Source organism: Streptomyces sp. EDA2-14 (assembly GCF_054963755.1).
In genome coordinates this window covers 1-113,943 of record NZ_JBUEGE010000004.1, presented here as the reverse complement: position 1 = coordinate 113,943, position 113,943 = coordinate 1, and the positions used below count along the sequence as shown (strand labels likewise).

Genomic DNA, 113,943 nt, shown 5'->3' with positions numbered 1-113,943 from the left:
TCCGCGCGGCCTCCCCCGCCTGCGTACAGCCCTCGCCGAACTGCTGACCCGGCGGCGCGGTGTGGTGGCGGACCCGGAGCGGATCATCGTGTGTTCCGGGGTGACGCAGGCGGTGACACTGCTCGGCATCGTGCTCCGCGCGCGCGGGCAGCACGGCATCGGCGTGGAGAGCCCCGGCAGCCCGCAGTACGAGGAGCTGTTCGCGACGGTGGGCGCGCGGGCGGTGCGCCTGCCGATGGACGACGAGGGGCTCGCCATGGGGCCGCTGCGGGACTCCGGGGTCCGCACGGCGATCACCACGCCGTCGCACCACTTCCCGTCGGGCATCGCCTGCTCGGCGGGCCGGCGCACCCAACTCCTGGACTGGGCGCGGCAGGTGTCGGGGCTGGTCGTGGAGGACGACTACGACGGCGACTTCCGCTACGACCGCGCCCCGGTGGGCGCGCTCCAGGGGCTCGACCCCGAGCACGTCGCGTACACGGGGTCGGTGAGCAAGTCGCTGGCGCCGGGACTGCGGCTCGGCTGGCTGGTGGTGCCGGACGAGCTGAACGACGACGTCGTCGCGCGCAAGCGCTACATGGACCTCGGCAACCCGGCCCTCGACCAGGCGGCCCTGGCCCGTTTCGTCGAGCGCGGCGAGTACGACCGGCACCTGCGGCGCTGCCAGCGCGCGTACAGGGAGCGCCGCGACACGCTCGTCGCGGCGCTGCGCGAGCACCTGCCGGGCACCGAGGTCTCCGGCATCGCGGCGGGCCTGCACGCCATCGCCACGCTCCCCGGCCGCTACGGTCCGCGCCGCGCCCTGGTGGACCGCTGCGCGGCCGCCGGGGTGTCCGTCCGCACGCTGGACCACTACGGGGGCGGCGGGGACGACGGCGTGTCCCTGGTGCTCGGCTACGCGCACCTGTCACCGGCCCGCATCACCGAAGGGGTACGACTCCTGGCACAGGCCGCTGCGCGCGCCCCGTTCCCCTGACGGCGGGGGCGGTTGTTCACTTGGGGTTCGCGTGTGCGCCGTGGCACAGCAGTAGGAGTGGCTGGGCGGCGCCACGCGCAGGCCATGGCACCGCACTGTCGTCGAGACCGTCACTGGAGGCGTCCATGTCAGACCGTCCGCACACTCCCCTGCCCGGCCGCCGCGGCGTGCTGCGCGGCGCGCTCGCCACGTCCGCGGCGCTGGCCCTTCCCACGGCCGGCGGGATCGCCGCTCCCGCGTTCGCGCTCTCCGGTCGTCCGAAGGCCGGCTGGGGCGTCCAGGCGGGTGACGTGGGCGCGCACTCGGGGCTCGTGTGGGTGCGCTCCGACCGGCCCGCCCGGATGGTCGTGGAGACCTCGGCCACCGAGTCGTTCAAGAAGGCCACCAGATGGCGGGGGCCGCTGATCGGCGCCGACACCGACTTCACCGGGACGACCCGGCTGCGCGGGCTGCCGCCCGGCGAGCAGGTCCACTACCGCGTGCTGCTCGCCGACCCGGACGACCCGCGGCGCACCGGCGAGCCCGTCGAGGGGACCTTCCGTACCGCGTCCGTGTCGCGCAAGGACGGGGTGCGGTTCCTGTGGTCGGGTGACATCGCCGGGCAGGGCTGGGGCATCAACCCGGACCGCGGCGGCTACCGCGTGTACGAGGACATGCGCGCCCTCGACCCGGACTTCTTCCTGTGCAGCGGCGACAACATCTACGCCGACGGCCCGATCCTGCCGAGCGTGACGCTGCCCGACGGGCGCGTGTGGCGCAATGTGACCACCGAGGAGAAGTCCAAGGTCGCCGAGACGCTCGCCGAGTTCCGCGGCGCGTTCCGCTACAACCTGCTCGACGAGAACCTGCGCCGCTTCAACGCGCAGGTCCCCACGATCACGCAGTGGGACGACCACGAGGTGCACAACAACTGGTACCCCGGCCAGATCCTCAGCGACGACCGCTACACGGAGAAGAACGTCGACGTGCTGTCGGCCCGGTCGCTGCGCGCGTTCAGCGAGTACTTCCCCGTCTCGACGCTGCCGCCGGGCGACGCGGACGGCCGGGTGTACCGCGTGCTGCACCAGGGGCCGCTGATCGACGTGTTCGTGCTCGACATGCGTACGTACCGGAACGCGAACTCGCCCGGCCGGCAGGCCGACGACGCGACCGGCATCCTCGGCGCCGAACAGCTGGCCTGGCTGAAGCGGGAGTTGTCCCGCTCGCGCGCCGTGTGGAAGGTGATCGCCTCCGACATGCCGCTGGGCCTCGTCGTCCCGGACGGCACCGCGAACTTCGAGGCGGTGGCGCAGGGCGACCCGGGCGCGCCGCTCGGGCGTGAGCTGCAGATCGCCGAGCTGCTGCGGCACATCAAGCACCAGCGGATCACCGGCACCCTGTGGCTGACGACCGATGTGCACTACACGTCTGCGCAGCACTACGAGCCGTCGAACGCGGCGTATCAGGACTTCGAGCCGTTCTGGGAGTTCGTGTCGGGGCCGCTCGCGGCGGGCGGGTTCAAGGCGCTGAAGCTGGACGGGACGTTCGGCCCGCGGCAGGCCTTCGTCAAGGCGCCGGACCGGAACAACACCTCGCCGGCCGAGACCCCGCCGTACTTCGGCGAGGTGGAGATCGACGGCGGCAGCGGTGAACTCACCGTACGGCTGCGGCAGGAGGGCGGCGACGTGCTGTTCTCGCAGACCTTGCAGCCGGGGCGGGTCGGACAGTGAGGCCTCGCCGAAATCCGACATAAGCACGCTTAACCCGTCGGTCACAAAGCGTTTGTGATCACGCAACACCGGTCCTGCACAGTGGACGCATGAGTAATGAGACGCAAGTTGTCACTGTTGTCCTCTGCTGCGCCGCGGCCCTGTTCGCCACGGCCGCCGCCGGTCTCCGTTTGCTGTGGTCACGACAGAAGGAGCACGCTCCACCGACGGCGGATACCGGCACCCGGCCGCCCGCCTCCCCGGAGGCCGCGGCCGGGCCGCTCGACCCGGCGAGCAGCGCGCTGTGGCGGATGCGCACGACCGTGCGGGACGCGCCGGGCTCGCTGGCCGCGCTCTGCACGGTCCTGGCCCGGCTGCGCGTCGACATCCTGAGTCTTCAGACGCACCCGCTGGCCGAGGGCACCGTGGACGAGTTCCTGCTGCGCGCACCCGAGGAGCTGACCTCGGGCGAGCTGACGGAGGCCGTCGCGGGCGCGGGCGGCGCCGACACCTGGGTCGAGCGGGCGGACGCCCACGACCTGGTGGACGCCCCCACCCGCATCCTCGGCCTCGCCACCCGCACGGCGCTCGACGCCGCGGAGCTCCCGCTCGCACTGCGCCAGTTGCTGGGCCGCTGCACGATCCGGTCACTGCCCGCGAAGGCCGTGACCGGCTCCGGCGACGGCACACCGGTCGAGGGCGGCTTCGACGACACCGTGCTGCGCCTGCGCACCCCGGAGGGCGGCGCCATCGAGGTCGAGCGGCCGTATCTGCCGTTCACGCCCACCGAGTTCGCGCGCGCCCGCGCCCTCGTCGAGCTGGACACCCGGCTCGGCCCGCGGGTGCCGCACGGCGAGGACGTCCTGACGCTGCCCGAGGGCAACGACATCACGGTGCGCCGCGCCGACGTCGGTGATCTCGCCCTCGCCGGGGCGATGCACGAGCGCTGCTCGCGGGCCACGTTGAGCAGCCGCTACCACGGGCCCGTCGCCGACGCCGACCGCTACCTCAACCACCTGCTCAGCCCGCGCTTCGGCCGCACCCTCGCCGCGCAGACCGCGTCGGGGCGGATCGTCGCCCTCGGCCACCTGCTGTGGGACGGCGACGAGACCGAGATCGCGCTGCTCGTGGAGGACGACTGGCAGCGCCGCGGCATCGGCGCCGAACTCCTCGGCCGACTGGTCGCGATGGCGGTCGAGGCGGGCTGCGCCAGCGTGTACGCGGTGACGCAGTCGGCCAACACGGGCATGGTCGCGGCGATGCGCGGCCTCGGCCTCCCGCTCGACTACCAGATCGAGGAAGGGACGCTGGTGATCACCGCGCGGCTCGATGCGACACCGGTGGCGTCCCTGCTTCCGTACGAGCACGAGGACGCGTACCAGCAGGCCGAGCGGCACTGAGTCCGGCCTCGGCCGCGCCCAACGCCCGGTCCAGGTCGGCCCACAGGTCCTCGACGTCCTCCAGGCCGACCGAGAGCCGCAGCAGCCGGTCGCTCACCCCGGCCGCCCTGCGGTCGTCGGCGGCGACCACGCGGTGGCTGATCGAGGCCGGGTGCTGGATCAGCGAGTCGACGCTGCCGAGGCTGACCGCCGGGGTGATCAGCCGGACCCCGGCGGTCACCGCGTGCGGATCGCCCGCGACCTCGAAGGCGACCATGGCGCCGCCGATCCGCGGATAGTGGACGCGGGTGACGCGCGGGTCCGCGGCGAGCCGCCCGGCGAGTTCGGCGGCCGTCGCGGACGCCGCCCGTACCCGTACGGGCAGCGTGGACAGGCCCCGCAGCAGCAGATAGCCGGCGAGCGGATGCAGCACACCGCCGGTCGCGAACCGCACCTTGCGCAGCTCGCGCGCGAACGCCTCGTCGCAGGCCACGACGCCACCGAGGACGTCCCCGTGCCCGCCGATGTACTTCGTGGCGCTGTGCAGGACGAGCCGGGCGCCGTGCTCCGCGGGCCGTTGCAGCACGGGCGTCGCGAAGGTGTTGTCGACGAGCAGCGGCACCGATCCGCAGGCGTGCGCGACGGCCGCCAGATCGACCTCCGCGAGCGTCGGGTTGGCGGGCGACTCCACCAGGACGAGGCCGGTGTCGGCCCGTACCGCGTCGGCGATCCCCGCCGGGTCCACCCATGTCACCTCGGAGCCGAGCGCGCCCGCCGTCAGCAGGTGGTCGCTGCACCCGTACAGCGGCCGGACCGCGACGACATGGCGCAGTCCCGCCCCGAGCCGGACGAGGAGCACGGCCGTCAGTGCCGCCATGCCGCTCGCGAACGCGACCGCGCTCTGCGTGCCTTCGAGACGGGCGAGCGCGGTCTCGAAGCGGGCGACGGTCGGGTTGCCGAGGCGGCCGTAGACGGGGGGCCCGTCGTCGAGGGCGCCGTCGGCGGCGAACGCGTCGATGCGGGCGGCCTCGCCGCGGGTGTCGGCGGACGGATAGGTGGTGGACAGGTCGAGGGGCGGGGCGTGCAGGCCGAGAGCGGCGAGGTCGTCGCGGCCCGCGTGCACGGCTTCGGTGGCGAAGGCCCGGGTGCGGGCCGCGCTCTTGTCCCAGTGCGTATCCATGACCGGAATGCTGAACAACGGGCGGGGCGAACGGTTCAACTCCCGTGCTACGTTCGGTGAATGGCCGACTCCGTCGTACTCGATCCGGTCGATCTGGACATACTGCGGCTCCTTCAGAACGATGCCCGCACCACGTACCGGGACCTCGCGGCGCAGATCGGCGTCGCGCCCTCGACGTGTCTCGACCGGGTGAACAGGCTGCGGCGCGGCGGCGTGATCCTCGGGCACGTGCTGCGGCTCGACCCGGCCAAGCTGGGCCGCGGTCTGGAGGCGCTGCTCTCGGTGCAGGTGCGCCCGCACCGCAGAGAGCTCGTCGGGCCGTTCGTCGAGCGGGTCCGCGCACTGCCCGAGGCCCGCACCGTGTTCCATCTGACCGGGCCCGACGACTACCTGGTGCACGTGGCGGTGCGCGACATGGCGGACCTCCAGCGGCTCGTGCTCGACTCGTTCACGGCACGCCCCGAAGTGGCCCGCGTCGAGACCCGGCTGATCTTCCAGCAGTGGGAGTGCGGCCCCCTGCTTCCGCCTGCGGCGAATCATGGTGACGCGGCCCCCTGACTCGTACGAGGATGTGTCACATGCCACACACCGCGAGCTCTCAGCCCCCCACCGCCCGACTGCCCCGGCAGGTCGCCGACGCGTTCGTCGACGCCACGGTCGCCCTCGATCCCGTCGAGGGCACGTATCTGGGTGTGCGCGAGTCCCACAGCAAGCTGCCCGACCTGTCCCCTGCCGGTCTCGCCGCCGTCGCGGACCTCGCGCGCGAGACCCTCGCCCGGCTCGACGAGGCGGAGCGGACGCCCGGCGCCGACAGCGACGTCGAGCGGCGCTGCGCCCGGCTGCTGCGCGAGCGCCTGACCGCCACGCTCGCGGTGCACGAGGCCGACGAGCACCTGCGCGAGGTCTGCAATCTGGGCTCGCCGGTCCACAACGTCCGCGAGGTGTTCACGGTCACCCCGACCGAGACGGACGAGGACTGGGCGGCGATCGCCGAGCGGCTGCGCGCGGTGCCCGCGGCGTTCGCCGGATACCGGGAGACGCTCGCGCTCGGCCTGGACCGGAAGCTGCACGGTGCGCCGCGCCCGACCAGGACGTTCATCGGCCAACTGGAGGAGTGGCAGGGCTGGTTCGAGGAGTTCACGGGCGCCGGGCCCGAGTCGCTGCGCGAGGAGCTGACGGCCGCGGCCCGCACGGCGGACGCCGCGACCGTCGCACTGCGCGACTGGATGCGGGACGTGTACGCGCCCGCCGTCGAGGGCGCGCCGAACGTGGTGGGCCGTGAGCGGTACGCGCGCTGGTCGCGCTACTACAACGGCACGGACCTCGACCTGGACGAGGCGTACGCGTACGGCTGGAGCGAGTTCCACCGGCTGCTCGCGGAGATGCGCACGGAGGCCGAGAAGATCCTGCCGGGAGCGGAGACCCCGTGGGTGGCGCTCGCGCATCTCGACGAGCACGGCCGACACATCGAGGGCGTCGACGAGGTCCGGCAGTGGCTGCAGAGGCTGATGGACGAAGCCATCGACGGGCTCGACGGTACGCACTTCGAACTCGCCGACCGGGTGCGGAAGGTGGAGTCGTGCATCGCACCGGCCGGCAGCGCCGCCGCCCCGTACTACACGCCGCCGTCGGAGGACTTCTCGCGCCCCGGCCGCACCTGGCTGCCGACGATGGGCCTGACCCGTTTCCCCGTCTACGACCTGGTGTCGACGTGGTACCACGAGGGCGTCCCCGGCCATCACCTGCAGCTCGCGCAGTGGGCGCACGTCGCCGGTGACCTCTCCCGCTACCAGGCGACGCTCGGCATCGTCTCGGCGAACGCGGAGGGCTGGGCGCTGTACGCGGAGCGGCTGATGGACGAACTGGGCTTCCTCACCGACGCGGAGACCCGCATCGGCTACCTGGACGCCCAGATGATGCGGGCCTGCCGCGTCATCGTCGACATCGGCATGCACCTGGAGCTGGAGATCCCCGCGGACTCGCCGTTCCACCCCGGCGAGCGCTGGACGCCCGAGCTGGCGCAGGAGTTCTTCGGCGCGCACAGCAGCCGTCCCGCGGACTTCGTGGAGAGCGAGCTGACCCGGTACCTGTCTATCCCAGGCCAGGCGATCGGCTACAAGCTGGGCGAGCGGGCGTGGCTGCTCGGGCGCGCCAACGCGCAGGCCGCGCACGGCGATTCCTTCGACGCGAAGGCGTGGCACATGGCGGCGCTGTCGCAGGGCTCGCTGGGGCTCGACGATCTGGTGGACGAGCTGTCGAAGCTCTGAGGGGGCCGTGTTTCCTCGCCTCTAGGCGCGGCGGAATCCGCCCTCCGAGTCGATGACCTGCCCGGTGATCCACGCGGCCTCGTCCGTGGCCAGCCACGCGATGAGCCGCGCCGGATCGTCGGGCATCCCCCACCGCTTGGCGGGGAACAGCTCGGCGATCGCGTCGTACGTCTCGCCGTCCAGGTAGTCCGTGTCCACGGGGCCGGGGTTGACGGTGTTCACGGTCACGAACTGCGGGGCGAGGGCCGTCGCGAGGGAGCGGGTGATCGAGGCGAGCGCGCCCTTCTGGAGGGCGTACGCGATCTCGTCGGGCATCCCGTCGGCGATGTCCTGGCCGGAGGTCATCATGACGACGCGACCTCCTGATTCCGCGGCCGTCGCGGCCCGGTGCCGGGCGAAGGCCTGCACCAGCAGCACCACCGAGCGGGCGTCGACGGCCCAATGGGCGTCCAGCATGGCGGCGTCGATGGTGTCGAGCGTGCCGTCGGAGCCGCTGAGGGCGTGGTTGGCGACGACGATGTCGATCCGGCCGCCGAGCGCTTTGGCGGCCTCCTGGACCAGCTGGGCGGGGGCCTCGGGTTCGGTCAGATCCGCCGGGCCGTGCGCGACCACGGCGTCCGGATCACCGCACGCGGCCCGCACGGCGTCGGCGACCTCGGCGGGCCGGTCGCCGCCCCACGGCATCGCCTCGTCGTGCGCCACGTGATGGTGCAGATACACGCTCGCTCCGTACGCGACGAGCCGCCGCGCCACGGCGAACCCGATCCCGCCACGGCGACTCGCCCCGGTGATCAGAGCGGTGCGACCGCGCAACGGGAGCGGGTCGCGGCGGAGTTCGGTCGGGGTGGGGTGAGGAAGTTTCGGCATGGTGCGCATGATGCCTGGCGCCCACCGGGAGCACACCCGATTTCCGCGGCCGGGGCCCGGGCCCGGGCCCGGTCAGCAACCGCAGTCCGCGCCGAGCGGAGCCGTGAGCGGATCGGCGGCCCGGCGCGCGGGCCCCTCCCACGTCTCGTACGCGAACCCCTCCCGAACCCAGTACTCGAACCCGCCGAGCATCTCCTTGACCTGGAACCCGAGCTCCGCAAGCGCAAGCGCCGCCCGCGCGCCCCCATTGCATCCGGGCCCCCAGCAATACGTCACCACAGGCACGGACTTGTCGAGGATCCGCTCGGCCTGCTCGGTGATGAGCGCGGTCGGCAGATGAACCGCACCGGGAACATGCCCCTGGTTCCAGGACTCGGTGGAACGGGAATCGAGGACGACGAATCCCGGATCACCGCCGGAGGCCAGCGCGGCGGCGACGTCGGACACATCGGCGTGGAAGGCAAGGCTCGCGCCGAAGTACGCGGCAGCGGCGGAGGGCGAGGCGGGAGCGACGCGGAGGACCGGATTGGCGACCGGCGTGGTGGATGTCATGACCGGAAATCTACGGCCGACGGCCCACCGGCTGAAGGCACGATCCCCGGCAATCCCCTTGTCCGGCCGGGGATTCCCCTGCTATTTCTCAACCATGACCGCTGATTCCACGCCCTACGTTCCCGACGCCACCGACTGGCGCATCCTCCAGGCACTCCAGAGCGAGGGCCGCGCCGGCTACGCGGAACTGGCGCGGACGGTGTCCATGTCGGCCAGCGCCGTGACCGAGCGGGTGCGCAGGCTGGAGGAGGCCGGGGTGATCGCGGGCTACACGGCGGTGGTCGTGCCGGAGCGGCTCGGCCTGCCGATCCTGGCCTTCGTACGGCTGCGCTACCCGAACGGGAACTACAAGCCGTTCCACGACCTCGTCGAGGCGACGCCGGAGATCCTGGAGGCACACCACGTCACCGGCGACGACTGCTTCGTCATCAAGGTCGCGGCGCGCTCGATGAAACATCTGGAGGAGGTTTCCGGCAGGATCGGCACCCTGGGATCGGTGACGACGAGCGTCGTGTACTCCTCGCCCCTGCCGAGGCGGGCCATCGGCAACTAGGGGACGCTGGGCGGATTGTCCAGCACTCTGGCAGGAATGTCACCCGTTATGGGAAAGTACAGAAAGTAGTCATATGCCGTCGGTATTGTGACGGTCACCTGCCTTCGAGTGGACGGATGGTGGGGGTCCGTACCAGCGGGTCCCAGATCGATGACCTCCTTGCCAGAGCAGCGAAGCTCGTGCGGTGTGGGGCCCGCCGCGCAGCCCCGCACCCCGTATCCAGCAGTGACAGTCGGCGCGGACGGCGTCGTGCTGTCCCACAGTGAGCAGGCCGGGGCGCTGCTGGCGCAGGTCGGTGTCGGTGTCGCGTTCAGCGAGGTCGCGCCCGCCTGGCTGGTCGAGGCACACATACGGCGCGCCGGAGGCACGGAAGAGGCGCTGCCGACCTGGGCGGGCGGGCGGATCGACGGCCACCACGTGAAGGCGCTCGCCGGGCCGGACGTGGACGGTGCGGTGACCTGGTGGCTGGTCAGTGACCGTGCTCTGGGCGGTGTGGAGCAGGAGTTGGTGCGCGAGCGGGCGAAAGCCCGTCTGTTGCAGGAGCTCTCTTCCGACCTGCTCGCCTCGTTGAACGTCGAGCGCTGTACGGCGGTGATCGTGGAGCGGGCGGCGCGGCATCTGGCGAACGCGGCCGTCGTCGTCGGGGCGGACGACGGATACGGCTTCCCCGTGACGCGGTGCACCGCCGGCGGGGCGGTGGCGCGGGAGCGGATCGCCCTGGACCCGGGGCAACTGCCGGGCCTGGCAGAGGCGTTGATGGGGCTTCCCGCGGTGTCCTCCCAGTGGATCGATCCCCACCAGGTGCCGTCCTGGGCCGTTCCCGAAGGTTTCGTGGACGACGCCGCCGACATCGGTTCCGTCGCCGTGGTGCCGCTGCCGGGGCACGGTGCGTCGACCGGCGGCCTCATCCTGCTCCGCCGTCGCCAGGAGGCGGTGTTCACTCCCTCCGAGGAGTCCTTTGCCCAGCTCTTCGCCGCACGCGCCGGCGCCGCGCTGTCCACGGCCCGCTGGTACGCCGGACAGGCCCACACCTCCGAAGTCCTGATGCGCGACCTGCTGCCGCCCGCACTCGACCGCGTGCACGGCATCTGCTTCTCGGGCCGCTACCGCGCTTCCGTGGCGGGCGAACGCGTCGGCGGCGACTTCTACGACCTGTTCCCCGCCGATTCGCCCGAGGCCGAGACCGTCGCGGTGCTGGGAGACGTGTGCGGCAAGGGGCTGGAGGCCGCGGTCACGGCGGGCCGGGTGCGTCACTCGCTACAGGCGCTGGTGCCGTTCGCAGCCGACCACACCCGCGTGCTCACCCTGCTCAACAAGGCACTCATGTCCGTGAACCGGACCCCGTTCGTGACACTGGTCCTGGCCAGCGCCGTCCGCCGGGGCGCGTCGGTACGGCTGCGCGTCTCGAGCGCGGGCCATCCCGCCCCGCTCGTCGTGCGCACCACCGGCAGTGTCGAGGAGACCGGGACCCACGGGACGTTGATCGGCGCGTTCGCCGATGTCGAGTTCACGACCGCCGAGGTCGCCCTGCGTCCGGGCGAGACCTGCCTGCTGTACTCCGACGGGATCACCGAGGCGCGCGGCGGGCCGACGGGCGACGCGATGTTCAGCGAGGACAGACTGCGCACCGTATTGAGCCGATGCGCCGGAATGCCGCCCGAGGTGGTCACCGAACGCGTGCAACTGGTCGTCTCCCAGTGGGTGGGAGAGCGCCGGCACGACGACATGGCCGTCCTGGCGATCGGCGCGCCCCGCGACAACCGTACGAAAACCGTGAACAAATCCCCCCGGGGAAGGTGAATCGCATGAACGACACCATGGGCACGAACTCCCTCGCCGAGCCACGTGAGCAACTGTGGCAGGCAGTCGGTGACGGTGACGAGACGAGCGCCCTCACACTGGTGCGTCGCGTGCTCGGCACGGCAGAGTCCGGGCGGACGTCCACCACGTCCACCACGTCCGCTTCGGCCGCCGCACAACTGCGTGCCACGGGTGAGCGGGTCCTGCTCGAACTGATCGCGCCGACCCAGGAGCGGATAGGCCGGGCCTGGGCGGCCAATGACATCACGGTGGCCCAGGAACACGCCGCGACGGCCATCGGCGAGCGATGCGTCTCGGTCGTCGCCGACGCCACCGCTCCCGCCCTCGCGGACGCGCCCAAGGGAAGGGTCCTGGTGGCGTGCGTCGACGGCGAGTGGCACGCCCTGCCCGCACGACTCGTCAGCGAGGTGCTGCGGCTGCGGGGCTGGCGCGTCGACTACCTCGGGGCGCACGTCCCCACCGAGCATCTGGTCGCGCACGTCCACCACACGCGCGCTCAGGCGGTGCTGCTGTCCTCGTCCATTCCGACGCTGCTGCCCGGCGCCCACAACGCGATCAAATCCTGCCTGGCCGTCGGCGTTCCGGTACTCACCGGCGGGCGGGCCTTCGGACCGCAGGGCCGCTACGCCCGGCTGATGCGGGCCGAGTGGGCCGAGGACGCGCCCGGCGCGGCCTCTCTGCTCGACCGGAACCCGGCACGGCCCGATGCGCACGCGGCCCGTCTGCCGTCGGCGGACCTGCCGCATCTGGGCGACCAGGAATACAGCATGGTCCACCGCACGAAACAGCAGTTGGTCAAGCAGGCCCTTTCCGATGTCGAGACGGGCTTTCCCGAGATGCGCCGGTACAGCGAGTACCAGCGGGATCGCACTGTCGAGGACATCGACTTCATCGTCAGCTACCTCGCCACCGCCCTCTACGTCGACGACGCCGACCTCTTCACCCGGTTCATCACGTGGACCGCGGACGTTCTGACCGCCCGTGACGTCCCGGCACGGTGCCTGCTCCCCGCTCTGGACTCGCTCCTCGGCCAGCTCAAGGACTTCCCGCGCACCAGCGCCATCCTCACCGCCGCCCGCAGCTAGGGCCCCGTCCTCCTCACCCTTCCGTGGCCCCGCGCTGCCGCACCACCGAGCCCTCCCGTCCCTTCACGACCTCCAACTGCGCGTGGACGCGGCGGCGCAGGTCGCCGACGTGGCTCACGATGCCGACGCTGCGGTCCCGCTCGCGCAGGGAGTCGAGGACGTCGAGGACCTCGTCGAGGGTCTGGTCGTCGAGGCTGCCGAAGCCCTCGTCGATGAAGAGGGTGTCGAGGCGGACGCCGCCCGCCTCGTCGGTGACGACGTCCGCGAGGCCGAGCGCCAGGGCCAGCGAGGCGAAGAACGTCTCGCCGCCGGAGAGCGTCGCCGTGTCGCGCTCGCGGCCCGTCCACGCGTCGACGACGTGCAGGCCGAGACCCGAACGGCCGCGCCCCGCGAGGGAGTCGGAGTGCACCAGCGTGTAGCGGCCCGACGACATGCGGCGCAGCCGTGCGGTCGCCGCCGCGGCCACCTGCTCCAGGCGGGCGGCCAGTACGTACGACTCCAGGCGCATCTTGCGCTCGTTGTCGGCGGCGGTGCCGGCCGCGAGGGAGGCGAGCCGGGCCACCCTGTCGTAGGTCTCGCGCAGCGGGCCGAGGCGGCGGGCCTCGGTGGCGGCGCGGCGCGACAGCCGGTCGAGTTCGGCGCACCGGCGCTGTGCCTCGTCGCGCGCGGAGCCGACGGTCCGCACGCGCGCGTCGGCGGCCTGCGCGGCGGCGCGGGCCGCGGCCACGTCGGCGGCCGGTCTGCGGGCGGCCTCGGCGGTGTCCTCCTCGGCGAGCACCGCGCGTACGGCCGCCTCCTCCGACTGCCGGGCGTCCAGGCGGTGCTGGAGCTCGCGGTACCGGGTGTCGTCGAGCAGCGCGGCCGCCGCGGCCTGCGGCGTGTCGAACCCGGCCCGGAACGCCGCGTCGGCGAGTCGCGCGTCCGCGTCCTTGAGGCGCCGTGCGGTGTCCTCGACGGCGCGGGCCGCGTCGGCCGCTTCGGTGAGCAGCGCCCCGTGCCGCTCCAGCTGCGTCGCGCGCACCTCGACGCTCTCGGCGCCGCCGCGCGCCTGTGCCAACTCGCCCTCAAGTCCCGTCTGTTCACGGTCGAGCGCCTCCCGCAGGGAGGTGCGGGCCGCTGTGCGCTGGGCGGCCTGCTGGCGGGCGGCGACCCGGCGGTCGTGCTCGCCCTCGGCGTGGGCGAGGGCCTCGCGGGCGGGGTGCGCGGTCGCGGCGAGGGCGTGCGCCTCGGCGTGTCGCTCCGCCAATTCGCTGACTGCATCGGCGAGTTGCGCGGCGGGCTGGTCACCGGCCGCCGCCTTCGCCGCCGCCCGCTCCTCCCGTACGTCGCCGAGGGCGCGCTCGGCCTCCGTGCGGCGCTCGTCGGCGGCGCGGTAGGCGGCGAGGGCGGCCTCTTCGGCGGCCCGGTCGACGTGTCCCTCGGACTTCCGCATGGGCGCGGGGTGTTCGGTGGCGCCGCACACGGTGCAGGGCGCGCCGTCGACGAGGGCCTCGGCGAGTTCGGCGGCGACGTCGCGCAGCCGCCGCTCCTTCAGGCCCAGCCAGTGCTCGTGCGCGGCCGCCGACTGCTCGCGGGCCCGCAGGGCGTCGGCCTCCGCGGCGTCCGCGCGCTCGGCGAGCCGGTCGCGGTCGACGGCGGCGCGGGCCTGCTTGCGGGCCGGTTCCAGTTGTCCCGCGAGGTGTTCGGCGCGGGTCGCGGCCTCCTGGGCCTCGTCGACCCTGGCCTGGAGGTCGGCGCGCCGGGCGTCCCAGCCGTCGAGCCAGCCCTCGGTGTCGGCGAGCAGGTCGGCGTCGGCACACTCCTCACGGTCGAGGTCGGCGCGCTCCCGCGTGAGGTCGGCGAGGCGCCGCTCGGCCCGGCGTGCCGCGTCGAGCCCACCGAGCTCCTGGGCGACACGCCGGGCGGCCTCGGCGAGCGCCTCCGGCGAGGCCGGGATGCCGGGATCGGGGTCGGGGTTGCCGTCGAGGTCGGGGGTGCCGTCGGGGGCGGCCCCGTAGGACCGGCCGACGTCCGAACCGTCGCGTGCCCCCGGCCACTCCCCCGCCAGCTCCTCCCTGGCCCGCCGGTCCTCCTCCAGTGCCGACCGGTGCGCCGTCTCCGACTCGTCCCGGAGGGCCAGCGCCGGCTCCACCGTCGCCGCCTTGCGGGCGCGGTCCATCCGGTCCTTGAGGGCGCGGTGGTCCTCGGCACGCTCCTCCAGTGCGGCCTCCCGCTCGCGGGCCTGCGCGAAGCGCAGTTGCAGGCGATGGGTCTCCGTCACGTCCGTGAGGTCGTGCTGCGCCGCGATCCGCGCGGACTCGGCCGCGTCCAGGGCGAGATGGGCGTGCGTGAAGTGTTCGCGCGCGGTCGAGCGGGCCGTGGCCGCCCAGGTCAGCACGGCGTCCGCGATACCGGGGTCACCGGGGGCCGCGTCGACCGGGTCCAGCTCCACGACATGGCCCGCCGCCTGCTGCATACGGTGCGCGTCGGCCAGCAACTCCGCGTCGCCCGCCGCCACTTGCTTCTGCGCCGCCTTGCGGTCCTCGGCGAGCCGCTGCTCCACGGCGGCGAACCGGTGCGTGTCGAAGAGGCGGCCGAGCAGCTTGCCGCGGGCCTCGGCGTCGGCGCGCAGGAAGCGCGCGAAGTCGCCCTGCGGAAGCAGCACGACCTGGCAGAACTGGTCCTTGCTCATGCCGAGCAGCTGCGTGATCTCCTCGCCGATCTCCTGGTGGGAGCGGCTGAGGTCCTTCCACTTCCCCGCCACGGCGTCGTACTCGCGCAGCCAGCTCTGCGCCTTCTCCGTGGTGAAGCCGGTGCCGCGCTTCTTGGGGCGCAGGTGCGGCGGCTGCCGGGTGATCTCCAGGCGGCGGCCCGCGACGGTCAGGTCGAGGGCGACCTCGGTGCGCACGCCCGCCTCGGCGTGGTCGCTGCGCAGGTTCTGCCCCTGGCCGCTGCCGCTCTGCCGGGCGCCGGGCACGGACCCGTACAGCGCGTAGCAGACCGCGTCGAGGACGGAGGTCTTGCCCGCGCCGGTCGGGCCGTGCAGGAGGAAGAGTCCGGCCGCCGACAAATCGTCGAAGTCGACCTTCTGGGTGGCACCGAAGGGGCCGAACGCCGTGATGGTGAGTGTGTGCAGCCTCAACGCGCCACCTCGCGCACCACGTCGTGCTCGCGTACGGCGTCGAACGCGGCGCGCAGTACAGCCCGCTCGCTCTCGTCGGGCCCCGCGCCCCGGACGTGTGTCACGAAGTCCTCCGCGATCTCGTGGTCGTCGCGCCCCTTGAGGCGCTCGGCGTAGCTGGCGTCCGGCTCGCCCTCGTCCGTGCGGCGCGGGTCGAAGAGGAGGCTGAGGGTGTGCGGGAAGCGGTCGGCGAGGCGGGCCATCGGGTCGTCGGGGCGGATCGCGTCCGTGAGCGTGGCCTCCACCCAGGACTCCTCGTGGCGGGCGAGGTCCGGGTCGGCGAGGAGGTCCTCCAGGTCGCCGCGGATGCGGGCCAGCGGGCGCGGCACCGGCCAGTCGATCCGCTCGGCGGTGACCGCGCCCTCGGCGTCGAGGTCGACCAGCCACATGCTCTTGCGGTGGTCGGCCTCCGAGAACGAGTACGGGAGCGGCGAGCCCGAGTAGCGGACCCGGTCGCTGATGGTCTGGCTGCCGTGCAGGTGGCCGAGGGCCACATAGTCCGCGCCGTCGAACACGCCGGACGGGACCGCCGAGACGCCGCCCACCGTGATGTCCCGCTCGCTGTCGCTGGGCGCGCCCCCGGTCACGAAGGCGTGCGCGAGGACGACGGACCGGGTGCCGGGCGCGCGCTCGGCGAGGTCCGCCCGCACCCGCTCCATGGCTGCGGCGAGCACCTGCTCGTGCCCGGCCTTCGCCACCCCGAACTCGTCCTTGACCAGGGCCGGTTCAAGGTAGGGAAGTCCGTAGAACGCGACGTCCCCGTGCGCGTCCGGCAGCACGATCGGCTCCCCGGCGCGGGCCGGTTCCGTCCGCAGATGGATGCCGGCGCGGCCGATGAGGCCCGCGCCGACGCCGAGGCGGCGGGCCGAGTCGTGGTTCCCGGAGATCATCACCGTGGGCACGCCGAGCTCGGCGAGGCGGTGCAGCGCGTCGTCGTACAGCTCCACGGCCGCGAGGGGCGGCACCGCGCGGTCGTAGACGTCGCCCGAGACGACCACCGCGTCGACGCTGCGCTCGCGGGCGGTGGCGACGAGGTGGGCGATGAAGTCGGCCTGGGCGGGGAGCATGTTCACGCGGTGGAACGAGCGGCCCAGGTGCCAGTCGGACGTGTGGAGCAGCCTCATGGTGCACGAGGCTAACGGGTGGGTCTGACATGGCGGGGGTTTACGTCTGGCGGGCCTGTTGCGGGAGGCGTTTCTCACGACTCGGGGCTCCGCCCCGGACCCCGCTGCTCAATCTCCCCCAGCTAACGCTGGGAGGTGCCCCCTGCAGGGGCTTGATTGTCGCAATCGCCGCCGAGGTCGCTCAGCCCCCAAATCGCCGCAAAAGGACGCACTCACCCGTACGCCTCCCCGCCCAGTTCGAAGTCCGCCGTGCCCGCGCTCACATCGGCCAGCCAGCCGCGGAAGCGGTCGACGTCTGCTTCGGGGAGGCCGATCTCGATGGTGACGGCCTCGGCGTAGCGCACGTCGCGAACCTCGCAGCCGGTGGACCGGAGGTCGTTCTCCATCTTGCCCGCGCGCGCGTGGTCGACCGTCACGGTGGCGAGGCGGAAGCGGCGGCGGGTCACCGTGCCGAGCGCGTCGAGGGCTTCGCCCACCGCGCCTCCGTAGGCGCGGATGAGGCCGCCGGCGCCGAGTTTCACGCCTCCGAAGTAGCGCGTCACGACGGCGACGACGTAGCGCATGTCGCGCCGGGTGAGCATCTGCAGCATGGGGACGCCCGCGGTGCCGCCCGGTTCGCCGTCGTCGCTCGCCTTCTGTACGGAGGCGTCGGCCCCGATGACGTAGGCGTAGCAGTTGTGGTTGGCCGTGGGGTGTTCCTTGCGGACGCGCGCGACGAAGGCCTGTGCCTCCTCCTCGGTCGCGGCGGGCGCGAGCGCGCACAGGAACCGGGAGCGGCTGATCTCTGTCTCGTGCACGCCCTCGCGGGCCACCGTGCGGTACTCGTCCTGCATCCGACCAGCGTATGCGGAGGCGACACAGGACTCGCCCCCGCCCGAGGCACAGGTGACGATGTGCTGGATACTCGCTCGTCGTCCCGGGCAGTCGCCCCCGAGTCGTCCGACAGGAAGCACCCTCACATGACCGGCACCCAGGCCGAGAGTCAGGCCACCCCCGCAGCCACCACGAGCCGCTGGCGCTCCTGGCTGCTGGAGGGGCTGAGCGAGCAGACGGCCCGCCATCAGGGGCCGCACGGACACGCCCCGGAGGAGCACAAGGGTCACAAGTGGTGGCGGGTGATGTGTCTGACGGGTGTGGACTACTTCTCCACGCTCGGCTACCAGCCCGGTATCGCGGCGCTCGCCGCCGGGCTGCTCTCGCCGCTCGCGACGCTCGTGCTGATCGCGCTCACCCTGCTCGGCGCCCTCCCGGTGTACCGGAGGGTCGCCAAGGAGTCGCCGCACGGCGAGGGGTCGATCGCGATGCTGGAGCGGCTTCTGCCCTGGTGGGCGGGGAAGCTGTTCGTCCTCGTGCTGCTCGGCTTCGCCGCCACCGACTTCATGATCACGATGACGTTGTCGGCGGCGGACGCGGCGGCGCACGTCGTCGAGAACCCGTTCGCGCCCAGCGGTCTGCACGGCGAGAACACGTGGATCACGCTGGCGCTGCTCGCGGCGCTCGGCGCGGTGTTCCTGAAGGGGTTCCGGGAGGCGATCCGGGTCGCGGTGGTGCTGGTGGGGGCGTATCTCGCCCTGAACGTCGTGGTGCTGCTCACGGCGGCCGTCCATGTGTTCACCGAGCCGGTCAAGATCGGCAACTGGTGGGACGCGATGACGGCGGAGCACTCCTCGCCGTTCATGATGATCGGCGTCGCGCTGCTGGTGTTCCCGAAGCTGGCGCTCGGCATGTCCGGCTTCGAGACCGGTGTGGCGGTGATGCCGCAGGTCCAGGGCGACTCCACGGACACGTACGCGCAGCCGAAGGGCCGCATCCGCGACACACGCAAGCTGCTCACGACCGCTGCGTTGATCATGAGCTGTTTCCTGCTCCTGTCGAGCCTCGCCACGACGATCCTCATCCCGCAGCACGAGTTCGAGTCGGGCGGTTCGGCGAACGGGCGCGCGCTCGCGTATCTCGCGCACGCGTACTTGGGCGAGGGCTTCGGCACGGTCTACGACGTCTCGACGATCTGCATCCTGTGGTTCGCGGGCGCCTCGGCGCTGGCGGGGCTGCTCAATCTGGTCCCGCGCTATCTGCCGCGCTACGGCATGGCCCCTGAGTGGACGCGCGCCGTGCGCCCGCTGGTCCTCGTCTTCATGGCGGCCGCCGTCTTCATCACGCTCTGGTTCAACGCGAACGTCGACGACCAGTCCGGCGCGTACGCGACCGGCGTACTGGTCCTCATGCTCTCCGCCTCCTTCGCCTCGACGGTCGCGGTGCACCGGCACGGCCACCGCAAGTCGACGATCGGCTTCGGCGCGATCACGGCGGTCTTCGCGTACACCCTCGTCACGAACGTCGTGGAGCGCCCCGACGGCATCAAGATCGCTCTGATCTTCATCGCGGCGATCCTCGTCTCGTCCTTCGCCTCCCGCGTCCACCGCGCGTTCGAGTTGCGCGCGGGCGCGGTCACGTACGACGAGACGGCGCTGCGGCTCGTCGAAGAGGCGGCGGCGCAGGGGCCGCTGCGGATCATCGCGAACGAGCCGCAGGAGCACACCACCGCGGAGTACCGCGACAAGGAGCACTGCCAGCGCGAGGACACGCCCATGCCGGAGGACGGCCGGGTGCTGTTCCTGGAGGTCTTCATCCAGGACTCCTCCGACTTCACCGAGGACCTGCTCGTCCACGGCGACGAGAAGCACGGGGTGCGGCGGCTGCGGGTGCACGGCCCCGGCGTCCCCAACACGGCCGCCGCCGTCCTCATGGACCTGCGCGACCGCACCGGCAGCGTCCCGCACGCCTACTTCAACTGGACCGAGGGCCACCCCGTCGGCCATCTGCTGCGCTTCCTGGTGTTCGGCGACGGCGAGGTCGCCCCGGTCACCCGCGAGGTGCTGCGCCGCGCGGAACCGGACCCGCAGCGCCGCCCGCGCGTGCACGTGGGCTGAGCCCGCCGGAATCCCCGCGCCGCCCGGGAAGTTGTCCCGTACGAGGAAGAGAAGCACGCTCCAAGGAGGTCCCATGTACGGCGATCACGACACGGTCCGCAAGATCCTCACCGAGTCCGGGGACACCTGGGCGGTGGTCGGCCTCTCCTCCAACAAGGCCCGCGCCGCCTACGGGGTCGCCGACGTCCTGCAGCGGTTCGGCAAGCGGATCGTGCCGGTGCACCCGAAGGCGGAGACCGTGCACGGCGAGCAGGGCTACGCCTCGCTCGCCGACATCCCGTTCCCCGTGGACGTGGTCGACGTCTTCGTGAACAGCGACCTCGCGGGCCCGGTCGCCGACGAGGCCGCCGCGATCGGCGCCAAGGCCGTCTGGTTCCAGCTCGGCGTCGTCGACGAGGCCGCCTACGAGCGCACCCGCGCCGCGGGACTCGACATGGTCATGGACAAATGCCCCGCCATCGAGATCCCGCGGCTCGGCTGACCCACCCCGCAAGACCCCTTACGCCGCCGCGATCGCGCCGTCGGTCGAGGCGCCGGAGGCGATGCCGTACTCGGGCTCCGGCACGGACTCCGGGGACAGCAGCGTCGAACGGTGGCCGTCCGTGCCGACCGGGACGTCGCCGTCGACGGTGACGCGGCGCAGGGTGCGCGTGTGGGCGTCGGAGTCGTCGACGCCGTAGTGCTGGGTGGCCCGGTTGTCCCAGATGGCGACGTCGCCGACGCTCCACTGCCAGCGGACCGTGTTCTCCGGCCGCTCGACGTGCGACTGCAGGACGCCGATGAGGGCGCGCGAGTCGCGGGCGTTGAAACCGGTGAGCTTCTGCAGGAAGTTGCCGAGGATCAGCGTGCGCTCGCCGGTCTCCGGGTGCACGCGCACCACGGGGTGCTCGGTCTGGAACGTGGTGGACGTGAACACCTTGCGGTGCTGTTCGAGCGCCTTGGAGGGGGCCTCGGGGCGGGCGGCCGCGTAGTCGTAGTCGTTGGTGTGCACACCGCGCAGGCTGTCGGCCAGCACCCGCAGGGGTTCCGGGAGTTCGGCGTAGGCGGCGGCCGTGTTGGACCACAGGGTGTTGCCGCCGTACGGCGGGACGACCTCGGCGCGCAGGATGGAGAAGGCGGGGTACGCCGGCACGAACGTGACGTCGGTGTGCCACTGGTTGGCGCGACCGCCGTGCTGGTTGTCGATGCCGAGGGCGTAGCGGCCGTCGACGGACGGGACGGTCGGGTGGGCGACCGGGGTGCCGAGGAGTCGGGCGAAGGCCTCGTGGCTCTCCGCGTCGAGGTGCTGCTGGCCGCGGAAGAAGACGACCTTGTGCTCCAGGATGGCGGCGCGGACCGCGGCCACGGTGGCCTCGTCCAGGTCTCCGCCGAGGCGGACCCCGGAGATCACGGCGCCGAGCCTGCCGCCGACCTTCTCGACGGTGACGGCGGTCGCGGCGGGTGCGGCAGGTGCGGTGGACGTCATGGAGGGACCCCTTCGACTGGGTGATGGGCGGTTTCCCCCTCCGCCGGAGCGGCGTGCCGTGGCGCGGGGCACGCGTACCGGGGGCGGGGAAAAAGGGAGATGCGGGTCGCGATCGTCAGCGGCACGGACACGCGGACGGGGCCGGGAGCGGGAGCTCCAGGTCGACGTGGAGCCGCGTCGCTTGCTGCGTCGTCGTCGCGGTCATGAACAGGAGCTTGGCCAGCGGCCCGGGCGCCGGTCAAGGCTCCGTCGGCGCGCTTCACGACCCTGCAATGCGTGCGACATCTGTTCCCGCATGCCGGACCGGCCGCCCCTCTCGTCACGGCCGCTCCCCCGGCACCGAATCCGCTGTTCAGGGGCGTGCCCCAAGGTTGCTCAGTCGTCCAGCTCCTTCAGGCGGTCCTTCAGGGCCTCGGCGATCCGGTCCGCGTGCTCCTCCCTGAGCAGTTCGGGGTGGGTGCACGGGAGATCGTGGTTGGTGATGTCTCCCGTGATGTGCGGGCGCCAGGCCTCGCGGGTCAGCCAGTCCTCGGGGCGCGGGGCCGCCGCGGTGAAGAAGAGGACGTCGCCCTCGTAGCGGCGGTGTTCGTGGGCGCGCATCATGCGGGCGTGGTTGGGGACGATGTCGACGATCCGCGAGAGCGTGCTGTCCTTCAGGCCGGCGAGCGGACTGCCCGCCTTGCGGAGGGTGGCCAGGACGTCCTCGCGGGTGGCTTCGTCGGTGCGCTCGAAGCCGGCCATGCGCAGGACGGCGGTGAGCGCGTCGCCCTCTTCCGGGGCGGGCCGCTCGCGCCACTGTTCGGCGGGGAACGCGTCGAGCAGCGCCAGGAGTTCGACCTCTTCCCCGGCCTCCTGGAGCAGTACGGCGACGGTGTGCGCGAGGATGCCGCCGACGGACCAGCCGATGAGCCGGTAGGGGCCGTGCGGGCGGATCCGGCGGATCTCGTCGACGTAGTCCGCCGCCTGCTCCCACAGGGTGCCGGGCAGCGGGTCCTGCGTGGTGAGGCCGCGTGCCTGGAGGCCGTGGACCGGCTGGTCGGGGCCGAGGCGGGCGGTGAGTCCCGCGTAGCACCAGGAGATGCCCCCCGCGGGGTGGATCGCGAAGAGCGGCGGGCGCGTGCCCCGGCCGCGCAGCGGCAGCACGACGCCGAGGGCGTCGGCGGAGACCGGTGACGCGTCGTCGATGCGGGCAGCGAGGGCGGCCGGGGTCGGGGACGCGAACAGGGAGCCGATGGTCAGCTCCGCGCCGAGTTCCTCGCGGACCCGGTTGACCAGGCGCACCGCGAGCAGCGAGGTGCCGCCCAGGTCGAAGAACGCGTCGTCCGGGCCGGTGCCTTCGGCGTCGAGCACTTCGGCGAAGAGGCGGGTGAGCGTCTCCTCGCGCGGGGTGGCCGGGCGGCGGCCCGCCGTGCCGCCCGCGAACACGGGCGCGGGCAGTGCGCGGCGGTCCAGCTTGCCGTTCGGGCTGAGCGGGAACGCGTCGAGCGGCACGATCGCGGAGGGCACCATGTGCTCGGGCAGGGTGCGGGCGAGCGCGGTGCGGACGGCGGCCGGGTCGACGTCGGTCCCTGTCACGTAGCCGACGAGGCGGTCGTCGAGGACGAGCGCGCAGGCCCCGTCGATGCCCTCCAGGGCCGCCAGTTCGGCCTCGATCTCGCCGAGTTCGATGCGCTGGCCGCGCAGTTTGACCTGGTGGTCGGTGCGGCCGAGGTATTCGACCTCGCCGCGGTCGGTCCAGCGTGCGAGGTCGCCGGTGCGGTACATGCGGCCGCCCTCGTAGGCGGTGAACGGGTCGGGGACGAAGCGTTCAGCGGTCAACTCGGGGCGGTTGAGGTAGCCGTCGGCCAACTGGCGTCCCGCGAGGTGGAGTTCGCCGGTCACGCCGGGCGGGCAGGGCTGTCCGGCCGGGTCGAGGACGTACAGGCGGGTGTTCCACACCGGGCGGCCGATGGGCACGGGGCCCGAGCCGTTCGGTTCGCAGGCGTGGTACGTGACGTCGACGGCGGCCTCCGTCGGGCCGTACAGGTTGTGCAGCGCGACGCCGGGGAGGGTGCGCGCGAACGTGTTCGCCGTCTCGCGCGGCAGGGCCTCGCCGCTGCAGAAGACGCGGCGCAGCGCGCCCGCGCACCTGGCGGCGCCGCTCTCCGCGAGGAACACCTGGAGCATCGACGGCACGAAGTGGCAGGTGGTGACGGCCTGTTCGCGGATCAGCCGGGCCAGATACGCCGGGTCCTTGTGGCCGCCGGGCTCGGCGACGACGAGCGTCGCGCCCTCGCGCAGCGGCCAGAAGAACTCCCACACCGACACGTCGAACGACGACGGGGTCTTCTGGAGGACGACGTCCGCCGCCCCGATGCCGTACTCGCTCTGCATCCAGCGCAGCCGGTTGTCGATCGCCGAGTGCGGAACGACGACGCCCTTGGGCCGGCCGGTCGATCCGGACGTGTAGATGACGTACGCGGGGTGTGCGGGGGTGAGCGCGCGGCCCGGGTCGACCGTCGCGTACAGGGAGAGGTCGAGGCCGTCGAGGACGACCAGCGGGGTGCCCGCGCCGGCCGGGAGGCGGTCGGCGACGTCGGTGACGGCACACACGGGGTCGGCGTCCTGGAGCATGTACGTGAGGCGCTGCTCGGGGTAGTCCGGGTCGAGCGGCAGATACGCCGCGCCGGACTTGAGGACGGCGAGCAGCGTCACGATCAGCTCGGCCGAGCGCGGCACGGAGACCGCGACGAGGCGGCCGGGGGCGGCGCCCAGCGCTTGCAGGTGGCGCGCCAACCGGTTCGCGCGTGCGTTCAGTTGCGCGTACGTGAGCACCGTGCCGTCGTACACGAGCGCGGTCGCGTCGGGGGTGCGGGCGGCCTGCGCCTCGATGGGGCCGACGAGGGTGGTGGGCGGCAGGGCCCGTTCGGTGCGGTTGAACTCGTCGAGCACGAGGGCGAGTTCGGCGGGGGTGGCGATCGTGTGGGTGGCGAGCGGGGCCTGCGGGTCGATGTCGGCGAGACGACCGAGGAGGTCGAGGAAGCGGGCCTGGTGCGCGGCGAGGTCCGTGTCCTCGTAGAGCGCAGGGTTGCCGTCGTGGTCGATGCGCAGGCCGCGGCCGTCGGCCCGGTCGTAGATGTTGACCGTGAGGTCGTCCACGGGGCCCGCCGACAGGTTGTGGGCGCGGGCCGGGGCGCCCGCGAACTCGGTGCCGTAGTCGAACGGCATGACGTTCACGAGCGGTCCGACCAGGCCGCGGCTCTCGCCGAGCAGTCCGAGGTCGCGGCGGATGTCCTCGTAGCGGTAGCGCTGGTGGCGGCGGACCGCCCGCACGCCGAGGACCACCTGGCGGACGAGTTGGGCGAAGGTGGCGTCCGGGGTGACGGTGAGCCGCAGGGGCAGCACGTTCATCACCATGCCGGGTACGCGCAGCGCGACCGAGCCCATGCGGCCCATCATCGGCAGGCCGAGGACGACGTCCTCGCGGCCGGTGGCGCGGGCGGTGTAGAGGGCCTGCGCGGCGATGAGGACGTCGGGCCAGGTGGCGCGGGTGCGGGCGGCGAGTTCCTTGAGGCGCTCGGTGGTGCCGGACTCGATGCGTGTCGTGCGGCGGCGGAAGGAGCGGGACGGCAGGGCGCCGCGCCCGGCGAGCCGCGGCGCCTCGGGGCGGTCGGCGAACGCCTCGCCCCAGTGCGCCCGGTCGGCGGCGAAGGCCTCGGAGGACCGGTACTCGGCGTCGACGGCCAGCAGGTCGGCGAGCGACGCGAAGGGCCGGGGCGACGGTTCCTCGCCGTGCACGAGGGCCGTGTAGATCTCGGCGGTCCTGCGGACGAGCAGCGAGTACCCGAAGCCGTCGATGACGAGGTGGTGGATGCGCTGGTACCAGAGCCAGCGCCGCTCCCCCACGCGGAACAGGGCGTGCCCGAAGAGCGGTCCGGCGGACAGGTCGCAGGGCTCGGCGATGTCGGCGCGCATCCAGTCGACGGCCTCGTCCTCGGTGAGGTCCTCGCGCACGGTGAGCGGCAGCTCGACGCTGCCGCGGACCCGTTGCCGCGGCCCGTCGGGGGTGTCCTCGACGCGGACGCGCAGCGCGTCGGCCTCGGTGACGACGCGGCGCAGCGCGTCGGCGAAGAGCGCGGGGTCGAGCTCGCCGTCGATCTCCAGGTACTCGGCGGTGTTCTGGGCGGGGCTGAGCGGGTCGAGGGCCTGCGCGAACCACATGCCGGACTGGGCGGAGGTGAGCGGCAGGACGAGGTCGCCGACGGCGGTGGTCTCGCTGACGGTCGCGGTCATGAGGCGGCCACCCCCAGGATCTTCGCCCAGGCCTCGACGGCCGGCTGCTCGGCGAGGTCGACGAACGAGGCCTCGACGCCGTGGTCCCTGCGCCAGCGCTCAAGGAGGGTCATGACGCGTACGGAGTCGAGACCGTAGTCGACGAGGTTCTCGTCGAGCGGGATCTCGGCGGGATCGTCCTCGCCGAGGCAGTCGGCGACGTCCTCGCGGATTCTCTGGACGGTGAGCGTGGTCATGCGGCCCGTACCTCCTCGATGAGCTGGTCGGTGGTGGTGACGACGGCGCAGCGGCCCGCGGACCAGCGCAGCGCCATGTCGTGGTCCTCGCGGGTGAAGTCGGCGACGGCGTCGGCGACGACGAAGGCCTGGATGTCCCGCATCCACGCGTCGGCGGCGCTGATCATGACGCCGATGTGCGCGTACACGCCGACGATCACCAGCTGGTCGCGGCCCGACTCCCGCATCAGGGATTCGAGTTCGGTGCGGACGAACGCGCTGTACTTCCACTTGGTGAGGACGGTGTCGCCGTCCTCGGGCGCCACCGCGTCGGGCATGGCGAGGACGGCGGGGTCGTCGGCGGCGCCGGGGCCCCAGAAGTCGAGCTGGAGGCCGCGCTCCTCGGGGGTCTGGCCGCCGCGCTGCGCGGAGTAGAAGACGGGGATGCCGAGTCCGCGGCTCTCCTTGAGCAGCCGCGCGGTGTTGTCGAGCATTCCGGTCAACGGCTGTTCGGCTTGCGGGTACTTGGCGAGGAAGTGGTGCTGGAGGTCGTGCACGAGCAGCACGGCGCGGGCCGGGTCGACGGTCCAGGGGACGCGGTTGGCGGGGAGTTCCGCGGGGGTGGGGAGCGGATAGGCGGCGATGGCGGGCAGGGCCATGGTGGGGGGTACCTCTCAGTGCTGCTCGGCGGCGGACCGCTGGTGCTTCTTGCTGATCTTGCCGATGCCGGTCTGCGGGAAGGCGTCGACGAATTCGACGAGGTCGGGCACCTTGTACGCGGCCACGCCCCGCTCCCGTACGAACCGCTTCACGGCGACGGAGCGCAGGGCTCCGGCGTCCGCGCGCAGGATGACGTAGGCCAGCGAGCGCTCGCCGAGGTACTCGTCGGGGACGCCGACGACGGAGACGTCGTGGACGGCGGGGTGGGCGAGGAGGATGTTCTCTATCTCCTCCGGGGCGATCTTCTCGCCGCCGCGGTTGATCTGGTCCTTGGCGCGGCCCTCGACGACGATGTGCCCGGTGGGGGTGCGGCGCACGATGTCGCCGGTGCGGTAGAAGCCGTCGTCGGTGAACGAGCGGGCGTTGTGCTCGGGGGCCCGCCAGTAGCCGCGGATGGTGTACGGGCCGCGGGTGATCAGATGCCCGAAGTCGCCGTCGGGGACGTCCTGGTCGGCGTCGTCGACGACGCGTACCTCGTCGTCCGGGGAGATCGGCAGGCCCTGGGTGGCGACGATCGTCTCCGGGTCGTCGTCCAGGCGCGTGTAGTTGACGAGCCCCTCCGCCATGCCGAAGACCTGCATCAGCTTGCAGCCGAGGGCGGGTTCGAGGCGGCGTGCGGCCTGTTCGCTGTACTTGGCGCCGCCGACGAGGACGAGTTCCAGGCTCGACAGGTCGTGTGCGGTGCCGGTGGCGGAGTCGGTCCAGACGAGGGCGAGCGGCGGGACGAGCCCGGTCATGGTGATCCGCTCCCGCGCGACGAGCGGGAACGCGGTCTCCGGGTCGGGCGCGGGCGCCAGCACGACGGTGCCGCCCGCGTACAGCACGCCCAGCCAACCCGGTGAGCTCATCGGGTAGTTGTGGGCGGCGGGCAGGACGACGAGGAAGCGGGTGTCGGCGTCGACGCCGCAGATCTCGTTCGAGCCCCACAGCGAGTACAGGTAGTCGTCGTGGGTGCGCGGGATGAGCTTGGGGCGGCCGGTGGTGCCGCCGGACAGCTGGAGGAACGCCAGCTCGTGCGGCTCGGGCCCGGCCACCTCGACCGGTTCGCGGGGCACGTCGGTGAGCGGGGTGTGCTCGCCCGGGTCGTCACCGACGACGAAGACGTGCTTCAGGCCCGGGGTGTCGGCGCGGACCTTGCTCGCGAGCGCCCGGTGGTCGAAGCCCGCGTGCCGCTCGGGGATCACATAGGCGACGGCCTCGGTGAAGGAGCAGAAGTACGCGATCTCGCTCTCGCGGTGGGCGGGCAGCGCGTACACGGGCAGCGCGCCGATCCGGAAGAGGGCGAAGACGACCTCGACGAACTCGCCGATGTTCGGCAGCTGGACGACGACACGGTCGCCCCGGCCGATCCCGCGCCCGGCGAACCCTGCCGCCAACCGGTCGACAAGCTCGTCGAGTTGACGGTACGTCCAGGTGCGCCGGGCCGGCGCCGGGTCGATCAGCGCGACGCGGTCGGGGTGCTGCTCGGCGCGCTCGCGCAGCACGCCGCCGAAGGTCTCGCCGCGCCAGTACCCGGCGGCGCGGTACCGCTCGGCGTACGCGGCGGGCCAGGTGGGGCTGTCCACACCGGGGGTGAGGGGGCTGCTGGTCACAGGGTCGCTCCCACGGCGTTCAGGAACGTACGGAACTTGGCGCCGGTCTCGGCGGTCTCGGCCTCGGGCGAGGACTCGGCGACGACCCCCGCGCCCGCGAACAGCCGCAGCAGCGAGCCCTCGGCCTCGGCGCAGCGGATGGTGACGACCCACTCGCCGTCGCCGTCGGCGTTCTGCCAGCCGACCATGCCGGTGTAGGCGCCGCGGTCGAACGGCTCGGACTCGGCGATGACCTGCCGGGCCAGGCCGGTCGGGGTGCCGCACACGGCGGGTGTCGGGTGCAGGGCGGAGGCGAGATCGAGCGCGGTGGTGCGCTCGGGGTCGGCGAGTTCGCCGGTCACCGTGGTGGACAGGTGCCACATGGCGGCCGTGCGGACGAGGGTGGGCCGGGCGGGCACATCGATGGTCCGGCAGTACGGGGCGAGGGCGGCGCGGACCGCGTCCACGACGACGGCGTGCTCGTGCAGGTCCTTCGCCGATTCCAGGAGCGCGGCGGCGCGCCGCACGTCCTCGGCGAGGTCGGCGCTGCGCGGCGCGGAACCGGCGAGCGGGTTCGCGGTGAGCGTGGATCCGGAGCGGGACACGAGGAGTTCGGGGCTCGCGCCGACGAGCGTGCGGCCGGGGCCGCTGGGCACGGCGAAGGTGTAGCCGGCCGGGTCGCGGCGGGCCAGGCGGCGCAGCATCGCGGGCAGGTCGGGGGCCTGCGGGGAGGTCAGTTCGAGGGTGCGTGCGAGGACGACCTTGTCGAACTCGCCGGCCTTCATGCGGTCGACGGCCGCGGCGACTGCGGCGCCGTACACCTCGGGCTCCGGCACCTCGCGCACCGTCCAGTCGGCCGCGTTCCCGGCGGGCTGCACGGGCAGCGCGATGAGCGGGTCCTCACGCAGCGGCGGCGCCCAGCGCACGGACTCGGGAACGGCGAGGGCGGGCGGCGCGTCGGGCGCGAACGGCAGGGCGCCCATGACGACGGGGTTCGGGTCCCCGGCCCGCCGCCGCGAGTCGAGGAGCGCGCGTACGCGGGGGCTCAATGGGCCGCTTCTGTGCGGCAGTTCGGCAACCGTGCCGTGCCCGAGGAGGGTGCGGTGGGGGGTGGCGAGGAAGCGGTCGGTGGTGGGCGCGTACTCGTCAAGGAGCGCGGTGGCGGATCCGGGCGAGACGATCTCGGGCACAGTGGGACTGGCGACCGTGGTCATGGGCGATCTCCAAGGTGGGGTGGGGCAGTTCAAGCCCCTGCGGCGTTTGAGCAGCGGGGTCCGGGGCGGAGCCCCGCGACGTGGGGACGGCCTCCCGGTCACCCCCGGAGGGTGGCGCCGCCGTCGACGTACAGGTCCTGCATCGTGATGTGCCGGGCCCGGTCGGAGGCGAGGAACGCGACGGCCTCCGCGATGTCCTCGGGGTCGGCGATGCGGCCGAGCGGAATTCCGGTGCGGTGCGCGGCGAGGTCGCCCTCGACGACGGAGCGGGCGCCGGCCTCGGCGTCGCCACCGGGAGCCGCTTCCCACATGCCGCGCTGCATGTCGGTGAGGGTCGAGCCGGGGCACACGGTGTTGCAGCGCACCCCTTGCGCGGCGACCTCCAGGCCGAGGCATTTGGTGAACATCGCGGTGGCCGCCTTCGACGCGGCGTACGCGGCCATGCCCTGGCGGGGGATCCCGGCCGCGTTGGACGCGACGGTGACGATGCTGCCGGTGCCGCGCCGGGTCATGCGGCGGGCGGCGGCGCGGGAGACGTGCATGACGCCGCTGGTGTTGACGGCGAAGCAGGCGGCCCAGTCCTCGTCGGTGAGGTCCACGACGGGTGAACCGCGCAGGATCCCGGCGACGTTGACAGCGATGTCGACCGGGCCGAGGGTGTCCTCGGTCTCCGCGACGAGCGCCTCGACGGCGCGGGCGTCGGTGACGTCGAGGGACCGGGCGACGACCTGCCCGTCGGCGTAGGGCGCCGCGGTCTTCGCGACGGCTTCGGAGTCGAGGTCGGCGGCGAGGACGCGGGCTCCGCGCGCGGCGAGCGCGGCGACGACCGCCTCGCCGATCCCCCGGCCCGCCCCCGTGACGAGGGCGAGCCGGCCGGCCAGGTCCTGACCAGGGGTGGGGGTGGTCACTTGGCCAGCGCCCCCTTGATGTCGTCGAGGACGGTCCGCGCGGCGAGCGGTCCGCCCGCGCTGTTCCAGGCGGAGCCGTCGATGACGACGACGCGTCCGTCCTTCTCGGCCTTCAGCTTGCCGAAGTTGGTGACCTTGCGGGCCTCGGCGTAGGCCTTCTTGCCTTCGGCCTCGCTACCGAGGTTGCCGAAGAACATCCAGTCGCCGTCGATGGTGGAGAGCTTCTCCAGGGAGACCGGCTCGCTGTGTCCGGTGCTCGCGCCCTGCTGGTCCTCGGGCCGGTCCATGCCGAGCGCCTTGAGCGTCGAGCCGACGTGGCCCGCGCCCTTGCCGACGACGGACGGGGCACCGTCCTGCCAGCGGATGACGGAGACGGACCGGCCGGCGTTGTCGCCGAGCTTCTTCTTCGTGTCGGCGACCTGCGTGTCGAAGTCGGCGAGCCACTTCTTCGCGTCGACCTTCTTGTTGAGGGCGTCCGCGGTGTCGGTGAAGGACTTCTTCCAGTCCTCGTTGAGCTTCGCGGTGACGACGGTCGGCGCGATCTCCTGGAGCTTGTCGACGGTCTTCTTCGCGCCGGTCGTCTCGTCGAGGATGATCAGGTCGGGTTGCAGCGCGGCCAGCTTCTCCATGTCGGCCTCGGCGACGGACGCGACGACCTTCGACGTGGCCGCCTTGTCGGCGAGGTACGAGGACACGCCCTTCTGGCCGCGGCCCGCGGTGGCGCCGACCGGCTCGATGCCGAGGGCGAGCGCCGCGTCGAGGGTCGGCTCGCTGAGCGCGACGACCTTCTTGGGATCGCTCGGCACCTCGACCTTGCGGCCTTGGGCGTCGGTGAGCTGCCGCGTCTTCGACGCCGATCCGGCCTTCGCGGCGCTGTCGGCGTCGTCTCCGCCGTCGCTGCCGCAGGCGCTCAGGAGCAGGGCGCCCGTGACGGCGGCGGCCGGTATGAGGGCGGCGCGGCGGAATCTCAGGGAGGACATGTGCGGAGGGCTCCTTAGGGGAAACGGGATGAGAGAGATGGTGTGTGTGGGGGGAAGTGCGAGGGGCCGCGTCAGGCAGGGCCTTCGCCGAGCACCCGGATCAGGGCGTCGACGAGCGCGACGTGCCAACAGGCGTAGTCGTGGCCGCCGTTGAACTCGTTGCGGGTGACCTGGTAGCGGGCCGAGTGCAGCGTGTCGTAGAGCGCGCGGCAGTGGTCGACCATCGTGCCCTCGTGCAGACCGGCGTCGAGGTGGACGGTGATCGGCGCCGGTGCGGCCTCCGCGTACCGGGCGACGAGCCACGGCACGCCGAAGACGTGTTTGTGGACCACGCCGGGCGGGAGTCCCGGCCGCCACCACAGTGAGGGCGACTGGGCGACGACATGGCCGAATCGGTCCGGTCGCAGCCGCCCCGCGTGCAGGGCGGCGAGGCCGCCGAGGCTCTGTCCGGCGACGACGGTGCGCGCCGGGTCCGTGGCGAGGGGCCAGCGGCCCGCCGCCCACGGCAGCAGTTCGTCGGCGAGGAACTGCACGAAGGGGTCCCGCGCGCCGAGTTCACGGTTGCGGGTGTGGCGGTCGACGGCGTCCGGGGCGAGCACGACGAGCGGGGGCAGCAGTCGGTCGGCGATCAGCGCGTCGAGGGTCTGTTGCAGGCCTACGCGGCCGAACCACATGTCGCCGTCGCAGAGGACGAGGACGGGCAGCCGCTCCGTGTCGCCACGTTCGTCGCGGCCACTGCCGCCGCCGCGAGCGCCACGGAAGTTTGGCGGGATATATACCCATACATCGCGCTCACCGTCCAGCGCCGTGGCGCCGACCCTGTGGCGTTCGACGCGTCCGGCGGGGGCGGGGCCGCGCAACTCTCCCCACGCCGGGGCGGGCGCGTCCGGCAGGGCGAAGACCGAGTTGTCGCCCGCACCCCAACGGGTCGGCAGACGCCGGGGATTGAGCGGGTCGCCCGAGGCGTGCACCGCGAGGGAGCGCAGCCGCGCCTGAAGCACCTCGGGGTCGTCGGGCGGCTCCTTGGCCGAGACGTCGGCCGCGATCCGGTACGAAGCCCGGTGGTCGGCGCGCAGCCGCAGGCCGTAGTGCCAGATGTCGGTGCCGGGAACCCGCTCCATGAGCGAGCCGGCGAGGTGGGCACGGTCGCCCAGGTGACTGACCATGAGCAGCACCTGCCGGGTGGCGCGGTGTCCGCGCCACAGGAAGGTGACCGCTCGGTGGTCGGGTTCGCCGTCGATCTCCTCGACGAGCGGTGTGCCGTGCGCGGCGGCCTCCCGCCAGAACTCCTCGGCGATCCGGGCGCGTTGAGCGTCGTCGGCCGCGGCGATGCGCTCCTCGAGGCGCGCGACGCGGGCGCCGGTGACACGGACCGGCCGGTGGTCCGGCAGGGCGGCGACGGACTGGACGCTCATGGCTCCTCTTCCTCCGGAAACGAACTGCGGTTTCTGTCGACACAATTGTTAGCAGATCGAGTTAGGTTAGCCTAAGCTAATCACATGCCCGCAGGAACACGACTCCGCCCCGGCGGAACACGACAACTCCCGGCCACCGAGCCACGCAGCCGCCCACCCCGTGCCGCGGGCCTCGTTCTCGGCCTTGTGCTCCTCGTCGCGGCGGGCGCCCTCTCGCTCTGCGTCGGCACCGAGCACATCCCGCTCGGCCAGGTCTGGAGCGGGCTCTTCACGCCGTCCGGCTCGGGACACGACAACATCGTGAGCGAGCTGCGGCTGCCGCGAACGTTCATCGGGATCGCGGTCGGTGCGGCGCTCGGTCTCGCGGGCGGCGTGATGCAGGTGCTGACCCGCAACCCGCTCGCCGACCCCGGACTGCTCGGCGTGAACGCGGGCTCGTCGGCCGCCGTCGTCACCGCGATCAGCGTGTTCGGCATCACGTCGTTCAGCGGATACCTGTGGTTCGCGCTGATCGGGGCGGCCGTCGCAGCCGTCGCCGTGAACGCCCTGGGCGGCACCCGCTCGGCGACCCCGGTCCGGCTCGCGCTCGCCGGGACGGCCGTCAACGCGGCCCTGTTCGGCTACGTCAACGGGCTGCAGCAGTGGGACCTGAACGCCCTCGACTCGATGCGCCACTGGTCCGTCGGCACCCTGGAGAAGCGCGATCCGCACCTGCTGCTGACCGCGCTGCCGCTGCTGATCGCGGGGGCGCTCCTGGCGTTCGCCCTGGCCCGGCCGCTCGGCGCCCTCTCCCTCGGCGAGGACCACGCGCGCGCCCTCGGCACCTCGGTGCGGCGCACCCGCGTCCTGTCCGTCGCCGCCATCACGCTGCTGTGCGGCAGCGCCACCGCCGTGTGCGGGCCGATCGGCTTCGTCGGCCTGATGATCCCGCACGCGGTCCGCGCGTTCACCGGACCCGATCCGCGCTGGATGCTCCCCTACTGTGCCCTGTTCGCGCCCACGCTGCTGCTCGTGGCCGATGTGATCGGCCGGATCGTGGTGCCGCCCTCGGAGATCCAGGCGGACATCGTCACGTCGTTCCTCGGCGGGCTCCTCTTCATCCATCTCGTACGGCAGCGGAAGGTGGCGCAGCTGTGACGCTCGTGCAGGACGAACCACGTCTCCTCAAGGCCGGGTTGCGGAGCGGGCGGGTGCGGGCGGGCCGGTTCTCGGTGCGCTTCGACCCGCGCACGGTGCTCGTCTGCCTGGCGCTGATCGTGCTCACGGCGTGCCTGGTGGTGCTCTCCGTCGGAACGGGCACGTACGAGCTGTCGCCGGTCGAGGTGGTGCGGACGTTCGCCGGGAACGGGCCGCCGGGCGCCGAGTTCATCGTGCTCGACCTGCGCCTGCCGCGGGCCGTCGTGGCGGTCCTGGTCGGTTTCGGGACGGGCATGGCGGGCGCCGTCTTCCAGTCGCTCACCCGTAATCCGCTGGGCAGCCCGGACATCATCGGGTTCGGCAACGGCGCCTCGGCGGGCGCACTCGTCGCGATCATCGTGTTCAACGCGGGTGCGGCGCAGACCGCGTTCGGCGCGTTGGGCGGGGGTTTCGCCACCGCTGCCGCGGTCTATCTGCTGGCCTGGCGCCGGGGCGTGCACGGCTACCGGCTCGTGCTCGTCGGCATCGGCGTCTCGGCGGTGCTGGGCGCGGCGACCAGCTTTCTCTACATCCGCGCCGACATCGGCAAGGCCGCGCAGTCGGCGAGCTGGATGATCGGCTCGCTCAACGACCGCGGCTGGACGGAGGCCCGGACGGCCGCGCTCGGCCTGGTCCTCTGCGTCCCCGTGGTCCTGGTGTTCGGACGCCGCCTTACGATGCTGGAGATGGGCGACGACACGGCGGGCGCCCTCGGTGTGCCGCCGGAGCGCAGCCGGCTGATCCTGCTGTGCGCGGGCACGGGTCTGACCGCGCTCGCGGTCGCCGCCGCGGGCCCGATCCCGTTCCTCGCCATGGCCTCCCCCCAGTTGGCCCGCCGCGTCACCCGCGCGGCCGGGCCGAACGTGCTGCCCGCCGCGTGGACGGGCGCCCTGCTCGTCACGGCGGCCGACCTGCTGACGCAGCGGGTGACCGGTTCGGCGCTGATGCCGGTCGGCGTGGTGACGGGCGTGGCCGGTGGCCTCTTCCTCGCCTGGCTGCTGCTGCGGGAGCGCCGGGCCCAGCACGTCTGACCTGGTCCGACCCGACCGAAAGACGCCGGTCCCGCCACGTCGTACGTGGCGGGACCGGCGTCTTCACGGGTTCAGGCGGGCGCACCTGCCGTGTCCCGCACCGGCTCCTGCGGGCGTCCGCTGTGCCACAGACGGGCGTACGCGCCGTCCGCCGCGAGGAGTTCGTCGTGCGGGCCGTACTCGACCGGCCGGCCGCCGTCCATCACCAGGACGCGGTCGCAGCGCGCGGCCGTCGTCAGGCGGTGGGCGACGAGCAGGGCCGTCTTGTCGCGTGCGGCCTTGAACATGCCGTCCAGCACGGTGCTCTCCGTACCGGCGTCGAGCATGGCCGTGGCCTCGTCGAGCAGCAGCACGTCCGGGTCGACGAGCACCACCCGCGCCAGGGCGATCAGTTGGCGTTCGCTGGCGGACAGGTTGCCGCCCGACTGGCGTACGGCGTGCCGGAATCCGCCGGGGAGGCGGGCGATGGTCGCGGTGGCGCCCACCGCTTCGGCCGCGGCGGCGACCTCGGCGTCGCTCGCGTCGGGGCGGCCGTAGCGGATGTTCTCCGCGATGTCGCCCTCGAACAGGTGGGCCTCCTGCGGGACGATGCCGACCCGCTGCCGGTAGCCCGCGAGTTCGTACCGGCCGATGTCGACCCCGTCGAGCCGCACGGTGCCGGACGCCGGGTCGTAGAACCGGGCGAGCAGCTTCACCAGGGTGGACTTGCCCGCCCCGGTGGCGCCGACGACGGCGACGCTCCTGCCCGCCTCCAGCGTGAGGTCGTCGAAGGTGACGGTGTCCTCGGCGGCCCCCTCGTAGCGGAAGGTCACGTCGCGCAGGGCGATGTGCCCGCTGAACCGTCCGGTCACGGCGACGGGGTCGGCGACCGGGCGCTGGGTCGGCTCGGTGGCCAGGAGCTGGGTGACCTTGCGGACGCTGGTGCGGGTCTGCAGGTACGAGTCGTAGATGTTCGACAGCTGCTGGATCGGCCCGTAGAACTGCCCGAGCAGCAGCAGGAACGCCGCGAGCACACCGGTCGTCACCGTGCCGCTCGCCACGAGGTGTCCCCCGGCGAGGACGACGAGCGCCATCGACAGCTCCGAGCAGAACGCCAGGAACGGGAAGTACAGCGAGATGTACCGCTGCCCCTTCACCTGGATGAGCCGGTTCAGGTTCGACAGGGAGCTGAAGTGCTTGGCCGTGCTGTTCTGCTTGCCGTGGGACTGGGCGACGCGCAGGCCCGCGACGTTCTCCCGCAGCGAGCTGTTGACCTTGCCGAGCTGGTCGCGCGCCTCCTTGTACGCGCTGGAACTGAGCCTCCGGAAGACCGGCGTGATCAGCGCGATCACCGGGAACGGCGCGAGCGCGGCGAGGGCGAGCCGCCAGTCGAGGACGAACATGGCGACGGCGATGCCGCCCATCGTCAGGACGCTCACCAGGCCCTGCACCATGCCCTGTTGGAGGAACTTCGACAGCGAGTCGATGTCGACGGTCATCCGGGTGAGCAGGCTGCCCGCGCTCTCCTTCTCGTAGTGGTCGAGCCCGAGCCGGTTGAGGTGCCGGTAGCTGCGCAGCCGCAGTCCGTACTGGACGGACTCGGAGACCCGCGCGCTGATCAGGGTCTGGTACGTGTAGACGAACCAGTTGGCCGCGCACAGCGCGAGGGAGATCCCGGCGATCCACCAGACCGTGCTCATCGTGCCGGGCGAGATGCCGTCGTCGATGCCGCGCTGGAGCAGGATCGGCACGAGCACGCGGGCCAGCGCGTCGAAGGCGATCAGGGCGAGGGCGACCAGAAGCAGCCCGCGCACCGGGCGCAGGATCGCGCCGAGGGTGGGCGGCGTCCGCCGTGCGACGTCCGCGAGCACCTTCGCCGGGATCTCGGCGAACCGGTCGCGGGACGCCGGGGCCTCCGGCTCGCTCTCCTGCTCCGGCTCGGGCCACAGCTCGCCGGGCGTACGGGCGGTGCGGGCGTCGATCTCGTCGGTGTCGCCCGCGATCAACTCCTGGAAGACGACGTTGCGTTCGGCCAGTTCGGCGTACGTTCCGCTGTCGGCGACGCGGCCGTCGTCGAGGACCACGATCCGGTCGGCGAGCTCCAGGGTGGAGCGGCGGCGGGCGATGAGGACGGTGATCCGCTCCCCGCCGACGTAGCTCTCCAGGGCGCGGTGGATGGCGGCCTCGGTCGTGGCGTCGACCGCGGAGGTCGCGTCGTCGACGATCAGCACCTGCGGCCGGTTGAGCAACGCGCGGGCGAGCGCGAGGCGTTGGCGCTGACCGCCGGAGAGATTCTGGCCGCGCTCGGTCAGCGCGGTGTCGTAGCCGGACGGCAGGGCGGTGATGAACGCGTGCGCGCCCGCCGCCTCGGCCGCGGCGACGATCTCCTCGTCGGTGGCGTCCTCGTGCCCGTAGGCGATGTTCTCGCGGACGGTACGGGCGAAGAGGAACGGTTCCTCGAAGACGACGCCGACGTGGGCGCGCAGGGACTCCAGGCGCAGCTCACGGATGTCGGTGTGCCCGTCCCCGGTACCGAGGGCGACGGTGCCCGAGGTGGCGTCGTAGAACCTCGGGATGAGCAGCGACAGCGTCGACTTGCCGGATCCGGAGGGGCCGACGACGGCGACGGTCTCCCCCGCGCCGACCCGGAAGGAGACGTCGTGCAGGACCGGGTCGTCGTGCGTGTAGCCGAAGCCGACGTTCTCGAACACCAGCTCCGTCGGCTTGCCGACCAGTTCTTCGGTGCCGTCGTGCACCTCGGGACGGGAGTCGACGAGTTCGAAGATGCGCTCGGCGGACGCGCGGGTGCGCTGGGCGATCACGAGGTACGACGCGAACACCCGGGTGGGACCGGTGAGCATCGTCAGATACGCGGCGAAGGCGATGAACGTGCCGATGTCGATCGAGCCGTCCATGACCAGGCTGCCGCCGTACACCAGGACCGCGATCTGGCCGAGGACGGGGAGGGCGAGCATGGTGGCGCCGGGAGCGGCGTGCACCCGCATCATCCGCATGCGCCGGCCGAACAGGCCGCGGGTGGCCCGGTCGAGCCAGCGGATCTCCCGCTCCTCCTGGCCGAAGCCCTTGACGACGCGGACGCAGTCGATGACCTCCTTGATGTGCTCGGTCACCTCGGCCGCGTCGTTCGCCGCGCGCGCGGAGGCCTCGAAGACCCGCCGCCTGGTCCACAGTGCGACGCCGCCGAGCGCGATGACCACGAGCACGGTGACCAGGGTCAGCCGGGGCGAGAGCCAGAGCATCGCGGCGATGCCGAAGAGGTAGTACGTGACGACGGTCAGCGGCACCGGCAGCATGGTCAGCATCTGCTGGATCTGCTGAAGGTCGCTGTTGGTGCGCGAGATGACCTGGCCGGTGCGCAGCTTGTCCTGGCCGGGGCCGTCGAGCCGCTGGATGCTGTTGAACACGTCCTCGCGCAGGCCGTGCTGCACGTCGAGGGCGAGTTTCCCGCCGGTGAAGCGGCGTACGTAGTTGCCGACGAAGTCGATCGCGGCGATGAGGACGAGCCCGCCGGCCACCCAGCCGATGCCGCTGCTGTCACCGGCGACGGCCTGATTGACGCCGTCCTTGGTGAGCAGCGGGCCGACGGTCACCAGGACGATGCTCAGGATGGAGGAAAAAACGATCGCGGCCATGAGCCGCCTTCGGCGCAGGCAGATGCCCATCAGGCGCCGGAGCCAGCCGGGCCCTGTCGTGGGGAACGGTGAAGTCGGCATGTCTCCTCAGAAGGTGTTCTGCGCGGGTACGGTCGCGGCGGTGGGGCGGGCGCCCGACGCGACGAGGTCGGCGAGCCGCCGGGCGATCACGGTCGGCGGGTCCTGCGCGCGCATCTCGTCGCGCACGGCGTCGGCATGGATCCGCAAGCCGGGGTCGGTCAGCAGCCGGTCGATGTCCGCCTTGACGAGGCCGTGCTCGCCGGGCACGAATCCGCAGCCGCGCTCCTCGACGGTGCGCGCGTTGACGGGCCGGTCCGCGCCCTGGCCGAAGACGATCTGCGGGACGCCCGCCGACAGCGCGGTGAGCGTGTTGCCCGCTCCGCCGTGGTGGATGAATCCGGCGGCGCGGCCGAGCAGCGGTCCCATCGGGATCCAGGACACGAGGCGGACGTTGTCGGGCAGTTCGCCGATCTCCTGCTGTCCGTGCACGCCCAGCGAGAGGACGAACTCGGCCTCCGACTCGTGGGCGGACTCGACGACCCATTTGATCAGGTCGATGCCGTCGACCATCGGCTTGAGGGTGCCGAGGCTGACGACGATGCGCGGCCGTCCGGTGTCGGCGCTCCACCAGTCCTCCAGGACGGTGCCGCCGTTGAAGGGGACGTACCGCATGGACCACAGGTCGGGTTCGTCGAGGACCTTCATGCTGGGCGGGGCGACGTCCAGCCACAGCAGGTCCTGCTGAGGCGCGGCGACGCCGTGCCGGGCGTAGGCCTCGTCCATCGACTTGGTGACGCCCTCGATGTGCCAGCGCTGGTGGCCGAAGCCGACGGTCTGCATGACGACGGGCACGTCGTACTTGGCCGCCACCAGGGGCCCCGCGACGCCGAGCGGCGGGTAGACCACGAGGTCGGGACGCCACGCACCGGCGAAGTCGACGAGCGCGTCGGTCATCTCGTCGCTGAAGAAGGAGAACCTGCCCATTTTGGTGCCGAGCTTGAGGCTCTTGCGGCGGCCCTCCCCCGCCCGGTACTCGGCCTCGGAGTCCAGGTCGGGTGCGGCATCGAAGCCGACGAGTCCGGCATCCGCGACTCTTTTCACGAAGTCCCCGGCGCTGGCCACGACGACGTCGTGCCCCTCGGCCCGGAACGCCTGCGCCAGTGAGAGAACGGGATACAGCAGCCCATAGAGAGGAGGACCGACGAACAGCACGCGCATGAACAACTCCTGTGGGGGTTAGGTTAGGCTTACCTAAGTTCGTATCACAAGTTTCTCGGAAGGGGCGACCGAGCGATGGCGCACACGGCAGCGGCTGCGGAACCCGAAAGTCCGCGACTGGAACGGCTGTTGAGCGAGGTGAGAGCGGACGGACGCGAAGCCGTCGATCGGTTTTGGCGCGAAGTCGCCCATACGGGGGCACCGTTGATCGAACCCGTCCAACACTCCCCGGACGAGCGGCTGGTGACGGTGGTGTGGCGGGAGGAGCGGCCCGTCGAGGGCGTCTACCTGCTGGCCAACCGGCTCACCGACAAGCACCGCGTACGGCAGGGGATGATGCGCCGGCTCGACGGCACCGACGTCTGGTACGTCAGCCTGCGGCTGCCGTTGGGGCTGCGCTGCGGCTACCGCGTCCATCCGTTCGGCCCGGACGATCCGCACATGACGGCGGAAGGGCCGCGCAGCGGCGCCTCCCGCGGGCTGCCGGACGACCGCATGGATCCGCTGAACCGGCAGGCGGGCGGGCCGTTCGGCTCGTTGATCGAGCTCGACGGGGCGCCGTCACTCGGCGAGTGGCCCGCGGCTCCCGGCGCCCGCTCCACGGCGGGCCGCAGCGAGACCTTCGACTTCGACGCCGCCGACGGATCCACGTACCGGGTACGGCAGTTCGTGCCGGACACCGGTGACACCGGTCCCCCGCCGGGGCTGCTCGTCGTGTTCGACGGCGAGCAGTGGTTCGACCGGTACGGCATCACGGCAGCCGTCGCCGCGGCGGCGGAGGCCGGCCGGATCCCGCCCATGGCCGTCGTCGGGATCGAGGCGGGGGCCGATCCGGCGGCGCGGATGCGGCAGCTCGGCGCCCGCCCTCAGTTCATCGACATGCTCGCCGACGAGCTGCTGCCCACCGTGACGAAGAACCTGCCCGGCATTCCCGAACCCCGCAGGACGGTGCTGTGCGGGCAGAGCCTCGGCGGACTGACCGCGCTCGCGACGGCGCTGCGGCGGCCGGACGCCTTCGGCACGGTGCTCGCCCACTCGGCCTCCACCTGGTGGCGCCCCGGCATGACGGGACGTCCGGGCCGGCCCGCGGAAGGAGTGCACACCTGGTTGTACGAGCAGGCCGCCGCGGCGCCGGTGGGAGACGTCCGCGTCCGCATGGACGTCGGCTCGAACGAGGGCGCGACGGTCGCCGACCTGCACCGGCTGCACGACCTCATGACAGGCCGCGGCTTCGACGTCTCCCTGCACGTCTACAGCGGCGGCCACGACCATGCGTGCTGGGCGGCGGCGCTCATGGACGGGCTCGCCGGGGAGTGCGCGCCCCCGGCCTGACAGCCGGACGCGCCCCACGGCACGGGCCGTGGGGCGCGAGTACCGGTTGATTCAGGACGTCACGTCGGTGACCCGCCACCGCTGGTTGGAGCCGGAGTTGGGCTGCCAGGTACCGACGGAGGCGCCTTCGTTCGTGGCCTGCCCGCCGACCTCGATCAGGCGGCCCGTACCTGCGTTGACGAGCGTGTACGTGCCGTCGCCCGTCGTCGACAGGATCCACTGGGCGGCCGCGTCCCGCTCGCCCGTGTCGGGTTCGACGACCGCCGCACCCTCGCGGACGGCGAGCCGTTTGCCGTCGGCCGCACTGGTGAACACGTGCCGCCTGCGGTTCCCGGGACCGTCGCCGCCGATCCGCGCGAGCCGCCACCGCTGACCGGCCGCGCCCGCCTTGGACCGGATGACGAGCGTGCTCCCGCCGTCGGCGACGGTGAGGTCCTTGCCGCTCTGCACACCGGTCAGCTCGTACGTCCGTCCCTGGCGCAGCTCCGCGGCGTCCTTCGCGACCCCGGACACGCCTTCGATCACGAACGTGGTCACCGACTGGGCGGGCACCGTGAAGGTGGCCGTCCGGCCGGTCACCGCGACCGGCGCCCCCTCCGCCAGCTTGCCGTCCGTGCTGGTCACGACCGGGGTGACGGTCGCGCCCCGGCGTACGGTCGCGAACCGGGACAGGTCGAGCGTCACCGTGCGGGTGCTCGTGGTGCTGTTGACGTGCACGACGGTGGCGCCGTTGCCGCCACGGGTGACGGCCGCCGCGCTGTTCGTGTCGTCGACCTTGACGAGGTGGTCGCCCGGGCGGATGTAGTGGGTGAAGTTCCGGGCCGTGTCGAACTTCGTGTTCGTGTGAACCGGGCAGGTCTCCAGGGTGTCGTCGGGGCCGGCGCTGAAGGAGACCTGGACCTCGCCCCAGTTGCCGCCCTTGGCGGACTCGCCGCCCGGCTTCATGTTGTCGAGGTCCTCGACGGGCTGCCAGAAAATCCAGGCGCTGGGCTCCAGTTCCCGCAGGTCGTCGACGATGTGCTGGGCGAGCCCGAGGCCGGGCCGCATGTCGGTGAAGGACTGGCCGTCGCCCCAGTCGCCCTCCACCTCGCTCATCCACAGCGGTTTGCCCTCGGCCTTGGCGAGATCGCGGACGGAGGTGCGGCCGCCGGTGCCGTACGTGTGCACGTTCATCTGGGCGACGTGCCGCTTCACGTCGGCCGGGTAGCCGGTCCAGTTCGTGACGAAGGTCGTCGGGTTGGTCTCGTCCATCGCCGAGACGACCGCGGTGGTCCGCGCCTTGCGCAGGGCGGCGTCGAGCGCGGGCACGAGCTTCTGCTGGAGGCCCGGGCCGATGTGGCAGCCCTCCTGACGGCCGCCGGTCGGAATCCCGTCGGCGCCCAACTGGGTGCCCCAGTAACTCGTGTTGGGCTCGTTGCACGGATCGACGGTCTTCACCTTGATGCCGTGCGCCTTCTCCAGGCGCCGCGTCGCACCGGCCAGGTAGGCGGCGAAATCGTCGACGGACGCCTCCTTCAGCTGGTCCTTCGACGCGTCGAGGCCGCCGGAGACATATCCGCTGACCGTCATGAAGTACGGCGGGGAGTTGGAGAACGTCTCCCAGTGGGTGATGTCCTTCTTGATCCGGTCCACCCACCAGCGCTGCGTGGCGTCGGCGTCCTCGTTCCAGTGGTCCGCGTCGCCGGGGTTCCACCAGTCCGTATCGGTGCGGGTGGTGCCCTCGGGCGCCTGCCACCAGCCCTCGACGGCCCCGCCGGCCCTCAGGTAGTCGGGCACGTCGGGTGCGTTGCCGCCGCCGATGTTGTAGCGGGCGATGTTCAGGGCGAGGCCGTCCCGTCCGAAGACGAGGTCGGCGATCCGCTCCCGGATCTCGTCCGGGTAGTGCCCGGTGGCGTTCGCGAACCAGACGAGGCTGGTGCCCCACCCCTCGAACCGGTCGTGCCGGTACGAGGGGTCGGGGGTGACCGTGACCGTCGCCGCGGTGGCCGCGGCGACGAGCGGTGCGGCTGAGATCTGGGTTCCTGCGGCAGCGGCCGTGGCCGCGGCGATACCGATGAACCGTCTGCGGGTCAAACGCGCCAACGTGTACTCCCGGTGTGAGTGGGGTGTCGGTGGTGCCGAACGGTGGTTCATGGGGGGTGTTCAGGACATGCGGCTCAGAGGGTGGGGCTCCGTCGGCTCAGGAGGTGACGGGCTGCCTCAGGACGGCGACCTGACGGGGCTCCAGGACGAGCCCGTCCCCCTCGGTCTCCGGCCCGACGAGCACCTCACCGGTCGGCCCCGGCAGCGCCACCCGCTCGTCGCTCCGGTTGACCAGGAAGACGTAGCGGTGCCCGGCGTCGCGCCGCACGACCTGCTCGACCCGCCCCCGCGCCTGCTCCGGGAGTTCGCTGCGCACCCCGGCGGGCGCGAGCAGCTCGGGCAGCAGCAAGGTCAGGCCGTCGACGCCGAGGCGGGTCGAGACGTACGAGGCCGAACCGCGGCCGGTGCCGCGCCGGGTGACGGCCGGACGGGACGCGTACGTGCCGGTGCGGTACCCGGCGAGCACCTCGACGTCCGTGCCGGTGACGGAGATCCGGTCGGTCCACAGGCTGCCGGTGGTGCCGTTGTCCAGGTCGACGGTGGCGCCGTCGAGCAGCGGCCCGAACTCCTCGATGCGGATGCCGAGGACGTCGCGCAGCGCACCCGGATAGCCGCCGAGCCACACGTGGTCGTTCTCGTCGACGATCGCGGAGAAGTACGTGGTGACGAGGTGGCCGCCGCCCTCGGCGTACCGGGTCAGCTCCTTGGCCAGCGGCTGCGGCACCACGTGCAGGACGGACGCGATGACGACGTCGTACGCGGACAGGTCGGTGCGGTGCGCGGGCACCACGTCGGCGCGGATCCCGAGGCGCAGGAGCGCCGAGTACCAGTCGAGGGCCTCGCGGTGGTAGTCGAGGCGGGAGGTCGGGTGGGAGTCCTGCTCGCTGGTCCACCACGAGTCCCAGTCGAAGAGGATCGCCACACGGGCGGGTTCGCGCACGCTGCCGGCGATCGGGGCGAGCGCGTCGAGGGTGCCGCCCAGCTCGACCACGGAGCGGAAGAGTTCGCTGTCGGCCCCGGCGTGCGGGAGCATCGCCGAGTGGTACTTCTCGGCGCCCGCGGCCGACTGGCGCCACTGGAAGAAGCAGACGGCGTCGGCGCCGTGCGCCACGTGCAGCAGCGAATCGCGGGCCAGCTCCCCCGGCCTCTTGGGCACGTTGACGGGCTGCCAGTTCACGGCGCTGGTGGAGTGCTCCATCAGGAACCAGGGCCGGTGGCCCGCGATGCCGCTGGTGAGGTTGGCGGAGAAGGAGAGCTCGTCGCGGTCCTGCGGGCCGGGGACGACGTAGTGGTCGTTGGCGACGAAGTCCACCTCGTCCGCCCAGTCCGCGTAGTCCATGCCCTTGGTGCCGCCCATCACCATGAAGTTGGTGGTGACGGGGATGTCCGGGGTGAGCTCGCGCAGGATCGCGCGCTCGGCAAGGAGATGGTCCTTGAGCGCGTCCGACGAGAAGCGCTTGAAGTCGAGCTGCTGGGTCGGGTTGGGGTGCGAGGCGGCGAGCCGCGGCGGCAGGAGCTGCTCCCAGTCGCTGTAGCGCTGCGACCAGAAGGCCGTCCCCCAGGCGTCGTTGAGGGCGTCGAGCGTGGTGTAGCGGCGGCGCAGCCAGGCCCGGAAGGCGCGGGCCGCGTCGTCGGAGTGGTCGTAGACGTTGTGGCAGCCCAGCTCGTTGTTGACGTGCCAGGCGACCAGGGCCGGGTGGTCGGCGTAGCGGGAGGCGAGTCGGCGGACGAGGTGCAGGGCGTGCTCGCGGAAGACGGGCGAGGTGGGCCGCCAGTGCTGCCGGGCGCCGGGCCACAGCGTCTCGCCGCTCGCGGTGACGGGGAGGATCTCCGGGTGCGCAGCGGTGAGCCACGGCGGCGGTGACGCGGTGGCGGTGGCCAGGTCGACGCCGATGCCGCCCGCGTGCAGCCGGTCCATGATCTCGTCGAGCCAGCCGAAGTCCCAGGTGTCGGCGACGGGCTGGAGCCGCGCCCAGGAGAAGATGGCGAGGGAGACGACGTTGACCCCGGCCTCACGCATCAGCCGGATGTCGTCCGCCCACACCTCCCGTGACCACTGCTCGGGGTTGTAGTCGGCTCCGTAGCCGAGGCGCCGGGTGCCGTCCGAGCTTGTCGCGTACGGGAAACGGGAGGTGAGGGGGGCGACCATGAACGTCCTTCCAGGAATGCGGAGTTGAAGCCGTGCGCGCTACTTCTCGACGGTGAAGCCCTGCTCGTTGCCGTACTTGACGGACGCGTCCTGCCAGGACTTCAGCCCGGCGGTGAGCCTGGCCGAGGAGACGTACGCCTTGCCGACGGTGTCGTTGAAGATCGAGTTGGCGTACACCTGGAACGGCAGGTACTTCCAGTCGGTGGGCACGCTCTTCGCGGACTCGGCGAAGATCTTGTTGGCCTTCTGACCGCCGAAGTACGGGAACTCGGTGTTCTGGAACGACGAGGAGTTCAGGTCCTTCGTCGTGGCCGGGAACGCGCCGTTCTTGACGCGGGTCTGCACGCCGGCACCGGAGTTGGCGTATTCGACGAACGCGTAGGCGAGCTCCTTGTTCTTGCCGAGCTCGGGCAGCGCGAGGGAGCTGCCGCCGTTCTCGGAGCTGGTGTGCGCGCCCTTCTCCCACTGCGGCAGGGGGGCGACGCGCCAGTCGCCGGAGGCGCCCTTCACACCGGAGGCGAAGTTGGCGGGCATCCAGGCGCCGATGGGCAGCGTGGCGATGGTGCCGTCACCGAGGCCCTTGTACCAGTCGTCGGTCCAGCCGGTGACGGGCGAGACGAGCTTGTCGTCGATCAGCTTCTGCCAGGTGTCGGTGTACTTCTTGGCGCCCGCGTCGGTGAAGTCGATGCCGACCTTCGTGCCGTCGACCTTGTACGGGTGCGAGCCGGCCTGCCACAGCAGGCTGGTGGTCAGGCCCGCGTCCCCGACGTCGCTGGTGATGTACGCCTTCGGGTCGGCCTTGTGCAGCGTGCGGGCGGCCTCGACGTACTCGTCCCACGTCGTCGGGACCGCGATCTTGTGCTTGTCGAAGACCTTCTTGTTGTAGAAGAGCGCCATCGGGCCGGAGTCCATGGGCAGTCCGTAGACGCCGTCGCCGGACTTGACCGAGTTCCACGGCCCGGGCGAGTACGAGTCGGCCAGCTCCTCGGCGCCGTACGGCTTGAGGTCGTCCAACTGCTTGGTCAGGGCGTACTGGCCGAGGGCGTAGTACTCGATCTGCGCGACGTCCGGGACGCCCTTCTTCGCCGAGATCGCGTTCGACAGGGCCTTGTACTGGTCGTTGTTGGTGCCCGCGTTGACCAGCTTGATGTCGACCTTCGGGTACTTCTTCTCGAAGTCGGCGGCGACCTGCTTGAGGGTGGGCTCCCACGCCCACACCGTGACGGTGCCGCCCTTCTTGAGAGCCGACTGTATGTCGGCCGAACCGACCTTCTTGTCGGCGGCGTCGTCATCGGAGCCGCCGCAGGCGGTGGCCCCGAGGGCGAGGGCGCAGAGGAGACCGATGCCGCGCAGAACGCGGCGGGAGTGCTGGGGCATGGGCGTGCTTCCACTTCGTCGTGGTCGGGCAGGGGGCATGCGGGGGGTGAACTGCGCGGCTGCGCCTACTCCTTGACGCTTCCGGCGGAGAGGCCGGACTGCCAGTACTTCTGGAGCAGCAGGAAAGCGGCGATCAACGGCACGATGGTGAGCAGCGAGCCGGTGAGCACGAGATGGGGGATGGCGTCGCCACCGGCCGTCTGCGCCTGCTTGTTCCAGGAGTCGAGGCCGAGCGTGAGGGGATACCAGTCGGGGTCCTTCAGCATGATCAGCGGCAGGAAGTAGTTGTTCCAGGTCGCGACCGTGGTGAAGAGCAGGACGGTGACGGTGCCGGGTGCGAGCAGCGGCAGGGCGACCTGGAAGAAGGTGCGCAGCTCGCTCGCGCCGTCGATGCGGGCGGCCTCCATCAGTTCGGCGGGGATCGCCTCGGTGGCGAACACCCACATCAGATACAGGCCGAACGGCGAGATCAGCGAGGGGATGACGACGGCCCACGGGGTGTCGGTGAGCCCCATCTTGCTGAACATCAGGAACGTGGGCACGGCGAGCGCCGTGCCCGGCACCGCGACCGCCCCGATGACGACGGCGAACACGGCGCGCTTGCCCGGGAAGGCGAACTTGGCGAGCGCGTACCCGCCGAGGACCGCGAGGAAGGTGGCCCCGCCCGCGCCCACCACCACGTACAGGAGGGTGTTGAGGAGCCAGCGGCCGAAGACGCCGTCCTGGTACGTGAAGGTCGCGCCGATGTTGTGCCAGAGGTCGAAGTCGCCGTCGAACCAGAGGCCGAACGAACGGGCAAGGCCCTGCGGGGACTTGGTGGCGCTGATCACGAGCCACACCAGCGGCAGCAGGCTGTAGACGAGGACGACCCCGGTGAGCACGGTCAGCGGGACGCTGCGCCGGGGGCGGCCGGCGGTGCGCCGCCGTACGGTGCGCAGGCGCGGGGCGGCGGGCTTGAGCGGTGTCGTGGACCGCACGGACGTGGTGGTGGTCATCGCGCTCACGCTCCCTTGCGCATGCCGCGCAGCTGGACGACGTAGGCGACGATCATCGTGATCACGCCCATGACGATGGCGACCGTCGCGGAGTAGTTCTGCTGCTGGCCCGCGAAGGACAGCGAGTACGTGTAGAAGTTCGGCGTGTAGTCCGTGGTGATCGCGTTCGGCGCGAGCTTCTGGAGGATCGCCGGCTCGTTGAAGAGCTGGAAGCTGCCGATGATCGAGAAGATCGTGGCGATGACGAGGGCGCCGCGGATCGCCGGGAGCTTGATGGCCGTGATGACGCGCCACTGTCCGGCGCCGTCGATCTCGGCCGCCTCGTACAGCGAATGCGGTACGACGCGCAGCGCGGCGAAGAAGATCAGCATGTTGTAGCCGACGAACTCCCAGGTCACGATGTTGCCGATGGACGCGAGGACCAGGTCGGCGGAGAGCGGGTCGGGCAGTTTCGTGCCGAAGGCGTCGCCCAGGTCGCCGACCAGGCCGTAGCGGGTGCCGTACATGAAGCCCCACATGAGGGTCGCGACGACGGCGGGGACCGCGTAGGGCAGGAAGACGGTGATCCGGAAGAAGTCCTTGCCGTAGAGGCGGCCGCTGTCGATCGCGAGGGCGACGAGCAGGGCGATGCCCAGCATGACCGGCACCTGGATCAGCAGGAACAGGCCGACGCGCAGCACCCCGTCCCAGAACCGGCCGTCCTGGAAGGCCTGTTGGTAGTTGTCGAGGCCGACGAAGGTGGTGCCGCCGATGAGTTGTGTACGGAACAGGCTCAGATAGACCGAGTACGCGAGCGGCGCCAGGAAGACCAGGGCGAAGACGAGCGCGAAGGGGCCGATGAACCCCCAGCCCGTCCACGAGCGGCGCCGCCTCACGGCGACCGGCGGTTGCAGCGTGGTCATCTCGCGTCCCTCACTCGTCCATGCGTCACAGGTCGCGATGTTTGCGTAAACATCCTTGGGCGTGAAGGACCCGACAGCTGTTATGTTTACGTAAACATTCGGTGGCGGCATGTCTACACTGCCCCGAGGACGACGGTCAAGAGTCGGTGAGGGACACGGTGACAACCAAGGAGAGCGCCCCGCAGGGCGGCAGGCGCCGGACACAGAACGCGTCGATGGCTGACGTCGCCCGGGTCGCGGGCGTCTCGTCCCAGACGGTCTCCCGCGTCTCGAACGGCTTCCCCGGCGTCAACGAGGAGACGCGCGACCGGGTCCGCGCCGCGATGAAGGAGCTCGGCTACCGGCCCAACAGCGCGGCGCGCGCGCTGAAACGGGGCGACTTCCGCACCATCGGCGTCATCACGTTCACGCTGTCCACGACGGGCAACATGCGCACACTGGAGGCCATCGCCACCTCGGCCGCACAGGAGGGCTACGCGGTCACGCTGCTCCCGGTCGCGGTGCCCACGCAGGACGAGGTGCGCGGCGCGTTCTCACGGCTCGGCGAGCTGGCGGTGGACGCGGTCATCGTCATCATGGAGGTCCACCTCCTCGACTCGGCGAGCCTCACGCTGCCGCCGCACGTGAAGGTCGTCGTCGCGGACTCGGACGCCGGCGACCGATACGCGGTGGTGGACACGGACCAGGCGGGCGGCACCCGCGACGCGGTGCGCCACCTCCTCGACCTGGGCCACCGCACGGTCTGGCATCTGGCGGGCCCCTCCGACTCGTACGCGGCCCAGCGCCGAACGGACGCCTGGCGCACGGCACTTGAGGCCGCGGGCCGCGCGGTCCCACCGCCGGTGCGGGGCGACTGGTCGGCCGAGTCGGGCTACCGCGCGGGCCTGCGCCTGGCCGAACAGGCCGACTGCACCGCGGTGTTCGCGGCGAACGACCAGATGGCGCTCGGCCTGCTGCGGGCCCTGGAGGAGCGCGGCCGCAAGGTCCCCGAGGACGTCTCGGTCATCGGCTTCGACGACATCCCCGACTCCGGCTCGTTCCAGCCCCCGCTCACCACGGTCCACCAGGACTTCGCCGAGGTCGGCCGCCGCTGCGTGGACAGCGCGCTGCGCCAGGTGCGCGAGAGCGAGGCGGAGCGGGGCACGACACTGGTGCCGACGCGCCTTGTGGTGCGGGAGAGCACGGCGGCGGCGCGGCGGGGGTGACCCGCGGCGCGCACGTCAGACCGCGATGCCGAGCCCCTCGACGACCACGGCGCCCGGGAGTTCGGACAGGGCCTTGCCCGGCACGATCAGCTTGCCGCGGCGGGTGCCGCTGCCGATGAGGACGTGCGGGAGGTCGACGACGGCCGCGTCCACGAGGACCGGCCAGTCGGCGGGCAGGCCGATCGGGGTGATGCCGCCGTACTCCATGCCGGACTCGCCGGTCGCGGTGTCCATCGGGGCGAACGAGGCCTTACGGGCGCCGAGTTGACGCCGCACCACCCCGTTCACGTCGAGCTTCGTCGCGGACGGGACGACGCAGGCCGCGAGGGTCGTCTCGCCGCCCCGCTTGCCCGCGACGACGACGCAGTTCGCCGAGGCGTCGAGCAGCTCGGGCCCGTAGTGCTCGACGAACGTCGCCGTGTCGGCCCACTCGGGGTCGGTGTCGACGTGGATCAGGTCCCGCGCGGGCACCGTGCCGCGCCAGTCGCGCACGGCGTCGGCGACGGGCCGGGTGAGCAGGTCGAGGGCCTCGGGGGCGGCGAGTACGTGGTCGAAGGTGCCGATGGGTGCGCGCATGGCGGCACGCTAACAGCCACCGCGCGCCCGGCGACCGGGCGTCTCAGCGTACGAAAGGCACCGATACGGCCATGATCATTTCGAGGTCCCCGGTGCCGTCGTTGCGGTAGGAGTGCGCGGTGCTCGCCTCGAACGAGACGCTCGCCCCCGTGGGCACCGTGTGCTCGGCGCCGTCCACGACGAGGGTCAGCACACCGGCCGTGACATGGACCAGCTCGACGGTGCCCTGCGGGTGCGGGTCGGAGTCGCTGCCGTCGCCGGGCACCAGCCGCCAGTCCCACATCTCCAGCGGGCCCTCGGACTCGGTCCCGGCCAGCAGCCGGTTGTAGCTGCCCGCCTCCGAGTGCCACAGGCGCACCGCCTGGTCCTCCGTCACGATGCGGACGTTGGGCCCCTGCTCGTAGTCGAGCAGCGTGGTGATGCTGACCCCGAGCGCGTCACCGATCTTGACCACGGTGCCGATGCTGGGGTTCGTCCGGGCCTGCTCGATCTGGATGAGCATGCCGCGGCTGACGGCCGCGCGGCCGGCGAGCGCGTCGAGGGTGAATCCGCGCTCGGCCCGCCAGTGCTTGACGTTGCGCGCGAGTGCCTGGTTCAGGAGATCGAGGTCCGCCACGTTCCATCCAGGATAGGGATCAGGGTTCAATATTTTGGATGACAGCGTTCAGTTCATTGGACTACGGTGTGGTGCACCAAAGCGTCCAGCAAACTGTACTGCGAGGTCCGGCATGACAGCACTCTTCGCCCTGGCCACCGCCCTCCTGTGGGGGCTGGCCGACTTCGGCGGCGGGCTGCTGACGCGACGGACGCCCGCGCTCACCGTGGTGGTCGTCTCGCAGACGATCACCGTCGTCGTGCTCGGCGCGATCGTGCTCGCCACGGGCGCCTTCTCCGAAGCGGGACCGCAGTTGTGGTTCGCCGTCGCCGCGGGGCTGGTCGGGCCCGTCGCCATGCTCGCCTTCTACAAGGCGCTCGCCCTCGGCCCGATGGGCGTCGTCTCGCCGCTCGGCTCGCTCGGCGTCGCCGTGCCGGTCGGGGTCGGTCTGGTGCTCGGCGAGCGGCCGGGGCTGCTGCAGTTCGCCGGGATCCTGGTCGCCGTCGCGGGCGTGGTCCTCGCGGGCGGGCCGCAGTTCAGGGGGGAGCCCGTGCAGCGGCAGGCGGTGCTGCTGACGCTGCTCGCGGCGTTCGGCTTCGGCGCGGTGATGGCGCTGATCGCGGAGGCGTCGACGACGCTGACCGGGCTGTTCCTCGCGCTGTTCGTGCAGCGGGTGACGAATGTCGTGGCGGGCGGGGCCGCGCTGCGGGTGTCCGCGCGGCGTGGGGGTGCCGTGCGGCCCGCTGCCGCGGAGGGCGGGTGGGGGCTCGTGCGGGCCTCGTTGCCGGCGCTCGCGTTTGTGGGGCTTGCGGATGTGGCGGCCAACGGGACGTATGCGCTGGCCGCTCAGGAGGGGCCGGTGACGGTGGCGGCGGTGCTGGCGTCCTTGTATCCGATCGTTACGGCGCTGGCTGCGCGCGGGGTGCTGAGCGAGCGGCTTCGTGGGGTGCAGGCCGCGGGGGCGGGGCTGGCGTTGGTGGGGACGGTGCTGTTGGCCACGGGTTGATGTCACCCACCCGTGGTTGCACCCACGGGGCTCCGCCCCGGACCCCGCGCCTCAATCGCCGGCGGGGCTCGAAAGACTCGGGGCCCTGCCCCGGAGCCCGCGCCCCGATCGCCGACGGGGCTCGAAAGACTCGGGGCCCTGCCCCGGAGCCCGCGCCCCGATCGCCGACGGGGCTTCAAAGATCGGGGCCCTGCCCCGGACCCCGCTGCTCAATCTCCCCCAGCTACCGCTGGGAGGTGCCCCCTGCAGGGGCTTGATTTGCCCAAGGCGGCGCACGGTGCCGCGCAACCGAATGCGGGGCACAGGTCAGATTCGGTAGCGGCGGAGGGCGGGGACCGTGAAGGCCAGGGAGAGCATTGCCACGACGACCAGCAGGCCGCCGCCGGCCACCGCCGGCTGCGCGCCGAAGGCCGAGCCCGCCGAGCCGTGCAGGACGTCCGCCAGTCGCGGACCGCCCGCCACGACCACCGTGAACACCCCTTGCATCCGCCCACGCATCTCGTCCGTCGCCGCGGACAGCAGGATCGCCCCGCGGAACACCATCGACACCATGTCCGCGACCCCCGCCACCGCGAGGAACACGACCGCGAGCCACAGATTCCCGCTCAGCCCGAACCCGGTGATCGCGAGGCCCCACGCCACGATCGCCCCGATCACCATCCACCCGTGCCGCTTCGCCCGCGAGAACGTCCCGGAGAACAGCCCGCCGACCACCGCCCCGATCGGAATCGCCGCGAACAGCAGCCCGAGCGCGAGCCCCTCCCCGTACGGCGCGTACGTCTCCGCGGCGAGCTGCGGGAACAGCGCGCGCGGCATGCCGAACACCATCGCGATGATGTCCGCGAGGAACGACAGCAGCAGCACCTTGCGGGTGGACATGTAGCGGAAGCCGTCGACGATCGCCCGCACCCCCGCCCGCTTCGCCGCCACCGCGGCCAGCGGCGGCAGGGCCGGCAGCCGGTACACCGCCCACACGGTGACGCACAGCGCGAGCGCGTCGATCAGGTACAGCTCGGGCAGCCCGATGACGGGGATCAGGACGCCTGCCAGCAGGGGACCGACCACCTGGCCCGTCTGCATCACCGTCGAGCCCAGCGCGTTCGCCGCCGCCAATTGGCTCGCGGGGACGAGCCGCGCGATGGACGCGTTGCGGGCCGGGGCGTTCAGACCCCAGAACGCCTGCTGCATCGCGAGCAGCACCATCAGCACGCCCACCGAGTTCAGCCCGGACACCGCCTGCAGCCAGAACAGGACCGAGGTCACGGCGATGCCGCTGTTGGTGATCAGGAGCAGCTTGCGCCGGTCCATGTGGTCGGCGATCGCGCCGCCCCACAGCGCGAACACGACGAGCGGCACGAGCCCCGCCATGCTCGCGGCGCCGACCCACGCCGAGGACCCGGTGATGTCGAAGATCTGCTTCGGCACGGCGACGGCGGTGAGCTGGCTGCCGACGGCCGTGACGATGGTCGAGGACCACAGGCGGCGGTAGGCGGGGATGCGCAGCGGTCGGGTGTCCATGGCGAAACGCCGCCAGCCGCGCGGCTTCGCCTCGGCCTCCGTGCCGTCGGCGGCCCGGCTCCCCTCGGCGGCCCGGCTCTCGTCGGCGGTCCGGCTCTCGTCGCTCGTCCCGCTCGTCCCGCTCGTCCCGCTCGTCTCGCTCTTGTCCACGACTTCCCTGATTGCTCGCTACATCTATCCGGTCCGGGGTTCAGTGTCCCAGGCGTCGTCGTCGAGTTCGGACAGAGCGAGCAGTTGGTCCGGAGTGACCCCCTCGGGGATCGCCCGCGGCGCCGGTGTCCTGAGCGGCGGCTGCCAGCCGGACTCCGCGTCCCAGCTGCGGACGACGCGTGCGGGCGCGCCCGCGACCACCGCGTGGTCGGGCACCTCGCCGCGCACCACGGCCCCGGCCGCGACCACCACGTTCCGGCCGATGCGGGCGCCCGGCAGGATCACGGCGCCGGTGCCGATCCAGCAGCCGGGACCGATCTCGACCGGTTCCATCCGGGGCCACTGCCTGCCGATGGGCTCGTGCGGATCGTCGTACGAGTGATTGGTCGAGGTGATGTAGACGTACGGGCCCATGTAGACGTCGCTGCCGATCCGCACCGTCGTGTCGGCGATGACATGGCTGCCGCGCCCGATCACGACACCGTCGCCGAGGGTCAGGATGGGGTCGGGGCCGAGGTCCAGGTCCGGCATCAGGCCCGCGGTCAGGGTCACTTGCTCCCCGATGATGCAGTGCGCGCCCAGCCGGATCCACGGCTCGCCGAACACCGTGCCCTGGGGGAACGCGAGCTTCGTACCGTGCCCGATCGCGCCGAACCGGTGCCCGCCCGGCTGCCGCGCGGTGACCGCGCCCTTGCGCTGCGCCCAGCGCCAGCCGGCCTGGACGAGCCGGTGGCCGAGCCCACCCTTGTCACTCCGCTTGTTCGGCACGGCGACACGTTACCCACGCGTAGCTTCCACCCCCACCTCGATGCCCTGTGATCTTCGCCCCACAGAACGACGGGAGTTCGCGGGTACGGTTCGGTGGGCGCGACGCATGCATGACACGTACGACACGTAGGGAGCACAGACCTCATGTCCCACGAGGCACTCGTCACCGGGATCGGCGACAAGGAACCGAAGGTCGACCCGGAGGCGTTCACCGCCCCGACGTCCGTGGTGGTCGGCGACGTCACGCTGCGCGCGGGCGCGAGCGTCTGGTACGGGGCGGTGCTGCGTGCCGAGTTCGAGCCGATCACGCTCGGCGCCGACAGCAACATCCAGGACAACTGCACCGTGCACGTCGACCCCGGATTCCCGGCGACGATCGGCGAGCGCGTCTCCGTCGGCCACAACGCGGTGCTGCACGGCTGCACCGTGGAGGACGACTGCCTCGTCGGGATGGGCGCGACCGTCCTCAACGGCGCGGTGATCGGGGCGGGTTCGCTGGTCGCGGCGCAGGCGCTGGTGCCGCAGGGGATGGTCGTGCCGCCCGGTTCACTGGTCGCGGGTGTCCCGGCGAAGGTGCGGCGCGAGCTCTCCGACGAGGAGCGGGAGATGGTCACGCTCAACGGGACGCATTACGTGGAGCTGGCGAAGGTGCATCGGGAGGCGCACCAGTAGTCGCTCACCGGTGGCGGGGTTGCGGTCACGGGGCTCCGCCCCGGACCCCGCTCCTCAATCGCCGGAGGGGCTTGAATTACCTCCGGACGCCGACGGGGCTTGATGTGCCTCAGCTCGCAGGCTCGGGCTCCGCCTCCGCCGCCTCGTGTTCCGCCGCCATCTTCGCCGCCCGCCGCTTCACGATGAGCATCGAACCGAGGCCGATCAGGACGGCCACGCCGAGGCCCACGTAGGAGAACTTCTTGAGCCAGTCCTCCGCGACCACGCCCACGTAGTAGATGACCGCGGTGGTGCCGCCGGCCCAGACGATGCCGCCCAGCACGTTCGCGATGAGGAACTTCCAGTACGGCATGTGCAGGACGCCCGCGAGCGGTCCCGCGAAGATGCGCAGCAGCGCGACGAAGCGGCCGAAGAAGACGGCCCACATGCCCCACTTCTCGAAGGACCGCTCGGCGGTGGCGACATGGCCCGGCCCGAAGTGCTTGGGGAACTTGCGGCCCATTTTGGCGAGCAGTGGTCGGCCGCCCTTGCGGCCGATCGCGTACCCGATGGAGTCGCCGACGACGGCGCCCGCGCTGGCGCAGGCCCCGAGGACGAACGGGTTGACGTCGCCGTGCTGCGAGGAGAGCAGGGCCGCGGAGATGAGCACGATCTCGCCGGGCAGCGGGATGCCGAGGCTTTCGATGCCGATCACCCCGGCCACCAGGGCGTAGACGGCGACCGCCGGAATCGTGTCGAGCCATTCCTGGACGTGCATCGACGTCGCCTCCCGTACCCACCAAAGTGCCTGTGCCCGGCGCGCGCTCCCCTCCGGTACGCGCACGCCGGGCAGCCTACCTGCTCCCTATGACGCGACCGCGTCCCAGAAGGCGCAGTGCCAGGCGCGACGAACATCGATGTGGACGGTGATCCCGCTCACTCGACCACCGCCTCCGTGCTCTGCGACAGGTCCCCGGCCGAGGCACCGAGCCATACGGTGCGCGGGCCGGTGCCGAGGACCCAGTCGTGCGCTGCGCTGTCCCACGACGAGAGGGTGCGGGGCGCGACGCGCACGGTGACCCGCCGCCGCTCCCCCGCCCCGACCTCGATGCGGCGGTACCCGCCGAGGATCCGTACGGCCTGGTCGACCCGGACGTCCGGTGACGGACCGACGTACACCTGGGGCACCGCGATGCCCGCCCGCCGCCCGGTGTTGCGCACGGTGAAGCCCACGTCGAGACCGCCGCCGGTCCAGCGCGCGGTCAGTCCCTCGTACGCGAACGTGGTGTACGAGAGCCCGTGCCCGAACGGGAACAGCGGCCGCACCTTCTGCGCGTCGTACCAGCGGTATCCGAGGTGGATGCGCTCCGAGTACTCCTCGACACGGTTCACGCCCGGGTAGCGGCGCGGGTCGCCGGACATCGGGTGGGTGGCCTCCGAGGTCGGGAAGGACTGGGTGAGCCGGCCCCCGGCGTCGCAGTCCCCGTACAGGACGGCGGCGGTGGCTTCCGCGCCCTCCTGGCCCGGGTAGTACATCTGCAGCACGGCGCCCACCCGGTCGAGCCACGGCATGGTGATCGCGGAGGAGCTGTTGAGCACCACGGTCGTGCGGGGGTTGGCGCGGGCCACCGCCGCGATCAGGGCCTCCTGCTGGTCGGGCAGCGCGAGCGAGGTGCGGTCCGAGCCCTCGGTGGCGTCCTCGTACGCGAAGAGGATCACGTGGTCCGCGCCGCGCGCCGCCCGCACGGCCTCGGCGACATCGCCCGCCCGCATCGCCCCGGTGACCCGCCGCAGCCGGAACGTCTGCCCCTGGTCGCCGCCCTTCGCCGTGATCCGGAGGCGGTGCGCCCCGGCCGTCAGGTCGAGGGACGTGCGGCGCACGGCGAGCCCGTCGGGTGCGAGGGCGACGAGACCGCCGCTGAAGTGCTCGGCGCTGCCGCGCAGTTTGGGGAAGAGTTCGGTGCCGTCGAGGACGACCTTCGGCCGCTCGCCCGAGTAGTGGACGGCGAAGGTCCAGTCGTCGTCCTCGTCGACCGTGAGCGTCCCCTCGTACGTCCAGGTCCGCCCTGCTCCGACCGTCTGCTCGGCCAGCCCGGCCGCGGGGGCGAGCGCGCCGCCGGGCAGGTCCTGTCCGTAGACGTCGGCGCCGACGGCGTACGTCACCGAACCGCCCCTGCCCGCACGGGCCTTGATCGCGTCGTACGGGCTGTCGGCGTGGTCGGGGACGACGTGCGCGCTGCCGCCGCCGCTGACGAACGGGATGTGGCCGGTGATCCCGAGGACGGCGACGGAGTCGCCCTCGGGCAGCGGCAGGGTGCCGCCGCGGTTGTGCAGCAGGGTCGCGCCCGCCTTGGCGACGTCGAGGGCGACGGCCGCGCCCGCCGCCGCGTCCCGGCCGGGCCGGGGCGGCGCCTCCGCGGCGAGCAGCCCGAACCGCTCCATCACCGACAGGATCCGGCGCACCGCCCCGTCGACCTGCGCCTCGGGCACGGTGCCGTCCTGGACAGCCTTCTTCAGCGCGGCGCCGAAGGCGATCTCGCCCGGCATCTCCATGTCGAGCCCCGCGGCCATCCCGGCGACGGTGGTGTGCGCGGCGTACCAGTCGGTCATCACCCAGCCCGCGAAGTGCCACCTCTCCCGCAGGATGTCGCCGAGCAGCTCCTTGTTGTCGCAGGCGTACGTGCCGTTGACCTTGTTGTACGCGCTCATGACCGAGCCCGCGCCGGCGCCGACGGCGGCCTCGAAGCCGCGCAGCTCCAGCTCGTGCATGGTCTGCTCGTCGGCGCGCACATCGACCGACGTGCGGTTCTTCTCCTGGTTGTTGAGCGCGAAGTGCTTGACGGTGGCGATCAGGCCCTCGTCCTGGATGCCGCCGATCTCCTCGACGACCATGTCGGAGGAGAGCAGCGGGTCCTCGGAGAACGTCTCGAAGTTGCGGCCCGCGTACGGCGTGCGGATCAGGTTGACCATCGGCGAGAGCAGTACGTCCTGGCCGAGCGCGCGGCCCTCGCGGCCGATGACCTCGCCGTAGCGGCGGGCGAGCGCCGGGTCGAAGGAGGAGGCGAGGAGGACGGGGGCGGGCAGGGCGGTGGCGTGCTGCGTGACGCGGACGCCCGCGGGGCCGTCGGCGAGGCGCAGCGGCGGGATGCCGAGGCGGGGGACGCCGGGGATGTAGCCCGCCTGGCCGAGGTCGTCGGGGTCCTGGCCGCCGTGCAGGAAGGTCAGCTTCTCGTCGAGCGTGAGCCTGCCGAGCAGCGATTCGACCGTGCGTCCGGCGGATCGGTCGGGCCGCCGCGACGACGCCTCGGCAAGGCCCGGTAGGCCGGTGGTGACGGCGGCGGCCACCACGGCCGCGCCGCCCATCCGGCGCAGGGCCACCCGTCTGGAGATGCCGTCGGTACTGCTTCCGCTGTGGGGCATGGGCTGTCTCTCCTCGTTGCGTTCGAGCATTCAACGCACTGTGCGACAGAACGGACCTGACGCCTCGTTAGACACCACAAAACCGCAGCGGAAACTACGACCGGCGCTGACTCGTGTCAACAGATCGAACAAGAAGCGCGAGGGGCGCCACCCCTGCCGGACGGCACCCCTCGCGCGACACGGCCGCGGTTCAGCTGTTGGGACGCAGCGTCCAGACGACCGTCATCTCGCCGGTCACGGCCCCGTCCTCGCGCGTGATCGCGATGCTCACCGGGAACTCGGGGCGCTCGCCCGCGTCCAGCTCGGCGACCACGTCGGCGGCCGGGCGGCCGAGCGTCGCGGTGGCGGTGACCGGACCCATCGCCAGCTTCTTGTACGCGATGTCGGCGCTCACGGCGAGCGGCACGGCACGGGAGAGCTGGTCGCCGAAGGCGGCGAGCACGATGGCCCCGCTCGCGGACTCGCCGAGCGTGAACATCGCGCCGGCGTGCGGTCCGCCGACGTGGTTGTGGTAGTCGGCCTGGTCGGGCAGCGAGACGACCGCCTTCTCGGGCGTGGTCTCGTGGAACTCGAGGTTCAGGGTGCGGGCCATCGGCACCGTGGCGGCGAGCATCTCGCCGATGGACATCTGATCTGCGCTCATGCCGTGAATGTTACCCACCAGTAGCAAGCTTGACCATCCCCGCGCCCGCACGCGAAGAACCCGGAGATATCAGGCATCAGGCGATCAAACACTCGGTGTCCGGGTAATCGGTTTGTCGATTCGACCGCATGGCGGCGATAGTCCCTCCGTGACCTCTGCCGCCACCCCCGACCCGAAGCGTCCACGCCTCCGCCCCGCCTGGGCCGGACGGAACTACACGCTGCTCTCCGCCTCGGCGATCGTCACGACGCTGGGGTCGCACGGTGCGCTGATCGCCTCGTCGTTCGCCGTGCTCGACGCGGGCGGCGACGGCGGCGACGTGGGCCTGGTGGCCGCGGCCCGCACGCTGTTCCTCGTGGTGTTCCTGCTGGTCGGCGGCGCGGTGGCGGACCGGCTTCCGCGGCACCACGTGATGGTCGCGGCGAACGCCCTCAACTTCCTCTCCCAGGGCGCCTTCGCGCTGATCGTGCTGCAGGGCGATCCGAAGCTGTGGCAGATGATGGCGCTCAGCGCGCTCGGCGGCACGGGCCAGGCGTTCTTCAATCCCGCGGCCGAGGGCATGCTGATGGCCTCCGTCTCCGGGGAGCAGGCCAGCCGCGCGTTCGCCCTGTTCCGGATGGGGATGTCCGGGGCGGGCGTGGGCGGCGCCGCGCTCGGCGGGGCGATGGTCGCGGCCTTCGGGGCCGGCTGGGTGCTCGCCGTGGACGCGGTCGCATTCCTGGTCGCGGGCGGGCTGCGGATGTTCCTCGACGTGCGGCACATCCCGCCGCGGCAGCCCGGCGGGCTCCTCGCCGACATGCGGGTCGGGTGGCGGGAGGTCGTCGGCCGGCCCTGGCTGTGGACGATCATCGTCCAGTTCGCGGTCGTGGTCGCGGTGGTGGGCGCCGCCGAGGCGGTGTTCGGTCCGCTGGTGGCCCGCGACGAACTGGGCGGGGCGGGCCCGTGGGGCCTCGCGCTCGGCGCGTTCGGCGTGGGCACGATCCTCGGCGGACTGCTGATGATGCGCTGGAAGCCGCAGCGGCTGCTGTTCGCGGCGACGCTCTCGGTGTTCTCGCTCGCGCTGCCGTCGGCGGCGCTCGCGGTCCCGGTGCCGCTCGGGGCGCTGATCGCCGTGATGTTCGTCAGCGGCGTCACCATAGAGATCTTCGGCGTCTCCTGGATCACCGCCCTGCACCAGGAGATCCCCGAGGAGAAGCTCTCCCGCGTCTCCTCCTACGACTGGTTCGGCTCGGTGGCGATGGTGCCGCTGGCCACCGCGCTCGCGGGACCCGCGGAGTCCGCCTTCGGGCGCACGGCCTCGCTGTGGGGCTGCGCGGCGCTCGTGGTCGTGGCGACGACCGCCGTCCTGTTCGTACCGGACGTACGTCACCTGCGGCGGCGCGAGACGGGCGGGGCCAAGGTCACCGAGGGCGGCGGCCGGGCCGCGACGGACTCCGTCACCCCACTCTGAACGAGCCCCCGGGCGGCTCCGGCGAGGGCACCGCGTCCGCCTCCGCCACCGGCTTCGCGTCGCCGACGAAGCGGCGCAGCGCGGCCCCGTGCTCCACGCGCGCGGGGAACGCGTCGCGGGCGGTGCGCCGGGCCAGCTCGGCCACCTCCAGCTCCTCGCGCGAGGCGAGCAGCACCGCGTTGCCGAACCGCCGCCCCCGCAGCACCGCCGGCTCGGCGATTAGCGCGACCTGCGGAAACACGGCGGAGAACGTGGCCAGTTGGGACCTCAGGAACGCGAAGGGCGCGCCGTCCGCGAGGTTCGCCGCGTACGTCCCGCCGGGTCGCAGCACCCGCGCCGCCTGACGCGCATACGCGAGGGTCGTCAGATGCGCGGGCACCCTGGAGCCGCCGAACACGTCCCCCACGAGCACGTCCGCCGAGGCGTCGGGCGCCGCCTCCAGCCAGGTTCGCGCGTCGCCGCCGTGCACCGTGATGCCCGCGTCGTCCGGCAGCGGCAGATGTTCGGCGACGAGCGCGAGCAGCCCCCGGTCCGCCTCGACGACGTCCTGCCGGGAGCCTGGCCGGGTGGCGGCGACGTAGCGGGGCAGGGTCAGCGCTCCCCCGCCCAGGTGCAGCACGTCGAGCGGCGCGCCTTCCTCGCCGAGGCAGTCGAGGACGTGGCCGAGGCGGCGCGCGTACTCGAACTCCAGGTGGGCGGGGTCGTCCAGGTCGACGTACGACTGGGGCGCCCCGTCCACCGTCAGGAGCCAGGCCCGGCCCCGGTCCACGTCGGGCAGCAGCTTCGCCGTGCCGTGGTCGACGTCGCGGGTGACGGGTATCGGCTCGTCTTCGGGGTCGGATGCGTTCACGCCCCTATTGTGCCGGGCGCAATTCAGGCCCCCGCGGCAATTGAGCGGCGGTCCCGGGACAGAGCCCCGAGACCGCCACCCCTCACTCCACAGACGTCACGGTGCCCGCGCCGACGGTCCGCCCGCCCTCGCGGATCGCGAACCCGAGGCCCGCTTCGAGCGGCACGTCCCGGCCCAGCTCGACCGTCATGGTGACGGTGTCGCCGGGCCGCGCGACGGCCGCGTCGCCGAGGTCGACGTCCCCCACGACGTCCGCCGTACGCAGGTAGAACTGCGGCCGGTAGCCGGTGGCGACGGGGGTGGTCCGGCCGCCCTCCGCCGTCGACAGCACGTACACCTGCGCGGTGAAGCGGCGGGCCGGCTCGACCGTGCCGGGCTCGGCGACGACGTGCCCGCGCCGCACCGCGTCGCGCGGCACCCCGCGCAGCAGCAGCGCGACGTTGTCCCCCGCCTGCGCCTCCTCCATCGGCTTGCCGAAGGTCTCGACGCCGGTGACGACGGTCTCGACGTCGTCGGCCCCGTAGACCCTGACCCGGTCGCCGACCCGCACGCGCCCGCGCTCGACGGCACCGGTCACGACCGTGCCGCGGCCGCTGATGGTCATGACGTTCTCCACCGACAGCAGGAACGGCGCGTCCACGTACCGCTCCGGCATCGGCACGTACGTGTCCACGGCGTCGAGCAGCGCCTCGATGGACGCCGTCCACCGCGGGTCCCCCTCAAGGGCGCCGAGACCGGAGACCCGTACGACGGGGACGGAGTCGCCGCCGTACCCGTGGGCGGACAGCAGCTCGCGGATCTCCAGCTCGACGAGGTCGGTCAGCTCCTCGTCGCCCGCGTCCGCCTTGTTGAGGGCCACGACGATGTGGTCGACGCCGACTTGCCGGGCGAGCAGGACGTGCTCGGCGGTCTGCGGCATGATCCCGTCGAGCGCCGAGACGACGAGGATCGCCCCGTCGAGCTGGGCGGCGCCCGTGACCATGTTCTTGACGTAGTCGGCGTGGCCCGGCATGTCCACGTGCGCGTAGTGCCGGGTGTCGGTCTCGTACTCGACGTGGGCGATGTTGATGGTGATGCCGCGCTGCGCCTCCTCGGGCGCCTTGTCGATGCGGTCGAACGCGACGTACCGGGTGCTGCCGCCGCCCGCGCCGCGGTCGGCGAGGACCTTGGTGATGGCGGCGGTCAGCGTCGTCTTGCCGTGGTCGACGTGACCCATGGTGCCGATGTTGAGGTGCGGCTTGGTGCGCACGTATGCCGTCTTGGGCATGGCGATGAGGTCCTTCCGGAACTTCCGGGAAAGTGGTGGCCTCCCATCGGGAGGCGGGGACCCCTGAGCCGGACCGACCCTCCCCCTGCGGGGTCCGCCGGAATGTCCGGAGAGGGTCAGCTTCGCGCGCCGCCGGCTGCTGCCGCGACGGCGGTCGGGAGGACGGCAGCCCGAGCCGCGCCCGCGACTGCGGGCGGAGCTGCGAGAAGGGTCTGCCGGAACATGTGCCAGATCTTCTCCGACGCGGCACCCCGCGTCGACCGAATTTCCGTCCGCCGGGTGGGAGTTACCCGCCGACGTTCTTCAGGGCCTCGCGCACGGAGAGCGGCGAGAGGGCGTCCCGGTGGGCGGCGACGAAGGACCGTACGGCGTCGGAGTCGGTCTTGGCGTACTCGCGCAGGGCCCAGCCGATCGCCTTGCGGACGAAGAAGTCGGGGTGCCCGGAGCGGCGCAGGCAGTACGCGAAGAGCCGGTCGGTGTCGGTGGCGTCCTTGTGGCGGAGCTGGTGGAGCAGCGCGGTCCTGGCGACCCAGAGGTTCTCGTCCTCGATCCAGGCGTCCATGTCCGCGCGCAGCTTCGGATCGGCGGCGACGAGACCGCCCACGATGTGCGCCGCCAGGAGGTCCACCGTGTCCCACCACGGCACCGTGGTGATCAACTCGCGTGCCACGGGCAGGAAGCCGGACGTGAGACGGCGCACATGGCGGCGCAGGTAGTCGATCGCGAAGTAGGCGTATTCGCGCTCAGGCAGCGCCCAGCAGCGCAGGGCGACGGCGGTGAGGTCGGTCTCGTCGGGGCGCGCGGTGCCGTCGAGGACGACCTTGGTCAGCTCGCGGCGCACGGGGGACGCGAGACCGAGGAAGGGGGCCACATCCTTCATGTACGCGCGCATCCGCGCGGCCCGATCGGGGTCGGCGGCGGCGCCGTACACCTCGGGGAGCCGGACGAGAAGGGTGTCGGCGAGAAGACTGGGCGGCGGCGCGGCGACGGGCACGTGACGCTCCTCGCAACTGGGGCAAGAGCCGGGAAAGTGAGACACAACCTACGGCGATCTTATGTGGGGGTCGGTTACTCTCCCCGGATGTTCGAGACCGTCCCCGCCCGTCCCACCGGGTTCGCCGCCCGCTGCGGCCAGGCCCTGCTGTCGCCGTGGTCGCGGCTTTCGCTGCTGGTGGTGCTGCTGGCCGCGGGCGCGACGTGCGTGCTGCTCTTCGAGCCGCAGCAGCTGATCACGCACGGCTGGCCGCCCCAGGTGAACGGGGCGGCGGCGGTCGTCCTGTTCGGATGTGCGTACGCGGTGTGCACCGTCGCGTTCGTGCCGAGACCGCTGCTGAATCTGGCGGCGGGCGCGCTGTTCGGTTCCCAGCTGGGGCTGCTCGGCGCGCTCGGCGGGACGACGCTGGGCGCCGGGCTCGCCTTCGTGCTCGGCCGGGTACTGGGCCAGGACGCGCTGCGGCCGCTGCTGCGCGGGCGGTGGCTGAAGGCGGCGGACGGGCAGCTCAGCGAGCACGCCTTCCGGTCGATGCTCGCGGCGCGGTTGTTCCCCGGCATCCCGTTCTGGGCGGCGAACTACTGCGCGTCGATCTCGAAGATGAGCATCGTCCCCTTCCTGGTGGCCACGGCGCTCGGCTCGATCCCGAACACGGCGGCGTACGTGGTGGCGGGCGCCCGCGCGTCGACGCCCACGTCGCCCGTGTTCCTGATCGCCATGGGATTCATCGTGGTCACGGGGTGCGCGGGCGCGGTCGTGGCGTGGTGCAAGCGGCACCATCTGGGGAAGAAGCAGGCGGACTGACCGGCTCCCCCGTCAGCCCCCGGCCGAGCCGCAGCGTCACGGCGACGGAGGCCACGGCGAGCACCGCCATCGCGGTCGCCGGAGACGTCACCTGGGCGAGGGCTCCCGCGAGCACCGCCCCCACGCCCTGCATGGTCAGCATGCCCGCCGTGTGCAGGCCGAGCGCGTGCCCGCTCAGGCTCTCCGGGGTCAGCGCCACAAGGCGTTCCTGGAGCAGCAGGCTCGCCGAGAAGCCGACCGAGGCGAGGACGACCGCGCCCACGGCGAACGGCAGGGCGGGACGCACGGCGAACACCAGGTACGGGGCGGCGAGCAGCAGCCGCAGCGGTGCGGCGAGCCGGGCCCGCCACCGGGGCGGCAGGAAGCGGCCGGTGAGGACGTCGCCCGCGAGCATGCCCAGGGCGGCGCTCGCGAGCAGCACGCCCGCGTGCTCGGTGTCGTACGGGACGAACAGCGCCTCGCAGCCGACGATCAGCCCGTTGGGCACCCACAGGGCGAGATACACGTAGCGGCGCGGGGTCGAGGACCACAGGGCGGCGTTGCCGCGCATCGTCTCGCGCGGGGACGGGCGTCCGGCGGCGCGCGCCGGGTGCCGGGCCAGTCCGCACCGCGCGACCAGCGCGGCGAGCGCGTAGAGCCCGGCGGCGACGAGGAGCGTGCCGCGCGGCGACAGCACGGCGACGAGCAGCCCGCCCAGGGCGTACCCGAGGATCTGGCAGACGCCCGTGCTCATGTTGAGGACCGACCGGCCGAGCAGATAGCCGTCGCGGGCGAGGATGCCGGTGAGCAGCCCGTAGCGGACACCGCCGCCGAGCGCGGCGGGCACGCCCTGGACGAGGACGAGCGCGAGGGCCGCCGCCGTCGGAAGCCCCGGCGCCGCCTGCACGGCCGTGGCGAGGCCGAGGAAGAGCGCGAGCGAGGCGAGGGCGGCGCGCGGCGCCACCCGGTCCGCGGCGGACAGCAGCGTGAGCGCGCCCACGACCTGGGCGAGCGCGGGCCCGAACATGGCGAGCGCGGACAGCAGCGGTGATCCGGTCGAGGCGTACACGAGCGAGCCGAGGGCGAGCCCGCCGACCGTCTGACCGGCGGCCTGGAGCGAGACGGTGGCGAAGAGGGCGGGATATTCGGGCGTGCGGAACAGCTCCCGGTAGGTGTCCATGCGGGGACCCTGCGGGGCGGGCCGCGCCGGGCGTTAATGTTTCGCGCACTCGCGAAACCTGCGGACACGGGGGGTACGGGGTGGGGATCTGGCAGGTCGACGCGGACACGCTCGCGGGGAGCCGGTTCATCGTGTCGCGGCTCGCCGAGGCGACCGCGAGTCTGCGGAAGCTGGCGGATCCCGTCGCCGCGCATCCCGGCGAGCGGCGCTGGCTCGACGTCCATCTGTCCGCCTACCGGGCGCGGCTCGCCGCGGAGCCGGTGACGGCGCTGCTGATCGAGGCCGGCTTCGGCGCGCACTGGATCGCCGACTTCCTCACGCCCACCCCGGACGGCGCCCACGAGGACGACCTCGCCGACGGTCTCGCGCGGATCCGTGCCACGCCGCACGAGACGGTCCTCGCCGACCTCGCGGTGTCGGCGCCGGGCCCGCTGCCCGACGCGCTCGCCCGCTCCGACGACCTGGCGGAGCGCGCGGCGGCGCTGCTCGCGTGGGTGTGGCGGGAGACGGTGCTGCCGGAGTGGCCGCGCCGCCGCCGGATCATCGAGGCGGACGTCCTCGCCAGGACCAGGGAGTTGACGCGGGGCGGCTGGGCCGCGGCGTTCGGCGGGATGCGGCCCACGATGGGCTGGCTCGGCGAGGGGCGGCTGCGGATCAACGCCCACGACCACCCGCCGCGGGACATCGCGGGCACGCGGCTCCTGTTCGTCCCGGTCACCCCGAAGCAGGGCTGGGTGTCGTGGCCGGAGCAGGTACCGGTCGACCGGTACGCGGTGATCTACCCGTGCGCGGGCGCCCTCGCGGACGCGGACCGGACGGCGCCGCCGGACGGCCTCGCGGCGCTCATCGGTACGGCCCGCGCCCAGGTCCTGGTGCTGCTCGGGCAGCCGCTGACGACGACCCAGCTGGTGGCGCTCACCGGCCAGGGCCTCGGCTCGGTGGGCCGGCACCTGAAGGTGCTGCACGAGGCCCGGCTCGTGGAGCGGCGCCGGGCGGGCCGCTCGGTGCTCTACTTCCGTACGCCGGCCGGCGACGCGCTCCTGGCGGCGCAGCGGCCGGGCCCGTGAAGACGCCGCTCACGCCCCTGTGGTGATCTCGTCACTTTCGGGCGCTACTCTGCCCCACGCGGACAACCGGGCCCCGTGCGACGGACGTTCGCGCCGCCCTGCCCGGCCCGCGTCTCGCGGCCGGTTCCGCCGAGCACCTGGATCGCGTACTCACCTCATGTCCTGGTTCGAATCATTCATCCTCGGACTCGTCCAGGGGCTCACGGAGTTCCTGCCGGTCTCGTCGAGCGCCCATCTGCGTCTCACGGCCGCTTTCGCGGGCTGGAGCGACCCCGGCGCCGCGTTCACCGCGATCACCCAGCTCGGCACCGAGACGGCGGTCGTCATCTTCTTCCGCAAGGACATCGCGCGGATCATCTCGGCGTGGTTCAGGTCGCTGACCGACAAGACCATGCGCGGCGACCACGACGCGCAGATGGGCTGGCTGGTGATCGTCGGCTCGATCCCGATCGGCGTGCTCGGCGTGACGCTCAAGGACCAGATCGAGGGCCCGTTCCGCGATCTGCGGCTCACCGCGACGACACTGATCGTGATGGGCGTGGTCCTCGGCATCGCCGACCGGCTCGCGGCCCGCGACGAGGCGGGCGGCCGGCACCGGGCGGCCCGCTCCCGCAAGGAGCTCAAGGACCTCTCGGTCAAGGACGGCCTGATCTACGGCCTCTGCCAGGCACTCGCCCTGATCCCCGGCGTCTCCCGCTCGGGCGCCACGATCAGCGGCGGCCTCTTCCTCGGCTACACCCGCGAGTCCGCGGCCCGCTACTCCTTCCTCCTGGCGATCCCCGCGGTCCTGGCCTCCGGCGTCTTCGAGCTGAAGGACGCGACGGAGGGCGGCCATGTCTCCTGGGGGCCCACGGTCTTCGCCACGCTGATCGCCTTCGGCGTCGGCTACGCGGTGATCGCCTGGCTGATGAAGTTCATCTCGACGCGCAGCTTCATGCCGTTCGTCTACTACCGGATCATCCTCGGCATCGCGCTGTTCATCCTGGTGAGCGTGGGCGTGCTCAGCCCGCACGCGGCGGAGTCGGCGGGCTGACGGCGGCCTCCGGGAAGAGACCGGCCACCCCAAGTGTTGCGGCTCACATTCGAGTTGGGCCGAGGAGACGGGTGGGCGCGGGATGAGGGCAGTGCGGTTCCACGAGTACGGCGGGATCGATGTGCTGCGGGTCGAGGACGTGCCGCGGCCCGTCCCGGCGCCGGACCAGGTGCTGGTGGAGGTGCGGGCGGCCGGGCTCCAGCCCGGTGAGGTGAGCATCAGGACGGGCTTCCTGCACGAGCGGTGGCCCGCCGCGTTCCCGTCCGGGCAGGGCAGCGATCTGGCCGGGGTCGTCGTCGAGGCCGGTTCGCACGTGCGGGACTTCGAGGTCGGCGACGAGGTCGTCGGGTTCACCCACCGCAGGGCCAGCCACGCGGAGTTCGTCGCCGTCGACGACGTGCATGTCGTGCACCGGCCCGCCGGTCTCTCCTGGGACGTGGCCGGTTCCCTGTACGTCGCCGGGGCCACCGCGTACGCCTGTGTGTGGGCCGTCGACCTCGGACCCGGCGACACGGTGGTGGTGTCCGGCGCGGCGGGCGGCGTCGGATCGACCGCCGTACAGCTCGCCCGCCGCCACGGCGCCACCGTGATCGGACTCGCCAGCGAGCCGAACCACGCCTGGCTGAAGGGCAAGGGCGTGATCCCCGTCGCGTACGGGGACGGGGTGCGCGAGCGGATCCGGCAGGCCGCGGACGGCCGGGAGATCGACGCGTTCATCGACACGTACGGCACCGGATACGTCGAGCTGGCCGTGGAGCTGGGGGTGCGGCCCGAGCGGATCAACACCATCCGCGACTGGGCGGTCGCGGGCCGGGTCGGCGCCCGGACCTACGGGGAGGGCGCGGCGGCCAGCGCGGTCGTGCTCGGCGAACTGGCCCGGCTCGCCGCCCGCGGGGAGCTGGAGGTGCCGATCGCCCGCGGCTACCCGCTGGAGCAGGTGCGCGAGGCCTTCCGCGAGCTGGAGGAGCGGCACACCCACGGCAAGATCGTGCTCCGCCCGTAGAGGTGCGGGCGGGGCGTCACCAGGGCAGCGGGCCCTCCGCGGAGACGTACGTGCCCGTCGGCCCGTCCGGGCCGAGCCGCGCCATCCGGACGATGATCTCGGCGCCCTCCTCGACGGTCTGCACGCCCGTGTTGCCGTTCAGGTCGGTCCTGGTGAAGCCGGGCTCGACCGCGTTGATCCGGATCTCCGGGAACGCCTTGGCGTACTGCACGGTCAGCATGTTCACGGCCGTCTTGGAGGCCGGGTAGGCGAGGCCGGGGTAGCCGGACGCCGGGTTGCCGGGGTCGCTCGCCCCGGCCAGGGACGCGAGGCCGCTGCTGACGTTGACGACGACGGGGGCGGCGGAGCGGCGCAGCAGCGGCAGGAACGCGTGGGTGACGCGGACGGTGCCGAAGACGTTGGTCTCGAACAGCGGGCGCAGCGTGTCGACGGTCTCCTCGGCCGGGAGCACGATGCCGTTGCCGTCGGTGCGGCCCTCGACACCGGCGTTGTTGATCAGTACGTCGAGTCCGCCCTCGGCCTCGATCGTCTTCGCGGCGGCCGCGACGGAGGCGTCGTCGGTGATGTCGATGACGACGTGCCGCGCGCCGACCTCCTCCGCGGCGCGGCGGCCCCGCCCGGGGTCGCGGGCGCCCACGTAGACGGTGTGGCCGGCCTCGACGAGGTGGCGGGCGGTCTCGCGGCCGAGGCCCTTGTTGGCCCCGGTGATCAGTGTGGTGGTCATGCGTCCAGGCTGCGCCCCGGGCGGCCCCGCAACCAGCCGCCCGGTCTTCCCGGGACCGCCGGTACCAGGAAGATCCGTGCCGGACGGGGCACAGTGGTGGCATGGCACATGCGGAGCTCGGCGACTTCGGGGAGACGGTGCGGCGCTGGCGGGGCCGGGTCTCGCCGCAGGCCGCGGGGATCGCCGCCGTGGGGCCGCGCCGGGCGGCGGGCCTGCGCCGCGAGGAGCTGGCGCTGCTCGCCGGGATCTCGGCGGACTACGTCACCCGACTGGAACAGGGCCGCGCCACCCACCCCTCCGACCAGGTCGTGGAGGCGCTGGCCCGTGCGCTGCGCCTCACCGACGCCGAGCGCGAGCACCTGTTCCGGCTCGCGGGCCTCGCGCCGCCCGGTCTGGAGACGGTGCCGGGCGGGCTCACGCCGGGCGTCCGCCGGATCCTGGAGCGGATGTCGGGGACCCCGGCCGCGGTGTTCGACGCGGCGTGGACGCTGCTGCTCGCGAACCCGCTGTACACGGCGCTGCTCGGCGAGCGCCCGGAGTGGGGCGGCCACGGGCGCAACGGCGTGTGGTGGACGTTCCTCGGACCGACGAGCCGGGTCCGCCAGTCCCCCGACGCCCGGCAGGCCATGGAGACGGCCCTCGTGTCGGACCTGCGGGAGACCGCGAGCCGCTACCCGCTGGACCCGCGGCTGCACACCCTCGTCGACGAACTCCGCACGCGCAGCCCGCGGTTCGCCGAGCTGTGGGAGTCGGGCGCGGTCGGCCGGCACACGGCGGCGCGCAAGACGGTCGACCACCCGCAGGTGGGTCCGCTGACGCTGGACTGCGACATCCTCACGGTGGCGGGCGACGACCTGCGGGTCATGCTGTACACGGCCGAGCCCGGCACTCCGGACGCGGACCGTCTGGAGCTGCTCGCCGCGCAGGTGCTGCCGACGCTGGTCGGCGCGTGACCAGGCGCTTCGTCAACTCTTTTACAGCATTGGTCACTTGATGCTCAGGAACGTTCGCTCAGGGTTCCCAATCAGCCATCCCGAACGTAGCCTTGGCACATGCCGCCCGCCCCGTCCCGTCCTGTGCGGTCTGCCGCGGAAGTCAACGAGCAGATCCGCGGCTTGTGGCTGCGCACAGGAGGCCGGCTCACCGGGGAGCAGCGCGCCGAATACGCGCTCCTGGTCACGGAGTGGGCGGACGCGATGCGCGCGGAGGTCGTGAAAGCGGCCTGAACCGCCTCCACGCCCCTGACCGGCTCAGCGACCACGCCCCTGACCGGCTCAGCGCCCGCCGGCCACCCGCACCACGGTGCCCGTCGCGTACGACGCGTCGGGCGACAGCAGCCAGGCGATCGCGCCCGCGATCTCGTCGGCGGTGCCCGGCCGCCGCAGCGGGATGCCGGGCGCCGCTTCCCGTGCGATGTCGGGTGTGCCGCTGCTCGCGTGGATCTCGGTGTCGATGATGCCGGGCGCGACGCCGTTGACCCGCACGCCCGCCGGGCCGAGTTCCTTGGCGAGGCCGAGCGTGATCGTGTCGACGGCCGCCTTGGACGCGGCGTAGTGCACGTACTGGCCGGGGCTGCCGATGGTGGCGGCCCCCGAGGACACGTTCACGATGGCGCCCGCGCCCGCCGCCGTCATGTCGCGCGCGGCGCGGCGGCAGCACAGCAGGACGCCGAGGACGTTGACGTCGAGGACGCGTCGCAGGTCCTCGGTGCGCGCGTCGGCGAAGGGGCCGACCGGCGCGGTGACGCCCGCGTTGTTCACCAGTCCGGTGAGCGGCCCGAGGTGCGCGACCGCCTCGTCGAACATCCGCTCGACGTCGGCCTCTTGGGACGTGTCGGCACGCACGACGGCGCACCGGGCACCGGCCGCGCGCACGGCCTCGGCGGTGCGCTCGGCGGCGTCCTTGTCGCTGACGAAGGACAGCGCGACATCGTGCCCCTCGCGCGCCAGACGCACGGACGTGGCGGCGCCGATGCCTCGGCTGCCGCCGGTGACGAGGGTGACGGGGCGGGTCAAGGGGGCCTCCTGGTCAGAAGTACGTCTCCGTGGACCGGGATGTGGCCACGCCGACGAAGATCATGTCGCGCCGGGCGCACCGTACCAGCGCCACTTCCCGCGCCGCTCCCTGCCCTCCAGCTCGCCACGTCCCGTGGCCCACAGCAGTGTCGCCCACGGCTCGGTGCCACCGGGGACGTCGGGGAACAGGCGGTGCAGCGAGCGTGCGCACAGTTCGGCCGGTGGCCGGAATGCGATGCCGAGTCCGAGCGCCAGGTCGTGCGCGTGCACCAGCGTCTCGACGACACCCATCGCGGCGAAGCCCTCGGGGTCGGAAGCGCCGAAGACGTGGAATCCGCGGGCGGTCGAAGGTGTCGCGCGCACCACCGCGGCGAGGATCCCGCCGCCCGACTCCAGGGCCCCGAGCAGCGCCGAAGGGCCCGCGTCGACGTCGACGGTGATGGTGTTCTCCGGGCCGTCGGGGCGGCGCCTGCTGGACCCCCAGCGCACGTAGTCGTCCGCGAGGGGGCGCAGCGAGCCGATCTGCGCGGCGTAGAAGAAGAGGTCGTCGGCGAGGTGTTCGCCGGTCTCCCAGCACGTCCACTCGAGCGAGCCCGCCGGAGCGTTCCAGTCCGCGTCGAGTGCGGTCCGCAGTGCGTCGACCGTGACCTCGACGGCCCGCGCGACGTCGTCCGCGGTGACCGGGCCCGGCGCCGCGGCCGGGAGCTGCGTGTTCGGATCAGCTGACATGGCGCGACCGTAACAGCGCGCACGCCGGGCGCCCCACGTGTTTTCGCCCCGGTGGCGCACGCCTCTTGGCTCCGTGCGGCGGGGGCCCGAAACTGAGCCGATGACGCAGCGTGTGGAACTCGCGACCCTCCTCGACCGGCTCGCCGTCGACGAGTTGGTGACGGACTACGCCGCGGCCGTGGACGACGGCGACTGGGCCGCGTACCGCGCCCTGTTCGAACCGGAGGGGCGGGCCGACTACCGGGAGGCGGGAGGGGTGGAGGGCAGCGCGGAACAGATCGCGCAGTGGCTGGCGACGACGATGGAGCTGTTCCCGATGCGCCAGCACCTGATCGTGAACCGGCGGGTGCGCTTCGACACCGTCGACCGCGACATCGGCGACACGGCCCGGGTCCGGGCCGACTACTTCAACCCGATGCGCTTCGCGGGCGACGGCGACTCGTCCGCCCCCGACTTCATCTGCGGCGGCCGCTACGCCTTCGACCTCGTACGGACGACCGGCGGCTGGCGACTGCACCGGGTCACCGTCTACGAGAAGTGGCGCCGCACGCCCCAGCGGACCACCAGGGGCAGCTGACCTCATCCCCCTGCCCTGCGCCCACTGTCGTTGATCGTGGGCGGCGCGCACACTGGGGGCTCGGGGAGATGGTCGTACGAGTACGAGCGGGGAGGCGCGGCGGATGGCCCGATGGCGGCAGCGGCTCGAGACGTCACGCTGGTGGCGGGGCGCCGCGGCGGTCGGCGCCGGAGCCCTGCCCGCCCTCGCGTTCCCCGCGCCCGCCCTGTGGTGGTTGGCGTACGTCGCGCTCGTGCCGTGGATGCTGCTCGCAGGCTCGGCCGGCACGCCGCGCCGGGCGGCGCTCGACGGCTGGCTCGGCGGACTCGGGTTCATGCTGGCGGTGCACCACTGGCTGCTGCCGAGCCTGCACGTGTTCACGGTCGTCCTCGCGGCGCTGCTCGGCGCGTTGTGGGCGCCGTGGGGCTGGCTGCTGCGCCGGCTGCTGCACTGGCGGCCGACGCCGGGGCAGGCGACGGCCGCGCTCGTGGCCGTCCCCGCGGGCTGGCTGATGGTCGAACTGGTCCGTTCCTGGCAGGGCCTGGGCGGTCCGTGGGGCCTGCTCGGTTCCAGCCAGTGGCAGGTGGCGCCCGCGCTGCGGCTCGCGTCGGTGGGCGGCGTGTGGCTGGTGAGCCTGCTCGTGGTGGCCGTGAACACCGGTGTCACGCTCCTCGTCGTCGCGCGCGGCGCCCGCGCCCCCGCGGTGGCCGGGCTCGTCGCGACGGTCACGGTCACCGGCGTCGCGTGGGCGTGGGCGCCGCGCCCCGAGCCGGACGGGCAGGCGCGGATCGCGGTGGTGCAGCCGGGCGTGGTCGACGGCCTCGGCAGCATCAAGGCCCGCTTCGACCGGGAGGTGCGGCTGACCCGTCAACTGGCGGACCGGGACGTGGACCTCGTGGTGTGGGGCGAGAGCAGCGTCGGCTACGACCTGCCGCGCCGCCCGGATCTCGCGCGCCGACTCGCCGCGCTCTCCCGCGAGGTCGACGCGGACATCCTGGTGAACGTCGACGCACGGCGCCGCGCGGCCGACGGCGACGGACAGGGCATCTACAAGAGTTCCGTGCTGGTCGGGCGGACCGGCCTGACGGGCGACCGCTACGACAAGATGCGGCTCGTCCCGTTCGGCGAGTACGTGCCCGCGCGCTCGCTGCTGGGCTGGGCGACCTCGGTCGGCAAGGCGGCGGGCGAGGACCGGATGCGCGGCAAGCGGCAGGTCGTCATGGACGCCCTGCACGACGGGCGCGCGCTGCGCTTCGGGCCGCTCGTCTGCTTCGAGTCGGCGTTCCCCGACATGACGCGGCAGTTGACGAAGGACGGGGCGCAGGTGCTGCTCGCGCAGTCCTCGACGTCGACGTTCCAGCACAGTTGGGCGCCGGAGCAGCACGCGTCGCTCGGCGCGATCCGGGCCGCCGAGACGGGCCGTCCGATGGTGCACGCGACGCTGACCGGGGTGTCCGCGGTGTACGGCCCGGACGGCGCGCGCGCCGGTGCCTGGCTCGGCACGTCGGCGAGCGCGGCCCGCGTCTACGACATGCCGACCGCGCGGGGCACGACGCTGTATGTGCGCTTCGGCGACTGGCCGGTGCACGCGGCGGTCACGGTGCTGGTGCTGCTCGCGGCGGTGGAAGCCGCGCGGTGGAGCAGCCGGGTACGGGGCGGAGCCCCGAGTCCGCAACGCCGTCGCCGCCTGAACGACATGTTCGACGTCCGCTGAATCACGCCCGCCGCAGCACCTCTCGCACAACCCGCTCGCACAGCTCATGCGTGGCCAACGCGTCCGCGGCGCTCAGCGTCTTGCCCGCGCGCACCGCGTCGAGGAACGCGAGCACCGCCTGCTCGATGCCGCGCTGGCGGGCGACCGGCACCCAGTCGCCGCGCCGGCGGACCGTGGGCTGGCCCTTGTGGTCGACGACGTCGGAGAGGTTGAGCACCTGCCGCTTGGAGTCCTGCCCGGACACCTCGAGGATCTCCTCGGTGGAGCCGCTCAGCCGGTTCATGACGCCGAGCGCGGTGAAGCCGTCGCCCGCGAGCTGGAGCACGACGTGTTCCAGCAGGCCGTCCGCGGCGCGGAACCGCACCGTCACGTCGTCGACCGGGCCCGGCGCGAGGAAGCGGAGCGTGTCGACGACGTGGATGAAGTCGTCGAGGACCATGGTGCGCGGCTCCTCGGGGAGCCCGACACGGTTCTTCTGCATCAGGATCAGCTCGCGCGGGTGCTCGACGCACTGCGCGTAGCCGGGCGCGAAGCGGCGGTTGAAGCCGACCGCCAGGCTCACCCCGCGCTCCTCGGCGAGCCGCACGAGCCGCTCGGACTCGGCGAACTCGTAGGCGAGCGGCTTGTCGACGTACGTCGGGACGCCCGCTTCGAGGAGCCGCGTCACGATCTGCGGGTGCGCGGCGGTCGGCGCGTGCACGAAGGCGGCGTCGAGGCCCTGCGCGAGCAGCGAGTCGAGGTCGGCGTGGCGCTGCGGTCCGGGGACCCGCAGCTGGTCGGCGACCTCGGCCAGGGTCGCGGGCGTCCGCGTCTGCAGGTGCAGTTCGAGCGCGGGCTGCGCGCCGAGCACCGGCAGGTACGCCTTCTTGGCGATGTCGCCGAGTCCGATGACGCCGACTTTCACGTCTGTGTGCTCCTGTCCTGCGAAGACCGGTCCGCGCCTGTCCGCCGCCGGGTCTGGGCAGCATACGGCGCGCCACAGGGCGCGCGCTGGGCCGGGCGGCGACCCCCGCGTTGACGGAACCGACCCATCAAGCCCCTGCAGGGGGCACCTCCCAGCGGTAGCTGGGGGAGATTGAGCAGCGGGGTCCGGGGCAGCGCCCCGTGTCGTCAGCAGCGCCCCGGCCCCCTGCGGAGCACCCGTCACCCATGCGGGGCATCCTCGCCCCGATCACTCCCCCGGCACCCTCGACGTCCCACACAGTGACCTCGTGCCCAGAACGTCCAGCTCAGCCACGATCCTGCTGACCGCGGCCGCCGCCGCCGTCACCGCCGCGACCGCCTCCGGCTGCGTCAGCGTCCGTCCGCCGACCGCCCCGAAGGCGCCCTCCCCCACGGTCTCCGCCGCCGCGCCCCGCCCGGAGGGCCACGCCGGCCTCCCGGTCGTCCAGGCGCCTGCGCGCGAGGCCCTGGAGCGGATGAGGACGACCGGTCCGCAGCACCGCCCGGCGCGCCACCCCGAGCAGCCGCCGCCCCGGACCGCCGCACCCGCTCCCCCGCGCACCGCTCCGACGGCCGACCCGGCCCCGCACCGGAACGCCGTCCCCGAACCGCCCGCCGTCCCGATCCCCCGGCAGGCCCACAAGAAGCCCCCGAAGGACCCCGCCCGGACCGACGTCTGCGCCCTCGGCCGCCACTACGGCGGCTGGAAGCCGGACAGCCCCGAGTCGACCATCTGCCACGACGCGTACGGCGGTTGACCGACGCCGGGCCGTACCGCGACCGCTAGGAACCGCTCCGCGGCGGCCCCAGCGGTTCCCCGCCGGTCCGGCCCTCGCCCCCGCCCCGCCGCTCCCCCGGCTCCTGCGGCCCCGGCCCCATCGTGGCCAGCTGCTGCTCGAGCCGGGTGAGGGCGGCACGGATCCCGTCCCCGTACCCGTCGTCCCCCAGGGCCCCAGCCGCCGCGCGGGCCCGCGTCAGATGGCTGCGCGCCGCCGCCGGGCGGTCCAACTTCACGTAGTCCGCCGCCAGGTTGAGATGCAGCGACGGATAGAACGCCTGCAGTGCGAGGGACGACTCGTGCTCGGCGAGCCGCTCCTGCGTGAGCGAGTCGGCTGCCGACAGCGCGCGCAGGTCCCAGGCCAGCTCGTCCGACGGATCGTCCTGCGTGTCTGCCATGTAGTGGGCGAGCGTGCAGCGGTGCAGCGCGTCGCCCTCCTCGCCGATCTCCGCCCACAGACCGAGGAAGCGCCCCTGCGCCTCCTCCCGGTCACCGCCGTGGTGCAGCATGACCGCCTGTCCGATGCGGCTCATCATGGCGTCGTCCGACGCCTGCTCACGCTGCTGTGCCACTGTCTCCTCCAAGCTCGGCCGCCCGGCGCGCCCGACCACGATGTCCGATCCGACGACGCTAACCGGCGGCACTGACAATCCAGCTCAGGCGCGGTTCCCCCGCGAGCCGGGGCCGCCGCGCTCAGCCCAGGTCGGGCACGGTCCAGTCGATCGGCGTGTGGCCCTGCGCGGCGATCGCCTCGTTGATCTGCGTGAACGGCTGGGAACCGAAGAACTTCTTCGCCGACAGCGGCGAGGGGTGCGCGCCCTTCACCACCGCGTGCCGCTCGGTGTCGATGAGCGGGAGCTTCTTCTGCGCGTAGTTCCCCCACAGCACGAAGACCGCCGGGTCGAGCCGGTCGACGACGGCGCGGATCACGGCGTCGGTGAACTTCTCCCAGCCCTTGCCCTTGTGCGAATTGGCCTCGCCGGCCCGCACGGTCAGCACCGCGTTGAGCAGCAGCACGCCCTGCTCGGCCCACGGCATCAGATATCCGTTGTCCGGGATCGGGGTGCCGAGCTCGGCCTGCATCTCCTTGTAGATGTTGCGCAGGGAGGGCGGCGTCTTCACGCCGGGCCGCACGGAGAAGCACAGTCCGTGCCCCTGCCCCTCGCCGTGGTACGGGTCCTGGCCGAGGACGAGCACCTTCACCTTGTCGTAGGGCGTCGCGTCGAGCGCGGCGAAGACCTGCTCGCGCGGCGGGTAGACGGGACCCTTGGCGCGCTCCTCCTCGACGAACTCGGTGAGCTCCTTGAAGTAGGGCTTCTGCAGTTCGTCGCCGAGGACGCCGCGCCAGGACTCGGGCAGCATCGCGGTGTCGGTCACGTCAACAACCTCCGGGGTACGGGCAAGTGCACGCCCGCGCCCCCACCGTGCCGGGGACGCGGCCGCTTTCGACACTCAGAAACCTACCGGCGGCCACTGACAATCGACGCCCTCGCCCGGAGCCGCGGACGCACCACCGGCCCCGCCCCGCTCACCAACTCGTCTTGCGGTGCAGCTCCCACATCATCATGATCGTCGACGGGTCGAGGGCCCGCTCGCCGCCCGAGATCTCCTCGCTCGCCGCGATGTACTGCTTGCCCTGCCAGAGCGGCAGCAGCCGCGCGTCGCGCACCATGATGCGCTGCGCCTGCTCGAACTGCCGCACCACGGCGCCGCGGTCGCGCTCCTTGCGGGACTTCGGCAGCAGCTCGTCGGTGATCTTGGGCGAGACGTACGGCGTGCTCAGGGCGTTCTTCTCGCCCACGAAGGGGGCGATGAAGTTGTCGGCGTCGGGGAAGTCGGGGAACCAGCCACGCCCGAACACCGGGTACTCGCCCTTCTTGTAGCCCTGTTCGAACGATTTCCAGGGCCGGCTCTTGAGCGTCACCTTGAAGAGCTTCGACGCCTCCAACTGCCGCTTCAGTTCGGCGAATTCGGGCGCGGTGGCGGAGCCGTAGCGGTCCGACGTGTACCAGAGGGTGAGCGGTACCGGCGCGCTGATGCCCGCCCTGGAGAGGATCTCGGCCGCCTTCGCGGGGCTCGGGTCGTTGAACTCGTCGAAGTAGTCGGTGGTGTGCCCCGCGAGACCTCTGGGGACCATCGAGTACAGCGGTTCCACGGTGTTCGCGTACACCTTGTCCGCGATCGCCCCGCGGTCGACGACCTGGGCGACCGCGCGGCGCACCGCGGTCTTCCCCGCCCAGGGGTCCTTGGGGTTGAACACCAGGTAGCTGATCTCCGTGCCCGCGCCCTCGACGAGCTGCACGCCGCCCGTGCCCTGCCTGTCCTGGAGCTTCACGATGTCGTCGGCCGCGAGACCGCGGAAGGTTGCGTCGATCTTCTTCGCCTTCAGGGCGCCGACCATGGCGGACGACGTCTTGAAGTAGCGGATCGTCACCGCGCCGTTCTTGCGGTCCGCGAAGCCCTGGTAGTTCTCGTTGCGGACGAGTTCGGCCTTGCTGCCGTCGGCGTACGACGTGAGCGCGTACGGTCCCGAACCGGTCACCTTCCCGTCCTGGCGTGCGGAGTCGGCCGGGTACGAGGAAGGGTCGACGATCGACATGGCGGGGGTGGAGAGCACGAACGGGAAGGTGGCGTCCGGCTTGGTGAGGCGGAACGTTACTCCGCGCTCACCCTGCGTCTCCACCCGGTCCAGGCTGCCCAGCAGCCCGGCGGGCCCGCCGCCCACACCGATCTTGCGGACCCGGTCGATGGAGTACTTCACGGCCTTCGCGTCGAGCGCGTCCCCGTTGGAGAACTTCATGTCCTCCCGCAGCTCGCAGTGGTAGACGCGGTTGGCGGAGTCCTCGAAGCGGCACTCGGCCGCGTCCGCCTGCGGTTCGGCGGCGCCCGAGGGCAGGGAGACCAGGGTCTGGTAGACGTTGCGGAACAGCTCCCAGGAGCCGTCCCAGGACGCCGCGGGGTCCAGCGTGCTCGGCGCGCTGGTGGTGCCGACGACGATGGGCCGCTCGTCGGAACCCTCGCCCGAGTTCATCAGCCCGCACCCGGCGAGCAGTGTCATCGACGCGAGTGCCGCCCACGCGCGAGGGGCAGGGAACCGGTTGAACACGCGCACGCTCCTCGTTCAGCCTTGCCAAGGTCGGCCGACAATATCGCAGCGCCCCGCCGGTTCAACTGGTGGAATCGACGGGGCACTTCGCGGGCGGATCCGTTTGTCGCGCGTTGTCGGGCAACGCCCGGAATCTGACCTCAGCGCGGGACTGTCACGAGGGACCTACTCGACGCCGGCGTTGAGGAACTTGCCGCCGTCGACGACGAGGTTCTGCCCGGTGACCCAGGCGGACTGCTCGGAGGTGAGGAACGCGGCGGCGCCCCCGATGTCCTCCGGCACACCGAGCCGGCCCATCGGGTAGGTGGCCGCGACCTCGGCCTCCCGCCCCTCGTACAGGGCCTGCGCGAACTTCGTCTTCACGACCGCCGGGGAGATCGAGTTGACCCGCACCACCGGCGCGAACTCGTGCGCCAGCTGGAGCGTCAGGTTGACCATGGCGGCCTTGCTGATGCCGTACGCGCCGATGAACGGCGAGGCGGAGACGCCCGCCACGGACGCGATGTTGACGATCGCGCCGCCGTTCTCCCGCTGCCACGCCTTCCACGTCTGCTGCGCGAAGCCGAGCGCGGAGACGACGTTGGTCTCGAAGACCTTGCGGGCGACGTTCAGGTCGAGATCGGCGATCGGGCCGAACACCGGGTTCGTACCGGCGTTGTTGACGAGGAAGTCGACGCGGCCGAACGCCTCCATGGTGCGCTCGACGGCGGCGGCCTGGTGCGCCTCGTCGTGGGCCTTGCCCGCGACGTAGATCGCGCGGTCGGAGCCGAGCTGCTCGACGGCCTCCTTGAGGGCGTCCTCGCCGCGTCCCGTGATGCAGACGCGGTCGCCGCGCGCGATCAGGGCCTCGGCGACGCCGTATCCGATACCTCGGCTCGCGCCCGTGACGAGCGCGACCTTGCCGGAGAGTTCCGCAGTCATGTCGTTGTCCTCCGGCCTCAGTTGAGCGGGCCGCCGGCCACGTACATGACCTGGCCCGAGACAAAGCCGGCCTGCTCGCCGGTGAAGAAGGCGATGGCGTTGGCGATGTCCTCCGGGCGGCCCACGCGCTGCACCGGGATCTGGGTCGCGGCCGCGGCCTGGAAGTCCTCGAAGCCCATACCGACGCGCTCGGCGGTGGCCTTGGTCATCTCGGTGACGATGAAGCCGGGGGCGACGGAGTTGGCGGTGACGCCGAACTTGCCGAGCTCCTTGGCGAGGGTCTTGGTGAAGCCCTGCAGACCGGCCTTGGCGGCGGAGTAGTTGACCTGGCCGCGGTTGCCGAGCGCCGAGGACGAGGACAGGTTCACGATGCGGCCGAACTTGGCGTCCACCATGTGCTTCTGGACGGCCTTCGACATCAGGAACGCGCCGCGCAGGTGCACGTTCATGACCGTGTCCCAGTCGTTGGCGCTCATCTTGAACAGCAGGTTGTCGCGGAGCACGCCCGCGTTGTTCACGAGGATCGTGGGGGCGCCCAGCTCCGCGGCGATGCGCGCGACGGCGGCCTCGGTCTGCGCCTCGTCGGAGACGTCGCAGCCGACGGCGAGCGCCTTGCCACCGGCGGCGGTGATCGCCTCGACGGTGTCCTTGCAGGCGGCCTCGTCGAGGTCGATCACGGCGACGGCGCGGCCCTCTTCGGCCAGACGGATCGCGGTGGCGGCGCCGATGCCGCGCGCGGCTCCCGTGACGATCGCTACGCGCTGCTCAGTGGTGGACATGCTCTTCGGTCTCCTCGCCCTAGAGGTGCGGCCGCTCCGCCCGGTGCGGGTGAGCAACCGCTTAGTACCCTGTGCGTGCGACGCTAGAAGCCCTGGCACCCGGTGTCAACGTGCCCATCAGGTGCCGCTGATCACTTGACCGTCACGACCTGCGGATTCAGCGCACCAGCAGGCCCAGCAGGCGCTCCGCCTCGGCGGCCGGATCGGCGGTCAGTCCGGTGTGCACGGGTCCCGGCTGCACCACGGTCGAGCGCGGCGCGACGAGCCAGCGGTAGCGCCGGCCCGCGTCGTCCTCGGCCGCCTGACCCGCCGCGTCTCCCCCGGCGCAGTGCCGTTCGACGGCGCGCAGCACGGCGCGTACGCCGGTGACGTCGGCCTCGGGGTCGAGGGCGAGCAGCCGCTTCTCGTCGAGGTGGGTGAGGGCCGTGACGAAGGACTTGGCGCGGCAGTACACGACGACGCCCGCGTTGATCTGTTCCCCGCGCTCGATGCTCGGCACGACGCGCAGCAGCGCGTACTCGAAGACGTGACGCTCGGTCATCGGGCCGCTCCTTCGGTCACCCATCCGGGGGTTCCGGCGGGTCGGGCGCCGCCCGCGGGCAGCGTGACGCGTTCGTGGATCGTGTCGGCACGCGCGCGCAGCGTCTCGACGTACGCGCGGCGCACCGCGTCGGGGGTGTCGAATCCGGGCTCGTCCGTGAGCCACACGTCGGGCACGTCGGCGGCGGCCTCCGCGATCAGCTCCTCGGTGACGCGCGGCGCGAGCTCGGCGGCGGCCGCCTCCACGTCGGGCCCGAAGGGGGCGAGGGCGTGGTCGGTTGCGTCGTACGGCTTGTCCGCCCAGGCGTGCGCGCCGCGCCAGTTGTGGTGCCAGATCATGCTGGCGCCGTGGTCGACGAGCCACAGCTCGCCGCCCTGGACCAGCATGTTCGGGTTGCGCCAGGACCGGTCGACGTTGTTGATCAGCGCGTCGAACCAGACGATCCGGCCCGCCTGAACCGGATCGACGACGTACGCGAGCGGGTCGAAGCCGAGGGCGCGCGGCAGGAAGCGCATGCCGAGGTTGGTGCCGCCGCTGCCCTTGAGCAGCTCCTGCACCTCCTCGTCGGGCTCGCCGAGGCCGATCACCGGGTCCAGGTCGATCGTGACGAGCCCCGGCACGCGGAAGCCGAGCGCGCGGGCCAATTGGCCGCAGATCACTTCGGCGACGAGCGTCTTGCGGCCCTGCCCCGCGCCGGTGAACTTCATGACGTACGGGACGAGGTCGTCGGCCTCGACGAGACCGGGGAGCGATCCGCCTTCCCTCAATGGGGTGACATAGCGGGTCGCGGTGACTTCGGTGAGCATGCGCCCAGGTTATGAGATCAGGATGGCGTTGAACGTCCAGGGATCACCGTACGTACCTCTGGGAAACCCCCACGGGATCCGGCACGCCCCTCGAACCGACCTACCGATGAGATGAAGGGACCCCCCTCTCATGACCGCTTCGCACGAGCCCGCACCCACGAGCCACGCCCCGTCGCGCCGCACCGTCGTCACGGCGGTCGGCGCCGTAGGGGCCGCCGCGGCGCTGAGCGCGTGCGGCGGCTCGGACGGGGACACGTCGCAGCCCGCGGGCAACGCGTCCTCGGGCGGCGGCGGCAAAGGCAAGGAGATCGCCAAGACCTCGGACATCCCGGAGGGCGGCGGGAAGGTCATCGCGGACGCCGGTGTGGTCGTGACGCAGCCCAAATCGGGCGAGTTCAAGGCGTTCACCAACGTCTGCACGCACCAGGGATGCAAGGTGAACAAGGTCGCCGGCGGCACCATCGACTGCCCCTGCCACGGAAGCAAGTTCTCCATCAAGGACGGCAGCGTGGCGCACCCGCCGGCCACACAGCCGCTGGAGGAGCAGCAGATCACGGTCAGCGGCGACTCGATCAAGCTGGCGTAGGGCGCTCACGCCGACGCGGGGCGCTTCCAGGCGTCGAGCACGTCCGGCGTCGTCGTCACGGTGGCGACCAGGGCGAGCGTGTTGTCGATCATCGCGGGGGTGTAGTCGGCCGGCACCCCCGCGACGGCGTCGCGGGGCACGACCACCGTGTAGCCGAGGTTCACCGCGTCGAACACAGCGTTCGGGATGGCTACGTTGGCGGAGACACCAGTGACGACGAGCGTGCGGCAGCCGAGGTTGCGCAGCAGCGGGTCGACGTCGGTGCCCGCGATCGGGGAGAGCCCGTGCAGGCGGCGTACGACGAGGTCCTCGTCCGCGACCTCGACGGGCGGGGCGACGCGGACGGCGTCGGTGCCGGAGAGCTGCTTCACGGGAAGCCGCTCGGTCGCACGGAACAGGCGGGCGTTGCGGCTGGCCCCGCGGCCGTCCGGGCGGCGCTCCGCTACGGCGTGCAGGACCTGCACCCCGCTCTCGTGCGCGGCGGCCACCAGGCGCGCCACATTGTCGAGGGCGCCGGACGACCGCGCCTCTTCCGCGAGTTCGGGCAGTGCGCTGTCGGTGCCGACGACGCCCTGCTGGCACTCGACGGTCAGCAGCACCGTGCTCGTCGGGTCGAGCAGCTCGGCCAGTTTTCCGCGTTTCTCGTGCGACGGCACGACCGCCCCCTGACTGTCGGGTCTTCGGCTGCTTCTTTGGGCTGCTGGAGGGTAGCCACCATTGCGTGTACAGGGAAGAGGCCGCATGCTGCGTTCCTGACGCCACGTCAGCTGTACGTCGTACGCACGTCTCGTGCCGGACAAGGGAGCCCGAATGACCGCCACCCAGCGCCGCGGCCGGAAGATCATGATGTCGCCGGAGGAACGCGACGCGTTCCTCGCCGAGCAGCGCACCTGCCGCGTCGCCACGGTGTCGGCGGACGGCACGCCGCACGTCAGCCCGCTCTGGTTCGCCTGGGACGGTACGTCGCTGTGGCTGTACTCGCTGTCCCGCAGCCGCCGCTGGGCCGATCTGCGGGCCGACGGCCGGATCGCGGTGGTGGTCGACGCGGGCGAGGACTACGGGGAGCTGCGCGGCGTCGAGCTGTCCGGGCGCGTGGAGTTCGTCGGCGAGGCGCCGCGCACGGGCGAGCCGTATCCCGAACTCGAAGCGCCGGAGCGGCTGTTCGCGCAGAAGAACTTCGGCATGCCCGAGATGGTCTACGACGGCCGGCACGCGTGGGCACGGCTGACGCCGGAGAAGATCGCGTCGTGGGACTTCCGGAAGCTGGCCGCATAGAGCGCCTCCGGCGATCGAGGAACGGGGCCCGGGGCAGCGCCCCGCGACCGCGACGCGAGGAGGCCGTCACCCTTCCGCGAGCCGCCCCAGGTTCGCCCCCGCCTTCTGCAGCGCCCGCACCGCCGCCCGGATCGAGGGCCTGCGGTCCGCGTCCGCGCGCCACACGACGTACACATGACGGCGCACCTTCTGCCGCATCGGCACCGTCACCACCCCCTCGGGCATGGGGTGGCGGCCGAGGAGCGGTGCGATGCACACGCCCAGCCCGGCCGCCACCAGGCCGAGTTGGGTGTGCGTCTCGGCCGCGCGATGGCCGATCTGCGGTTCGACCCCCTTGGCGCGCAGCGTGAACATCAGCCACTCGTGACAGAACTCGCCCTGCCCCCAGGTGATCCACTCGTCACCCGCGAAGTCCTCGAGGCCGACCTCGTCGCACCCCGCCAGCGGATGGCCGACCGGCAGCGCGATGTCGACCGGATCGTCGAGGATGCTCGCCTTGACCAGGCCGTCGGGCATGGGCATCGGCTTGTTGTACCAGTCGAGCACCACGGCGAGATCGAGATCGCCGCGGATCACCGCGGCCACCGCGTGCTCGGGCTCCAGCTCCTGCGAGCGCACGCGCAGTTGCGGGTGTTCGGCGCGCAGCTCGGCGAGCACGCCGGGGAACAGTCCGCGCGCGGCCGTCGGGAACGCGGACAGTCGCAGCTCCCCCACGACCTGCCCGCGCTGCGCCTCCAGGTCGGACTGCGCCAGCTCGACCTGCGAGATGATCCGGGCCGCGTGCTCCGCGAGAAGCCGGCCCGCGTCCGTGAGCCGTACACCCCGCCCGTGCTTGGCGAGCAGTTGCTGGCCCGCCTCGCGCTCCAGCTTGGCCATCTGCTGCGAGACGGCCGACGTGGTGACGTGCAGCCCCTCGGCCGCGCCGCTCACCGATCCGTGCCGGGCCAGCGCGTCCAGGACCCGCAGGCGCTCCAGGTTCAACATGTAAGTGATGCTAATGGGTACCCGGCACATAATCTCGCTTGTGCTACGAAGACCGGTGGAGCCAATCTGGTCCCCATGAGCACGACGACCGCTCCCCGAGCCGCTGCGACAGCCTCCTCCACCGCCGCCCCGCGAGGCGCCCTCGACTGGCGCATCCGGTTCGGCGTACTCGCCCTCATCTGGGGCTTCAGCTTCCTGCTCATCAAGGTGGGCACGGATGGCTTCGCCCCGTTCCAGGTCACGCTGGGACGCCTGCTGTTCGGTGCGGCCGTGCTGGTCGTGGCCATGGTCGTGAAGCGGCAGCGACTGCCGCGCGGGGCCCGCACCTGGGGGCATCTGGCGGTCGCGGCGCTCTTCCTGAACGCGGTGCCGTTCTCGCTCTTCGCGTTCGCCGAGGAGACGATCCCGTCGACGCTCGCCGGGATCGCCAACGCGACGTCGCCACTGTGGGGCATGGCCCTGTCGCTGGTCGCGCTCTCCGAGGACCGGCCCACGCGGCGCCGGGTCGCGGGCCTCGGGCTCGGCTTCCTCGGTGTGCTGACCGTCCTCGGCGTGTGGCAGGGGTTCAACGGGGTGGACGTGACGGGCACGGCGTTGGCGCTCCTCGCCTCGCTCTCCTACCCCGTCGGCTGGATCTACGTCCGCCGTACGCTGGCGAACACGGGTGAGTCGAACGTGTCGATGATCGGGGCGCAGCTGCTGCTCGCCACCGTGCAGCTCGCCGTCGTCACGCCCCTGTTCACGTCCTGGCCGACGCACTTCGCGCTGGTCCCGCTGCTCGCGATCGCGGCGCTGGGCGCGCTCGGCACGGGCGTGGCGTTCCTCATCCAGTACGGCCTGGTGTCCGAGGTCGGTCCGACGACGGCGCAGATGGTGACGTACTTCGTGCCGGTCATCGCGACGGCGGCGGGGGTGGCGGTCCTGGGCGAGACCTTGAGCTGGTCGACGCCGGTCGGAGCGGTGATCGTGCTGGCGGGAGCGGCGCTTACGCAGTCGCGCCGCCGGAGTTGACCTTCGCCCCGCCGCGGCCGTCTGCCGAACCGGCTTTACACCCTCGGGGCTCCGCCCCGAACCCCGCTGCTCAATCGCCGCAGGGGCTCGATTTCCTCCACCCACCCTGGACGGTGAACCGCCACCCCGCCTCGCGGCAACCCACCGCCGCAAACGGCTCCCACCCATGACGGCAGGCCGCCACCCGCCTTGGCAATCGACCGCCCGCCACCTCTCCTTGGGCAATCTGCCGCCGCAAACGGCTCCCCTCCAATGACGGCAGACCGCCACCTCGCCTTGGGCAACCCACCGCCGCAAACGGCTCCCACCCATGACGGCGGGCCGCCACCCCGCCTCGCGGCAACCCACCGCCGCAAACGGCTCCCACCCATGACGGCAGGCCGCCACCCCGCCTTGGGCAATCTGCCGCCTTGGGCGGCAGGGTGGGCAAGGCGGCGCCCGGTGCAGCGCACCCATCACCACGGGCGCCGCCCCGGCACAGCCAAAACCCCGGCGCCGCGCACCATTCACCGCAGGCGCCGCCCCCGGCACGGCCAAAAACCCCGGACCAGCGCACCCATCACCACAGGCGCCGACCCCGGCACGGCCAAGAACCCCGGCCCAGCGCAACAGAACCGCCAAGGCCCACCCACCTCACGCGTAATACCTCCGCGGCCCCGGCCGCACCGCCGCCACCACCGCTTCCGCGACCACCCCCACCTCCTCGACCGACAACCGGGAAACGGTGATCCGCACCCCGGCCCCCGCCTCCATCCGAAACCGCGCCCCCGGCGCAACCGCCCACCCGGCATGCAACAACCGCGCCACCGCCCCGGTCTCGTCCGGCACCGGCACCCACACGTTCATCCCACTGCGCCCGTGCGCCACCACCCCCCGCTCGGCAAGCGCAGCGATCAGCGCATCACGCCGCTCCCCGTACGAGGCCGCGACCGCCACCGGATCCACCGCCCCGGCCGCCCACAGCCCGGCCACGGCCCGCTGGGTGATCCGACTGACCCAGCCAGGCCCGAGCCGCTGCCGCCCACGCACCCGGTCGACCGTCCCCTCGTCCCCGGTGAGTACGGCGAGCCGCAGGTCGGGACCGTAGGCCTTGGCCACGGACCGTACGAACGCCCAGTGCGGCGTCGCCCCGGCGAGCGGATGCAGCGGCAGGTCGACGATGCCGGCTCCGTGGTCGTCCTCGATGAGCAGCGTCTCCGGATGGGCGGCCAGAATCCCGCGCAGCGCCTCCGCGCGCGCGGAGGTCACCGCCGCCCCGGTCGGGTTCTGCGCCCGGTCCGTCACCACGATCGCGCGGGCCCCGGCGCGCAGCGCCCCCTCCACGTCGTCCGGCAGCGGCCCCTCGTCGTCCACCCCGACCGGCACCGTCCGCAGCCCGAGCGCGGGCACGAGGTCGAGCATGCTGCCCCAGCCGGGGTCCTCGACGGCGACCGCGTCCCCCGGCTTGAGGTGCGCGGCGAGCACCCTCTCGATGGCGTCGAGCGAACCGGAGGCCACGGTGACCGGCCCGTCCGGCACCCCGTCCGCGTCGAACCCGGCCCGCGCGCGGCGCACCAGGTCCGGCTCCAGGGCGTCGTCCCCGTACAGCACCGGCTCCTTGTCGGCGAGGGTCGCCGCCGCCGTGAACGCCTCGACGAGCGAGGGCAGCAGCGCGGTGTCGGGGTTGCCGTCCGACACGTTCCGCACGCCCTCCGGTACGTCCACGCGGATGGCCTCGCGCGCGGTGATGGCCGGTTTGGGCCGCACCCGGCTGCCGCGCCGCCCGGCCGTCTCGATGACCCCGCGCTCGCGCAGCGACCGGTACGCGGCCGCGACCGTATTCGGATTGACGCCGAGCTGCTGCGCCAACTCCCGCATCGGCGGCAGCAGTTGACCCGGTTCGAGGTCGCCCGCGACCACCGCCCGCTCGACGCTCGCACGAATCTCTGCTGCGCCACGCCCACTGATCGGATACTCTCCTAGCACAAACAGCATTTTGCACTAGTGCAATGGAGTTCGCAACATGAGCGTCACCCAGGATCAGTCCGCCGCCTCCTACGCGCCCACGGACCGCACGACCCCGACCCGCGCCAAGGAGCGCGCGGCGTACGACCACGCCCTGGTGCACTCGATACTCGACGAGACCTACCTCTGCCACCTCGGCTTCGTCCGCGACGGCACCCCCGTCGTGCTCCCCACGCTGTACGCGCGGGTCGGCGAGCGGCTCTACGTGCACGGCTCCACCGGCTCGCGCCCGCTGCGCATGGCGGGCCAGCCGGACCCCGGCCTGCCGGTGTGCCTGACCGTGACGCACGTGGACGGCCTGGTACTCGCCCGCTCCGCCTTCCACCACTCCATCAACTACCGCTCCGTGGTGGTGCACGGCACGGCGCACCAGGTCACGGACGCCGAGGAGAAGCGGCTCGCCCTGGACGCGATCGTCGACCACGTGGTGGCGGGCCGGGCCGCGGACTCGCGGGCGGCGAACGCCAAGGAGCTCGCCGCGACGGCCGTGCTCCGCATCGACCTCTGCGAGGTCTCGGCGAAGGTCCGCGCGGGCGGTCCGAACGACGAGCCCGAGGACATGGACCTGCCGCACTGGGCGGGCGTGGTCCCGGTGCAGCGCGGCTACGGGGAACTGCTGCCGTCGGACGACCTCGCCGACGGCATCGACGTCCCCGCGTACCTCAAGGGACTGTGATGCTGATCCACCCCTGGGACGCGGCGCGCGACACCACCGAGTGGCAGGAGTGGCTCGCCACCCACGACTTCGGCCAGCTCGCCGTCAACGGACTGGACGGCGAACCTCCCTTCGTGCAACCCCTGCACTTCTCGTACGACCCTCAGGGCGCGGGCGAGCACGGCGAGGTCGTCGCCCACCTCGCCCGGCCCAACCCGCTGTGGCCCGCGCTCGACGCGAACCCGGCGGTCCTGCTCAGCGTCGTCGACGACTACGCGTTCGTACCGGGCCCCTGGCAGGCGCCGTCCGACATCCCGCCGGAGCACGGCACACCGACCAGCTTCTACGCCGCCGTCCAGCTGCGCTGCACCGCGCGCGTGGTGGACGACCCGGAGGAGAAGGCGGCGCTCCTGAACCGTCAGGTGGGCCACTTCCAGCCGCCCGGCCTCTCCGTGCCGGTGGCCGCGGGCGAGGCCCCGTACGGCCGGATGCTGCCCGGTATCCGGGGTCTGCTGCTCGAAGTGACCGAGGTACGGGCCAAGTTCAAGTACGCCGAGCACAAGCCGGAGGAGGTGCAGGACCGGATCGCCGCGGGCCTCGCCGGGCGGGGCGATCCGCGCGACGCCGCAGCCCTCGCCACGCAGCGACGGCGGCGACACCAGACCGTCTAGGGCAGTCGGCCGGCCGACCGGGCCGGCCGCGACGGCCCGGGCAGCCCTCAGACCGTCGGGCAGCCCTCAGACGGTCGGGCAGCCCTTAGGCGGTCGGGCGGCCCCAAGGCGGCCAGGGACGGAAGGACGAGTGCTCGCGTGCGCGGCCGACGCCCTAGACAGCGCCGCCGGACCGCGACAACACGCTTTCCGGCGCGACCTCGGACGGCCCCGACGGCCCGGCCACCGGCTTCGACGACTGCGCGATGAGCGCCCCCACCAGGACCATCGCCCCGCCGAACAGCTGCGGAGCCGAGAGGTGCTCGCCGAGCATCACCCAGGCGAGAACGGTCGCGACGACCGCCTCCAGGCAGGCCACCACCCCGGCCACCTGCGGCGAGAGCCGCCGTACCGAGACCACACCGGTGAGGTACGCGACGACCGTGGCGAGCAGCACGATCCAGCACAGCAGCAGCCACGCGGGGACGGCCGTGCCGTCCATGGAGGCGCTGCCCGCGAGCACCGACCAGTCCATGCCCCAGGGGCGGGCGATGGCCGTGAGCAGCACGGCGCCGATGAGCAGCCCGTACGCGATCACGCCGAACGGGTCGGGCACCTCGGCTCCGGTACCGTCCGCGTCGCCGCCGTGGTCGGACAGCACGAAGTAGCCGACCTGGCAGCAGGCCGCGCCGAGCGCGAGCAGCAGGCCGAGTGCGTCGAAGCCGAGCCCCGCCCACACCTCGACGACGCAGGCGAGTCCGGCCACGGCGATCACGACGCCGAGCGCGGCGGCGCGCGTCACGGGCTTGCGCTGCACGAAGCGGACCCAGCCGAGCACGAGCGCGGGTGCCAGGTACTCGATGAGCAGGGCGACCCCGACGGGGATGCGGGAGATGGCGGCGAAGTAGCAGGCCTGGACGCCCGCGACCGCGAGCAGGCCGAAGCCGGCGAGCAGCGCGGGCCTGCGCAGCACGAGCGCGCGGTGCCGCCAGGCGACCGGCAGCATGACCAGGGCGCCGCCGGCGACGCGCAGCCACACCACGTGCAGCGGGTCGAGCCCCGCCTCGATCAGCGGTTTGGCCGCCACCCCGGAACCGCCGAACGCGAGCGCGGAGAGCAGGGCGAGCCCCAGTCCCATGCCACGCGCGCGGGTTCCCTGATTCGCAGAAGACACCGTTGACTCGTGCACCGGCACATCATGGCAGGGACAGTCAGTACCGTCACTCTCATTGACCCCTGTCTCACGGGGTGGACGCCCGACCTCCGGTCTCCGTGCGCGGGGTCAGTTGAGCCGCTGCCGCTCTCCGCGCGGAGTCAGTTGAGCCGCTGCCGCAGGAGTTCCACGTCGACCCCGGCCCGGCCGAGCACCTCGACCGCCCGGCACTCCACGTCGGCCGCGAGCGCGGCGAGCACGTCGACGCCGCGCGCCCGCTCGTCCCCGCGCGACGCGGCCCGCTCCACGCCCGCCTCCATCGCGGCGGCCGCGACGGGCGACCAGCCGGGAGCGGACCGTACGAGGGGCACGGCGCCGGAGTCCTCCACAGAGCCCTGCCAGCGCAGCCCGTATCCGATGCTGCGCTGCACGAGATAGCCGAGCAGCCGGGCCACCTGCCCGCCCTCGGGGAACGCGGCGCGCACGTCGGGGTCGGTCTCCAGGAGGGAGTGCAGCAGGTGCGCGGTGTCGATCTGCCGGTCCCCGTCCCGGACGGCGCGCCGCCTCGCACCCGCGACGACCGCCGCGAGCTCATCGCTGAGCTGGGCGTCTACGGGTTCTTCACTGGCGGGGCCGAGCGCACCGGCCTCGAACGGGGTTGAGCTATGCACACTCCCCACCCCATCAGCGGGGACGCATCGGAACATCCACGGTGAGGAGCATTCTCATGTCCGACACAAGTTGGGCACTGATCAAGAACATCTCCTCCTTGCGGATGAGACGGAGCGCCCCTTCCCCGAGGGGTCGGGGACGGTGCGTACAAGAACTGACGGTTCATCAGTATTGAATGTTCGAGGCCACGCGGCTACTTTCCGCGACGACGCGACACCGAAGCCCGTCATGGCTCTCGACTCAAAGGGGTGGCCACATGGCCGAAGTCAGCGCGGAAGCACGCATGGAAGCGCCCGCGGAGAAGGTCTGGGCGCAGCTCACCGACTTCTCCTCGTACGGGAAGTGGAACGCCACCCACACCGACTTCCCCAAGGGCGGGCCGACCTCGCTGGAGGTGGGCGGTCAGTTCGAGGAGAACATGAAGCTGATGGGCTTCCCCGCCGAGGTCACCTGGACCATCGAGGAGCTGGAGACCGCCCGGACGTTCGCCATCCGGGGCAAGGGCCCGATGGGCGTGAACCTCTTCATGCACTACTCGCTCGCGCCGGACGGCGACGCGACGACGGCCCGCATCAAGGGCGAGTTCACCGGCGCGGCAGTCTCACTGATGGCGGGCAAGCTCAAGGACTCGGCGACGGCCGCGCTCGACGAGTCGCTGCGCAAGCTGAACGGCCTGGTGACCTGAGCCTACGTACGTAGTACGTAGGCACGTGGATACGCGAAGAGGCGCCCCGCACCTGTCGTACGGGACGCCTCTTCCGTGCTCTGTGACCTGTTGCAGCCCGCACGGGGGCTCAGTCCTGGTCGGCGAGGATCAGGTACAGCTTCTTGCGCGCGTCATTGATGACGGAGATCGCCTTGTCGCGCTGATCCTTGCTGCCGGTCTTCCAGACCTGGCCGAACGCCTCCATCAGACCGAAGCTGGCCTGCCGGATCTCGTTCATGGCCTCCCAGTCGACGCCGCGACCGGCCTCCTCCCAAGGGGCGTCAGGCCCCTCTTCGGCGGCGGTGCCGCCGGCGTCGGTGAGCGAGAACAGCTTCTTGCCGCCCTCGGTGGCGCTGGAGATGAGCCCCTCGTCCTCGAGCAACTGCAGCGTCGGGTAGACCGAGCCGGGGCTCGGCTTCCACGCGCCGCCGCTGCGCTCGGCGATCTCCTGGATCATCTCGTAGCCGTGCATCGGGCGGTCCTTCAGCAGGGCGAGGATCGAGGCGCGCACATCACCGCGCCGCGCCCGCCCCCGAGGCCCACCACCGCGACCGCCGCGCCCCCAGGGGCCGGGGCCACCGGGCCCACCGAAGCCGGGCCCGAAGGGCCCGAACGCCGCGCGCCGCCCCTCAAAGTCACCGCGCTCAAATCCGCGCTCGAATCCACCCCTGCCGTGCCGACCGGGGCCGAAGTGTTCCTGTCCGTGATCGTGTCCGTGGTTACGCATGGGAATCAGTCCTTTCACAACTGATCGTGGTGTACGTTGCCGCGATCATCAACCGATCGCGATGCCTCAACGATATATCGGAATCACTCGCCCAGCAAGCCCCACCCCTCCGTCATTCCCTCGGCGGCTTAACCTGCCGCCCATGCCTTCTCCGAACGACGACACCGGCGACAAGCCCGGCGTGAGCATCCGCTGCGGGGAGAACGCGTCCGTCGGCGTGACCTTCTGCGACCGCTTCAGCTTCGACTCGGACTCCGTCCATTACGCCGTCGAGCTGTGCGCCCCCGGCCTGACCGCTCGCGTCGACGAGGTCGTCGCCCAGGTCTGGGACAGCGATCTCGCCACGTTCCTGGAAGGACTCGCCGCCGAATTTCGAGGATGGGACGGCGAGCGGAACTGGCAGACCAACGACGGCGACCTGTCGGTGTCGGCTGCCTTCCTGTCCGGCGGACACGTGGGGTTGACCTGGACTCTGCACCCGTGGCCGAAGGCATCCGGCGACTGGAGCGCGTCGGTGACCACGCGGCTGGAAGCCGGCGAGCAGATGGTTTCCCTGGCGACCGACATGCGGCACTTCCTCACCCGGGAGCGCCGGTGACATCTGGCATCGACTCCTACGCGCACGCCACGGGATCCAGGCCACACGCGCCGGATTGGCCCCAGGCGGATGTCAGTGGGGTCAATTACCGTCTCTGACATGCGTATTCGTATCGTCGACGCCTTCACCGACCGCGCCTTCGCCGGCAACCCCGCCGGGGTTCTGCTCCTGGACGCCTTCCCGGACGACGCCTGGCTGCAGAACGTCGCCCTGGAGGTCAATCACGCCGAGACCGCGTTCGCCCACCCGCTGCCCGAGGGGGGTGAGGCCGACTGGGCGCTGCGCTGGTTCACGCCCGCCACCGAGGTCGACATGTGCGGGCACGCGACCCTCGCCACCGCCCACGTACTGCACTCCACCGGGGTGACGAGCGGCCCCGTGCGGTTCGCGACCCGCAGCGGCGTGCTCGTGGCGACGCCGGGCGAGGACGGCTCGCTCACCCTCGACTTCCCGACGGCGCCGCTCACCGAGCAGCCCGCCCCCGCCGGACTCGCCGAGGCGCTCGGCGCCGAGCCGCTCTCCGTGCACGACACGGGCCCCTCGGTCGGCGACCTGGTGGTGGAGCTCGCCGACGAGAAGACCGTGCGGGCCCTCACCCCCGACCACAAGGCGCTCAAGGGCCTCTCCGAGCGCGGCATCATCGCCACGGCCCGCGCCGAGAACGCCGGCGGGGAGTACGACTTCGTCTCGCGCTGCTTCTTCCCGAACGTCGGCGTCGACGAGGACCCGGTGACCGGGAGCGCGCACACGGCGCTCACCCCGTTCTGGGCCGCGCGCCTCGGCCGCGAGGAGCTGACCGGCCTTCAGGCCTCGCCCCGCAGCGGTCTCGTCCGCGTCGCCCTGCGCGGCGAGCGCACCCTCCTCGGCGGCCGCGCGGTCACGACCATCGAGGGGGAACTCCACGCGTAGCGCGGGCTACGGGGTGGGCAGCCAGCCCACCTTCCCCGCGAGCAGCGCGTATCCGACGAACGCCCCGATGTCCAAGAGCGAGTGGGCCACCACCAGTGGCCCGACCCGCCCCCACCGCCGGTACAGGAAGACGAAGACGACGCCCATCGCGAGGTTCCCGAAGAATCCGCCGATGCCCTGGTACAGGTGGTACGAGCCGCGCAGCACGGACGACGCGACGAGCGCCGTCCCCGGCGACCACCCCAACTGCCCGAGCCTGCGCAGCAGATACCCGACGACGATGACCTCCTCCACCACGGCGTTCTGCACCGCGGAGAGGATCAGCACCGGGAACTTCCACCACACGTCGGGCAGCGCCTCCGGCACCACCGTGAGGTTGAATCCGAGGCCGCGGGCGGCCAGGTAGAAGGCGATCCCCGTACTGCCGATGACGGCGGCGACCGCGGCGCCGCGCCCCGTGTCGAACCACGGCCGCCTCCGGTCGAAGCCGATCGTGCGCAACCCCTCGCCCTCCCTCAGCAGGAGGTGCGCGACGAGCGCGACCGGCACGAGCGCGCTCGCGATGCCGAACAGCTGCCAGGCGAGATCGAGCCACGGACGGCCCGGCGCGGCCGAGGCGTTGAGGGTCGCCGCCTGGTCCTTGAGGCCACCCGGTTTCGTGACAGAGCCGACGAAGCTGATGAGCGCGGACACTCCGCTCGCACCGAGCGAAAGCCCCAGAACAAGCAGCGTCTCGTCCCGCAAAAAGCGCCGTGAGAGCCGCCCTTCGGGAGAAGAACCGGGCATCGGTTCCGCCTCCACCTGCACACCTGCCTCCAGTTGACCAATCCCGCCACTTCCGTCACACCGTCCCGCTAGGGTCTCGAATGCAGGTACGAAGATCGCGTGCGACAGGCCGAGGGGGCCGAAGCGACGCAATTCGGCGCACCGCTCCCCTCCCCGCTCCACCGCTTATATCGCAACTGCCTTTGTGGCTCAGGGAGGGGCTCCACCGCCATGGGACGTCACAGCAGCATGCCCGACGAGTACGGGACGGCCGACGCCGCACCCCGTCGGCACCCGCGCCGCCGCACCGTGGCCCTCGCGACCGCCCTCGTCGTCCTGGCCGCGGCGGGTACGGCCGTGGCGCTGCGCCCGGACCTGATCGGCCTCGGCGGTGGTTGCGAGAACGAGGTCCACCTCGACGTGGTCGCCTCCCCCGACATGGCCCCGGCACTGCGCGAGGCGGCGGAGCACGCCCGCAAGGAGCGGCTCACCTCCGACGGCAACTGCCTGGACGTCGCCGTCACCGCACGCGACGCGTACAAGGTGGCCGACACCCTGCGCGCGGGCAAGGGCGCGGCGGACTTCCAGGTCTGGGTGCCGGACTCGGACGTCTGGGTGCAGCGGGTCGCGTCGGACACCGGCGCCACCCAGGTCACACCGGCGGGCAACGTCGCCTCGTCGCCGATCGGCGTGGGCATGGTGCCCTCGGCCGCGAAGTCGTTCGGCTGGCCGCGCAAGACATACACGTGGGCCCAGCTCACGGGCGCCGCCCTGCGGGACGACAAGCTGCGCCTGGGCGCCACGGACCCGGCCCGCAGCGCCGGCGGACTGCTCGCGCTCACCAAGCTGGCGGCCACCTCCAAGGGGGACGGCACCCGGGCCGCGTCGATGGCGAAGGCCCTCTCACAGCGCACGTCGGACAGCGACGCGCAGCTCATGGACACCGTGCCGCGCGACAGCTCCGGCACCGAGCAGGGCAACCCGCGGCGCAACGAGGCGCTGATCCTGTCGGAGCAGGCCGCCTACGCGCACAACAAGGAGGTGGGTGATGCGGGTTCGCTCGACCTCTTCTACCCGAAGGACGGCTCGCCCGTCCTCGACTACCCGTTCGCGCTGGTCGGCGAGGACGGGCTGAGCACCGACGAGAGCCGGGCGGCGGTCCGCCTCATGACGCTCCTGGGCGCCCCCGAGGGCCGCTCGATCCTGAAGAAGCACGGTTTCCGCACGGACAACGACCGGTCCACCCGGACGGTCGTCTCGCGGGCCGGCGGCCGCTCCCCGCAGCCGTACGCGCGCGTGGCGGCCAAGGCGCCCACACAGGAGCAGCTCGAAGAGACCCTCGGCATGTGGACGATCACGGTGCAGAGCGCCCGCATCACCACGGTCGTGGACGCGTCGGCGTCGATGGGGAACACCGTGCCGACCCGCGGCGAGTCCCGCATGGAGGTCACGAAGGCGTCGATGCTGGCGGCGCTCTCGACGTTCACGCCGGAGGACGAGATCGGCCTGTGGGAGTTCGCCACGGTCCTCGACGGGGACCGCGACTACAAGAAGCTCGTGCCGACCGAGCGCCTCGGCGACCATGTCGGCTCCGGCACCCAGCGCGACCGCCTGTCAGCCGCGTTCACCGCACTGCAACCGGTGCCCGGCGGGGCGACGGGCCTGTACGACACCACGCTCGCGGCCTACAAGGAGGCCACGTCCTCGTACAAGAGCGGCCGGTTCAACGCCGTGGTGGTCGTCACGGACGGCGTGAACGAGGACACGGCGTCGATCTCCCGCGAGGACCTCATCAAGAAGCTCGAGAACCTCGCCGACCCGGAGCGTCCCGTGCCGCTGATCGTCATCGCGGTGGGTCCCGACACCGACAAGCGGGAGGTCGAGCAGGTCGCCGACGCGACGGGCGGCTCGGGCCACCAGGTCAGCGACCCGGCCGACATCCAGCAGGTCATCCTGAAGGCCATCATCGAGGCGGGCGCCAAGGGCAACTGAGCCGGTCGCCGTCAGCCCAGCGGAACCGCCGGCTCCGGCAGCCCGACCGGCCAGTTGTGCACCGGCTCGCCCCCATGCATCAGCTCGGAGTACCGGCGCGTCGTCGCCGCGAGCGCCGCATCCCGCGCAAGCCCGCTCTCCAGGGCCCGGTGATACGTCGCCGACTGCCACGCCGCACCGTTCATCCGCAGCCGGCACCGCTCCTCGATCACCCCGAGGTACAGGTCCCGGTCGGCCGGCGCCACGCCCCACGCGTCGAGTCCGGCCGCCGCGAGCGGCAGCAGCTCGTCCCGTACGAGGTCGACGGCCGGCAGCCGCTCCAGGCCGCCGAACCGGCCCCTGCGCGGCCACTCCAGGCGCGCGTCGATGCCGTACCGGCAGGCGGCGTCGAAGTTGCGGGCGGCGGCGTCGAAGGGGAGCCGCGACCACACCGGCCGGGACTCCTCGGCCAGGGCCCGCACGACGCCGTAGTAGAACGCGGTGTTGGCGATGACGTCGACGACGGTGGGGCCCGCGGGCAGCACCCGGTTCTCCACGCGCAGGTGCGGGGCACCGTCCGCGATGCCGTACACGGGACGGTTCCAGCGGTACACGGTGCCGTTGTGCAGGACCAGTTCCGCGAGGCTCGGGGCGTCGCCCTTGGCGATGACGTCGAGCGGCCGCTCGTCGTCGAGGATCGGAAGCAGCGGCGGGAAGTACCGCAGGTTCTCCTCGAAGAGGTCGTACGCGGAATCGATCCAGCGCTCCCCGAACCAGGTGCGCGGCCGCACGCCCTGCGCCGCGAGCTCCGGCGGCCGGGTGTCGGTGGACTGCTGGAACAGCGGAGGCCGCGACTCGCGCCACAGCTCGCGGCCGAACAGGAAGGGCGAGTTGGCGCCGAGCGCGATCTGCGCGGCGGCCACCGCCTGCGCCGCGTTCCACACATCGGCGAAGCGGCCCGGTGTCACCTGGAGGTGCAACTGCACGGACGTACAGGCGGCTTCGGGTGCTATTGAGGAGGACGTGCAGGTCAACCGCTCCACACCGGCGATGTCGAGCACGAAGTCCTCGCCTCTCGCGGCCGTGATCCGGTCGTTGAGCAGGGTGTAGCGGTCGACGTCCGACAGGTTCGCGGAGACCAGGTCCGCCGCGCTCAGCGTCGGCAGAATACCGATCATCACGATGCCGGCGTCGACCTCGTTCGCCTTCCTGTCCGCATATCCGAGACCGGTGCGCAGTTCCTCGGCGAGCTGATCGAGAACGCGGTCGCCGAGCCGGTGCGGCGCGATGTTCACTTCGAGATTGAACATCGCGAGTTCGGTCTGGAAATCACGGCTCGCGATGCGCTCGAGTACTTCCGCATTCATCATTCTCGGCAGCCCGTCGGGCCCGGCGAGATTCAGTTCTATCTCCAGCCCCATGAGATTCTGCGGACGATCGAAACGCTTCTCGTTCAGCAGTCGCCCGAGTCCCTCCAGGCACTCCTTGAGCTTCTCCCGATAGCGTCGCGGATCGGCGAGGCCGTCCGCCTCGGCCACGACCTTCTCCCCCATGGAAGCGTCCCTCCTCGCACGGGCGACCCGGCAGCGCTCCGCCCCCGGCCGCGTGTCACGGTGGATGATGCCCCGGCAATGTGATCGGTAACGCCCCGCGTGTGACCACGGAGCAGTACTCTTCAAGGGGTTACCCACGGGCACATTCCTTAGGCATGCGGCCAACCGCAGATTCGATCGCCGCGCCCCTGGTAAAAACGCCGACTAGAACAGGCCGACCGCTTGACGACAAGATGTCGAGGTCACGCACGGCCGCCCCGGCGGAAGTGGGGGGAATACCCACAAAACCCCACGGGAACCGTGCCCGAATAGCACCTTGTGAAATCCGTGCGGCGTGCTAGCCGAAACAATCTGTGAACACATGTCGTATAAACTCCGCTGACGAGACAGAGAGTTGGCGCCCGCAGCCCGGGTTCGGAGCGGACCCCCGCCCTCTCTGACCCGTGTACCCCCGTGCATCCGCAGCAGACAGCGCCGTCCGCTCGTCCCGCACCGCCCTCGCATCACGTGCCTGTCAAATGAGAGGCGACCCACCATGCCGCTGCACGTCCCACCGGCTCCCGCGCCCGCCCTGCGCAGCGTCCTCACGGCCCTCGGCTCCCCCACCGCCGTCCGCGAGGCCCGTACCCCGTCCCTGCGCGCCGCCCAGGGACCCGCCACCCCCGAACTCCCGCTGCCCCTCCACGTCCTCGACCACATCACCGAGACCACGGGGCCTTCCAGGGCCCGCCTGACCGGCTGGCGCTTCCTGATCCGCTGCGGTGAGCGCGCGGTGGCGGCGGCCGACACCCGGCTCACGCCGGACGGCTGGGCCTTCTCGCACTTCTTCGAGGGCCCTTACATCAAGTCCACCGAACGGGCCCTGCGTCAGACCGAGTCGCTGCCCCTGGCCTACCAGCCGCGACTGCTCTCGGTTCCCGAGCTGTACATGCTCACCCTGTGGCTGCACGGCGACCGCACCGCCGACCCGGCGAGCGGCCACCCGGCGGCCGACGACATCCTCGTACCGCTGGCACCCGCCCCGCCCGGCATCGCCCCGTACCGCCCGCACCGGGTGGCCGAACTGCTGCCGGTCCTGACGCACCGCCTGACCCCGGCCCCGACACCTACACCGGCCCCGACGCCGGCCCCTGCCGGCCTGCTCGCCTGACTCGGCCGGGGTCCGCCGACGGCCCCGGTCGCAACCGCCTGTGCCCCGCACCGTCCGCCGTCCGGTCGCGGGGCACAGCCCTGCACGAGCGGGCTAGTCCTTACTGACCACCCCTAACCACCCGATGGGAGAGTCGAGTTGGACTGAACCGTCCGCACGGGTGATGCGTCTCCAACCCATAAGGACCGCTGCAACGAAATCCCTGCGGATTGACGCCCGCAGGGCAACACTGGGTTCCGGAACTCACGAAAACGGGGGGCGGCCATGAACAAGCCTTCAAGCCGCGGCACCACCAGCACGGCGAGTACCAGCAGCACAGCAAGCTCAGCCCATGTCATCGAGACAACTACGCAGCGAAAGATCCCATCCATGTGCCAGCACCAGCCACCTTGCCCGACAGCGGAATCCGAGGACAGGGAAGCAGCACTCCCTGTGGCTCACCACCCGGAGCAGGGGTGGAGCCTCCTCTGCAACGGGGTCCTGCTCTTCGAGGACACCGGCGAGCTGCTGCCCAACGGCACGATCATCGCCCCGCACCGCCCACTGGGCAGGGTGGTGACGGCGGCCTAGAGGTCCGCCGAGCGGGACTGCGCGACCAGAAGCCGCGCAGTCCCCGACAGGTCCTGAGGGGACCTCAGCCCTCGTAGGCGTCCAGCGGCGGGCAGGAACACACCAGGTTCCGGTCACCGAACGCCTGGTCGATGCGCCGCACCGGCGGCCAGTACTTCTCCGAAGCGACCACTCCGGCCGGGAAGACACCTTCTTCCCGGCTGTACGCGTGGTCCCATTCGCCGCCGAGCATCCCGGCCGTGTGCGGAGCGTTCCGCAGCGGGTTGTCGTCGGCCGCCCACTCGCCGGAGGCGACCCGCTCGATCTCGCCGCGAATCGCGATCATCGCGTCGCAGAACCGGTCGAGCTCCTCGATGTCCTCGCTCTCGGTGGGCTCGATCATGAACGTCCCGGCGACCGGGAACGACATGGTCGGAGCGTGGAACCCGTAGTCGATGAGCCGCTTGGCGACATCGTCGATGCTCACGCCCGTCGCCTTGCTGAGCGGCCGCAGGTCGACGATGCACTCGTGCGCGACGAGACCGGCCGGGCCGGTGTAGAGCACCGGGAAGTGCGGCTCGAGCCGCTTGGCGATGTAGTTCGCGGAGAGCACGGCCACCTGCGTGGCCCGCTTCAGCCCCTCGCCGCCCATGAGACGGACGTACGCCCACGAGATCGGCAGGATCCCGGCGGAGCCCCACGGCGCGGCGGAGATCGGGCCGACACCCGTCTCCGGGCCCGCGGCCGGCTGCAGCGGGTGGTTCGGCAGGTACGGCGCCAGGTGCTCGCGCACGCCGACCGGGCCGACGCCCGGACCGCCGCCGCCGTGCGGGATGCAGAACGTCTTGTGCAGGTTCAGGTGCGAGACGTCGCCGCCGAAGCGGCCCGGCTTGGCGAGACCCACCAGCGCGTTGAGGTTGGCGCCGTCGACGTAGACCTGGCCGCCGGCGTCGTGCACGGCGGCGCAGATGTCGGCGACGTGCTCCTCGAAGACGCCGTGCGTCGACGGGTACGTGATCATCAGGACGGCGAGCTGCTCGGCGTACTGCTCGATCTTGGCGCGGAGGTCCTCGACGTCGACCTCGCCGTCGTCGGCCGTCTTCACGACGACGACCTTCATGCCGGCCATCACAGCGCTCGCGGCGTTCGTGCCGTGCGCGGAGGACGGGATGAGGCAGACGGTGCGCTGCTCGTCCCCGTTGGCCCGGTGGTAACCGCGGACCGCGAGCAGACCGGCGAGCTCGCCCTGCGAACCGGCGTTCGGCTGGAGCGACACCTTGTCGTAGCCGGTGACCTCGGCGAGCCGCTCCTCCAGCTCACGGATGAGCGTCAGGTAGCCCTGCGCCTGCTCGGCCGGGACGAAGGGGTGCAGCTGGCCGAACTCGGGCCAGGTGACCGGCTCCATCTCCGTCGTCGCGTTGAGCTTCATCGTGCAGGAGCCCAGCGGGATCATGCCGCGGTCGAGCGCGTAGTCGCGGTCGGCGAGCCTGCGCAGGTAGCGCAGCATCGCGGTCTCGGAGCGGTACTGGTGGAAGACGGGGTGCGCGAGGTAGTCGTCCTCGCGCAGCAGCCCGCCCGGCAGCGTGTCCGCGACCTCGGCGTCCAGCGCCTCGATGTCGGCCTCGACGCCGAACGCGGTCCACACGGCGCCCAGCTGGTCCCGCGTGGTGGTCTCGTCGCAGGCGATGGAGACGTGGTCGGCGTCGACGAGGTGCAGGTTGACGCCGCCCTCGCGCGCGGCGGAGACGGCCTCGGCGGCCTTGCCCGGCACCCGCACGGTGAGGGTGTCGAAGTACGCGCCGTGCACGACCTCGACGCCGCCCGCCGTCAGCCCGGCAGCGAGCACGGTGGCGTAGCGGTGGGTGCGCCGCGCGATGGACTTGAGGCCCTCGGGCCCGTGGTACACGGCGTACATGCCGGCCATGACGGCGAGCAGCACCTGCGCGGTGCAGATGTTGCTGGTCGCCTTCTCGCGGCGGATGTGCTGCTCACGCGTCTGGAGGGCGAGGCGGTACGCCTTGTTGCCGTCGGCGTCGACGGACACACCGACCAGGCGGCCCGGCAGGGAGCGCGCGAACTTCTCGCGTACGGCCATGTATCCGGCGTGCGGACCGCCGAAGCCCATCGGGACACCGAAGCGCTGGGTCGTACCGACGGCGATGTCCGCGCCCAGCTCGCCGGGCGAGGTCAGCAGCGTAAGAGCAAGAAGATCAGCGGCGACGGTCACGACGGCGCCCAGCTCGTGCGCCTGGTCGATCACGGGCTTGATGTCCCGCACGGCGCCCGAGGCGCCGGGGTACTGCACGAGCACGCCCACGACACCGCGCTCGGCGACCTCGGCGGGGATGCCCTCGCTCAGGTCGGTGACGACGATCTCGACGCCGGTCGGCTCGGCGCGCGTCTCGATGACGGCGATGGTCTGCGGCAGGGCGTCGGCGTCGACGACGTACACGCCGTTCTTGACCTTTCCGACGCGGCGCGAGAGGGCCATCGCCTCCGCGGCGGCCGTGCCCTCGTCGAGCAGCGAGGAGCCCGAGGTGGGCAGTCCGGTCAGCTCGGCGACCATGGTCTGGAAATTGAGCAGCGCCTCGAGGCGACCCTGCGAGATCTCCGGCTGGTAGGGCGTGTACGCCGTGTACCAGGACGGGTTCTCCATCACGTTGCGCAGGATGACGGGCGGCGTGAACGTGCCGTAGTAGCCGAGGCCGATCATCGAGCCGAGCACCTGGTTGCGCTCGGCGAGCGACTTCAGCTCGGCGAGCACCTCGGCCTCGCTGCGGGCCTCAGGAAGGTCGAGCGCCTCGGCGCTCTTGATCACATCGGGCACCGCGGCCGCGGTCAGCTCGTCCAGCGAGCCGTAGCCGACCTGCGCGAGCATCTTGGCCTGAGCGGCGTCGTCGGGACCGATGTGGCGCTGCTCGAAGGGGATTCCTCGCTCCAACTGGGAGAGCGGAATACGGTTGGCGGTCATTGCGGAGGCCTCCTGGTCATTGCGACCTACGAGGGGCACCACGGCGCGGGTACCCGGACGGCCTCCCCCTCTGTCATCTCAACCTGAGAGCTTCACCGGCCCACCCCGCGAGAACACGGAACACACCGGCTTGCACCGTCGGTGAGAGCGGAAACCGTGCACCCCGCCCTGCTTTCCAGAGTGACCTCGTCCGTGCGGTACAGGGGCCTGAGAGATTCCGGGGAGGATTTGCTCCTTCGGCGCCCCCGACAACTGCCGGTGGACTCTCCCGCACGGGGTCAACAGCCATCTGCCAGCCTACCAGCGGCTACTTGACCCAAGCCCTCGAGTGGCCGCCTTCCGCAATGTGCTCTTTCGTAGTGCTTACAGAGCAGTTGCGATCGTCGCGATCAGTTGGAGGGCCCGTGCAGACCGATGTCGATCCGCGCAATCTGATCGGCCGCAAGGCCTTCGACCGCAACGGGGCCAAGGTCGGCACCATCGACGAGGTGTACCTGGACGACGCCACGGGCGTGCCGGAGTGGGCGGCGATACGCACCGGCCTGTTCAGCCGCGACGCGTTCGTCCCCCTGGAGCCCAGCGAACTCGTGGACGGCACGCTGCACGTCCCCTTCGAGCGCTCCCTGATCAAGGACGCCCCCGACTTCGGCGTGGGCCGCCACCTCTCCCCCGAGCAGGAGCTCCAGCTCTACCACCACTACGGTCTGGACCTCACGGCTCCTCAGTCCCCCGACGTCACCTTCGGCAAGGTGGCGGGCGTGGAGGACGACCCGACCTGATCCGCGGCCTCCTCGACCCCCTCCACCAGGGGCAACGGCTCGGCCGGCGCCAGCTCCGGATCCTCGACCCGGAACGTCCGCACCCGCCCGGGCACCTTCGCGTACGGCGTCTCGAAGCGCACGGTCACCCGCCCGAGCCCGCTCCCCTGGACCCAGCCGGGCCCGAACTCGGCATGCCGCACATCGTGCCCGGCGAGCCAGCGCCGCTCCTCGGGCCCGTCCGCGGGCTCCGCGGCCTCCACGGGCTCGGCCGGGGCCGCGTCCCCCTCCGGCTCCCCGGCGGCGGCAGCCTCCTCCTCCGCGGCGGCGAACTGCGCGAACAGGTCCTCCTGCGTGAAGTCGGCGAGCCCGCTGACGCCGACGCCCAGCAGCCGCACCCCGCCAGTCGTGTCCACGCTCTCCAGCAGCCGCGCCGCGGCCTCCCGCACCACACCCGGATCGTCCGTCGGCCCCCGCAGCGTCTCGGAGCGGGTGAGCGTCGAGAAGTCGTAGCGCCGCACCTTGAGCACCACGGTCCGCCCCGAGCGCTCGGCGGCTCTCAGCCGCTCCACGCACCGGTCGGCGAGCCTGCGCACCTCCATGCGGACCCGCACCCGGTCGTGGATGTCCACGTCGTACGTGTCCTCGACCGACACCGACTTGGAATCCCGCTCGGCGACGACGGGCCGCTCGTCGCGCGCCAGCGCCATCTCGTACAGGTGGCTGCCGTGCGCCTTGCCGAGGAGGCGCACCAGCTCGTCCTCTCCGGCCTCCGCGATCTCCTCCACCGTGAGGATCCCGGCCCGCCGCAGATGGTCCCCGGTCGCGGGCCCGACACCGGGCAGGATCCGCACGGACTGCGGCCCGAGCAGCTCGCGCTCGGTGCCGGGGCGTATGAGCACGAGGCCGTCCGGCTTGGCCTCCTCCGAGGCGATCTTGGCGAGCATCTTGGACGCGGCGAGCCCCACGGAGCCGGTCAGCCCGGTGACGCGCCGGATGTCGGCCCGCAGCCGCCGTCCCACCGCCTCGGCGGTATCGGCGTCCCTGGCCGCCTCACCGGCCTCCAGATCGACGAACGCCTCATCGAGGCTCAGGGGCTCCACAAGCGGCGACAGAGCCCCCAGGAGCCCCATCACCTGCTCGCTGATCGCCCGGTAGAGCCGGAAGCGCGGCACCAGATACGCCGCATGAGGCGCGAGCCTGCGCGCCTGCCCCATCGGCATCGCCGAATGGACCCCGAACTTCCGCGCCTCGTACGACGCCGTGGCCACGACACCACGGGGACCGAGCCCGCCCACGACGACCGCTTTCCCGCGCAGGCTCGGCTTCGCCGCCTGCTCCGCAGAGGCGTAGAAGGCATCCATGTCGAGATGCAGGATCGTGGGCGCGGTTCTCACATCTCCGATGCTGCCCTACGCCACTGACAACGCGGCCGTACGCCCCTCACACGGCCCGGTTGCGCCGCCTCGCGAGCTCGTCCGTCGGGTTCGGCGGCACGACCGTCTCGCCGGTGTCCACGCGCTCGCCGTGCAGCTGCGAGAGCGCCGCCTCCACGTCGCGCCAGACCACGCCCACGGCGATCCCGAAGACCCCCTGGCCGCCCTGGAGCAGATCGTGCACCTCGTCGGGCGACGTGCACTCGTACACCGTCGCGCCGTCGCTCATCAGCGTCATCCGCTCCAGGTCCCGGAAGCCGCTCTCGCGCAGGTGCTGCACCGCAGTCCGGATGTTCTGCAACGAGACGCCCGTGTCCAGGAACCGCTTGACGACCTTGAGGACGACGACGTCCCGGAAGCTGTAGAGCCGCTGCGTGCCCGATCCGTACGCGGATCGCACACTGGGTTCGACCAGGCCGGTCCTGGCCCAGTAGTCGAGCTGTCGATAGGTGATCCCGGCCGCCGCGCATGCCGTCGGCCCCCGGTACCCCAGCTGTTGTGATGCGGCAGCGCGATTGTCCCCCGCCACCACAGGCACGGCCTGCGGGCGCTGCGGAGTGTGATCGGCCGCGCTGCCGTGAAACAGGTACGGACCGCCCGTCGCCGTACCGTCGCCGCTGCTTCTCACGCCGACCTCCTCTTTGACCTGCCTCGTCGACGGTAGGCAGTCACAGGGGGTGCGTCAACGAACGCCACACTAGGCACGCCGAGTGATAATCACCCTAAGAGTGGTTTCCCGTGACCCACCGCGGGGAAAGGCTAGCCGAATGTCTTGAGGGTGCCGCCGCTCGACGGCCGGAGCCCGGCCGTCGGCCGCACGGTCACTGACTGTTGGTCCCGAAGTCCTCGGGAGAGATCTGGTCGAGGAACTCGCGGAACTTCTCCACCTCGTCCTCCTGCTCGTCGGGGATCGCGATCCCCGCATCGTCCAGCACCCCGTCACTGCCGAAGATCGGCGTGCCGGTGCGCAGCGCCAGGGCTATGGCGTCGGACGGGCGGGCGCTGACCTCGACGCCACTGGCGAACACCAGTTCCGCGTAGAAGACGCCTTCGCGCAGGTCCGTGATGCGCACTTCCGTGAGCTCCTGGCCGACCGCTTCAAGGACGTCCTTGAAAAGGTCGTGCGTCAGCGGACGCGCGGGCGCCATGCCCTGCTGGGCGAAGGCGATCGCGGTCGCCTCCCCCGGTCCGATCCAGATGGGGAGGTACCGGTCGCCTCCCACTTCACGCAGGAGCACGATCGGCTGGTTGGAGGGCATTTCGACCCGGACACCTACGACGTCGAGCTCGTTCACACAGCAACCCTAGGACGTGCCCGGCCGGTTTGGGTAGTCGGGCATCCGCCGAGGACCGGGCCGTCGGCGCTCACCCACGCCCGCGATCAGGGCAGACGCACCCCGAGCGCGGTCTGTACAAGTGCCGAATGCAGCTTCACGGTGAGGCCGGCCAGCTCCTTCGCGCGGGCCTCGGCGTGGGCCCGCGTCTGCGGGTTGCGGTGCACCTTCAGCGGCGCGACGACCTGGTCCACCAGGCCCGCCTCCCGGTCCGCGGCGGCCCGCATGACCCGCAGGTGCCGCGGTCCGATCCCGAACCGGGCCAGTTCGCCGATCAGCTCGGCGACCAACACGGCGGAGGCGTCGTAGCCACCGTCGGGCAGGGGGGTGAGGAGCCCGTACGACTCCCATTCGTCGAGCTCCTGCTCCTCGACACCGACGGCGGCCAGCAATTCGTCCCGGCCGACCCGGGCGGCCGTCGGCACCTCGGCGCCGTCCTCGTCGCCGGGGCGACCGGGCGCGGGCAGAGAGAGCACCTCACCCGGCTCAAGGGCGTCGAGCTGCTCCTTGATGACCTTCAGCGGCAGGTAGTGGTCGCGCTGCATGCGCAGCACGTGGGCCAGCCGCTCCAGGTCGTCCGGGCCGAACTTCCGGTAGCCCGAGGGCGTCCGCCGAGGCTCGACGAGGCCCTCCGATTCCAGAAACCGGATCTTGGAGATGGTGACTTCGGGAAACTCTTCTCGGAGCACGTTCAGTACGGTGCCGATGCTCATCAGCCGACTGTCCGTGGTGGCGGTGCCACCGGGGGCACCGCCACTCGTCGTGTGCAGCATGGACCTTCCTGAAAGGGTCGCGGATGGGTCAGATACCGCCCTGGCTCGCGTAGAACACCAGCCGGTACTTGCCGATCTGCACCTCGTCCCCGTTGTTCAGCGTCACCGAGTCGATGCGCTCACGGTTCACATACGTGCCGTTGAGGCTGCCGACGTCGGCGACGGTGAACGAGCCGTCCTGCAGGCGACGGAACTCCACGTGGCGGCGCGACACGGTCACGTCGTCCAGGAAGATGTCGCTCTGCGGGTGGCGCCCCGCGGTGGTCAGATCGCCGTCCAGGAGGAAGCGGCTGCCCGAGTTGGGACCGCGGCGCACCACGAGGAGCGCCGAGCCCTGCGGCAGCGCGTCGACCGCCGCCTGCGCCTCGGGCGAGAGGGCCGGAAGCTGGGTCTGGCCCGTCGCCTCCGGGTCGTAGGACTCGAGGCCGGAGATGGAGATCGTGGACGTCGTCTCGGACGGCCCCTCCGGCGCCGCACCGCCACGCAGCGGCGCACCGCAGTTGGAGCAGAACCGGCTGTTCTCCGCGTTCCGGTTTCCGCACCTCGTACACACCAGGGCCGACATGGACGGATCCTCCTGCCGCGGCTGCCCCGCGGGGGCGTGGGACGCGTACGGGTCGGGGGTCAACCCTCCACCCGTACTTGAGGTTGACGGTTCTCCGAAACCTATGCGGCCGGAACCGGCAGGGTCAACAGACGACGCGCCCTGTCCGCCCGAATTGTCTCCGGCGACCTGGTCCCGGAACAGGGGGCGCTCACCCACCTGGGTCTCCGGCACGTCTCCTTGCCGCGGCGCACGATGACGGTTGTCCTCACGTGCACTCTTGCCGAACAACTTCGCAAACAACTTCACGGGCGATTCCCCTTGACCGAAACAGACCCGCCCGTGGGGCAGGACGAACCCTGACTGCACACATCGGCGTACATCGCGTACATCACTGACACGGACACCCTCACAACGTCCGTATCCGCCAAACAGTTTCCACCACGCACACCACCCTTGCTGCGGCGACCCCCCGCAACCTCATGCCCTCGCACGGTATTCACCATGCACCGGCTGCTCACTCGGAGGACGACCGAGCGTAATCAGGCCGTTGCGCGGACCGCAAGGCACTAACAATGATCTTGCTCGAGCGGCTCACATCCACCGTGGCCTGCTCCTTCTCCAGCGTCTGCACGACACCTCCGGGGATGTTCAGGGCCGGCTCCAGGTCCTGCGGCTTGCCGATGACCTTGAACCGGTAGGGGCGACTGATCTCGTGCCCGTCCACACTGACCCCCTTCCCACCACTGCCGTCCGTCAGATACGTGTTCGCCACGACGCGGACGTCGTTCACCTGGATCGCCTCCGCGCCGGCGGCGCGCAGCTCCTGGACCGCGTCGAGCAGCATGTCCGCCTCCACGGCCCCCTTCGTGTCGGTGACGGTCATCGTGATCCCGGGGCCCTGCGCGGCCGTCGTGCCCGCCAGAATGCCGAGCTGCTTCTGCTTCTCGGCGGTCTGCTTGCGGGCCTCGTTGGCCTGGTCCGAACTGCTCTCCAGCTCGGTGCGCTGGTCCTCGAGACCTTGCTTCTCATCCTCAAGACGCTGAGTTCGATCGTCCAGTTCATCGAGAATGCGGACGAGATCTTCCTGACGTGCCCCGCGCAGGGCGCTGTTGTCACTGGTGGACCGCACCTGGATGGCGAGTCCGAGCCCCAGTACGAAGAGCAGCACAGCCATGATGAGTTGGGCACGCGACGCGCGCGGCGGCCACAGACCCTTCACGAGTCGCTGCCGCCCGGTCAGTTCGGGCTCCGTGACGTCCGTACCCGTTCCGGCGCCGGCCGACTCGGGCTCGGGCACCTCCGCTTCGGGTTCCGGCTCCTCCTGCTGCTCCGCCTTCGCCGTACGGTCCCCGGTCGGCACCTCGGCGGGCAGTTCCGCGGGCAGCTTCTTGCGCAACCGCTCGGGCTCGCCGTCGGGTTGCGCGTTACGCGCGTCCTCGCGGTTCGGCGCGCCCTCCGCGCCCTCTTCGTACTCTGCGTTCTCGTCCTGAGTCATCGGCCTCACGCCCGGAACACGTGCCGCCGGATCGCGGCCGCGTTGGAGAAGATGCGAATGCCGAGCACCACGACGACACCGGTCGACAGCTGCGCTCCGACGCCCAACTTGTCGCCCAGGAAGACGATCAGCGCGGCCACGACCACGTTCGACAGGAACGACACGACGAACACCTTGTCGTCGAAGATCCCGTCCAGCATGGCGCGCAGCGCGCCGAACACCGCGTCGAGCGCCGCGACGACGGCGATCGGAAGGTAAGGCTCGACGACCGCCGGAACCTCGGGCCGGACGAAAAGACCGACCACGACTCCCACGACGAGGCCCAGTACGGCGATCACGATGTGCCCTTCTGCTCTGCTCTCGGCTGTGCTGTACGTACGATCACGCTGGGTGCGGCGGGAAGCTCGATGTCGTCCTGAGCGGAAATACTGGTCCTGACCCCGAAGTTCTCCTGCAGCGCGTGCAGGTAGAGCCCGTCGGGACTGTTCTGGAACCGGGTGCTCAGCCGTTGACCGTCCCCCACCGCGAGCACCGTGTACGGCGGCACCAGCGGCTTGTTGTCGACCAGTATCGCGTCACCCGCGGCCCTGATCGCGGACAGCGACGTGAGGCGCTGCCCGTTGATACTGATGGCCTCGGCACCGGACTGCCAGAGGCCGTTCATGACACGCTGCATGTCCCGGTCGCGTACGCGGCCGGTGTCCGAGAAACCGTTGCTCTCGCGCGGACCGCTGCCGTCGCCCGTGGTGGCCGACTTGGCGTCGTCGACGACGAGCTTCACACCGGGTCCGTGCACGGCGACGGCGCCCGAGAGCACCCCCGCCAACTCCCCCTGCTCGCCACCGTGCTTCTTCAGCGCCTCACGCTGCATCTCCCCCACGCGACCGCGCAACGAGTCGACCTGCTCCTCCAGATTGGCGGCGGTCTCCGTCTCCCGGTCGATGCGGTCGATGAGCTCCTCGCGCTCCTTGGCGACCACCGGCGCGGTGACGCGGGCCTGCGCCGCGCCCACCGTCACCACGAGGGCGGCGAGCACCAGACCCGCCGCGAGCCCCAGCTTCGCCCGCAGCGTCTTCGGCAAACCACTCTGCCCCAGCGCCTTTTTGCGCGCGGTGGCCTCCGCGTACCCGTCGTCAAGGCTGTGATCCATGACGTTGGTCAGCAGCGACATGGAGGCGTCGGGGCGCGAGGGGCGCTCTGGGGTGCTCCGATTGGGGGGCTGCTGCGGCATGCCGCACATCGTCGCACGTCGTGGCCCCTACCACCCAACGGCCCCACTGGCCTGCTGCTCGGCGACCGAAATGGTCGTCGAGCAGCAGGGATCAGGGTCAGCGGCCGGCGCTGTCCACCACGGCCGACCACTCGTCGAGCAGTTGCTGGGCGGAGGCGTCGTCCGGTCCTTCGGCCCACAGGTGGGTGACCGCCTCGGCCGGGTCGGGCAGCACCATGACCCAACGTCCGTCGGCCTCCACGACCCGCACTCCGTCGGTCGTGTCCACGGACCGCTCGCCCGCCTCCTCCACGACACGGCGCATGACGAGACCCTTGACGGCCCACGGCGTCGCGAGGTCCCGCTTGAGCACATGCGCCCGCGGAATCCGCGCGTCGATCTGGCTGAGCGTCAACTGCGTACGGGCGACGAGCCCGATGAGCCGCACGAACGCCGCGGCCCCGTCGAACACGCTGCTGAACTCGGGAATGATGAATCCGGCGCGCCCGTCACCACCGAAGATGGTGCCGTCCTCACGCCCCACGCGCGTCAGATCGTCGGGCGACGTGGTCGTCCACTCGACCTGCGTCCCGTGGTACGCGGCGACCTGCTCGGCGATACGGGTCGTGGTCACGGGCAGCGCGACCCGCCCGCTCCTGCGCTCGGCGGCGACCAGGTCGAGCATGACTAGCAACGCCCGGTCGTCCTCGACGATCCGCCCCTTCTCGTCGACCAGCGAAAGCCGCTCGCCGACCGGGTCGAACCGCACCCCGAACGCCGCCCGCGCCGAGGCCACGATCTCCCCGAGCCGTACGAGCCCTGCTCTACGGGCATCCGCGGTCTCGGTGGGCCGCGACTCGTCGAGTCCGGGGTTGATCGTCAAGGAGTCGACACCGAGCCGCCCGAGAAGGCTGGGCAGCACGAGCCCGGCACTGCCGTTCGACGCGTCGACGACGACCTTCAGCCCGGCGTCGGCGATACCCGTCGTATCCACGTTCCGGAGCAGGGATCCCGTGTACGAGTCGAAGACGCTCGACGGGAAGTGCAGGTCACCGATCTCGCCGGGGAACGCCCTGCGGTACTCCTGCCGCGCGTAGACCCGGTCCAGCTTCCGCTGGCTGCCCTGCGAAAGGTCGGCCCCTCGCTCGTCGAAGAACATGATGTCGACGGAGTCCGGCACCCCCGGCGTCGTCCGGATCATGATCCCGCCGGCACTGCCCCGCGCGGTCTGCTGCCGCGCCACGGGCAGCGGCACGTTCTCCAGGTCCCGTACGTCTATGGCGCTGGCCTGCAGCGCGGAGATGACGGCCCGCTTGAGCGCACGCGCACCACGGGAGTGGTCACGCGCGGTCGTGACGGTCGACCCCTTCTTCAGCGTCGTCGCGTACGCACCCGCGAGCCGCACGGCCAGCTCCGGCGTGATCTCGACGTTCAGGATCCCGGAGACGCCCCTCGCACCGAACAGATGGGCCTGTCCGCGCGACTCCCAGATCACCGACGTATTGACGAAGGCGCCGGCCTCGACGGTCTTGAACGGGTAGACCCGCACGTTGCCCTGGACGATCGATTCCTCACCGACGAGGCACTCGTCGCCAATGACGGCGCCGTCCTCGATCCGCGCGGCCCGCATGATGTCGGTGTTCTTGCCGACCACGCAGCCCCGCAGATTGCAGTGCCGCCCGATATAGACGTTGTCGTGCACCACGGCCTTGTGCAGGAAGGCTCCGCTCTTCACGACGACGTTCGAGCCGACGACCGTGTGCTCGCGGATCTCCACGTCCGCCTCGACCTTGGCGTAGTCGCCGATGTAGAGCGGTCCGCGCAGCACGGCGTCGGGGTGCACCTCGGCGCCTTCCGCGACCCACACACCGGGCGAGATCTCGAACCCGTCGAGTTCGACGTCGACCTTTCCCTCGAGGACGTCGGCCTGGGCCTTCACATAGCTCTCGTGTGTGCCGACGTCCTCCCAGTACCCCTCGGCCACATAGCCGTAGACGGGCTTGCCTTCCTTCATCAGCTGCGGGAAGACATCACCGGACCAGTCCACCGGGACATCGGCCTCGACGTAGTCGAAGACTTCGGGCTCCATCACATAGATGCCCGTGTTCACCGTGTCCGAGAAGACCTGCCCCCAGGTCGGCTTCTCAAGGAAGCGCTCGACCTTCCCTTCCTCGTCAACGATGGTGATTCCGAATTCCAGCGGATTCGGCACGCGCGTCAGACAGACTGTGACGAGCGCACCCTTCTCCTTGTGGAATTCGATGAGCTCGGTGAGGTCGAAATCGGTGAGGGCGTCACCCGAGATGACAAGGAAAGAGTCGTCCTTCAGCGCTTCCTCAGCGTTTTTGACGCTGCCGGCAGTGCCGAGTGGCTTCTCCTCGTTGGCATAGGTGAGCTCCATACCCAACTCTTCGCCGTCCCCGAAGTAATTCTTGACGAGGGAGGCCAAGAACTGCACGGTGACTACGGTCTCGCTGAGCCCATGCCGCTTGAGCAGCCTGAGCACATGCTCCATGATCGGCCTATTGGCAACGGGCAGCAGCGGCTTGGGCATACTCGAGGTCATGGGGCGAAGGCGGGTGCCTTCGCCTCCGGCCATCACGACGGCCTTCATGTCGGAAGCGTCCTCCTTGAAGAGACGACTGTCTAGCCGACTTCGCCCGTCAATAATGGCCCGCAGTTGTCACGGCGAGCCATCTGGCCTCAGCCAACGCGCAATGGCGAGCTCAATCGGCCGTGGAGTCCGCCCTGACAAGCCGGCGGACCTGAACCACGTAGAGGATCCCTGCCCACCAGTACAGCGTCGTACCCCATCCAGCGAACGCCCATCCGAAAATAGCAGCGAGTTCGTGGATCCAGCCCGTTCCATCACTGAGAAGCAGCAAGGGGAACGCGTACATCAGGTTGAAGGTCGCGGCCTTGCCGAGGAAGTTCACCTGGGGCGGCGGATAGCCGTGACGCCTGAGGATCCCCACCATCACCACGAGAACCAGTTCACGCGCCAAAAGTACGGCGGTCAACCAAATGGGAAGAATGCCGCGCCAGGTCAAACCAACCAAGGTGGACAAAATGTAGAGCCGGTCGGCGGCCGGGTCGAGCAGCCGGCCGAGGCTGCTGATCTGATTCCAGCGCCGGGCGAGCTTCCCGTCGAGATAGTCGCTGACGCCGCTGAGAGCCAGCACGAGCAGCGCCCAGCCGTCACTCTTGGGGCCCCCGAACTCAGGGCGCAGGATGAGCCACAGGAAGAGGGGCACGCCGACGAGACGCGCCATGCTGAGGATGTTCGGGATGGTGAGGACCCTGTTCGTCTGAACACGGGTCTCTTGGACCTCCACCCGGGGGCCTCCTGTGGGGAACGAACCAACGATGCCCCCTGACTTTACCCGCCGTGTCGACCGACGAGAGCGAGGGGGGCGCCGTAACGCTGAAGGGCTGTAAACGCAGAAAGCCCCCGTGCCAGCAGCACGGGGGCTTTCT

At 71.9% G+C, this 113,943-nt stretch carries 101 protein-coding genes and 1 riboswitch (1 of these 102 only partly in view); of the genes, 38 read left to right on the top strand and 63 right to left on the bottom strand.

Going from position 1 to position 113,943, the window contains the following annotated elements; translation table 11 throughout:
- From pdxR to ACY34M_RS13390, 3 genes are all read left to right on the top strand, one after another.
- Positions 1-976, top strand: the 3' portion of a protein-coding gene (pdxR, locus tag ACY34M_RS13400; RefSeq protein ID WP_462717829.1) for a MocR-like pyridoxine biosynthesis transcription factor PdxR. It extends 464 nt beyond the left edge of the window; the window shows 976 of its 1,440 coding nt (coding positions 465-1,440); its start codon lies beyond the left edge, outside the window; its stop codon occupies positions 974-976.
- Positions 977-1,101: 125 nt separating this feature from the next.
- Complete coding sequence (locus tag ACY34M_RS13395) at positions 1,102-2,685, top strand: alkaline phosphatase D family protein (protein ID WP_462717828.1); 1,584 nt, start codon at positions 1,102-1,104, stop codon at positions 2,683-2,685.
- Between the two features lie 89 nt (positions 2,686-2,774).
- The gene (locus ACY34M_RS13390; RefSeq protein ID WP_462717827.1) at positions 2,775-4,064 is read left to right on the top strand and encodes a GNAT family N-acetyltransferase; all 1,290 of its coding nucleotides are present in this window, start codon (positions 2,775-2,777) and stop codon (positions 4,062-4,064) included.
- Here ACY34M_RS13390 and ACY34M_RS13385 read toward each other — a convergent pair.
- Complete coding sequence (locus tag ACY34M_RS13385) at positions 3,979-5,223, bottom strand: trans-sulfuration enzyme family protein (RefSeq protein WP_462717826.1); 1,245 nt, start codon at positions 5,221-5,223, stop codon at positions 3,979-3,981. The two genes, ACY34M_RS13390 and ACY34M_RS13385, sit on opposite strands and share 86 nt — an antisense overlap.
- A gap of 60 nt (positions 5,224-5,283) precedes the next feature.
- Between ACY34M_RS13385 and ACY34M_RS13380 the strand changes: the two genes are divergently transcribed.
- Both ACY34M_RS13380 and ACY34M_RS13375 read left to right on the top strand, forming a co-directional pair.
- Entirely contained in the window at positions 5,284-5,781 is a 498-nt protein-coding gene (locus ACY34M_RS13380) for an Lrp/AsnC family transcriptional regulator (RefSeq protein WP_462717825.1), read from the top strand.
- Between the two features lie 20 nt (positions 5,782-5,801).
- Positions 5,802-7,490 (top strand): DUF885 domain-containing protein, encoded by a 1,689-nt coding sequence (locus ACY34M_RS13375; RefSeq protein ID WP_462717824.1) that lies wholly within the window; start codon positions 5,802-5,804, stop codon positions 7,488-7,490.
- A gap of 21 nt (positions 7,491-7,511) precedes the next feature.
- Here ACY34M_RS13375 and ACY34M_RS13370 read toward each other — a convergent pair whose 3' ends face one another.
- Positions 7,512-8,357 carry an SDR family oxidoreductase gene (locus ACY34M_RS13370; protein ID WP_462717823.1) on the bottom strand — a complete coding sequence of 282 codons (846 nt, stop codon included), beginning with the start codon at positions 8,355-8,357 and terminating at the stop codon, positions 7,512-7,514.
- A gap of 72 nt (positions 8,358-8,429) precedes the next feature.
- Positions 8,430-8,909, bottom strand: a complete 480-nt coding sequence (locus ACY34M_RS13365; protein WP_462717822.1) for a rhodanese-like domain-containing protein — start codon at positions 8,907-8,909, stop codon at positions 8,430-8,432.
- A gap of 94 nt (positions 8,910-9,003) precedes the next feature.
- Here ACY34M_RS13365 and ACY34M_RS13360 point away from each other — a divergent pair, with 94 nt between their 5' ends.
- The 3 genes from ACY34M_RS13360 (at position 9,004) to ACY34M_RS13350 (ending at position 12,368) form a co-directional block, all read left to right on the top strand.
- The gene (locus ACY34M_RS13360; protein ID WP_462717821.1) at positions 9,004-9,462 is read left to right on the top strand and encodes an Lrp/AsnC family transcriptional regulator; all 459 of its coding nucleotides are present in this window, start codon (positions 9,004-9,006) and stop codon (positions 9,460-9,462) included.
- Positions 9,463-9,711: 249 nt separating this feature from the next.
- Entirely contained in the window at positions 9,712-11,262 is a 1,551-nt protein-coding gene (locus tag ACY34M_RS13355) for a PP2C family protein-serine/threonine phosphatase (RefSeq protein ID WP_462724115.1), read from the top strand.
- Positions 11,263-11,267: 5 nt separating this feature from the next.
- Positions 11,268-12,368 carry a cobalamin B12-binding domain-containing protein gene (locus ACY34M_RS13350; protein ID WP_462717819.1) on the top strand — a complete coding sequence of 367 codons (1,101 nt, stop codon included), beginning with the start codon at positions 11,268-11,270 and terminating at the stop codon, positions 12,366-12,368.
- Positions 12,369-12,381: 13 nt separating this feature from the next.
- On the opposite strand, the gene ACY34M_RS13345 is transcribed toward ACY34M_RS13350, so the two are convergent.
- From ACY34M_RS13345 to ACY34M_RS13335, 3 genes are all read right to left on the bottom strand, one after another.
- Positions 12,382-15,489, bottom strand: a complete 3,108-nt coding sequence (locus ACY34M_RS13345) for an AAA family ATPase (protein ID WP_462717818.1) — start codon at positions 15,487-15,489, stop codon at positions 12,382-12,384.
- Positions 15,486-16,652 carry an exonuclease SbcCD subunit D gene (locus ACY34M_RS13340; RefSeq protein WP_462717817.1) on the bottom strand — a complete coding sequence of 389 codons (1,167 nt, stop codon included), beginning with the start codon at positions 16,650-16,652 and terminating at the stop codon, positions 15,486-15,488. The genes ACY34M_RS13345 and ACY34M_RS13340 overlap by 4 nt, the downstream gene beginning before the upstream one ends.
- 212 nt (positions 16,653-16,864) lie before the next feature.
- Positions 16,865-17,485: a YigZ family protein gene (locus ACY34M_RS13335; RefSeq protein WP_462717816.1), complete on the bottom strand. Its 621-nt coding sequence runs from the start codon at positions 17,483-17,485 to the stop codon at positions 16,865-16,867.
- A 126-nt stretch (positions 17,486-17,611) separates the two neighbouring features.
- Here ACY34M_RS13335 and ACY34M_RS13330 point away from each other — a divergent pair, with 126 nt between their 5' ends.
- Both ACY34M_RS13330 and ACY34M_RS13325 read left to right on the top strand, forming a co-directional pair.
- Positions 17,612-19,582, top strand: a complete 1,971-nt coding sequence (locus ACY34M_RS13330) for an APC family permease (RefSeq protein WP_462717815.1) — start codon at positions 17,612-17,614, stop codon at positions 19,580-19,582.
- A gap of 73 nt (positions 19,583-19,655) precedes the next feature.
- The gene (locus tag ACY34M_RS13325; protein WP_462717814.1) at positions 19,656-20,063 is read left to right on the top strand and encodes a CoA-binding protein; all 408 of its coding nucleotides are present in this window, start codon (positions 19,656-19,658) and stop codon (positions 20,061-20,063) included.
- A gap of 18 nt (positions 20,064-20,081) precedes the next feature.
- Here ACY34M_RS13325 and ACY34M_RS13320 read toward each other — a convergent pair whose 3' ends face one another.
- From ACY34M_RS13320 to fes, 9 genes are all read right to left on the bottom strand, one after another.
- Positions 20,082-21,047: a TauD/TfdA dioxygenase family protein gene (locus ACY34M_RS13320; RefSeq protein ID WP_462717813.1), complete on the bottom strand. Its 966-nt coding sequence runs from the start codon at positions 21,045-21,047 to the stop codon at positions 20,082-20,084.
- A 375-nt stretch (positions 21,048-21,422) separates the two neighbouring features.
- Positions 21,423-25,319, bottom strand: a complete 3,897-nt coding sequence (locus ACY34M_RS13315) for an amino acid adenylation domain-containing protein (protein WP_462717812.1) — start codon at positions 25,317-25,319, stop codon at positions 21,423-21,425.
- Positions 25,316-25,555: a phosphopantetheine-binding protein gene (locus tag ACY34M_RS13310; RefSeq protein ID WP_462717811.1), complete on the bottom strand. Its 240-nt coding sequence runs from the start codon at positions 25,553-25,555 to the stop codon at positions 25,316-25,318. The genes ACY34M_RS13315 and ACY34M_RS13310 overlap by 4 nt, the downstream gene beginning before the upstream one ends.
- The gene (locus ACY34M_RS13305) at positions 25,552-26,193 is read right to left on the bottom strand and encodes an isochorismatase family protein (protein ID WP_462717810.1); all 642 of its coding nucleotides are present in this window, start codon (positions 26,191-26,193) and stop codon (positions 25,552-25,554) included. Before ACY34M_RS13305 ends, ACY34M_RS13310 begins: the two co-directional genes overlap by 4 nt.
- 15 nt (positions 26,194-26,208) lie before the next feature.
- Entirely contained in the window at positions 26,209-27,846 is a 1,638-nt protein-coding gene (locus tag ACY34M_RS13300; RefSeq protein WP_462717809.1) for a (2,3-dihydroxybenzoyl)adenylate synthase, read from the bottom strand.
- Positions 27,843-29,039, bottom strand: coding sequence for an isochorismate synthase (locus ACY34M_RS13295; RefSeq protein ID WP_462717808.1), 1,197 nt, complete (start codon positions 29,037-29,039; stop codon positions 27,843-27,845). The genes ACY34M_RS13300 and ACY34M_RS13295 overlap by 4 nt, the downstream gene beginning before the upstream one ends.
- Positions 29,040-29,137: 98 nt before the next feature.
- Positions 29,138-29,947, bottom strand: a complete 810-nt coding sequence (locus ACY34M_RS13290) for a 2,3-dihydro-2,3-dihydroxybenzoate dehydrogenase (RefSeq protein ID WP_462717807.1) — start codon at positions 29,945-29,947, stop codon at positions 29,138-29,140.
- On the bottom strand, positions 29,944-30,927 hold the full coding sequence (locus ACY34M_RS13285; protein WP_462717806.1) for an ABC transporter substrate-binding protein: 984 nt from the start codon (positions 30,925-30,927) through the stop codon (positions 29,944-29,946). Before ACY34M_RS13285 ends, ACY34M_RS13290 begins: the two co-directional genes overlap by 4 nt.
- 71 nt (positions 30,928-30,998) lie before the next feature.
- Positions 30,999-32,342, bottom strand: coding sequence for an enterochelin esterase (gene fes / locus ACY34M_RS13280; protein ID WP_462717805.1), 1,344 nt, complete (start codon positions 32,340-32,342; stop codon positions 30,999-31,001).
- Between the two features lie 84 nt (positions 32,343-32,426).
- On the opposite strand from fes, the gene ACY34M_RS13275 reads away from it, so the two are divergent.
- Entirely contained in the window at positions 32,427-33,479 is a 1,053-nt protein-coding gene (locus ACY34M_RS13275; protein ID WP_462717804.1) for a FecCD family ABC transporter permease, read from the top strand.
- 5 nt (positions 33,480-33,484) lie between these two features.
- Complete coding sequence (locus tag ACY34M_RS13270; RefSeq protein WP_462718231.1) at positions 33,485-34,549, top strand: FecCD family ABC transporter permease; 1,065 nt, start codon at positions 33,485-33,487, stop codon at positions 34,547-34,549.
- A 71-nt stretch (positions 34,550-34,620) separates the two neighbouring features.
- Here ACY34M_RS13270 and ACY34M_RS13265 read toward each other — a convergent pair whose 3' ends face one another.
- A complete protein-coding gene (locus tag ACY34M_RS13265) occupies positions 34,621-38,262 on the bottom strand; it encodes an ABC transporter ATP-binding protein (RefSeq protein ID WP_462717803.1) in 3,642 nt (1,213 codons plus the stop codon).
- A 6-nt stretch (positions 38,263-38,268) separates the two neighbouring features.
- Complete coding sequence (locus ACY34M_RS13260; protein WP_462717802.1) at positions 38,269-39,420, bottom strand: glycosyltransferase; 1,152 nt, start codon at positions 39,418-39,420, stop codon at positions 38,269-38,271.
- Between the two features lie 204 nt (positions 39,421-39,624).
- Between ACY34M_RS13260 and ACY34M_RS13255 the strand changes: the two genes are divergently transcribed.
- Positions 39,625-40,752 (top strand): alpha/beta hydrolase-fold protein, encoded by a 1,128-nt coding sequence (locus ACY34M_RS13255; RefSeq protein WP_462717801.1) that lies wholly within the window; start codon positions 39,625-39,627, stop codon positions 40,750-40,752.
- 51 nt (positions 40,753-40,803) lie between these two features.
- On the opposite strand, the gene ACY34M_RS13250 is transcribed toward ACY34M_RS13255, so the two are convergent.
- The 5 genes from ACY34M_RS13250 to ACY34M_RS13230 form a co-directional block, all read right to left on the bottom strand.
- Positions 40,804-42,834, bottom strand: a complete 2,031-nt coding sequence (locus ACY34M_RS13250) for an RICIN domain-containing protein (protein WP_462717800.1) — start codon at positions 42,832-42,834, stop codon at positions 40,804-40,806.
- Positions 42,835-42,931: 97 nt separating this feature from the next.
- Positions 42,932-44,983 carry a beta-galactosidase gene (locus ACY34M_RS13245; protein ID WP_462717799.1) on the bottom strand — a complete coding sequence of 684 codons (2,052 nt, stop codon included), beginning with the start codon at positions 44,981-44,983 and terminating at the stop codon, positions 42,932-42,934.
- Positions 44,984-45,022: 39 nt separating this feature from the next.
- Positions 45,023-46,360 (bottom strand): ABC transporter substrate-binding protein, encoded by a 1,338-nt coding sequence (locus tag ACY34M_RS13240; protein WP_462717798.1) that lies wholly within the window; start codon positions 46,358-46,360, stop codon positions 45,023-45,025.
- Between the two features lie 65 nt (positions 46,361-46,425).
- The gene (locus ACY34M_RS13235) at positions 46,426-47,355 is read right to left on the bottom strand and encodes a carbohydrate ABC transporter permease (protein WP_462717797.1); all 930 of its coding nucleotides are present in this window, start codon (positions 47,353-47,355) and stop codon (positions 46,426-46,428) included.
- Positions 47,356-47,360: 5 nt separating this feature from the next.
- Complete coding sequence (locus ACY34M_RS13230; protein WP_462717796.1) at positions 47,361-48,257, bottom strand: carbohydrate ABC transporter permease; 897 nt, start codon at positions 48,255-48,257, stop codon at positions 47,361-47,363.
- A gap of 215 nt (positions 48,258-48,472) precedes the next feature.
- Between ACY34M_RS13230 and ACY34M_RS13225 the strand changes: the two genes are divergently transcribed.
- Positions 48,473-49,462 (top strand): LacI family DNA-binding transcriptional regulator, encoded by a 990-nt coding sequence (locus ACY34M_RS13225; protein ID WP_462717795.1) that lies wholly within the window; start codon positions 48,473-48,475, stop codon positions 49,460-49,462.
- Between the two features lie 15 nt (positions 49,463-49,477).
- On the opposite strand, the gene ACY34M_RS13220 is transcribed toward ACY34M_RS13225, so the two are convergent.
- Both ACY34M_RS13220 and ACY34M_RS13215 read right to left on the bottom strand, forming a co-directional pair.
- The gene (locus ACY34M_RS13220) at positions 49,478-50,038 is read right to left on the bottom strand and encodes a YbaK/EbsC family protein (RefSeq protein ID WP_462717794.1); all 561 of its coding nucleotides are present in this window, start codon (positions 50,036-50,038) and stop codon (positions 49,478-49,480) included.
- A 43-nt stretch (positions 50,039-50,081) separates the two neighbouring features.
- Positions 50,082-50,654, bottom strand: a complete 573-nt coding sequence (locus ACY34M_RS13215) for a helix-turn-helix domain-containing protein (RefSeq protein ID WP_462717793.1) — start codon at positions 50,652-50,654, stop codon at positions 50,082-50,084.
- A gap of 112 nt (positions 50,655-50,766) precedes the next feature.
- Between ACY34M_RS13215 and ACY34M_RS13210 the strand changes: the two genes are divergently transcribed.
- Complete coding sequence (locus ACY34M_RS13210; RefSeq protein WP_462717792.1) at positions 50,767-51,639, top strand: EamA family transporter; 873 nt, start codon at positions 50,767-50,769, stop codon at positions 51,637-51,639.
- Positions 51,640-51,945: 306 nt separating this feature from the next.
- Here the strand turns inward: ACY34M_RS13210 and ACY34M_RS13205 are convergent, their stop codons facing one another.
- The gene (locus ACY34M_RS13205) at positions 51,946-53,307 is read right to left on the bottom strand and encodes an MFS transporter (protein WP_462717791.1); all 1,362 of its coding nucleotides are present in this window, start codon (positions 53,305-53,307) and stop codon (positions 51,946-51,948) included.
- A 24-nt stretch (positions 53,308-53,331) separates the two neighbouring features.
- Positions 53,332-54,075 (bottom strand): acyltransferase, encoded by a 744-nt coding sequence (locus tag ACY34M_RS13200; RefSeq protein WP_462717790.1) that lies wholly within the window; start codon positions 54,073-54,075, stop codon positions 53,332-53,334.
- Positions 54,076-54,219: 144 nt separating this feature from the next.
- On the opposite strand from ACY34M_RS13200, the gene ACY34M_RS13195 reads away from it, so the two are divergent.
- Positions 54,220-54,747, top strand: coding sequence for a gamma carbonic anhydrase family protein (locus ACY34M_RS13195; RefSeq protein ID WP_462717789.1), 528 nt, complete (start codon positions 54,220-54,222; stop codon positions 54,745-54,747).
- Between the two features lie 109 nt (positions 54,748-54,856).
- Here the strand turns inward: ACY34M_RS13195 and ACY34M_RS13190 are convergent, their stop codons facing one another.
- From ACY34M_RS13190 to ACY34M_RS13180, 3 genes are all read right to left on the bottom strand, one after another.
- Entirely contained in the window at positions 54,857-55,504 is a 648-nt protein-coding gene (locus ACY34M_RS13190; protein WP_462717788.1) for a DedA family protein, read from the bottom strand.
- Between the two features lie 158 nt (positions 55,505-55,662).
- The gene (locus ACY34M_RS13185) at positions 55,663-58,146 is read right to left on the bottom strand and encodes a beta-glucosidase (protein ID WP_462717787.1); all 2,484 of its coding nucleotides are present in this window, start codon (positions 58,144-58,146) and stop codon (positions 55,663-55,665) included.
- 190 nt (positions 58,147-58,336) lie between these two features.
- Entirely contained in the window at positions 58,337-58,774 is a 438-nt protein-coding gene (locus tag ACY34M_RS13180; RefSeq protein ID WP_462718230.1) for a DUF4442 domain-containing protein, read from the bottom strand.
- Positions 58,775-58,937: 163 nt separating this feature from the next.
- Here ACY34M_RS13180 and ACY34M_RS13175 point away from each other — a divergent pair, with 163 nt between their 5' ends.
- Entirely contained in the window at positions 58,938-60,239 is a 1,302-nt protein-coding gene (locus tag ACY34M_RS13175) for an MFS transporter (RefSeq protein ID WP_462717786.1), read from the top strand.
- Here ACY34M_RS13175 and ACY34M_RS13170 read toward each other — a convergent pair.
- The 3 genes from ACY34M_RS13170 to ACY34M_RS13160 all read right to left on the bottom strand — a co-directional run bounded on the left by ACY34M_RS13170 (position 60,226) and on the right by ACY34M_RS13160 (position 63,350).
- The gene (locus ACY34M_RS13170; RefSeq protein WP_462717785.1) at positions 60,226-61,089 is read right to left on the bottom strand and encodes a spermidine synthase; all 864 of its coding nucleotides are present in this window, start codon (positions 61,087-61,089) and stop codon (positions 60,226-60,228) included. The two genes, ACY34M_RS13175 and ACY34M_RS13170, sit on opposite strands and share 14 nt — an antisense overlap.
- 82 nt (positions 61,090-61,171) lie before the next feature.
- A complete protein-coding gene (gene tuf, locus ACY34M_RS13165; protein ID WP_462717784.1) occupies positions 61,172-62,356 on the bottom strand; it encodes an elongation factor Tu in 1,185 nt (394 codons plus the stop codon).
- A gap of 286 nt (positions 62,357-62,642) precedes the next feature.
- Entirely contained in the window at positions 62,643-63,350 is a 708-nt protein-coding gene (locus ACY34M_RS13160) for a DNA alkylation repair protein (protein WP_462717783.1), read from the bottom strand.
- Between the two features lie 87 nt (positions 63,351-63,437).
- Here ACY34M_RS13160 and ACY34M_RS13155 point away from each other — a divergent pair, with 87 nt between their 5' ends.
- On the top strand, positions 63,438-64,151 hold the full coding sequence (locus ACY34M_RS13155; protein WP_462717782.1) for a TVP38/TMEM64 family protein: 714 nt from the start codon (positions 63,438-63,440) through the stop codon (positions 64,149-64,151).
- On the opposite strand, the gene ACY34M_RS13150 is transcribed toward ACY34M_RS13155, so the two are convergent.
- Positions 64,081-65,310: an MFS transporter gene (locus ACY34M_RS13150; RefSeq protein ID WP_462717781.1), complete on the bottom strand. Its 1,230-nt coding sequence runs from the start codon at positions 65,308-65,310 to the stop codon at positions 64,081-64,083. The genes ACY34M_RS13155 and ACY34M_RS13150 overlap by 71 nt on opposite strands.
- 80 nt (positions 65,311-65,390) lie before the next feature.
- Here ACY34M_RS13150 and ACY34M_RS13145 point away from each other — a divergent pair, with 80 nt between their 5' ends.
- From ACY34M_RS13145 to ACY34M_RS13135, 3 genes are all read left to right on the top strand, one after another.
- Positions 65,391-66,377 (top strand): ArsR/SmtB family transcription factor, encoded by a 987-nt coding sequence (locus tag ACY34M_RS13145; RefSeq protein WP_462717780.1) that lies wholly within the window; start codon positions 65,391-65,393, stop codon positions 66,375-66,377.
- Between the two features lie 157 nt (positions 66,378-66,534).
- Entirely contained in the window at positions 66,535-67,410 is an 876-nt protein-coding gene (locus tag ACY34M_RS13140) for an undecaprenyl-diphosphate phosphatase (RefSeq protein WP_462717779.1), read from the top strand.
- An 82-nt stretch (positions 67,411-67,492) separates the two neighbouring features.
- On the top strand, positions 67,493-68,413 hold the full coding sequence (locus ACY34M_RS13135) for an NADP-dependent oxidoreductase (protein WP_462717778.1): 921 nt from the start codon (positions 67,493-67,495) through the stop codon (positions 68,411-68,413).
- 16 nt (positions 68,414-68,429) lie between these two features.
- Here ACY34M_RS13135 and ACY34M_RS13130 read toward each other — a convergent pair whose 3' ends face one another.
- The gene (locus tag ACY34M_RS13130) at positions 68,430-69,137 is read right to left on the bottom strand and encodes an SDR family NAD(P)-dependent oxidoreductase (protein WP_462717777.1); all 708 of its coding nucleotides are present in this window, start codon (positions 69,135-69,137) and stop codon (positions 68,430-68,432) included.
- Positions 69,138-69,238: 101 nt separating this feature from the next.
- Here ACY34M_RS13130 and ACY34M_RS13125 point away from each other — a divergent pair, with 101 nt between their 5' ends.
- Both ACY34M_RS13125 and ACY34M_RS13120 read left to right on the top strand, forming a co-directional pair.
- Positions 69,239-70,090, top strand: a complete 852-nt coding sequence (locus ACY34M_RS13125; protein ID WP_462717776.1) for a helix-turn-helix transcriptional regulator — start codon at positions 69,239-69,241, stop codon at positions 70,088-70,090.
- 99 nt (positions 70,091-70,189) lie between these two features.
- A complete protein-coding gene (locus tag ACY34M_RS13120; RefSeq protein WP_462717775.1) occupies positions 70,190-70,363 on the top strand; it encodes a hypothetical protein in 174 nt (57 codons plus the stop codon).
- Between the two features lie 48 nt (positions 70,364-70,411).
- On the opposite strand, the gene ACY34M_RS13115 is transcribed toward ACY34M_RS13120, so the two are convergent.
- Together ACY34M_RS13115 and ACY34M_RS13110 are read right to left on the bottom strand one after the other, a co-directional pair.
- Positions 70,412-71,152 carry an SDR family NAD(P)-dependent oxidoreductase gene (locus ACY34M_RS13115; RefSeq protein WP_462717774.1) on the bottom strand — a complete coding sequence of 247 codons (741 nt, stop codon included), beginning with the start codon at positions 71,150-71,152 and terminating at the stop codon, positions 70,412-70,414.
- A 60-nt stretch (positions 71,153-71,212) separates the two neighbouring features.
- Positions 71,213-71,881, bottom strand: coding sequence for a maleylpyruvate isomerase mycothiol-dependent enzyme family protein (locus tag ACY34M_RS13110; RefSeq protein WP_462717773.1), 669 nt, complete (start codon positions 71,879-71,881; stop codon positions 71,213-71,215).
- Positions 71,882-71,981: 100 nt separating this feature from the next.
- Here ACY34M_RS13110 and ACY34M_RS13105 point away from each other — a divergent pair, with 100 nt between their 5' ends.
- Complete coding sequence (locus ACY34M_RS13105; RefSeq protein ID WP_462717772.1) at positions 71,982-72,458, top strand: nuclear transport factor 2 family protein; 477 nt, start codon at positions 71,982-71,984, stop codon at positions 72,456-72,458.
- Positions 72,459-72,561: 103 nt separating this feature from the next.
- Positions 72,562-74,151, top strand: a complete 1,590-nt coding sequence (gene lnt, locus ACY34M_RS13100; RefSeq protein WP_462717771.1) for an apolipoprotein N-acyltransferase — start codon at positions 72,562-72,564, stop codon at positions 74,149-74,151.
- Between the two features lies 1 nt (position 74,152).
- Here the strand turns inward: lnt and ACY34M_RS13095 are convergent, their stop codons facing one another.
- Positions 74,153-75,055 carry a Gfo/Idh/MocA family protein gene (locus tag ACY34M_RS13095; RefSeq protein ID WP_462717770.1) on the bottom strand — a complete coding sequence of 301 codons (903 nt, stop codon included), beginning with the start codon at positions 75,053-75,055 and terminating at the stop codon, positions 74,153-74,155.
- Between the two features lie 307 nt (positions 75,056-75,362).
- Here ACY34M_RS13095 and ACY34M_RS13090 point away from each other — a divergent pair, with 307 nt between their 5' ends.
- Positions 75,363-75,851: a hypothetical protein gene (locus tag ACY34M_RS13090; RefSeq protein ID WP_462717769.1), complete on the top strand. Its 489-nt coding sequence runs from the start codon at positions 75,363-75,365 to the stop codon at positions 75,849-75,851.
- Between the two features lie 25 nt (positions 75,852-75,876).
- Here ACY34M_RS13090 and ACY34M_RS13085 read toward each other — a convergent pair whose 3' ends face one another.
- The 7 genes from ACY34M_RS13085 to ACY34M_RS13055 all read right to left on the bottom strand — a co-directional run bounded on the left by ACY34M_RS13085 (position 75,877) and on the right by ACY34M_RS13055 (position 82,024).
- Positions 75,877-76,443: a hypothetical protein gene (locus tag ACY34M_RS13085; protein ID WP_462717768.1), complete on the bottom strand. Its 567-nt coding sequence runs from the start codon at positions 76,441-76,443 to the stop codon at positions 75,877-75,879.
- Positions 76,444-76,564: 121 nt separating this feature from the next.
- Positions 76,565-77,248 carry a uracil-DNA glycosylase gene (gene ung, locus ACY34M_RS13080; RefSeq protein WP_462717767.1) on the bottom strand — a complete coding sequence of 228 codons (684 nt, stop codon included), beginning with the start codon at positions 77,246-77,248 and terminating at the stop codon, positions 76,565-76,567.
- Between the two features lie 151 nt (positions 77,249-77,399).
- A complete protein-coding gene (locus ACY34M_RS13075; RefSeq protein WP_462717766.1) occupies positions 77,400-78,977 on the bottom strand; it encodes an ABC transporter substrate-binding protein in 1,578 nt (525 codons plus the stop codon).
- 165 nt (positions 78,978-79,142) lie between these two features.
- A complete protein-coding gene (locus ACY34M_RS13070; RefSeq protein WP_462717765.1) occupies positions 79,143-79,898 on the bottom strand; it encodes an SDR family oxidoreductase in 756 nt (251 codons plus the stop codon).
- 17 nt (positions 79,899-79,915) lie between these two features.
- Positions 79,916-80,677, bottom strand: coding sequence for a 3-oxoacyl-ACP reductase FabG (gene fabG / locus ACY34M_RS13065; protein WP_462717764.1), 762 nt, complete (start codon positions 80,675-80,677; stop codon positions 79,916-79,918).
- A gap of 157 nt (positions 80,678-80,834) precedes the next feature.
- Complete coding sequence (locus tag ACY34M_RS13060) at positions 80,835-81,218, bottom strand: DUF3037 domain-containing protein (protein ID WP_462717763.1); 384 nt, start codon at positions 81,216-81,218, stop codon at positions 80,835-80,837.
- On the bottom strand, positions 81,215-82,024 hold the full coding sequence (locus ACY34M_RS13055) for a HipA family kinase (RefSeq protein WP_462717762.1): 810 nt from the start codon (positions 82,022-82,024) through the stop codon (positions 81,215-81,217). Before ACY34M_RS13055 ends, ACY34M_RS13060 begins: the two co-directional genes overlap by 4 nt.
- 130 nt (positions 82,025-82,154) lie before the next feature.
- On the opposite strand from ACY34M_RS13055, the gene ACY34M_RS13050 reads away from it, so the two are divergent.
- A complete protein-coding gene (locus tag ACY34M_RS13050) occupies positions 82,155-82,610 on the top strand; it encodes a Rieske (2Fe-2S) protein (protein ID WP_462717761.1) in 456 nt (151 codons plus the stop codon).
- A 5-nt stretch (positions 82,611-82,615) separates the two neighbouring features.
- Here ACY34M_RS13050 and ACY34M_RS13045 read toward each other — a convergent pair whose 3' ends face one another.
- Positions 82,616-83,266, bottom strand: coding sequence for a cysteine hydrolase family protein (locus ACY34M_RS13045; protein WP_462717760.1), 651 nt, complete (start codon positions 83,264-83,266; stop codon positions 82,616-82,618).
- Between the two features lie 154 nt (positions 83,267-83,420).
- On the opposite strand from ACY34M_RS13045, the gene ACY34M_RS13040 reads away from it, so the two are divergent.
- Positions 83,421-83,885 (top strand): pyridoxamine 5'-phosphate oxidase family protein, encoded by a 465-nt coding sequence (locus tag ACY34M_RS13040; RefSeq protein WP_462717759.1) that lies wholly within the window; start codon positions 83,421-83,423, stop codon positions 83,883-83,885.
- A 66-nt stretch (positions 83,886-83,951) separates the two neighbouring features.
- Here ACY34M_RS13040 and ACY34M_RS13035 read toward each other — a convergent pair whose 3' ends face one another.
- Positions 83,952-84,869 carry a LysR substrate-binding domain-containing protein gene (locus tag ACY34M_RS13035; protein WP_462717758.1) on the bottom strand — a complete coding sequence of 306 codons (918 nt, stop codon included), beginning with the start codon at positions 84,867-84,869 and terminating at the stop codon, positions 83,952-83,954.
- A gap of 75 nt (positions 84,870-84,944) precedes the next feature.
- Here ACY34M_RS13035 and ACY34M_RS13030 point away from each other — a divergent pair, with 75 nt between their 5' ends.
- A complete protein-coding gene (locus tag ACY34M_RS13030) occupies positions 84,945-85,880 on the top strand; it encodes a DMT family transporter (protein WP_462717757.1) in 936 nt (311 codons plus the stop codon).
- Between the two features lie 633 nt (positions 85,881-86,513).
- Here the strand turns inward: ACY34M_RS13030 and ACY34M_RS13025 are convergent.
- Entirely contained in the window at positions 86,514-87,845 is a 1,332-nt protein-coding gene (locus ACY34M_RS13025; RefSeq protein ID WP_462717756.1) for an aminotransferase class I/II-fold pyridoxal phosphate-dependent enzyme, read from the bottom strand.
- Positions 87,846-87,882: 37 nt separating this feature from the next.
- On the opposite strand from ACY34M_RS13025, the gene ACY34M_RS13020 reads away from it, so the two are divergent.
- Positions 87,883-88,560 (top strand): pyridoxamine 5'-phosphate oxidase family protein, encoded by a 678-nt coding sequence (locus ACY34M_RS13020; protein ID WP_462717755.1) that lies wholly within the window; start codon positions 87,883-87,885, stop codon positions 88,558-88,560.
- Entirely contained in the window at positions 88,560-89,210 is a 651-nt protein-coding gene (locus ACY34M_RS13015; protein WP_462717754.1) for an FMN-binding negative transcriptional regulator, read from the top strand. The genes ACY34M_RS13020 and ACY34M_RS13015 overlap by 1 nt, the downstream gene beginning before the upstream one ends.
- 154 nt (positions 89,211-89,364) lie before the next feature.
- On the opposite strand, the gene ACY34M_RS13010 is transcribed toward ACY34M_RS13015, so the two are convergent.
- Both ACY34M_RS13010 and ACY34M_RS13005 read right to left on the bottom strand, forming a co-directional pair.
- Entirely contained in the window at positions 89,365-90,327 is a 963-nt protein-coding gene (locus tag ACY34M_RS13010; protein ID WP_462717753.1) for an EamA family transporter, read from the bottom strand.
- Between the two features lie 176 nt (positions 90,328-90,503).
- Positions 90,504-91,013, bottom strand: a complete 510-nt coding sequence (locus tag ACY34M_RS13005) for a Clp protease N-terminal domain-containing protein (RefSeq protein ID WP_462717752.1) — start codon at positions 91,011-91,013, stop codon at positions 90,504-90,506.
- Between the two features lie 257 nt (positions 91,014-91,270).
- On the opposite strand from ACY34M_RS13005, the gene ACY34M_RS13000 reads away from it, so the two are divergent.
- Positions 91,271-91,699, top strand: a complete 429-nt coding sequence (locus ACY34M_RS13000; protein WP_462717751.1) for a type II toxin-antitoxin system Rv0910 family toxin — start codon at positions 91,271-91,273, stop codon at positions 91,697-91,699.
- Positions 91,700-91,808: 109 nt separating this feature from the next.
- Here ACY34M_RS13000 and ACY34M_RS12995 read toward each other — a convergent pair whose 3' ends face one another.
- A complete protein-coding gene (locus ACY34M_RS12995) occupies positions 91,809-92,447 on the bottom strand; it encodes a PadR family transcriptional regulator (protein WP_462717750.1) in 639 nt (212 codons plus the stop codon).
- Positions 92,448-92,589: 142 nt separating this feature from the next.
- On the opposite strand from ACY34M_RS12995, the gene ACY34M_RS12990 reads away from it, so the two are divergent.
- Together ACY34M_RS12990 and ACY34M_RS12985 are read left to right on the top strand one after the other, a co-directional pair.
- Positions 92,590-93,045: a DUF6228 family protein gene (locus tag ACY34M_RS12990; RefSeq protein ID WP_462717749.1), complete on the top strand. Its 456-nt coding sequence runs from the start codon at positions 92,590-92,592 to the stop codon at positions 93,043-93,045.
- Positions 93,046-93,144: 99 nt separating this feature from the next.
- Positions 93,145-93,954 carry a PhzF family phenazine biosynthesis protein gene (locus ACY34M_RS12985; protein ID WP_462717748.1) on the top strand — a complete coding sequence of 270 codons (810 nt, stop codon included), beginning with the start codon at positions 93,145-93,147 and terminating at the stop codon, positions 93,952-93,954.
- Positions 93,955-93,960: 6 nt separating this feature from the next.
- Here the strand turns inward: ACY34M_RS12985 and ACY34M_RS12980 are convergent, their stop codons facing one another.
- Positions 93,961-94,740 (bottom strand): CPBP family intramembrane glutamic endopeptidase, encoded by a 780-nt coding sequence (locus ACY34M_RS12980; RefSeq protein WP_462717747.1) that lies wholly within the window; start codon positions 94,738-94,740, stop codon positions 93,961-93,963.
- 210 nt (positions 94,741-94,950) lie between these two features.
- Here ACY34M_RS12980 and ACY34M_RS12975 point away from each other — a divergent pair, with 210 nt between their 5' ends.
- Complete coding sequence (locus ACY34M_RS12975) at positions 94,951-96,711, top strand: substrate-binding and VWA domain-containing protein (RefSeq protein ID WP_462717746.1); 1,761 nt, start codon at positions 94,951-94,953, stop codon at positions 96,709-96,711.
- A gap of 11 nt (positions 96,712-96,722) precedes the next feature.
- Here the strand turns inward: ACY34M_RS12975 and ACY34M_RS12970 are convergent, their stop codons facing one another.
- Positions 96,723-98,243 (bottom strand): glutamate-cysteine ligase family protein, encoded by a 1,521-nt coding sequence (locus tag ACY34M_RS12970; RefSeq protein ID WP_462717745.1) that lies wholly within the window; start codon positions 98,241-98,243, stop codon positions 96,723-96,725.
- 535 nt (positions 98,244-98,778) lie between these two features.
- Between ACY34M_RS12970 and ACY34M_RS12965 the strand changes: the two genes are divergently transcribed.
- Entirely contained in the window at positions 98,779-99,393 is a 615-nt protein-coding gene (locus tag ACY34M_RS12965; protein WP_462717744.1) for a hypothetical protein, read from the top strand.
- Positions 99,394-99,762: 369 nt separating this feature from the next.
- Entirely contained in the window at positions 99,763-99,963 is a 201-nt protein-coding gene (locus ACY34M_RS12960) for a DUF5999 family protein (RefSeq protein WP_306322621.1), read from the top strand.
- Between the two features lie 64 nt (positions 99,964-100,027).
- On the opposite strand, the gene gcvP is transcribed toward ACY34M_RS12960, so the two are convergent.
- Entirely contained in the window at positions 100,028-102,913 is a 2,886-nt protein-coding gene (gene gcvP / locus ACY34M_RS12955; RefSeq protein ID WP_462717743.1) for an aminomethyl-transferring glycine dehydrogenase, read from the bottom strand.
- Positions 102,914-103,098: 185 nt separating this feature from the next.
- A riboswitch (glycine riboswitch) is annotated at positions 103,099-103,194 on the bottom strand.
- Between the two features lie 123 nt (positions 103,195-103,317).
- On the opposite strand from gcvP, the gene ACY34M_RS12950 reads away from it, so the two are divergent.
- Positions 103,318-103,692, top strand: a complete 375-nt coding sequence (locus ACY34M_RS12950; RefSeq protein WP_462717742.1) for a PRC-barrel domain-containing protein — start codon at positions 103,318-103,320, stop codon at positions 103,690-103,692.
- Here the strand turns inward: ACY34M_RS12950 and ACY34M_RS12945 are convergent.
- The 10 genes from ACY34M_RS12945 to ACY34M_RS12900 all read right to left on the bottom strand — a co-directional run bounded on the left by ACY34M_RS12945 (position 103,635) and on the right by ACY34M_RS12900 (position 113,801).
- Positions 103,635-105,068, bottom strand: coding sequence for a DNA polymerase IV (locus tag ACY34M_RS12945; protein WP_462717741.1), 1,434 nt, complete (start codon positions 105,066-105,068; stop codon positions 103,635-103,637). The two genes, ACY34M_RS12950 and ACY34M_RS12945, sit on opposite strands and share 58 nt — an antisense overlap.
- A gap of 46 nt (positions 105,069-105,114) precedes the next feature.
- Entirely contained in the window at positions 105,115-105,735 is a 621-nt protein-coding gene (locus ACY34M_RS12940; protein ID WP_462717740.1) for a MerR family transcriptional regulator, read from the bottom strand.
- Positions 105,736-105,928: 193 nt separating this feature from the next.
- Positions 105,929-106,402, bottom strand: coding sequence for a bifunctional nuclease family protein (locus ACY34M_RS12935; RefSeq protein WP_005475662.1), 474 nt, complete (start codon positions 106,400-106,402; stop codon positions 105,929-105,931).
- An 86-nt stretch (positions 106,403-106,488) separates the two neighbouring features.
- Positions 106,489-107,214, bottom strand: coding sequence for a transcriptional regulator FtsR (ftsR, locus tag ACY34M_RS12930; protein WP_462717739.1), 726 nt, complete (start codon positions 107,212-107,214; stop codon positions 106,489-106,491).
- Positions 107,215-107,242: 28 nt separating this feature from the next.
- Positions 107,243-108,193, bottom strand: a complete 951-nt coding sequence (locus ACY34M_RS12925) for an FHA domain-containing protein (RefSeq protein ID WP_462718229.1) — start codon at positions 108,191-108,193, stop codon at positions 107,243-107,245.
- 82 nt (positions 108,194-108,275) lie between these two features.
- Positions 108,276-109,256, bottom strand: a complete 981-nt coding sequence (locus ACY34M_RS12920) for a DUF881 domain-containing protein (protein ID WP_462717738.1) — start codon at positions 109,254-109,256, stop codon at positions 108,276-108,278.
- Between the two features lie 5 nt (positions 109,257-109,261).
- Entirely contained in the window at positions 109,262-109,594 is a 333-nt protein-coding gene (locus tag ACY34M_RS12915) for a small basic family protein (protein ID WP_266722032.1), read from the bottom strand.
- Positions 109,591-110,496, bottom strand: a complete 906-nt coding sequence (locus tag ACY34M_RS12910; RefSeq protein WP_462717737.1) for a DUF881 domain-containing protein — start codon at positions 110,494-110,496, stop codon at positions 109,591-109,593. Before ACY34M_RS12910 ends, ACY34M_RS12915 begins: the two co-directional genes overlap by 4 nt.
- An 88-nt stretch (positions 110,497-110,584) precedes the next feature.
- The gene (locus ACY34M_RS12905) at positions 110,585-113,080 is read right to left on the bottom strand and encodes a sugar phosphate nucleotidyltransferase (RefSeq protein ID WP_462717736.1); all 2,496 of its coding nucleotides are present in this window, start codon (positions 113,078-113,080) and stop codon (positions 110,585-110,587) included.
- Between the two features lie 112 nt (positions 113,081-113,192).
- A complete protein-coding gene (locus tag ACY34M_RS12900) occupies positions 113,193-113,801 on the bottom strand; it encodes a CDP-alcohol phosphatidyltransferase family protein (RefSeq protein WP_462717735.1) in 609 nt (202 codons plus the stop codon).
- Positions 113,802-113,943: the final 142 nt, after the last annotated feature.

Bases quoted from the DNA above. Each gene is read 5' to 3' on its own strand.
- fes (WP_462717805.1), bottom strand. From the start codon at position 32,342: ATGAGCGTCCAGTCCGTCGCCGCCCTGCCGGACCACCGGCCGGTCCGT.
- ACY34M_RS13375 (WP_462717824.1), top strand. From the start codon at position 5,802: ATGCCACACACCGCGAGCTCTCAGCCCCCCACCGCCCGACTGCCCCGG.
- fabG (WP_462717764.1), bottom strand. From the start codon at position 80,677: ATGTCCACCACTGAGCAGCGCGTAGCGATCGTCACGGGAGCCGCGCGC.
- ACY34M_RS13390 (WP_462717827.1), top strand. From the start codon at position 2,775: ATGAGTAATGAGACGCAAGTTGTCACTGTTGTCCTCTGCTGCGCCGCG.
- ACY34M_RS13260 (WP_462717802.1), bottom strand. From the start codon at position 39,420: ATGCGCGTGCTGTTCGTCGGTCCTCCTCTCTATGGGCTGCTGTATCCC.
- ACY34M_RS13150 (WP_462717781.1), bottom strand. From the start codon at position 65,310: ATGGACACCTACCGGGAGCTGTTCCGCACGCCCGAATATCCCGCCCTC.
- ACY34M_RS13035 (WP_462717758.1), bottom strand. From the start codon at position 84,869: ATGTTGAACCTGGAGCGCCTGCGGGTCCTGGACGCGCTGGCCCGGCAC.
- ACY34M_RS12910 (WP_462717737.1), bottom strand. From the start codon at position 110,496: ATGTGCGGCATGCCGCAGCAGCCCCCCAATCGGAGCACCCCAGAGCGC.
- ACY34M_RS13360 (WP_462717821.1), top strand. From the start codon at position 9,004: ATGACCGCTGATTCCACGCCCTACGTTCCCGACGCCACCGACTGGCGC.
- ACY34M_RS13055 (WP_462717762.1), bottom strand. From the start codon at position 82,024: ATGCTCACCGAAGTCACCGCGACCCGCTATGTCACCCCATTGAGGGAA.
- lnt (WP_462717771.1), top strand. From the start codon at position 72,562: ATGGCCCGATGGCGGCAGCGGCTCGAGACGTCACGCTGGTGGCGGGGC.
- ACY34M_RS13155 (WP_462717782.1), top strand. From the start codon at position 63,438: ATGTTCGAGACCGTCCCCGCCCGTCCCACCGGGTTCGCCGCCCGCTGC.
- ACY34M_RS12970 (WP_462717745.1), bottom strand. From the start codon at position 98,243: ATGGGGGAGAAGGTCGTGGCCGAGGCGGACGGCCTCGCCGATCCGCGA.
- ACY34M_RS13130 (WP_462717777.1), bottom strand. From the start codon at position 69,137: ATGACCACCACACTGATCACCGGGGCCAACAAGGGCCTCGGCCGCGAG.
- ACY34M_RS13340 (WP_462717817.1), bottom strand. From the start codon at position 16,652: ATGAGGCTGCTCCACACGTCCGACTGGCACCTGGGCCGCTCGTTCCAC.
- ACY34M_RS13380 (WP_462717825.1), top strand. From the start codon at position 5,284: ATGGCCGACTCCGTCGTACTCGATCCGGTCGATCTGGACATACTGCGG.
- ACY34M_RS13320 (WP_462717813.1), bottom strand. From the start codon at position 21,047: ATGACGTCCACCGCACCTGCCGCACCCGCCGCGACCGCCGTCACCGTC.
- ACY34M_RS12920 (WP_462717738.1), bottom strand. From the start codon at position 109,256: ATGACTCAGGACGAGAACGCAGAGTACGAAGAGGGCGCGGAGGGCGCG.
- ACY34M_RS12995 (WP_462717750.1), bottom strand. From the start codon at position 92,447: ATGCGTAACCACGGACACGATCACGGACAGGAACACTTCGGCCCCGGT.
- ACY34M_RS13195 (WP_462717789.1), top strand. From the start codon at position 54,220: ATGTCCCACGAGGCACTCGTCACCGGGATCGGCGACAAGGAACCGAAG.
- ACY34M_RS12975 (WP_462717746.1), top strand. From the start codon at position 94,951: ATGGGACGTCACAGCAGCATGCCCGACGAGTACGGGACGGCCGACGCC.
- ACY34M_RS13125 (WP_462717776.1), top strand. From the start codon at position 69,239: ATGGCACATGCGGAGCTCGGCGACTTCGGGGAGACGGTGCGGCGCTGG.
- ACY34M_RS13135 (WP_462717778.1), top strand. From the start codon at position 67,493: ATGAGGGCAGTGCGGTTCCACGAGTACGGCGGGATCGATGTGCTGCGG.
- ACY34M_RS13015 (WP_462717754.1), top strand. From the start codon at position 88,560: ATGCTGATCCACCCCTGGGACGCGGCGCGCGACACCACCGAGTGGCAG.
- ACY34M_RS12980 (WP_462717747.1), bottom strand. From the start codon at position 94,740: ATGCCCGGTTCTTCTCCCGAAGGGCGGCTCTCACGGCGCTTTTTGCGG.
- ACY34M_RS13385 (WP_462717826.1), bottom strand. From the start codon at position 5,223: ATGGATACGCACTGGGACAAGAGCGCGGCCCGCACCCGGGCCTTCGCC.
- ACY34M_RS13310 (WP_462717811.1), bottom strand. From the start codon at position 25,555: ATGACCACGCTCACCGTCCAGAGAATCCGCGAGGACGTCGCCGACTGC.
- ACY34M_RS12960 (WP_306322621.1), top strand. From the start codon at position 99,763: ATGTGCCAGCACCAGCCACCTTGCCCGACAGCGGAATCCGAGGACAGG.
- ACY34M_RS13370 (WP_462717823.1), bottom strand. From the start codon at position 8,357: ATGCCGAAACTTCCTCACCCCACCCCGACCGAACTCCGCCGCGACCCG.
- ACY34M_RS13365 (WP_462717822.1), bottom strand. From the start codon at position 8,909: ATGACATCCACCACGCCGGTCGCCAATCCGGTCCTCCGCGTCGCTCCC.
- ACY34M_RS13305 (WP_462717810.1), bottom strand. From the start codon at position 26,193: ATGGCCCTGCCCGCCATCGCCGCCTATCCGCTCCCCACCCCCGCGGAA.
- ACY34M_RS13275 (WP_462717804.1), top strand. From the start codon at position 32,427: ATGCCCGCAGGAACACGACTCCGCCCCGGCGGAACACGACAACTCCCG.
- ftsR (WP_462717739.1), bottom strand. From the start codon at position 107,214: ATGCTGCACACGACGAGTGGCGGTGCCCCCGGTGGCACCGCCACCACG.
- ACY34M_RS13030 (WP_462717757.1), top strand. From the start codon at position 84,945: ATGAGCACGACGACCGCTCCCCGAGCCGCTGCGACAGCCTCCTCCACC.
- ACY34M_RS13295 (WP_462717808.1), bottom strand. From the start codon at position 29,039: ATGACCACGGTCGCCAGTCCCACTGTGCCCGAGATCGTCTCGCCCGGA.
- ACY34M_RS13240 (WP_462717798.1), bottom strand. From the start codon at position 46,360: ATGCCCCAGCACTCCCGCCGCGTTCTGCGCGGCATCGGTCTCCTCTGC.
- ACY34M_RS12965 (WP_462717744.1), top strand. From the start codon at position 98,779: ATGCCGCTGCACGTCCCACCGGCTCCCGCGCCCGCCCTGCGCAGCGTC.
- ACY34M_RS13235 (WP_462717797.1), bottom strand. From the start codon at position 47,355: ATGACCACCACCACGTCCGTGCGGTCCACGACACCGCTCAAGCCCGCC.
- ACY34M_RS13230 (WP_462717796.1), bottom strand. From the start codon at position 48,257: ATGACCACGCTGCAACCGCCGGTCGCCGTGAGGCGGCGCCGCTCGTGG.
- ACY34M_RS13140 (WP_462717779.1), top strand. From the start codon at position 66,535: ATGTCCTGGTTCGAATCATTCATCCTCGGACTCGTCCAGGGGCTCACG.
- ACY34M_RS13335 (WP_462717816.1), bottom strand. From the start codon at position 17,485: ATGCAGGACGAGTACCGCACGGTGGCCCGCGAGGGCGTGCACGAGACA.
- ACY34M_RS13010 (WP_462717753.1), bottom strand. From the start codon at position 90,327: ATGGGACTGGGGCTCGCCCTGCTCTCCGCGCTCGCGTTCGGCGGTTCC.
- ACY34M_RS13040 (WP_462717759.1), top strand. From the start codon at position 83,421: ATGACCGCCACCCAGCGCCGCGGCCGGAAGATCATGATGTCGCCGGAG.
- ACY34M_RS13395 (WP_462717828.1), top strand. From the start codon at position 1,102: ATGTCAGACCGTCCGCACACTCCCCTGCCCGGCCGCCGCGGCGTGCTG.
- ACY34M_RS13185 (WP_462717787.1), bottom strand. From the start codon at position 58,146: ATGCCCCACAGCGGAAGCAGTACCGACGGCATCTCCAGACGGGTGGCC.
- ACY34M_RS13060 (WP_462717763.1), bottom strand. From the start codon at position 81,218: ATGACCGAGCGTCACGTCTTCGAGTACGCGCTGCTGCGCGTCGTGCCG.
- ACY34M_RS13110 (WP_462717773.1), bottom strand. From the start codon at position 71,881: ATGTCAGCTGATCCGAACACGCAGCTCCCGGCCGCGGCGCCGGGCCCG.
- ACY34M_RS13265 (WP_462717803.1), bottom strand. From the start codon at position 38,262: ATGCCGACTTCACCGTTCCCCACGACAGGGCCCGGCTGGCTCCGGCGC.
- ACY34M_RS13220 (WP_462717794.1), bottom strand. From the start codon at position 50,038: ATGCGCGCACCCATCGGCACCTTCGACCACGTACTCGCCGCCCCCGAG.
- ACY34M_RS13330 (WP_462717815.1), top strand. From the start codon at position 17,612: ATGACCGGCACCCAGGCCGAGAGTCAGGCCACCCCCGCAGCCACCACG.
- ACY34M_RS13350 (WP_462717819.1), top strand. From the start codon at position 11,268: ATGAACGACACCATGGGCACGAACTCCCTCGCCGAGCCACGTGAGCAA.
- ACY34M_RS13225 (WP_462717795.1), top strand. From the start codon at position 48,473: ATGGCTGACGTCGCCCGGGTCGCGGGCGTCTCGTCCCAGACGGTCTCC.
- ACY34M_RS13210 (WP_462717792.1), top strand. From the start codon at position 50,767: ATGACAGCACTCTTCGCCCTGGCCACCGCCCTCCTGTGGGGGCTGGCC.
- ACY34M_RS13180 (WP_462718230.1), bottom strand. From the start codon at position 58,774: ATGTCCATCGGCGAGATGCTCGCCGCCACGGTGCCGATGGCCCGCACC.
- ACY34M_RS13000 (WP_462717751.1), top strand. From the start codon at position 91,271: ATGGCCGAAGTCAGCGCGGAAGCACGCATGGAAGCGCCCGCGGAGAAG.
- ACY34M_RS13050 (WP_462717761.1), top strand. From the start codon at position 82,155: ATGACCGCTTCGCACGAGCCCGCACCCACGAGCCACGCCCCGTCGCGC.
- tuf (WP_462717784.1), bottom strand. From the start codon at position 62,356: ATGCCCAAGACGGCATACGTGCGCACCAAGCCGCACCTCAACATCGGC.
- ACY34M_RS13190 (WP_462717788.1), bottom strand. From the start codon at position 55,504: ATGCACGTCCAGGAATGGCTCGACACGATTCCGGCGGTCGCCGTCTAC.
- ACY34M_RS13245 (WP_462717799.1), bottom strand. From the start codon at position 44,983: ATGGTCGCCCCCCTCACCTCCCGTTTCCCGTACGCGACAAGCTCGGAC.
- ACY34M_RS13325 (WP_462717814.1), top strand. From the start codon at position 19,656: ATGTACGGCGATCACGACACGGTCCGCAAGATCCTCACCGAGTCCGGG.
- ACY34M_RS12985 (WP_462717748.1), top strand. From the start codon at position 93,145: ATGCGTATTCGTATCGTCGACGCCTTCACCGACCGCGCCTTCGCCGGC.
- ACY34M_RS13120 (WP_462717775.1), top strand. From the start codon at position 70,190: ATGCCGCCCGCCCCGTCCCGTCCTGTGCGGTCTGCCGCGGAAGTCAAC.
- ACY34M_RS12990 (WP_462717749.1), top strand. From the start codon at position 92,590: ATGCCTTCTCCGAACGACGACACCGGCGACAAGCCCGGCGTGAGCATC.
- ACY34M_RS13285 (WP_462717806.1), bottom strand. From the start codon at position 30,927: ATGTCCTCCCTGAGATTCCGCCGCGCCGCCCTCATACCGGCCGCCGCC.
- ACY34M_RS13020 (WP_462717755.1), top strand. From the start codon at position 87,883: ATGAGCGTCACCCAGGATCAGTCCGCCGCCTCCTACGCGCCCACGGAC.
- ACY34M_RS12905 (WP_462717736.1), bottom strand. From the start codon at position 113,080: ATGAAGGCCGTCGTGATGGCCGGAGGCGAAGGCACCCGCCTTCGCCCC.
- gcvP (WP_462717743.1), bottom strand. From the start codon at position 102,913: ATGACCGCCAACCGTATTCCGCTCTCCCAGTTGGAGCGAGGAATCCCC.
- ACY34M_RS13105 (WP_462717772.1), top strand. From the start codon at position 71,982: ATGACGCAGCGTGTGGAACTCGCGACCCTCCTCGACCGGCTCGCCGTC.
- ACY34M_RS13315 (WP_462717812.1), bottom strand. From the start codon at position 25,319: ATGACCGCGACCGTCAGCGAGACCACCGCCGTCGGCGACCTCGTCCTG.
- ACY34M_RS13070 (WP_462717765.1), bottom strand. From the start codon at position 79,898: ATGACTGCGGAACTCTCCGGCAAGGTCGCGCTCGTCACGGGCGCGAGC.